The following is a 115,343-nucleotide window of genomic DNA, read 5'->3' as shown; positions in this document are numbered from 1 at the left end:
TTCTATACAGAATATTTCTATAGGCTTCGTTTCTATATTTGTTTTTAAATGGATGCTATTCATAACCGCTTGAGGTTCCATTAATAAAATAACTTGCTTAATAAGGTCTTGTATCGTTACATATGTATAAAGGGTTTTCTGAGGTTTAGAAAAGGTTAATAACTCTTTGATAATGGACTCGATCCTGTCTATCTCTAAATCCATAATTTCAAAATAGTCGTTGTTCAATTCCTTACTCGATTTAATTAGCTGTAAAAAACCTTTAAGGGAGGTCATTGGGTTTCGAATTTCATGGGCAACCCCCGCTGCCATTTGTCCCATTAACGATAGCTTTTCCCATTGCAATAATATTTCTTCTGTTTTTTTCTGTTCCGTCATATCTCGAAATGTAATAACAGTTCCAACAAATTGACCGTCTTCCCTCATAGGTTTTACCGTATATTCCACAGGGAAGTTCGAGCCATCTTTTCTCCAAAAAATATCATCCTTCACAAATAAACTTTCACCGCTATTTAAGGCGTGATAAACAGGGCAATCGTGGACAGGCACATTTACACCATCAGCGTTTGTATGGTGAATAAGATCATGGAGGTTATGTTGTTCAAAATCTTCCATTTTAAATCCAGTTAATTCTTCCGCTGCTTTGTTCCAAAATATCACATTTGCTTCTAAGTCAATCCCATAAATTCCCTCTGCTACAGAGTCTAATATTAGCTGATTTATTTGAGTTAACGTTTCTTTGTTGTTTAGTTTATCGAATAGTTTCATAGATTGGAATCAACCTTTACCTCTTTTTTTTTTCTAATTATATAGTATTATGTTAGAAAAGTCGAAAGGACTGTTAGACCCAGGAAAAAGGATTATTTATAACTTTAACTACTAAAGGGGACGATGGGTGCTTTTCTTTTTCAGCCAAAACATATAGTTTATTTAAACCCACTGTCATAACCAAAACTTATTAAATAATAAAACTAATGAGTATTTTACTTAAGGTTGTGTGTGCGGTAATGTAATTCTTAAAGACAATTATTAGGAGGGAATAGAACATGGAATACTCTTTTAATAAGATCGACCATGTACAACTGGCCGCACCAGAGGGTTCGGAAAATACAGCACGGGATTTCTTTTCTAGAATTTTAGGTTTTAAAGAAATTGACAAACCGGAACAATTGAGGAAACGTGGTGGTGTTTGGTTTTGTTCTGGTACTATTCAAATCCACATTGGAGTTGAAGAACCTTTTTCTCCTGCCAAAAAGGCCCATCCAGCCCTTGAAGTCACTAATATCGAGGCTTTAAAGACCCATTTACGGAAAAATCAAGTGGAATTTAAGGAAGATAATAAACTCCCAAACGTAAATAGAATGTATATTCATGATCCATTTGGAAATCGAATAGAAATATTAGAATGGAGAAAATAAAAAGAATCATCCAAAATTGGATATTAGTTAGAGTGGGTTAAATTTATAGAATATAGCAACTTAATATTTTTATTGTAATATAGTAATAGATTTGCTAAAATCTATTTCGGTTTGACAATTTAAATGATAAGTAGCCTCATCATAGCAGGTGAGGTAGAGGCGCAATGCTAATAAGTAAAAAAATGAGAGTTTGGACGACTGTGATCATTTTTGAAAGGGAGCTTTGCCGAAGCATGTGGAATGTCCATAACCACTTAGCTGGGGCTGTATTGAATAAGTGCAGCACTGTCATTATGGGAGACCGTAGTGGAGAGCTACTTAAAGCATGTGATGGGAAGATCATGAACTTGATTGTATTCAGGTGATAAAGGATATTCCTTTATCGCCTTTTTCCTTTGCATAAAAGATTGTCGGACATAGAGGCAGTTCCCGTATAACAGAATAATTGGCTGTTTCTAAATGATTGTGGCTTTATATAATTTGTCGCTCGAATTCGTTACAGGCGGATCAATTACGCCTAAGGGAAGCCCACGTTCTTTGGGAAACGGCGTAATGTCGCCATCCTGGCTCCCGCGGGCAACGCTAGAGTCGCCGCCTTTCATTCCTTCGAGTTAAAAAACAACAATCTTTGTGAAATAGGCAAAAAAATTTTTGAGGAGGAAGAGATAGATGGATCACGGTATTTTATCTTTAGTTCCGCCAATTTTGGCTTTATTATTAGTGATTTTAACGAGACGTGTGTTACTTTCCTTAGGTGTGGGGATTATTGTTGGTTCCTTAATGGTTAACCAATCGTCTGATCAAATGATTAATGACACCATTGCCCAAATTCTTTCCATCGTATCCGGTATTTTTATTGAAGATGGATGGGTGAACACATGGTATTTTTACATCTTATTATTCCTATTACTTCTAGGAATGATCGCTGCATTAATTACGATAACAGGGGGAAGCAGAGCATTTGGGGAGTGGGCCTTAAGTAAAGTAAAAACAAGGATTGGGGCTCAATTTGTTTCTGCTTTAATTGGTATTCTCATATTCATAGATGATTATTTTAGCAGCTTAACGGCAGGTAATGTGAGCAGACCATTCACAGACCGTCACCGAGTATCCCGTGCAAAGCTTGCTTATAATGTGGACTCAACTGCCGCTGCAATGTGTGTACTTGTTCCTTTATCAAGCTGGGGAGCATATATTATCACGATTATCGGTGATATTTTAGCAGATACGAGCACGTCCTACTCTGCTTTTCAAGCCTTTATGCTTATAGCTCCAATGAACTTTTACGCTGTTTTCGCTATTTTAATGGTATTTGCTGTAGCATACTTCAAGCTTGACATTGGTTTAATGCGTACTCACGAGCTTCGTGCCATTCAAACAGGTGAGCTAGTGGATACTTCAAAAGGAGCTGTACCAGGTGAGAGTGAAGAGGTAACACCAGTTGTTCAAGGTCGTGTAAGTGATCTTGTTTGGCCAATTATTACATTAGTTATTTCCACCGTGTTCTTTATGATCTTTACTGGTATTAAAGGAACAGATGGACAAGCCAGTCTTTTAGCAGTATTTGAAAATACAGATGTTGCAGGTTCGTTATTGTATGGGGGATTAATTACGTTAGGAGTTACGATCTTCTTTGCCTTCATGCGTAAGGTACCAGTATATGATTTAGGAATTGGATTATGGGCTGGTATCAAATCCATGCTGCCTGCGATTTATATTTTAATCTTTGCATGGACAATCGGATCTATTATTGGCGAACTTGGAACAGGAGAATACTTGGCTTATGTAATTGAAAATAGTAATATTTCCCTTGGACTATTGCCTGTTATTCTGTTTATAACAGCTGGCTTTATGGCGTTCTCCACAGGAACATCATGGGGAACATTTGGTATTATGCTTCCAATTGCCGGACAAATTGCAATAGCTACGGATATAAGCTTATTACTGCCTGTTTTAGCAGCAGTACTAGCAGGCTCCATTTTCGGTGACCACTGCTCTCCAATTTCTGATACAACGATTCTGTCTTCAACGGGAGCAGGAAGTCACCATATTGATCACGTTTTAACTCAGTTACCATATGCACTTATCATTGGTGCCATCGCTTCTATTGGTTTCTTCGTTCTTGGATTCACAGGAAACTTATTATTAGCTTTCCTTGGAGCGATTACTTTGTTCATGGGCGTAATTTTACTACTAAAACTTATCGTTAAAAATATATACGGTGGTCCAGTTGGAAAATAAACTGAAATGCTGTCTCTAAAATAGAGGCAGCTTTTTTGTTAGAAGTATAATGGTTTTCCTTTTAATAAGTGTTACTACTGGAAAAACTAATTGAAAACCGTTCGAAAGGGGTAAGGACGATGCCGCAAAAGAGTAATACCAATATAGAGGAAGAGGTCAAAGAGTTAATCGAAGGAGAAAAGGAAGATGAGGTTACTAAGCTAAATCGCTTATTAGCGACTGTTTTAAATTACCTTTCAGACGACGAAGTAGAGGAGATAGATATTGAGTCCCTACTTGATAATACGGAAGGGCTACGAGAATGGTGGGATGAATATCGTGAAAACAATAGAAAAGAGATTGAAGAAGAAATTATTAAATCCTTAGGGAATTTATCTTGGGAAGAGTTAGAAGGGATTCGAGATAAAATCAAAGAATTAGAAAAATGAATGGTATTCTACAACATTTTGGGTGAGTAGAACTAATTTACATATGTATTTAGAGTCTCTCTATTTTAGGAGCGCGATTGAAGCAGAAATCCAGCCAATCACGTTCCTATAGCCCTTCTATAAACACGTTTAAAGTAAAGTAGCCTTGAATATTGTATTATTTTATTTTTAAATAAAGGAATTCTTATATATATTTATAGAATAAGTTATGAAACAAAAAATCCTTGGGAGTTTCCTCACGGATAAAGGCTATTGACATAAAAAAGGGGTGCACCTATTGGTACTGACATTTTTAATTAATAACCTAGTCATTATTGGGTTTATGTATATTCGTTTCATTCTTAATAAAATGATGAAGAAAAATAGTTTCTTATTAAATTCCGCTTTTTTTGGGATTATGTCAACTTTTGTTATCATGATACCCTTTAAATATAATAATTTAATCTTTGATTTAAGGGCAGTTCCCATTATCTTTGCTACATATTGTTACGGGTGGAAGGTAGGTTTAATTGCAACAATTCTTCCAATACTATACCGGTATCTTTTCATAGGTGATCTTAGTACATTCAACATAATTATAACAATAACCCTACATTTCATTATTCCAATTGCTGTGTCCCATTATTTTCATAAGAAAGACAGTATTAACGAACATACATTTTTAAAAACGAAGTCATTACTTTTAATAGCTGTTATTTATTTTATTATTTATTTAGTTTTAGGTATTATGGTTCAAATTGTCCCCATTCCATTATTGATTAATATTTCATTGAGTTTACTAGTGTTTACTTTAATCTCCTTGCTGGTAGTTTCCTATATGAGAAATGAGGATATTAAGAGTTCCATTTTACAATTAAAAATGGTGAAATCGGAGAAAATGGAGGTAGTTAGTCATCTCGCTGCATCCATATCCCATGAAGTGAGAAATCCCCTTACAGTTGTTAAAGGTTTTCTACAATTATTAAAAAAGGATTGCCCTGATCCGAAACAAAAGGAATATATAGAAATATCTATTCAAGAAATCGATAGGGCAAATGACATTATTATCAATTATTTAACCTTTGCAAAACCAGCACCGGAAAATATAAAAGTGCTGAATATTGAAGAAGAGCTTAAACGGGCGATATCCATTATTGAACCAATGGCAAATATGAATTCCATTCAACTTAATACAAAAATTGACACACATTATATTCAAGGAGAATCGCAGGTGCTTCAACAAAGCCTCTTAAATATTTTAAAAAACAGTATTGAGGCAATGCCTAATGGAGGAAGTTTATATATAGAAACGAAAAGAGAGCAAGGTAGACTTAGTATAAAAATAGAAGACAGCGGCAAAGGTATGAGCCAAGCTCAGTTATCTCGTTTAGGTGAGCCTTATTATACAACAAAAGAGGAAGGTACTGGACTCGGGATGCTAACGGCAATTCGAATTATTGAATCGTTCAAAGGAAAAGTGGAAGTGACTAGTACTCTTAAAAAAGGAACTACATTTAATATATACCTCCCTCTATTTATAGGGGGGAATGAAGAGGCAGCCGTAACAAACGAGTAATTAATTTTTTTATTGCTAAAATGATGGGTAAACTAATTGTGTATAGCGCATTCCATTTATAGAAATGAATGATGTCATCATTTCTAAGAATAGGCTTTAATTTACAATTAGGAAGTGGTACAAATGCAATCATATTTAGAGGAGGACCGCCATTCTGTAGATTATAACTGGCTAATCCAATCAAAGAGTCCATATTTAAAACTACTTCAAACGAATCCAGTGAACTGGATGGAGTGGTCAGAGGAGGCGTTTGAAAAGGCAAGAAGGGAAGGGAAAGGAGTTTTTCTATCTGTGGGCTATAGCGATTGCCAGAGGTGTAACGAAATGGATCGTGAAAGCTTTGAGGACGAGGAAGTGGCAGTGTTATTAAACAAGTCTTTCGTTTCCATTAAATTGGATCGAGAAGAACACCCAGATATTGATTCCATTTATTGGACTAAATCCAAAGCTATAACCGGTCAAAGTGGTTACCCCCTAAGTATATTTTTAACACCAGAAAAGGTACCGTATTATTTTTGGTATTATACTCCAAAGAGTGGAGAGGCTGGAAAAGCTGATTTTAAAGAAATTATAAAAAAAGCCAATTCCCTTTATAGAGAAAACTCCAATAACATCTGAAAAGGGAGAAATTATTTTAAAAGAGGCTGGGACAAAAGTATTTTTACTTATAAGAAATCCGAACAAACTAGATGTAGGTGCAATCTACCCGCTTCGGAAATATACTTCGCTTTCCGCGGGCGGCTGGTGAGCCTCCTCGTGCTAACGCACTGTGGGGTCTCACCTTTGCCTAATATGGTTTTGCTTGTATATGCTCCAGTCGGACGCGTTCCGCGGGCAACGCTTCAGCCTCCCTCCACTTCTCCAAGTCGTCTATAAATCAACGAAGTTTAAACTTGTGCTGCGTTGCGATAATAGGAGGCGAGTACTTCCATGCCTTTGTCAAAGCTCTCCAATGGGAAGCTCTCATTTGGAGAATGGAGGTTATCTTCCGGTGTACCGAACCCTAATAAGACTACAGGTATTTGGAAAAGCTGATCGATTAATTCAACTACAGGAATGGAGCCACCTAGTCGAACGAAAACGGCTTCTTTTCCAAAGGCTTCAGAATAACTGGTAGAAGCTTTTTTCAGTAGTGGGTGAGATGGATCCATTTTATATGCCTTTGCAGATAATGGGTAACGATGAATATCCAATTTTACTCCTTTAGGAGCTACTTTTTCTAAGTGATCTACCATTAACTGCTGAATTACATCTGGATCTTGCCCAGGTACAAGTCGGCAGGTAATTTTGGCAGTAGCAGTAGATGGGATGATTGTTTTTGTTCCCTCACCTTGATAGCCGCTGTACATTCCGTTAATTTCAAGTGTTGGTCGAGCCATTGTATGTTCTTTAGCTGTATATCCCTTTTCCGGTGTAGTTTCAGGGATGCCAATGGTTTGTGTGTAATTCTCCCCAGGGGATTCATTCATGAGCCGACGTTCTTCCTCTTGTAGTTCTTCCACACCATCGTAAAAACCAGGTACTGTCACCTGCTCCTCTTCATTTTTTAAGGAAGCAATCATGTGACATAACGCCATGGCCGGATTTTTTGCTGCCCCTCCATAAATACCGGAATGTAAATCGCGGTTCGGACCGGTTACAGTAAACTCTAAACCTGTAAAACCTTTCAGGCCGTATAAAATGGTCGGTTGACCAGCTTCCACCATTCCTGAATCGGATATTACAGCAAAATCCGCTTGAAACTTTTCCTTTTGTTGTTGAAGTACTTCACCTAAATGCTTACTACCAATTTCCTCTTCTCCTTCGATGCATACTTTCACATTGATTGGCAGTCGGCCTTCGGTTTTCATATATGCTTCAAAAACAGCTAAATTCATAAAAACTTGCCCCTTATCATCGCTTGCACCACGGGCAAATATTTTATCGTTACGGATCGCTGCTTTAAATGGGTCACTTTCCCAAAGTTCTAAAGGATCAGCTGGCTGGACATCATAATGTCCGTAAAAAAGAACGGTTGGAGCCCCTTCCGCCTCTAGCCATTCCCCGTAAACGAGGGGGTGTCCTGGCGTTTTCTGCAATTCTACCTTATTAAATCCAATTTCTTTTAAATAATCCACAACAAAATTACCTGCTTTCAAGACATCCTCGTTATGGGAACTATCCGTACTAATGCTTGGAATAGATAAAAACTCCGATAGTTTCCCTAGTAAATGTTCCCGATTTTCCTTTAAATAGTTGATAACTTGATCTGACATATGTATTTCCTCCCTTTTCCTACTATTGTGCCACAATTTACTAAATAATAGCAGTAAAATACTCCAATATCGCTTATTAAATTACCATAATAATATTATGTAAACTATGTACAAATCTCCTTAACTTTCCCTTTGTCAGCCAAACGTATATTCGATATAATAGAAACATTGGAGGCGATCGATTATGTTTGGTAAAAAATCATTAACTGAACTAATATCCCAGTTAAAATCTGACCCCAATGTGACCCATTGGCATGAAATAGAGGAGCAGCCTGCATCTATTGTTCCATACCCGAAAAACATGGATAATCGTATTAAGACTGCACTCGGGAAAAGGGAAATCCATGGGCTTTATACCCATCAGAGTAGTGCCTTTGAAGCCGTATTAAATAACGAGAACATTGTAGCAGTTACCCCAACTGCTTCAGGGAAAACATTTTGTTACAACCTCCCTGTCATTCAACGGCATATTAACCGTCCCAATTCACGGGCCTTATATATTTTTCCAACGAAAGCATTAGCACAGGACCAAAAGAGTGAAATTAATGAATTTATCGATGATATGGATGTAAACATAAATAGCTATACATATGACGGAGATACACCTGCGAATATAAGGCAAGTTGTCCGCAAGGCAGGGCACATTGTTATTACCAACCCAGATATGCTGCATTCATCCGTGCTTCCTCACCATACGAAATGGATTTCACTCTTTGAGAACTTAGAAACAGTGGTCATCGATGAGCTCCACACGTATAGAGGGGTATTCGGCTCACATGTGGCCAATGTTATAAGAAGACTGAAGCGTATATGTAAGTATTATGGGAGCAACCCTACTTTTATTTGTACATCAGCAACTATTGCCAATCCATTGGAGCTTACGGAAGAGTTAATTGGGGAAAAAGCTAGATTAATAGATAATAATGGAGCACCGAAAGGGAAGAAGCATTTTGTTCTTTATAACCCTCCTATTGTAAACAAGCAGTTGAACGTTCGAAAATCATCCACGAAAGTGGTTAACGAAATTGCTGCAACATTCCTTAAAGAAAAGATTCAAACGATTGTTTTCTCAAGGAGCCGGGTCAGTGTGGAAATCATTTTAAGCCACCTTCAAGAGCTCGTTAAAAAGGATCTTAACCGAAAATCCATCAGAGGCTACCGTGGCGGTTATCTTCCTAACCAACGGCGTGAAATCGAACGAAACCTTAGAAATGGAGAAACGATAGGGGTAGTAAGTACGAATGCACTGGAACTTGGTGTAGATATTGGACAATTACAAGTTTGCGTCATGAATGGTTATCCTGGTTCCATAGCCTCTAGCTGGCAGCAGGCAGGTAGGGCAGGAAGAAGGATGGACGAGTCTATCGTTATTATGGTCGCCAATTCCAACCCCCTGGATCAATATCTATTCCAGCATCCGGAGTTTTTCTTCGAAGGCTCTCCTGAAACAGCAAGATTAAATAAGGACAACCTCATCATCCTTGTTGATCATCTAAAATGTGCAGCTTATGAACTTCCCTTCGAGAGGGGAGAAACCTTTGACGGTACGGAAATAGAGGAAATTCTTTACTATCTAGCAGAAGAGAGGGTTCTCCATGAGCAAAGGAATAAATGGTATTGGATGAACGATGCCTTTCCAGCACATAATATTAGTCTTCGCTCGGCGGCACAGGAAAATGTGATAATTATAGACCAATCTCATGTGGAAAAGCATCGTGTCATTGGAGAAATGGATACCTTCAGCGCTATGACCCTCCTCCACGATGAAGCCATTTATTTACACGAAGGGGTTCAATATCAGGTAGAGTATTTAGATTGGGATGAAAAGAAGGCGTATGTTAGGGAAGTGGATGTAGAATATTTTACCGACGCCAATCTCGCTGTGCAACTTAAAGTACTAGATATTGATAAGGAAAAACAGCTAGGTACAAGTTTATTGGAGTATGGAGACATGATGGTAACGGCAATGGCTACTATTTTTAAGAAGCTAAAGCTAGAAACCTTTGAAAATATCGGTTCAGGACCAATTCATCTTCCTGAACAAGAACTGCATACGAACGGTATCGCTTTATCCTTCTCTTCAGATGAAATAACGAATATGAGGGAAGATGTAGTGGAACAAATGCTTATGGGATTAGCCCATGTATTGCAGCACGTTGCTTGTGTACGGGTCATGTGTGATAAAAATGACCTGCATGCTGTTCCTGAAGTAAAGGCGATTCATTCGGAAAAGCCTACTGTATTTTTGTACGACCGTTATCCAGGAGGAATTGGACTAAGTGATACTGTTTATAAGCAAATCGATGTGATTTTACATGATGCAATTGATTTCATTGACCGATGCACATGTTCGGAAGGCTGTCCTTCCTGTATTGGAATCGCGGGTGCCTACTCCGATTTCGAAAGGGAAGTCTCTGTGAAAAAAATTATTTTGTCGTCACTAAACTCTATTATTAAACATAAAGCTACGACGTTGTAAGGTGGGTTAAATCTAATGAATATTAAAACAAAGTTGAATCGAATGAAAGGTCACCTACAATTAGATAAGGGCTTAAAGGAAACAAAGTTTTCTAATCAACAACAAGCTCCCGAGGTTGAGGAAACGGTTGCGGATGATGAACTCACATTAAAATGGAGCCAACTAGGGTTCAAACCTTATGTTTATGAGGATCAATTGTCTTATGAAAAACGTTATACCGTACCCTTTGATCGAATGGGGAAAACAAATTTACAAAAAGAGCTTTTTGAGGTAAAGGAATTATGGAAGAAGTCAGATCTTGATCACCCTTTATCTTCTAAAGAAGTTCCGTTAAATCGAATGCTTTTCTTTGATACGGAAACAACTGGATTATCTTCTGGAGCAGGGAATTCCATTTTCCTTATTGGTTATGCAAGGATAGTAGAAGAAGGGGTTGAAATTACTCAACACATATTAAAGGACCCCTCATCAGAAGCTGCATTTTTGTATCGATTTCTCTTAGATTTTCAAGAGGACGATTACCTTGTTAGTTATAATGGAAAGGCCTTTGATTGGCCGCAAGTGAAAACAAGGCATACCTTTGTAAGAAATCAAGTTCCAAGACTCCCTTCCTTTGGCCATATTGATTTACTTCATGCAGCACGGAGACTTTGGAAGCATGAGCTCCCTTCCTGCCGTTTATCCATTGTGGAAAAGGAGAAGTTAGGGATAAATAGGGGGCTTGACACTCCAGGAAGTATGGCGCCCATTCTTTATTTCGATTATATCCACGATAAGGACCCCAATCATTTAAAAGGGATAATCGAACATAACGATCAGGACGTTCGTTCTTTAGTGTCTTTATATGTCATCTTAACGAAACGCTTATTTTTTTCAGAAGGTGTTAAAATGTCTACTATGGAGCATGTGCAAATCGGAAATTGGTTTGAACAAACAAAGGCAATTAACATGGCGAAAGATCATTATATAAAAGCTATTGATAACGGAGGGAACGGGAGAGAGGAAGCATACTTCAAATTAGCTGTTCTTGAAAAAAAGGATAACAATGTGATGGTAGCAAAAGAACTTTTTCTAAAGTGCATATCTGTGGGTACATTGCCAAAAATAGAAGCAATGATCGAGCTTGCTAAAATAGCAGAACACCATGAGAAGGATTTAGAGGCTGCCTATGAGATTAGCAGAAAAGCGATGGGGAATCTAAAGAAGTCGGCAAGATTGACAGCTTCTTCTAAGCGTATTGTACAAGATGTTGAAAAACGACTTCTTCGATTAGAGAAAAAAATGATGAAATAGTGGGATAGGAAAAGAAGAGTTTCTCTTTATGTAATTGAGAAACTCCAATTCCTTTTACTCTGCAGGCCTTGGTCCTGCATCCAATCCAGTTGTAGCAACAGTCTGTTTCGGGTCTACAGTGACATCCTCATTCACCCGAACTTGGCAGGATAAACGATAGCCTTCCTCCACACCTTTCTTTGAGAAGGCTTCCTTTTCAATCTCTGTTAATGGGCCAAAATCACCATCAATTACCTTCACGCGACATGTTGTACATTTTGCTTTACCGCCGCATCGGTGTAAAATATCCACACCATTATCTTCTAAAGCTAAAACTAATTTTGTTCCTTCTTCCACTTCAAATTGATCCCATCCAGGGACAGTCACTTTTACCATGAATACTCACTCCTTTACTTTAATTTTATTTCCCATAAACCCAGGAATATAAACCTTATGTATTTCCCAGGTAAGCGCAAAATAAGGGTTTTTTCGAGGTTTTGTAACGGTTTTCAGAAAATTCAATGTATTTAAATGTGGTTTTTTGGCGAAACATGATAAAATTTTGAAAAAGGAAACAATTCACATCTTGAAAATTTAAGAAAACCTTTTTAAACTAATATTGATATAATGCTGTTAAGAATAGAAAGGGAGAGGATAATGCCGAAATTATTTTTAATATTATTCTTTGTAGTAATCAGTTTTACCTTTTATACTTTTCAATAAAAACTGATTTATATAGATAATTTATACTATAAAATCATTTTCTTGTCTATATGACTTTCCTCCAAACTATGGTAGTCCATCAACTTTTTTAAAATTTAGGGACAAAATTAGGTCATCTCACTAGTACGTGAAAGGCTAATTTAACATAGTTTGTTATTGAATAAAAAATAAAGGAGGAAATTAATTATGTTTGGACCAAGACGACAAGTGAATTTACCCCCTAGATATACGCCAACAAGGCATGCTGTAACGCAAACTGATACTGATTATGTTGTTCCTGTTGTACACCCTAGCCATACTACACACGTTCACAGACACAACTGGAAGTATTTCCACAACTTCCCGCATACAGAGGCTCACGTTCACAAAACAACTTGCCAGGAGTTCATTTGCCCTCCTGCACATGGACCGCGTCCTGGATTTAGAGGCTTCTAATAAAGTTTACGGACCAGTTTTTACTGGTCCCTTTTCCATTTCCGTGTATAATAATAATGGAACAATAAAAGGTGGAGGTGAAGGATCTTGTATCAAGTAATTGCGGTTACGGGCTACAAACCACATGAATTAGGTATTTTTAACGAAAAACATGATCATCTTCCCTTTTTAAAATATGCCATAAAAAGAAAACTGCAGCAATTAATGGAGTCTTACGATATCCAGTGGATAATCACTAGCGGCCAACCTGGTGTAGAGTTATGGGCTGCGGAGGCGGCATTGGAATTGAAAAGGGATTTTCCACAGTTACAGCTTGCAACATTTGCACCTTTTTATAATCAAGAAGAGCGCTGGAGTGATCCCATAAAAGAATTGTATTTGCAAATTTGGAGTAAAAGTGATTACACCGACTATATAACAAAGCGGGAGTATTCTGATCCTTCTCAGCTTAAACTGAAGAACCAATTTATTATCGATAAAAGTAATGCATTTCTTGTTCTTTTTGATGAATATACGGAAGGGTCTCCTACATATTATTTATCGTATGCTAGAAAAAAGGCGGAGGCGGTGGATTATCCTATTATCTATTTAACTCCAGATGAGATTGAAGAAGTTATACGAGATTTGCAGCAGGAAGATAGTTGGAATTGACATTTTGTTGGCTTTTTGAAAAAATATAAACAATGATCATAAGGATTAATAGAGGTGAATGTTGTGGCGCAAAAACGAATTTCCCGTTTAACTCAAAAAGATATATTAGAGAAAGATTTTAAGACAGGCCTACGTGGATACAGCCAAGAGGAAGTGGATCAGTTTTTAGATCAAATTATTAAGGATTATGATGCATTTGAACATCGTATTGACTGGCTGGAAAAGGAAGTGGAGCGCCTTAAGAAAGAAGCGGTTACTCTTACGGAGCATTCCAAAAGGCAGCAACCACAGCAGCAAACAGGCAATACGAACTATGATATATTAAGAAGGCTGTCCAATTTAGAGAAGCACGTATTTGGCAGCAAACTGCACGAATGAAAGAAAAATAGATTAATACTGGTAGAAAGTTAAAGTGTTGGAAACCAGCCACAATTACAAAGGAGAAATAGCTATTGATAGAAGTATACATTGATGGGGGGAGTGCAGGTGACCCTGGCCCCTCTGGTGCTGGTGTATTTATTAATAATAATGGTTCATTAATTAGAAAGGCGATTCCCTTACCAGCAATGTCGAATCATGAGGCAGAGTTTCATGCACTCCTTGAGGCATTAGCTATTTGCAAGGAGCAACAGTTTCGAATTATATCTGTTCGCACTGATTCACAAATTTTAAATAGTGCATTAGAAAAGGAATACGCAAAAAAAGAACAATTTCGAGTATTGTTGGAGAAAGCTCTCCACATGATGGAAAAGGATTTCGATTATGTTTTTGTTAAATGGATACCAAGTAAACAAAACAAAGAAGCGGATCAATTAGCTAAAAAAGCTATAAGACTTTCAATGGAAAAATTTAACGATTGATCTTATGTTATACTACGTGTTACAATTACATTTGTCGCTTAAAGACAACCATTTATGTTTGAGTAATCGCTGCAACTTTGTTGTAGAGGAAAGTCCATGCTCGCACAGTCTGAGATGACTGTAGTGTTCGTGCCTAGCGAAGTCATAAGCTAGGGTAGCCTGGTTTTTACTGGGCTAACGGCAGGGAAAACACCTAAGTGCCGCTTTTAGTTGCATATGGTGTGAATACCTTGAAAGTGCCACAGTGACGGAGTCTGTCTAGAAATGGGCAGGGTGGAACGAGGTAAACCCCACGAGCGAGAAACCCAAAATTAGGTAGGGGCATCCCCAAGAAGGAACTAAACGGAATGGGGAACAGACAGCTTTGTCTGTAGACAGATGATTACTGCTTCTTGTACGAGGGGTGACACCCGCTTGCAGTACGGAAGTACAGAACATGGCTTACAAAACATGAATGGCGTCAAGAAAACTATAAAATTATGAATAACTCCACAATCATATAGATTGTGGAGTTTTTATTTAGTGTTTCGTATCCGTATTAAATGCAAAGGAGTAGGGGAACAAGAAACGCAATCCTTTGGAAAGTACAGGATTTGAATTATCAGTGTAGAACCTCCTCCATACAAGTGAAATTTTGCACCATGGAGAATGAAAATTTTAGTCTGTATTGGAATGAGCGAAGGTCCACGACACTCCTGCGGAAGAACGAGCAAGCCAAGACCACACAGGGCAAAGCCCGTGGGGGCTTGACAGGTCGTCCGCGGAAAGGGAGTGGACCGTAGGGAATGACAACCAGATTTATAATTTCAGGGTAGACCTCGACACAAGTAAAAATTTGCCCCATGGATTATGAAAAGTGCCGGCAATGGCTCCGCTCGCCACACGGTATCTATGAGAAGAGCGCTCATAGATACCTTTGTAAAAATTGCGGCGGCTTCGCTCATTGCTTCTGTGGCACAAAAGATAAAGTGCGATCTTTTGTGCCACCTATTTTCAGGGTAGCATCTTCGGTTAATTTGTATTAGAAAAACAAAAAGCCTCACGTATATGTTCATGAAATGACAACAATAATGAATGGTAATACATAAATAAAAATCATTGAACTCTTAAGATATATAGGACATACTAGTAAACGGAAAGGGTGAGTTACATGGAATCAGTTACGTTAATTGCAACGGCTGCGATGGGCTTAGAATCGATTGTAGCGGATGAAGTACGAGGACTAGGGTATACAGATGTGAAAGTAGAGAACGGAAAGGTTATTTTTGAAGCGGACCCTTCAGGGATTGCCCGTGCTAATTTATGGCTTCGGACAGCGGATCGCGTAAAGCTCCTTGTGGGGGAATTTGAAGCTCGAAGTTTTGAAGAATTATTTGAACAAACAAAAGCATTACCTTGGTCTGAATACATATCTAAAGATGCGGAATTCCCCGTCATTGGGAAATCAGTTAAATCAACATTATACAGTGTACCTGATTGTCAAGCTATTGTGAAAAAGGCTGTGGTGGAGAGTTTAAAGGAAAGCTACCATATTGAATGGTTTGACGAAAATGGGCCTTTGCAGCGAATTGAGGTCGCTATTCTTAAAGACGTGGTGTCCTTAACCATTGATACAAGTGGTACGGGGTTACATAAAAGGGGCTACCGCTATTTACATAATGAAGCACCATTAAAAGAAACGTTAGCAGCTGCTTTAATTAAATTGACAAATTGGAATCCAGATAAACCATTTGTGGACCCATTTTGCGGTTCTGGAACCTTACCGATTGAGGCAGCCTTAATTGGGCAAAACATTGCACCGGGTGTAAATCGAGAGTTTGCCTTTGAAAAATGGGCATGGTATAGAGAAGATTGGTATAACCTTGCCCTTCAGGAAGCTGAAGATTTAGCAAAATACGATCAACCATTAAATATAATAGGGTCAGATATAGACCATAAAATGATTGAATTGGCTTCCCATAATGCGACAGAAGCAGGATTCCCTGATCAAATAAAGTATAAACAGATGCAGGTTAAGGATTTTACAACGAAAGAAGAGTATGGAGTCGTTGTTGGAAATCCACCTTATGGTGAAAGAATGAAGGAGCGCCCTTATGTGGAAAACCTATACCGTGAAATGGGGCGAACTTTTCTTCCGTTAGAAACATGGTCTGTGTATATTATTACTTCTTATGAGAACTTTGAAAAAGTTTATGGTGCAAAAGCAACGAAGAAAAGAAAATTATATAATGGAAATATTCGAACGGACTTTTACCAGTATTGGGGTAAACGCCCTCCTAAAAATAATAAGAAATAATTTATTAAACTCATCACATTCTGTGGTGAGTTTTTTTATGAATCGGAAATTATATCTTATTCTGAATAGGATAACTGTGTACGAATATTTGTCTAGCTTCAGCGCCTACTCCCTCGAGGTCAAATGTTCTGAATTAATTGGTAAAGCTCAATATTTTTATGACCAAAATGTATGGAATTACTCCATATGCAAATAGTAAGCATATGAAAATGAGGGACTTCAAACATTCAGATGGAAAAACGTCTAGAAGCCTGTAAAAGAGGGGTTCAGCAATGAAAAAAATTGAGGTTAAAAATCTGACGAAAGTATTCGGTTCTCATCCAAAAAAAGGTGCAGATTTGTTAAAAGCAGGGAAGTCGAAAGACGAAATTCTTCGTGAAACGGGGATGACCGTTGGTGTCAATCGAGCAACCTTTGATGTAAACGAAGGAGAATTTTTTGTTATTATGGGCCTTTCCGGAAGTGGTAAGTCAACGTTAATTCGACTAATTAATCGCCTAATTGAGCCTACGGATGGTGTTATTAACATTGATGGTAAAGATATTTCTAAGATGAATAAAGAAGACCTGCTAACTGTACGCAGGAAAAAGTTAGGGATGGTATTTCAGAAATTTGCCCTCCTACCCCATCGTACCATTCAGCAAAATGTTGAGTTTGGTCTAGAAATACAGGGGATAGATCCTAATAAAAGAGCGGAGAGTGCTAAGAAAGCAATCGAGGCAGTAGGGCTAGGCGGTTATGAAGCCAGTTATCCCGATCAGCTAAGTGGTGGAATGCAGCAACGGGTTGGACTAGCACGTGCCTTAGCTTCAGACACAGATATTTTACTTATGGATGAAGCCTTTAGTGCTTTAGATCCTTTAATTCGAAAAGACATGCAAGATGAACTCCTGACCCTTCAGGAAGAGTGGAAGAAAACGATTATATTTATTACTCATGATTTAGATGAAGCCCTTAAACTGGGAGACCGAATTGCCATCATGAAAGATGGGGTAATAGTTCAAATTGGAACATCAGAAGAAATTATGCGTAACCCAGCTAATGAGTATGTCTCCAATTTCGTAGAAGATGTTGACCGTTCTAAGGTATTGGTTGCTGAAAATGTGATGATCAAACCTGATGTTGTAACTACATTTAAAGATGGTCCTCGGGTAGCTGTTCGGCGTATGCAAGATAAAGGGATTTCCAGTATTTTTGTAGTGGAAAAGGGTGGGAAGTTGAAGGGGCTTTTAACTATTGATGATGCTGTGGAAGCAATAAATAAAAATAAATGGGTGGAAGACGTTCTCATAAATGATTTCCATCATACAAGTCCTGATACGCCCCTTACTGATTTAATAGGTATTGCTGCTGAAACTAAATACCCGATTGCTGTTGTAAGAAATGAAAAGCTAGTTGGAATTATTGTCCGTGTTTCCATATTGTCAGGTCTTGTATTAGGAAAAGGAGAATATACGGATCCCGAAAGTGATGAGGAAACATTGTCAGCCGATCATTCACCAATTGAAGCAGGGGGTGACCAAGCGTGAATTATTTTTACTTACCACTTGAAGAATGGACAAATAACTTTGTTGATTTTTGGTTAATTCCAACTTTAGGAGGATTTTTTGATGCATTAAGTGTTCCTATAGCATTGATATTAGATTGGGTGGTTTATTTACTGTTATTACTTCCACCTGAACTATTCACCATTATCTTAATCGCTTTAGCTTGGAAATTTGCTGGTCGGGGCGTAGCTATATTTACACTCGTGGGTTTATTATATTTAGGCTCTGTAGACTTATGGGTTGATGGAATGCAAACATTATCCATTGTTATTGTTGCAACATTGTTATCGATACTTATAGGGATACCTATAGGGATTTGGAGTGCGAAATCCAATGGGGTAAATCAAGTTGTACGACCGATTCTTGACTTTATGCAAACACTACCTAGTTTCGTCTATTTGATACCCGCCATATTGTTATTTGGACTTGGTGGAGTTCCAGCCGTTATATCCACCTTTGTGTTTGCTACACCTCCATGTGTCCGTCTAACTACGTTAGGTATTAAACAAGTTCCAGAGGATGTAGTAGAAGCGGCGCGGGCTTTTGGCGCTACTTCTTGGCAAATGCTTGCTAAAGTTCAATTTCCTTTAGCTATCCCTACAATGATGGCTGGGATTAACCAAACAATTATGCTTGCCTTATCTATGGCAGTTATTGCTTCTATGATAGGAGCACCAGGGTTAGGCAATATTGTGTTAGCAGGAATTTCAAGGGTAAACGTTGGTCTAGGATTAATTGGTGGTTTAGGTATTGTAGTTATTGCGATTATATTAGATCGCATTACTCAAGGATTAAACCCGAAGAATTCTTAAAACTAAAAATTTGAAAGGAGAATACATTTAAATGAAAAAACGCATTAGCTTCTTTTTTTCAATCATTTTGTTAATTGGTATCGTTGCATGCGGCCCGCCAACCGATGGCGGTGGAACGACCGATACAACAGATGGGGATGTAAATCGGGATATTACTATTACGATGGGATTAACGAACTGGACATCAACCATTCCTCCAACCTATATTGCGAAAGAAATTCTAGAAGATTTAGGATATACGGTTGAATTACAACCTGCAGATCCAGGGATGGTATTTACAGGACTTCACCGTGGGGATATAGATGTGTTTATGGATGCATGGCTCCCTGATATGCATGCGAATTTTATGGAGCGTTATGGTGAAAATATTGATGATGTGGCAGTGAGTTATACGGAAGGAGAAATGGGATGGGTAATTCCTGACTATGTAGACGAAAGTATTCAAACAGTCAGTGATATAAGAGGAAACGAGCACCTGTTTGACAATCAAATTTTTGGGATTGAAGAAGGTGCTGGTATGACCGATTCTGGTCGAGCAATGATTGAGGCGTATGATTTAGATCTCACATATGTTGCCTCCAGTGAACCTGGGATGCTTACGGAAGCAAGAAGACATATTTCTAATGAGGAACCAGTTTTATTTTTAGGTTGGAGACCACACCCTATGTTTGCGGATTGGGACTTACGTGTTCTAGAAGAAGATGAAGAAGAGTTTCACCCAACATCACAAGTACACATCTTAACAACAAGCGGATTGGATGAAAGGGCACCTGAAGTATATAATTTCTTCTCTAACTGGAGTATCCCTATTAATGATGTAGAAGAAATGATTGTTAAATATGATGAAGGTATGAGTGAAGAAGAGCTTGCCCGTGAATGGATTGAAGAGAATCAGGACAGAGTACAAGAGATGTTAGGTGGCACAAGTTAAAGTTTGTTATAGCTTAAAGAAACGATGAACATTAACAACAGTTTTTAGGAGGTTATTTTATGTCTGAACCATTTGATGATATCCACCAAATTGAAATGGCTATTAAAGCAGCACAGAAAACAGTTGGAAATGCGACAATGAATATGGATCCTGAACAATTAGAAACTGCCACCAAGGCGCTTGAAGATGCTAAAGCACAGTTAAATATGGCAACGCAGCATCAATTGGATCCTGACTTTGTTCAGTACTCATCCGATTTAATCGAAAAATTAGAACATCAAATCAGCGAAGCGAAAGAATAAAAAAAGAGGTTACTCATAGGAAGTTAAGTCTTTCTGCGAGTAACCTTTTTTAATTACGATGTTAGCTCTAGTTGATTAGAAATCCTACTCATTAAAGCAGCCATTTGAGCTCTATTAATAATATTCGATCCCCCAAATGTATTAGGAGTGAGTCCACCGAAAATTCGGTGATGTGTTGTAGCGATAATGTCGTTTGTTGCCCAATGTCCTTCCCTCACATCACGGAAAGGATTATTCATTTCCGATGTTCGATTTAGTTCTAATGCTCGAGCAAGAATGACAGCCATCTGTTCCCGTGTCATAGGTGTTTCCGGAGAAAATGTAGTCGTTGTTGTACCACGCATCAGATTGTGCTGGTGAATAATTTCCATTTCATTTTTTGCCCAATGGTTAATGTCCACAAATGGGGAGGGGTTATTGGATAACCTTCTTAAACCAAGGGCTCTCACTAGTACTACAGCTCCTTGTGCACGAGTAAGGTTCTGTTCAGGTGAGAAGTTATCATTTCCAGTACCTCTCATCCACCCAAAGTTATTTACCCTTAAAATATCATGTAATGCCCAATGTCCTCTAATGTCTCTAAAATACTTTGGTGCTTGTACTAAACCATAGCCAAACCAGGAATCTCTTCCAATAGTTCCTAAGTCCATAACTTCTCTTTGCAATTTATTTCGGATAGCCCGTGCATTTAAATGTGGGAATCCCTCTTTAATTAATGCTAATACACCACTTACGTACGGGGCAGCAGCGCTTGTACCGTTGGCAGTAGTGAATTGATGATTAAGGGTTGTGCTGTAAATATTACTCCCTGGAGCACTAATCTCCACAGTGGGTCCGGTGGAAGAGAAAGGTGCACGATTATTGTTTTGATCTGTTGCAGCAACAGCAATAGTGGAAGGGTACTTAGCAGGGTAGGCCGTCGTATCACCGGACCCTTCACGCGTACCAAAATTACCTGCAGAAGCAACAACTAATATATTATTTTCATATGCTTTATCAACCGCATTCTTTAAAGCAAAAGAATCCCGTTCCATTCCTAAGCTTAAGTTGATAATGTCCATTTTATTAGCAATGGACCAATCAATGGCTGCGATAGTGTCTGATAAAAAACCACTTCCATTTTGATGTAAAGTTTTTAAGGCATAAATGGACGCCTCAGGTGCAATCCCTAGTAATCCATGACTTAATGCATTGGCACCAATAATTCCCGCTACATGGGTACCATGACCATTGTCGTCAACATAGGAAGTTGTATAATTAACAAAGGAAGCTCCTCCTGCAATGGACAATGAAAAATGGGGGAAGATGCCACTATCAATGACAGCTATCTTTACCCCTTTCCCCGTCAAACCTCCATTATGTGCTCGGTAGGTCCGGACCCTATCGTAACCCCAGTTTACCTCCTCAATAACCACTAGTTGATCTGGTTCTATAGATAGAACTTTCGGATGTTCGCGAATTCTATTTATTAAATGTTCTGGAAGGTAGGCAGAAACCATTTTTACCGTTTCCGCTTCATTAATAATCACTCCGTTATACTGCTCAATAACAGCCTTGTCCCATCTGGAGTCAGCTTCGAAAACAATGATATATCGTCTATATTCGTCGGGAATATTATATTCCGCTTTAACAATTTCGTCGAGAGTTTCCTCGGCTAAATTCTCTCCTTCCTCTTCTACATCCTCTACTTCCTCCTGAACAGTATCCCCTTTTCTCTCATACTCATCTGGTTCATTCTCTTCCATATCTTCTTCTATTTCTTCAAGGGGACTCTCTTCTTCTAATTGCTGGGCTTCAAAATTATTATCTTGATTTTCCCTAAAACAGGATGTTAAGACAATCATAATAAGGAGGAGTAAGAAGATTGCTCTAATGCGTTTCATTTCACCACCACCAAACCCCTCTACTTATAGTTTTCAAATTCAGCAGCCATCCGATGCATTAGTGCTGCCATTTGTGCACGTGTAGATCTGCTTCTTGGTCTAAAAGTTCCATCCTCAAATCCAGAAAGATATCCCTTTTGTTGAATAGCTAAAATAGAGCCATAGGACCAGTCATTTGGCGAAATATCTGGAAATGGGCTTCTAGAGGGCCTATTGAAGTCAAATTTAAAAATATTTTGTAATATGGCTGCTAACTGCTCTCTTGTTAAAGGATCCTCTGGACCGAATCGATTGTTTCCAATACCACTTACAATCCCATGGGCTCTGGCTATTTCAATTTCTCTCCTTGCCCAATGATCTCTAGTGTCGGTAAAGACGTTGGATTGAGAAGTGGAGTCAGTAAGCCCCAGAGCCCTAACTAAAATGACGGCTCCTTGTGCCCTCGTTAAATCCATTGCCGGAGAAAAAGTAGTGGAGCTTGTACCACCCATCCAACCACGATTGGCTACAGCCATAATATTGCTTGCACCCCAATGATTATGCGGTACGTCTGTAAAGTACCTTCCGTTTAACCATAACGTATAATAATTCCAAGTGTCCGGTGTTTCATGTGTTAAGGCCCAGGAGCCCGTTCCTTTAATACCGTACTTTGGGATCAATTGTAGTTTTGCCTTTATGGACCGTTCATTTTCATACCAAATCACGTACTCTCCTCGGGTTAATTTTGTCGTACCTAAGAAAGCTTCCTGTCCTGAGGGAATGGTGAACGTGGCATAAGGTGTTTGGGATCGATTGTCAAAATGAACCCGACCATTAAATTGTCTTACTAACGGTGCTACCCTTCTACTGGATAATCCTTGACCCGTTATATTTCTCCCTTCTAATGTAGGGCCGTCTAACTTCCATATTCGTCCGTAAAATGGAAGGCCATTGACAATTTTGTTTTTAGGAACCCCTTCATTTATGGCAAATTGAAGGCTTCTTTCAAAGAAAGATAAACTGGAAACAGGTCCAATGGGACTATCGGGACTAGCCCATGATTCGTCATAAGCCATAATCATTAAATAATCGGCATGCTGGGCCATGCCTTTATAGTCGTAAAATCCATGCCAACCGGTAGTCCAACCATTCGGATTCCCAGCCACAGCCACAGATACTTCCTTATGCTTAGGGATATATTGCCTTAAAAGTCGAATAAGATCCGTATGTTCATCACGATAATTTCGTGTAACTCCAGAATGATTTCCTGACCTAGGAACACCTTCAATATCCACATTTACCCCATCTAAATTATATCTTTCAATAGCGGCAGCTATATCCCTTGCTAACTTATCCCTTTTTTCCAAACCATTGACCCCTGCAGTTATATCCCAATGATTCGCAAGGAATGGGACGACTTTTTTTCCTCGACGGTGCATCTCATTAATAAAGGAAGTATTGATTCTCCATTCTATAATTTCTAAATCTCCATTTTTATTAATGTCAAAATAATTTGGGGAAGCAACATACAAACTTCCTTTAGTATCATCTACTTGCTGAATATACGTACTGGGGTTTCCGAAAAAGATATAAGACATATTGAACTTTTCTGTTTGTGCTGAAAACTGGTATGCTCCTATTGTCAAAAACGCGATAAAAATCACAATGAGACTTGTTTTTCTTAATAATTTCATAGTAAACCTTCCTTGTTGTTCTTATTGTGACTTATTCAATAAAAGATAGTTTAAGTGTGTAGCTGTTGTCTGTCCGGACCACTTCGAACACTTGATTATTTATTTCTAATGGTTTTGTAACCACGTTTGAGAGGTCAGCATTAGCCCCAATATGGAAGTCATTTAAAATCATATCTACCTCATGGGTTTCTAAAGAGTTGTTCATCATCAGCAGTAGCTGCCACCAACTTGTAACCATGGAAAACCTGTGTTGATCAGTGTTTCCTTTACCTATGATTTCTATCTGATAAGCTTGTTCTGGCGATGAAACGTAAACTCTTAAAAGGGAATGATTTAAATCTGTTTCGTAGTATTGATCGTTTTCTGTTTCTGTAAAAGTAAAGGTGGATATGTAATTCTCAAAAGTAAAAGAATCGGATATGGCATTCCAGCGCCCTATAAATTCATCGGTTGTAAAAGGAATGTTAACAAATTCAACCGGTGTTTCTTCGTCTAACTCTTCTAACTCTGTTTCAACATCTTCCTCCGTTTCTTTTTCTATATCATCCTTAACATTCTCATCGAGTTTTTCTTCTTCCTTTTCATCTTCAGGTGAAGGAGGGGTATCTTGTTCTTGAGTTGGCACTTCTTCTAAATCAGCCACTTCACCTGTATTGATCTCCTCTGTCGAATTGCCATTTCTATCATTTGTCTCTAATCCACGGAAGTCGTCTTGAGTGTTTTGTTGTTGACAGGAAATAAGTAGGAAACAAATGGCTATAATGATTGCAATAAATCGCGGCCTCATATTTTCACTCCCGAAATTATTTTAATCTATGTCTTTTATAGTGTTCTATTTACAGTAAAAAATTACTACTATCTAAGATTATATATAAAGAAAGTTTTTACTCTGTATTTATTTTATCTCCAACAGCAATTTCATAAGTGGAGATAGTTCCTATTGGAAGCTCTAAACAGGAAACGGCATTTTTTACAGGGAAGATTACCGTCCAAGGTTTTACGTTAGGGACTACTCTAATGACTTGATATTCCTTGTCCAAGAAGACCACATCAATCGAAATAAACATAAAAAACATATGAATGGAATTACAAGGCTTCAAAAGTAAACCTTCATTCATTAAAGGTGCTTTTCTAAACATTAATCCAAGGAATCTTTTTCCAAATGAATTTGCTATTTGAATAGAAATTGGCGTTTTTACTACCTTTTCTCTTTTTGTAATTTCCATATTGTTAACATTCCTTCCTTTTTATCCATTAACTCCCTGTAGTTTTACATTTGAGGGGGTGATATTATTCTTCTTGTGAGGCGATTACGAAAAACAAAATAAATTCTTTCGCAATTATATTTACTTTTTTAACACAGTAATCGACGATCAAAAAATATAAAAAAGGGTGGATATAATAGATGAAAAATTTATTTACGAAATTAGTACGCGGTGAAGAAGGTCAAGGGATGACAGAATACGGATTAATCCTAGGATTAATCGCAGTAGTAGCCGTGGGAGCACTTGCTTTACTTGGTGACGAAGTAAAAGCTATTTTTGATAACATTACAGGATCATTTACAAACCCTAAAGGTAATTAATCTAAATAAATAAAAACAGAATAAATATTCGAATCAAGCTCTTCTTTTCATCTATGCCATGAGAAGTAGAGCTTATTTTTTGATAAAAATGGTGGAACTGTTAAACGATAAGTGTACTAGTAATCAACAAAGGGGAGTGGTTGGATGATAAATGTGGTCCTTGCCATTGTTTTACTAATCAGTCTTATAACTGATTTAATGTATCGGAAAATTTATAATGTCATTACATTTCCAGCCATCCTTTTTGGACTTACTTATCATACATGGATAAATGGATGGGAAGGATTTTTATTTAGCGGAATTGGATTTGTTGTAGGAATGTTACTCCTTATTATTCCATTTGCATTAGGTGGTATGGGTGCAGGAGATGTGAAATTACTTGCAGCCATTGGCGCATTAACTGGGACAGGGTTTGTATTTGCTACCTTTTTATATACATGTATTGCTGGGGGAATTATGGCTTTACTTATCATCCTAATGAGAAAACGGTCTAAAGATTTAATCATGAGAATAAAAAATGCACTTACTTTTAAATCAATAAATCACATGGACGATAAAGAGCTTCACCATGCTTTCCCCTATGGAGTGGCCATATTTATCGGTACCCTTTGCGCCTATATACTGGGGGGATCGTAAATGAAATTTATAAGGTCGGAGAAAGGGCAAGGAACGGTGGAGCTTGCAATCTCCCTTGTTCTTCTCCTTATTTTACTTTTCGGTATTATTGACTTCGGACGAATATTTCACGCCAATTTAGCATTAAATCATGCTGGCCGCGAAGCGGCAAGGGTCATGAGTGTTGGGGGGCAGGATGCGGATATTGTAGCTATCGTTCGCAGTCAATCGGTAGGGCTTGACCCGTCTAAGATTTCCATAAACGTAACTCCTAGCGCTACAGAAAGAAGAAGGGGAACGAACGGTACCATCCATTTAACGTATAGTCTGCAAACATTTACACCATTTGCATCTTCAGTTTTACCTAATCCAATCGTTATTAATAATAAAACCGTAGCAAGGATTGAATAGACATGAAAAAACTGATAAAAAATGAACGAGGAGCAGTCATCGTTTTAGTTGCCTTTTACATGACAGTAGTAATAGGTTTACTAGCTTTAGTAGTGGATGCTGGTTCGTTATATTTAGAGAAATCAAGACTCCAAAAGGGAGTGGATCTTGCTGTACTTGCAGGGATGCAAAACCTGCCAGATCTACCAGAAAGGGCATTGTCTGCAGCTTCCAATGTAGCCCTTGCAAATGATTTAAAAGAAAATGAAGTGGCTTTTTCCATTAGAGAAAATGGAACCATTCTTGCTGCTACTGCAAAACGAAATGTTTCCTTTACCTTTGCGAGGGCGTTAGGATTTTCGGATCAAATAGTTACTGCTTCAGCAAAAGGACGTGTAGGTTCCTTAACTGGAGTAAAAGGAGCTTTACCTCTAGGGGCCTACGGTAATCAGATGTTTACATTTGGAGAACGGGTTACATTAAGGGTAGGTCCAGGAAGTCAAGAGGCTGGAACCTTTGGTGCTCTGGAGCTAAGTGGGGGCGGTGCCTCCGATTATGAAAGGGATTTAACGAGAGGTTTCGCAGGAGTCTTATCCATTGGTGATGTAATACTAACACGAAGTGGGACAGTGGCAAACCCAACCTTTCGAGCCATTGATGCAAGGAAAAAGGAATGTCCCTATCATAGAGCTGGTAAAACGCCAACTTATAAAGACCATCCTGACAACTGCCCCCTCGTTGGAATAATACCTATATTTAAAGAAATGGTACCAAATGATTTCAGCAGGGTACAAATAGTCGGGTTTGGATCCTTTTTTATCGAGGATGTTGGAAGGGCTAATGAAGGAGCACCCATTACAGGAAGATTTATTCGATATTCATTTTCTGGTGATTTCGCCCCAGAACTAAACCCTTATGGTGCCTATGCTTATAAATTAGTGGAGTAAAATTTGTTGTAAAGGAAGAAAATGATAATGAACATGAAAAAGGTTTCGGTCATTTCCATCATTTTTGGTGTCTTAACAGCGGCGTTATTGATGTTGTTTATTTCTAACGCTGAGGAAGAAATGGCTGATATGGATGAAGGTACCCTTTTAGAAGAAGAGGAAATAGAGGAAGAAGATCACTCGACCTTATTAGATATCTCAGAAGGTTATCGTGCCATATCCATAACAGTGGATGAAGTACAGGGAGTTTCTGGTTTTATACGACCTGGAGATTATGTAGATGTTATTTCTCACCTACCTACAGAAGCGGGAACACCAATGACACAAATTCTTTTACAAAATATTAGGGTTCTTTCTGTAGGAAGTCCTCAAACGGTTGTTGAAGAAGTTACTTCATATCGGACAGTCACTTTGGAAGTAACTCCTGTAGACGGTGCAACCTTGTCCCTTGCATCGGAAAACGGACTTGTTGTCTTCATTTTAAGGGGAGCTGATGATAACCATATCGGCCCTAATGAGAAGGTAAGGATTGAGCAGCTTCAAGAAGGGGAGTAGCCCAATATGAAACTAAAGTGGTACGTGTTGTCTGAAAATGAAAGCGTCATAGAACCATTGAAAGTAACCGTAAGGAAAATGGGGAGTTCATTAAAATATTTCTCTACTGAAAAAAACTTAAAAAAAGAATTAAATGCAAAAGAACCCTCTGTGATTTTTCTTCATGAAGGTTCTGATTACAATATTTATGATTTATGTGGCGAGATCACCTTCACTTTTCCCCATACTGCAATTATCTTAATCAGTACAGAAGTAGATTATAAAAGTGCCATGTATGTGGGAGCAGTGGACATTATTCAATCACAGTTAAAAGAAGACGAAAGGAATCAAGCTGCACAAAAAGCAATAAATGTCATTGAGTATAAGCTGGAGAAAGTACCAGTAGAACCGGAAGAAGTGGCAGACGGAAAAATCATTACTGTTTGCAGTACGAAGGGTGGCGTGGGGAAAACGACCATCAGTGTCAACTTAGCTGTTTCCTTAGCTAAGCAAAATTACAAAGTAGCAATTGTTGATTTAGATCTTCAGTTTGGGGATGTTTCCATTTCATTAGACATCCACCCGAAAAAAACAATTTATGATTGGATAAAAGAAGCTTATGAGGTGGGGCGTGAGGATGTTTCAAGCTTTATGACAAAGCATTCAACAGGCATTGAAATTATGCCTGCACCAACTCTTCCAGAATTTGCAGATATTGTTACTGGCGAAAGTGTTGCCTATTTATTAGAGAATTTACAAAGGAACTTCGACATTATCTTAGTGGATACTCCTCCAGCCTTAATAGAAACATCCCTTGTTGCTATTGAGCGGTCTGACACTATTTTACTTATTACATCTATGGATTTACCAACCATTAAGAATGGAAAGATCGCCATAGATACCCTTGAGTTATTAGGGTTAAAAGACAGAATTAAAGTTGTTTTAAATCGGGATACGCCAATGGATGATATGGACATTGATACGGTTGAAAAAATTCTTGGAATGAATATATATTCAAGAATTCCAAGTGATTATAAAGTGGTAGTTATCTCATTGAATCAAGGAAATCCCTTTGTATTAACACACCCTAAATCACATGTGGCTAGAGGAATTGAGCAATTGTCACTTAAGGTAACAGATAATGAAGAGGCCAATTCACGAAATAACAAGTTACTCAAACGTTTATTTAGTAGGAATAAATAAGTAAAGGGGAGGGTTTCATTGTCACTATTAAAACGCCTCAATGAAAAGAATATAACAGATCAAGATAAGAAACAAAGCTTTAACAAAAATGAGGGGAAAGTAATCCTTCCTTATCGTCAAGAATTACCCATATTTGTAAAACTTCATAAATACGTGATGGATGAATTAAATATAGGTGCTGATGTTTCTGATGAGAAACTAATGGAGGTTATTCCAGGGATTGCAGAACGCTTTTTTGAGAATGAAGGGGAACGGTTGACGTTCGAAGCAAAGCAGCAAGCAGTGAAACGTGTAATTGATGAACTAACTGGATATGGACCCATTACTTCCTTATTAAATGATAAAGATGTTTCGGAGGTCATGGTCAACGGTCCTTTTCAAATATATGTAGAAAAGAAAGGACAAATACTAAAAAGTGAAGCCCAATTTCGAGATAATGATCATGTGTTGCAGGTAATCGAGAAGATTGTTGCTCCCTTAGGACGAAGAATAGATGAAAGCAGCCCTATGGTAGATGCCCGTTTAGAGGATGGAAGCCGTGTAAATGCCATAATTCCTCCTTTATCCTTAGTAGGCCCAAGTCTTACCATTCGTAAGTTTCCTGAAAGCCGTCTAGGAATTGATGACCTGATCGGATTTGGTACTTTAAGTAAACAAATGGCCGAATTTTTAGATGGATGTGTTAAAGGTCGTTTAAATGTTTTTATTAGCGGAGGTACAGGTTCAGGGAAAACCACTTTACTAAATGTATTATCTAACTTTATTCCAATGAACGAGCGGATTATTACTATTGAGGATGCAGCGGAATTGCAGCTTGGACAGGATCATGTTGTTTCCTTAGAAACAAGGCCCCCGAATATCGAAGGAAAAGGTGAAATTACGATCAGGGATCTTGTGAGAAACTCGTTACGTATGCGACCGGACCGTGTCATTATCGGGGAAGTAAGAAGTGCTGAGGCATTGGATATGCTTCAAGCAATGAATACTGGACATGATGGATCCTTAGCTACAGGACATGCCAATACACCAAGGGATATGATTGCAAGATTAGAAACAATGGTATTAATGGCTGGTATTGATTTACCTTTACGTGCCATTCGAGATCAAATAGCAGGAGCGGTTGATTTAATTATTCAGCAATCAAGATTAAAGGATGGGAGCCGAAAAATTACCCATATAACGGAAGTTGTTGGAATGGAAGGAGAAACGATCGTCCTCCAAGATTTGTTCGTTTTTAAGCAAACGGGAATGGATGCTGATGGAAAAATTGAAGGGAAATTTGTGTCTACTGGTATTCGACCTTATTGTGCAGATAAACTAGAACGTTACGGTATTAAATTGCCTTCTGAATGGTTTGAAGGGGAGGGATAAAAAATGATCTTCGTTTATGCCATCCTTTTTACAACAGTATTTTTTGTTCTGCAATTACTATTTATGAAAAAGAAAAATCGTTATCAAAAACGAGTGGAAAAGTATTTACCCCGTACAGAAAGGACGACACAAACGGAGGCAGCATCAACAAAAATTCTAAAGGAAGACAGGAAGAAATTCTTAAAGGGTCTTATATTAATCATTTCTAAGCTATTTGTGGGAAGACATATGGCAATAAAATGGAAGGGGAAACTCGATCAGGCAAATATCCAAATGAAGGCTGAAGAATTTCTAGCTTGGCGTATACTTATTTGTGCAGGTGGAGTATTAATCGGTTTTCTATTGAACGCCCCATTAACGGCAATATTATTAGTGTTCGTTGCTTTTCTCTTTCCGGCAGCATATGTGGACCGCCGTATTAGATTACGATTAGTAATGTCTGAGAAACAATTGCCTCAAGCACTAGGGACAATGTCTTCTGCCATGAAGTCTGGTTTTAGCTTTATACAAGCAATGCAACTCGTAGGAAAGGAAATTCCTGATCCGATAGGTACTGAATTTAACCGAACAATCCGTCAAATTAATCTAGGCGTAACAATGGATGATTCCTTTAAGCAATTACTGGAAAGACTCCCTAATCAGGATATGGAATTGATGGTTAATGCAATTCTTATCCAGCGTACAACTGGAGGAAATTTAACGGACATTTTAGAAGTAATGCAAGAAACCCTTCGTGAAAGAGTCCGATTCCGTGAAGAACTAAAGGCATTAACGGCACAAGGAAAAATGTCTGCCCTAGTTATTTCCTTGCTACCCTTAGGGGTAGCAGTGTTATTAAATATAATGGATCCTACTTACTTCATTCCTATGCTGCAGCATCCATTAGGATGGGCTCTTATAATTGGTGGTATTTTTTCGGGGATTATGGGATGGGTCATGATTCAAAAGATTGTTAAAATTGAGGTGTGAAAAAATGTTATCACTCCTATTGTTCTTATCAGCTAGTATATTTTTTACTTTGTTAACAATGATTATCCTTTCTTCATTATTTAAGCGTAAATTACAGTTAGAAAAGAGGGTGAACGCTTTAGTAGTAAATTCAGATAATGAAGTGGAGAAGGATACACAGAAAGAAGAGGAAAAACAATTAAAAACACAAGAAAATAAATTATCATTATTTTTAATGAAATGGATACCGGAAGAAAGATATCAAGATCTTGATAAAAAACTAGGAAGTGCCGGGCGCCCATTTCAAATGCAAGTACCAAATTTAATTTTTATCCAACTCATCTTAGGTATTGGGTTATTCTTGTTTGTGTTATTACTATATTTACCTAATGCAGAAAGGGCATTTAACGTTATCTTTTTCGCGATTGTATTGGGAGTGATAGGTGCATATTTCCCTATTTATTTTCTACAGTCAAAAAGGAAACAAAGGATGGCAGAAATTCAAAGAATGATGCCTGACTTTTTTGATATGCTTAATTTGTCTGTGGAAGCGGGACTGGGATTAGATGCTGCTTTAAAAAAGATTGCAAACCAAGTTAAAGGCCCCCTTTCTGAAGAATTTCTTCAAATGTTAGATGATGTAAAATTAGGTAAAACAAAAAAACAGGCAATGTATGATTTGAGAGATAGAGTACCGTTAGAGTCTTTTCAGTCAATGATTAACGCCATTATTCAAGCAGATTCCATGGGTATTGGTATGACAAAGGTACTACGGGCACAAACGGTAAGGATGCGGGAATCTATGCGCCAGGCATCTAAAGAACAAGCCATGAAAGCTCCTGTTAAAATGCTGTTACCGATGGTATTCTTTATTTTTCCAACACTTTTCATCGTACTACTTGGCCCTGTAGTTATAAGATTAATCACTGAACTGTTGTAAAATAACCATATTAACAATAGTAAAGGTAAAAATGTTAACAATTAAAGAAATCTGGTACTTTCCCCTTGTCTAATGGAAAACATGCAACGTATAATAGTAGTTACTAGGGGAGGTGAATACCATGAATTCACTATTAACAGATCGTTTAGGGAGACCTTTAAGGGATTTACGTATTTCAGTTACAGACCGCTGTAATTTCAGATGCAGGTATTGTATGCCTCCGGAAATTTTTGATAAAAACTTTCAGTTTTTACCCAAAACGGATGTTCTTAGCCTTGAGGAAATAGCATATCTCACAAAACTTTTTGTAAAGACTGCTGGTATTAAGAAATTGCGTATTACAGGTGGGGAACCTTTAATGCGTCAAAATTTACCCTACTTATTTTCTCTATTAAATGAGATTGATGGAATAGAAGATATAGCTATGACTACTAATGGTGCCCTTCTTCCAAAATACGCGAAGGAATTAAAGGAAAATGGATTAAACAGGGTTACCATAAGTATAGATAGTTTAAATGATGAAAAGTTTCGCTATATAAATGGTCGAAATATCGGTGTACAGAAGGTTTTAGATGGTATTGAAGCTGCAAAAGATGCAGGGTTACAAGTGAAATTAAACATGGTAGTAAAACGGGGAATGAATGAAGAAGATATTTTGCCTATGGCAAAGTTCTTTAAAGATAAAGATGTGATTTTACGTTATATTGAATATATGGACGTTGGAAATTCTAATGGCTGGAAGCTGGATCATGTCATTAGTAAAAAAGAAATTTTTTCTATCATCAATAAGGAACTACCTCTTGAACCGGTGGATGCGAACTACACTGGTGAAGTGGCAAATCGTTTCCGTTATAAGGATGGAGAAAATGAGATTGGTATTATTTCTTCCGTAACAGATGCCTTTTGCTCCACATGCTCTCGAGCCAGATTATCTGCTGATGGTAAATTAATTACCTGTTTATTTGCTTCTGGGGGGCATGATTTGCGTGATTACCTCCGCAATGGCGCAACAGAAGAGGAAATGATTCAACGAATTATTGATATCTGGTCAAACCGCCATGATCGTTATTCAGAGGAACGACTAAAAAACACCGATAAAAGACAAATAAAGAAAATTGAAATGTCCCATATAGGTGGGTGAGACTTAATAGGTCCGTTTTTACTTTTTAAGTCAGCCTCGAACTATTTGCGAAGCCGCCGCAATCTTAATAAAGCCCACTACGAGAGGTTTTCTCGTAGTGGGCGAGTAACGAGCGGAGCAAAAACCATTATTTTAGTACTACTTATAAGTTATCCTGTTTTTTTAATTTGGATTAGTAATGTTCTCAATTTTAGGATTAAGGAAAATCATCTGTCCCATGTCCTCATCATAATCGACTGTCATACCGTCAAAATACCAACTTTCTTCCTCTAAAAAACAAAAAATAATATCCTTTTGTATCATTGATATATAATCTAATTCCGGTTTTCCTCTCCTCACACCAACGGAGAATCCACCAGACCCAATTCCACCTACTCTTACAAAGAAAGTTAAATGATCCCCCTTTCGTAATCCCATTTCATTTATATATAACTGAACAGCTTTTGCTGAAATAGTAAAATCCATGGTCAACACCTCCTAAAAGTATCCTAATGGAAGCGCAGTAAAGATTCAACTGATTTAAACATTAAGGATTTCTTTTATTTGGGCTATTTTCATAAAGTTGTTTTTTTAAAAGTGTAGAGAAGCGGAAGGCGGCGACCCCATCGGGAAAAGCAATATTAAATATTACAACAATCATAATAAAACTACCTTATTTTTTACTGTATAATTTGGAATATAAAGGTATAATAGTAAATGGTTTGTTGAAAAAATAATAAATGCTGTTTTAATTTAGAAAGGGGCTTACTTATGGTTGAGCAACAGTTCAGGGAATACATAAAAACGATTAGTAATTATCAAGAGGCAATAGGCGTCTTAGGTTGGGATTTGCGAACCGGCGCGCCGAGAAAAGGTGTGGAACAACGCTCGGAGGTAATCGGTACATTATCATCAGAAGTATTTAAGATGAGTACATCGGATGAAATAAAAAATTTTATTAAGAAATTACGTGAAGAAAGCACTTGGTTTCAATTAGATGAGGTAACGAGAGGATCAGTCAAAGAGTGTGAAAAGGAACTGAAAAAACTAGAGAAAATTCCAGAAAAGGAATTTAAAGATTATGTTATTTTAACTTCAAATGCTGAATCTGCTTGGGAAGAAGCGAAGCATAACTCCGATTTCGCTTCCTTTCAACCTTATTTAGAAAAAATTGTAGATTTTAACCGAAAGTATGTGGAATGGGTAGGGTATGAAGGTAACAAATATAATGCCCTTCTAGACGATTACGAGCCAGGCTTAACGGTGGATATTATTGATGATGTATTTGGAAAGTTAAGGGAGGCTATTGTTCCCCTTGTTAAAGCCGTTACGGAATCACCTAATCAACCAAAAACAGATTTTCTTTTCGAACATTTTCCTACAAAAAATCAAGAAGCACTTAGCAAAGAAATATTGAAGAGTATGCAATACGATTTCGAAGCTGGGAGATTAGACACTGCTGTCCATCCATTTGCTACAGGGTTAAATCCTGGGGATGTTCGAGTAACAACAAAGTACGACGAGAAAGATTTCCGTACAGCTGTTTTTGGTACTATTCATGAAGGGGGACATGCTTTGTACGAGCAAAATATTGATAAAAAATATATTGGAACTCCTTTATGTGATGGTACATCCATGGGAATCCATGAATCCCAATCATTATTTTGGGAGAACTTTGTAGGGCGTAATAAAGCCTTTTGGGAGAAGCATTATGACAAATTGAAAGAGTATGCCACCGGTCAATTTGATGATGTGGATCTGGATACCTTTTATCGTGGTATAAACGTTGCTGGTCCATCCCTTATCCGTATCGAAGCGGATGAAATGACCTATTCCCTTCATATAATAGTTAGGTATGAACTAGAAAAAGCATTGATCAATGGAGAAATAGAGGTGAAGGATCTTCCAAAAGCATGGAACGATAAAATGGAAGAGCTTTTAGGAATTCGCCCTTCTAACGATGCGGAAGGTGTTTTACAGGATGTTCATTGGTCAGGGGGTTCCTTCGGTTACTTCCCTTCTTATGCACTTGGATATGTCTATGCAGCCCAACTGAAGAATGCTTTAGATAAGGATTTGCCTAATTATGATGATTTATTACGTGAAGGCAACTTAGCTCCTATTAAAGAATGGATGACAAAGCATGTTCATCAATTTGGAAAGAGTAAGGAACCATTAGAAATATTAAAGGATGTAACAGGGGAAGGAGTAAACCCTTCTTATTTAATTGATTATTTGCGTGAAAAATATAGTGAGGTTTATAAGTTATAGTTTTATTTAGAGGGTGAGCAGAAGGTATGGTTTTTTACCTTTTGTTCACCCTTTTATTATTCAAAAGGCTCTGTTAAAGATTATTGTTGACTTTTAACAGGGTTGATTGTAGTGAAAGGCGCGAGACTTCTGCGGGAAAAGCAAAAGGGCACTGAAAAAGTCATATATTTTTCACTGAGAAAATAGCAATCGCTCCGCGCGTTGCGCGCCTGCTATGAAAAAACCACTCATAGCAGGCTTTAAAAATCTTGCAACGACTTCGCTGATTGCTTCGAGGCCACTGAAAAAGGGAAAAACATTCTTTTTCAGTGGCCTCGAAAAGCAACTACTGAAGACCCCGCAGGGACGAGCGTTACTTCACGAATACGCTTCGAGTTGTCTCGACGGATGCAGCTCCAAAGCAGTGCAAGCAGAGGAAGAGACACAGTTTTTCCCGAGGAGGCTGAAGTGCTGTCCGCGGAAAGCGAGCATCCTGAAGTGAAAATCAACATCAAAGTTTAACAGAGCCATTAAAAAAAATAAAATAAATATAAAAACAAGTTTGGGGTTTGTTGAATAGTATAGTATTAATTAATTTCTTGATTCGATTTTAAAATGTAATACAAATTAAAAGAGGATATGAAGACGAGAAACTCGAATTGAACTAGACACAATCTTTTTAAAACCGGTTATGTAAGGGCTCACACGAGAAAAGGGGGATGACTGGTGTTTAAAAATATTTTGTTGGCTGCAGACGGTTCGACACATTCAAAAAGGGCAACGGAAAAGGCCTTATACTTGGCGAAACTGTCCGATGAATCTATAATTACATTGGTACACGTTGTTGACGATCTTCCTGCTAGGTCAGATGTATTGGATGGAACGATGTATTCTAGGATAACTATGCCTGATTATCAAAAGGAAAGAACCTATGAAATTGAAGAATGGATTAATAGGGAAGGTATTTCCCTTGAGGTGAAGCATGTATATGGTGAACCAGGTTCTTCTATCGTCCGGGAAGCGAATAATGGAGACTATGATTTAGTTGTAATAGGGAGCAGAGGATTAAACCCGTTTCAACAAATGGTACTTGGAAGTGTCAGTCATAAAGTAGCTAAACGGGTTAAATGTCCTATTCTTATTGTAAAATAAAAAATTGTTTAAAAACAAGAAAAATAGTGTAACCATAATAAAAAGCCAAAAAACCTTAAGGAGGATTTCGCTTTGGAAAATCCAACTCGAAAAGAAATCAAGGAAATATTAGATAATGCAAAGAAAATAGCCATTGTTGGTTTATCCGATAATCCCTATCGAACATCCTATCAAATTGGAGAAGCCCTTCAAGCATCAGGATATGAAATTATCCCAGTAAACCCTAATATCGACGAGGTTTTTGGCATAAAGGCACTTGCATCATTGAAGGAATTAAAGGAACCTGTAGACATAATCAATGTTTTTCGCAGGGAAGAATATTTAGCAGGTGTTGCTAGAGATGCGGCAGAGGTAGAGGCCGATGTATTTTGGTGTCAATTAGGCTTAGTTGACAAAGATGCTTATGAAGTTGCAAAAAATGCTGGAATGACCGTAATTATGGATCGGTGTATTAAGGTTGAACATGCTTTAACAAGGGGATAACTGAACAATTATCGCAACCGGAAAACATTCCGGTTGCGCTTATTTTTTGAAATTATATTTTAAGGATTCATTGACAAACTCACTAGTTATTCTTTAATGTAAATTACTAGGACGCACTTTTTAAAAGCTCTTTTCGTAGTTAATTGTTGAAATTCTATAACTCGAAGGAGTGAAAGGCGGTGACTCCAGTGGGAAAAGCAACGGCTGAAGACACCGCAGGGTGGGTTTCCCGAGGAGGCTGAAGCGTTGCCCGCGGAAAGCGTCCGCCTGTAACGGATTCGAGCTAAATTAAAGCTTATTTCAAAACAACAGTCTTTTAAAAATCAGCCTTTTTGAAAGTCTTTCATTTATTTTTACCATTATTTATCGAAAGACACGGATAGTTGTGTTATGTTATATATTAGTTTTAGGTTCTTCGGATCGAGAAAGGGGAAGAATTCATTGTCAATGAAACAAGCCTATGAATACAATGATGATTCAATACAAGTTTTAGAAGGTTTAGAAGCCGTTCGTAAACGGCCTGGTATGTATATAGGAAGCACGGATCACCGTGGTTTACATCATCTTGTCTTTGAAATTGTGGATAACTCTGTAGACGAAGCTCTAGCAGGCTACGGAAATGAAATTACCGTTACGATACATAAAGACGATAGTATAAGTGTAAAGGATAATGGCCGTGGATACCCTACGGGAATGCACAGTACTGGTAAGCCTACTCCGGAGGTTATCTTGACTGTACTACATGCTGGGGGCAAGTTCGGCCAAGGTGGTTATAAAACAAGTGGAGGACTCCATGGGGTTGGTGCTTCTGTAGTAAATGCCCTCTCAAAATGGTTGGAGGTTACAATACACCGTGATGGAACTATTTATAAACAACGCTTTGAAAATGGTGGGAAACCGGTAACAACTCTAGAAAAAATCGGCACAACGAGAAAAACAGGAACTACCGTCCATTTTAAACCGGATCCTACTATTTTTAGTACAACCACATACTCCTACGAAACGTTAGCAGAACGTCTGCGTGAAGCAGCGTTCCTATTAAAAGGTCTTAAAATTGAATTAATTGATACGAGACCAAATAGGGAAACAGACCGAGAAGTTTTTCAATTCGAAACAGGCCTAGAAGCCTTTGTGGAGTACTTAAATGAGGAAAAGGAAGCTCTTCACCCTGTTGTTTCCTTTCAAGGAACGCAGGATGAGATTGAAGTGGACTTTGCCTTTCAATATAACGATGCATTTACTGAAAATATGCTCTCCTTCGTTAACAATGTGAGAACAAAGGATGGGGGAACCCATGAATTAGGAGCAAAAACAGCCGTAACTCGAGTTGTTAATGAACACGCGAGAAAGCTGCAATTATTGAAGGATCGAGATAAGAACTTAGATGGAAACGATATCCGCGAAGGTTTTACAGCGATCGTATCTGTTCGTGTTCCAGAAAGTAAGCTTCAGTTTGAAGGGCAAACGAAAGGGAAACTAGGAACACCTGAAGCCCGTTCTGCGGTGGATGGGATTGTTTCGGAGAAATTAAGCTTCTTTTTAGAAGAAAATCCTGACTTAAGTAATTTATTAATTAGAAAAGCCATTAAAGCTGCGCAAGCACGGGAAGCTGCACGTAAGGCCCGTGAAGATGCTAGAAGTGGTAAAAAGAATAAACGAAAAGATGCCATGCTTAGTGGTAAGTTAACGCCGGCACAATCAAAAAATCCAAAACGTAATGAGCTCTATCTCGTTGAGGGTGACTCTGCAGGTGGATCTGCTAAGCAAGGAAGGGACCGTAAATTCCAAGCTGTCTTGCCACTCCGAGGTAAAGTAATTAATACTGAAAAGGCAAAGCTTGCAGATATCATGAAAAATGAAGAGATACGTACGATTATTTATGCTATTGGTGGCGATGTAGGTGCGGATTTCCACATTGATGATATTAACTACGATAAAATTATTATTATGACGGATGCCGATACAGATGGTGCCCATATTCAAGTGCTCTTATTAACTTTCTTCTATCGATATATGCGCCCGCTAGTCGAAGCAGGTAGAATTTATATTGCACTGCCGCCACTTTATAAAGTTAGTAAAGGAACGGGGAAAAAAGAGAAAGTGGAATATGCATGGGACGAGACTGGCTTGAAAGAAGCTATTAAAAAAGTGGGTAAAGGGTATACCATCCAGCGATATAAGGGTCTAGGTGAAATGGATGCTACACAATTATGGGAGACAACCATGAATCCGGAAACAAGAACACTTGTACGGGTTAAAATAGATGATATTGCAAGAGCGGAACGACGAGTAGCCACGTTAATGGGGGATAAAGTAGAACCTCGACGTAAATGGATTGAAAGAAATGTGGAATTTGGTTTAAATGAAGAAACGAATATACTAGAAAATGAAAATTTGTTAGTGACAGAGGAGGAATAGTCCTTGCAGGAGAAAGAACGTTATTTGGACCTGCCTCTGGAGGATGTCATTGGGGACAGGTTTGGACGATACAGTAAATATATTATTCAAGACAGGGCATTGCCGGATGCGCGGGACGGTCTAAAACCTGTTCAGCGCCGTATTTTATATGCCATGCATGTGGACAGAAATACGGCAGACAAGCCTTTCCGTAAGGCGGCTAAAACAGTAGGTAATGTAATTGGTAACTATCACCCACATGGTGATACTTCCGTATATGATGCTATGATACGTCAAAGCCAGGATTGGAAAATGCGCCACCTACTAGTGGAAATGCACGGTAATAATGGTTCTATTGATGGGGACCCACCAGCTGCAATGCGTTATACGGAAGCAAGGCTTTCTGCCATTGCTTCAGAACTACTATCTGATATTGATAAAAATACCGTTGATTTTATGCCTAACTTTGACGATTCACAGGAAGAGCCGGTAGTGTTACCTTCTCGTTTTCCGAACCTGCTTGTAAATGGTTCAACTGGGATCTCCAGTGGTTATGCGACAGATATTCCACCTCACCATTTAGGGGAAGTTATTGATGCCGCCATACACCAAATGGAAAATCCCGGATGTGAATTGGATGAGTTAATGAATTATATCAAAGGTCCAGATTTCCCAACAGGTGGAACTATTCAAGGAATAGAAGGCTTAAAGAAGGCCTATGAGACCGGGAAAGGAAAGATAGTCCTTCGGGGAAAAGCAGAAATTGAAGATCTTCGTGGTGGAAAACAACAAATTATTATTACGGAAATACCTTTTGAAGTAAACAAAGCAAATCTCGTGAAAAAAATGGACGAGTTGCGTATTGATAAAAAAGTAGATGGTATTGCGGAAGTACGGGATGAAACGGACCGTACAGGCTTAAGAATTGTCATTGAGTTAAAGAAGGATGCAGATGCACAAGGTATTCTCCATTTCTTATACAAGAATACGGACTTACAAATTTCCTATAACTTTAATATGGTGGCCATTTCTAACAAGACTCCAAAGCTAATGGGCTTAAAGTCCATGTTAGAATCCTATGTGAATCATCAAAAGGATGTTGTAACCCGCAGAACACAGCATGATTTATCGAAGGCTAGGGAACGTGCTCATATTGTGGAAGGATTAATTAAAGCTATTTCCATCCTTGATGAAGTAATCGCTACCATCCGCGCATCAAAGGATAAAAAAGATGCAAAGGATCGTTTGCAGGCAAGCTATGGTTTTACAGAAGCCCAAGCTGAAGCTATCGTAACGTTACAGCTTTACCGTTTAACGAATACAGATGTGACAATCCTTCAAGAAGAAGCGGACGAGCTGCAGAAGCTAATTGAAAAGCTCGAAGCTATTTTAGGAAGCGAAGCGAAGCTTGTTGGTGAAATTAAGCGAGAGCTGAAGGCTATTAAAAAGAAATATGCAGATGAGAGAAGAACAGTCATTGAGAAAGAAATTGAAGATCTTAAGATTAACCTAGAGGTAGTTATTCCTTCTGAAGATGTAATGGTTACTGTTACGAAGGAAGGGTATGTAAAACGTTCTAGTATGCGATCCTACGCAGCTTCCAACGGTGAACCGCCAGGAATGAAGGAAACGGACCGACTGTTATATTCTTTGGAGCTTAATACGACAGATACATTACTGTTATTTACGAAAAAAGGCTCTTATTTATTCCTACCTGTACACCAACTCCCAGAAATTCGTTGGAAGGACAGTGGCCAGCATGTAGCCAATATCATATCCATGGATAATGATGACCAGATCATTACCGCCATTCCTATAAAGGAATTTACGGAAGATAAATACTTGTTATTTGCAACCAAGCAAGGAATGATTAAACGTTCTGTATTGTCCGAATATAAGGCACAGCGTAATTCTAAAGCATTAATGGCAGTTAAACTGAAAAAAGATGATGAAGTAGTGTATGTAAGTTTAACAGATGGAAGACAAGATATTTTTGTGGCTACCCATTTAGGGTACGGTTTATGGTTCTTAGAAGACGATGTAAGTATTACTGGTCAGCGTACTGCTGGTGTTAAGGCAATTAACTTGAAAAAAGATGATTTCGTCGTTAGTTGTATGGCATTTAGTCCAACGGAGCAACCGAGGTTATTCCTAGTAACTCAACGTGCAGCCTATAAAAAAATGAAACTAACGGTGTTTGAAAAGTCCACTCGTGCAAAACGAGGGTTAGTGATGTTAAAGGAATTAAAACGATATCCACACCGCGTAGTCTCGCTGCTACCAGTGAAAAATAATGGTAAAGTATGGGTAAGAAGTGAGAAGGGAACATTAGAGTCAATAGATGTAAAGACTGTTCGTTCCAATGACCGTTATACAAATGGTTCCTTCCTGTTCGATACAACAGATGCCGGTGAAGTAGTGGAAGTATGGTATGAACCTGGTGAAATTGACGAAACGGAGCCAGAAGAAGATGGTGGTAATGATCAACAAGGTGCATCAGAAGATAATTCCGCAGACATTGATCATGATCCGGACACCCCATCATTATTTTAACTAAATATATCGTTCACAAAACGTTCACGGACCCGGTCCGCGAACGTTTTTATTTCGTAATAGGACAATGAGAGTCGCTCATATATTTAAGGTGGCTTTATTTTTTAAGGAGGAGTGATAATGAAGAATTTTACCCATAAAAAAACGTATCATCCTTACATCAGTCCCCTTGACCCTTGCCCACCTATTCGTACTAAGACTTATTCAACCCCACCACATCTTTATATGGGGTTTCAGCCGGAAAATTTAGAGCAATTTAATCCGAGGGAAGCTCTTCAAGCAGGAACCCTTTGGAAAGCATTTTACGATCCCTATTATGGACCTAAAGAAAAGGGGCGAGGTCCTAATGAGTAACAAACAGATGCCAAAAGAGTTTTATACGATGATGGAGGAGCTTCAGTCCATTGATTTTGTACTTGTTGATCTTACATTATACTTAGATACTCACCCAAATGATTATAAGGCAATTCAACAATTTAATGAGTTCTCTCAAGCTCGTCGACAATTAAAAAATCAATTTGAAGAAAGATTTGGGCCACTTCAGCAGTATGGTAACAGCTATAGTAACTATCCTTGGAATTGGAACGAATCACCTTGGCCTTGGCAGATATAGATACAAGAAGGGAGAGAGTTACTTTTGTGGATTTATGAAAAAAAACTACAATACCCAGTAAAAGTACGGGAATGTAATCCAAGGTTAGCGAAGTATTTGATTGAACAATATGGTGGGGCAGATGGAGAGCTTGCTGCAGCTTTAAGATACTTAAATCAGCGTTATACGATTCCTGATAAAGTTATAGGTTTGCTAACGGATATCGGTACAGAAGAATTTGCTCATTTAGAAATGATAGCTACAATGATTTATAAACTGACAAAGGATGCTACTCCCGAGCAATTGAAGGCGGCAGGTATTGAGGATCACTATGTAAATCATGACAATGCTTTATTTTATCAAAATGCTGCCGGGGTACCATTTACCGCGTCCTATATTCAAGCAAAAGGGGATCCTATTGCGGATTTATATGAGGATATTGCAGCAGAGGAAAAGGCACGGGCAACTTACCAATGGATTATTGATATGAGTGATGACCCAGATTTAAACGATGGCCTTCGTTTTCTCAGAGAAAGGGAAATTGTCCATTCCCAACGATTCCGCGAAGCTGTGGAATTACTCAAAGATGAGCGGGATAGAAAGAAAATATTTTAATTGAAAATCAAAAGTTCACGGAGATGGAGCCGTGAACTTTTTTATTTAAAAAAGCAAATCTGCATATCTTTTACTTTATTTACAATAATAAAACATAGAAAGGAAGTGACTGCATGTTTGGGAAGTTATTTAAGAAAAAGGAAAATAATCCTATTCAAAAGCTATCCTTTGAAAATTATTTGGCAACTGTAGTTGACATACATGCGGAACTTCCAAAATCAACGGTAACAGTCAAAGAACAAATGGACATCATTTTTTCTGATACCTCTGATTTCACAGAGAGAAAATTTCACTTGAAATCAGGACGTTCCGTTTATATATGTTATTTTTCAGCACTAATAAGTCAACCACAGCTAGAAGCTTCGGTGATTAAACCTTTAATTCAAAACGATGTTAATTTTAGAGATGCAGATGATTTAGGAAACATACTTTCCGTTACTAAATATGAACAGACAGTTAACTGGAAAGGTACCGTTGAAAATATATTAGACGGAAATATTGTTCTGCATATTGATCAGTTAAATCCTATTATCTTATTTTTAGCAGAGAAAACAGGGAGAAACCCAACAGACCCAACAACGGAATACCAGGTTTATGGTGCTAAATTTGGTTTTATTGAAGACAGTCGTAAAAATATAGGGATTATGCGGCAATTTATTAAGGACCCACGTTTAAAAAGCCGTGCCTATGATATTGGAGTTGTTAGTAAAAAACAAGCTGCGATCCTTTATTTGGAGCAATACTGTCAACCAGAAGTGGTGGAGCATCTAGATTCCCTATTAAATTCCTATAATAAAGAGCATTTACAATCGATTGGTCAACTTTCAAAGTATATTTCAAAGCATCCTAATTCCCTTTTCCCACAGGCAACTATGTCAGAACGACCGGACCTCGTTTCTTTTGCCTTGGTTCAAGGGAAAGTCGTTATATTTATAGACGGGTCTGCTTTTTGTGCCATAACACCAATCACATTTATGGATCTATTGGAAACAAGTGAAGATCACTTTTTCTTATCAAGGTGGAATCTTTTATTTATAAGGTTTCTGAGAATAGTCTCTATGTTTATTGGAACAATTTTGCCAGCTTTATATGTTTCCTTAGTTGCTTTTCAACCTGAACTCATACCTACAACTCTAACTATAAGTGTTGCCCAAGCGAGGGTACAAATTCCTTTACCGGCAACGGCGGAAGCCTTTTTAATGATGTTTGCCTTAGACGTATTAATCGAAGCAAGTTTACGTCTCCCGAGTTTTGTGGGACAAACCATTGGTATTGTTGGTGGTTTAGTTATTGGTACTGCAGCTGTTGAGGCAGGGCTGGTAAGTCACACAATGGTTATCGTTATTGCCTTTACGGCAGTGGCAACATTTACTTCACCATCGTGGGAATTTGTATCGACCTGGAGGATTATTCGTTATTTATTAGTCGCAATTGCTGCTATGTTAGGTCTTTATGGCCTTGTCTTGGCAGTTGGGTTTTTATTAGTCCACCTCTGCAAATTAGATTCCATGAATAAGCCATATATGTATCCGTTAGCTCCTTTTGACGGAAAGGAATTAAAAGCTTTCTTTTTTCCTAAACGGTAGGATTATTCAAGATTTTCAGATAGTCTAATACTACTGAAAAGGTTAAAAGTTAAATAGTTCAATCCAACTGAAAAAAATAAAAACTAACCTTTTTCAGTTGGATTGGGTAATCTAAGTGACATGTAAGGATGAATGAACATGAACATTCAGAGTCCGTATACAAGAATTGGGGGAGTGGAGCTCTTTACGTTTACGTATTGCTCTGCAGTAACGATTGGTTTCATTTTCCTTCCTTATATATCCTCGGAGGAAATACGCAGTGCATGGTTAAAGGTCATTGTGGCTGTCATTCCCTATTTACTTTTTATTTATTTATATAAAAAGGTCGTTACCAAACACAATGATCGAGATGTTTTACATTTATTTAAAGATATGACTTCGCCGTGGATTTACTACTTTGTTATAACCTATTTATTTGCAAGCACCATTTACAGTATCTTTTTTGGAACAAAAGGTTTGATCATTATTGTACAAACGTATTTAATGCAAGATACACCACAGTGGACCATAGGAATGTTTTTTCTCCTTGTAATTGGGTTATCAGCTTCCTATGGTATTCATGCCATAACTAGAATGATCGTGATTATTTTTTTTCATGAAATCATCCTTTTTATTAGTTTGGTTTTATTTATTTTCTCCGATGATTTTAAATGGATTAATATACCACCCTTTTTGACTGTAGATATAGGTACTTTTCTTGTGAGTTCTATATCGGAAGTGACACGATATGGAGGAATCATTGCTTTATTTGCTTATTTACCTTTTGTTGATAAAAAGGTAAAAGTTTTTAGACCAATTACATTAAGTGTTATTTTTATCATGTTCACGTATTTTCTCATTTGTTTAGTAACATTAGGGGTATTTGGCTTTGATCAAGCATTAACGATGCTGTCACCAGTAACGGCTCTGATGCAGACTACAACATCCCCGACGGGTTTATTTGAGCGGTTAGATTTATTTTTCCTTACCGTTTGGGTTATGTCCTTTTTCAAAATTGGATTAATATTTGTCTGGTTTTCTTCCATGCTATTAAAGGAAATAATTCCACTAAAAGTGAAAAACTATTGGGTACAGATTTGGATCATCATCACCATATCAACTTTGATAGTGATTAGTACCCCTAGTATCGTTAATTTAGATTGGAGACCTTATAACATAAACATGCTTTCCTATACCTTATTTGTGCCTGTTATGATGTTTTTGTACTTGTTAATTAGAAAGAAACAAGGAGTAGGGCAAAATGAAAACAAATCTCAGTAAACTACTCTTACTGTTCATTGTCATTTCTCTATTTGCTGGTTGTGGAACTTCTTCTAGGGAGATTGATCAAAGGACGATGATCCTTGCTATGGGTATAGATAAGGATGAAAATGGAGATTTTGTCGTTACTATTCAAGTACCGGTGATTACACCACAAGAGGGGGGAATGGGACTTAGTGCCGGTGAATTCGAAGTCATTACAGATAGGGGTAATTCCGTTTGGGATGCCATCGCGAATATTGAAGCTGTTACGCCTACAGTTTTATTTTTTGGTCATTTAAAGACAGTTTTAATTGGGGAAACATTAGCAAAAGAAGGATTGGATGAGATATTGGATCTTCTTGATCGACGTGCCCCTTTGGCAAACCAAATATATTTAGTGATCATAAGGGAAAAAACAGAAGTGGACGAATTTCTCGACCAAGAGTCCCGTCTAGTGATTCTCCCTGCCCTTTATTTAGACCGGTTCTTTAAAGCTGACCAAAAGCTTTCCCGTTCAGCTGAAGTAAAACTCTTTGAGTTCCGGCGTGATATTAATATGAAATCTAGGGCATCAACTATTCCATTTGCTTATATTAGAGAGAACAACATTGTCTTAGAGGATATGGCTGTTTTTAAGGAAGGAAAATTGGTAGGAGAGTTATTAGGAAAAGAAGCTGGTAAAGGTCATTTGCTAAAAGAAAAAATAGTAGAAAATATGAATTATACTTCTCAGGTAGAATTGGAAAAGGAGGAAGTGACTGTTTCTTCTAGGGTTACGTGTAGGCTGGATTACCACGTTAACAAAACAAATCCTGTTGAAATTGAAATGGAAATGCCATGTAAAGCGGAGATTGTCCATATGTCAAAGCAGGATATGGCTAAAAAGAAAGATCATATAGAAGCTTTCAGCAGTAAATTAGGAGAGGAAATAAAACAAGATACAGAAAAGGCAATTAATTCAATGAAAGAAATTAATGTGGAACCTTGGTTAATAGGGAACAGAATCTGGGTAAGGGATCCAAAATATTATGAGTCTTTAAACTGGGAAGAGTCAGGCTGGAGAGACTCTAAAATAAACATTAACATTGATGTAGAAATTGAGCAGACTGGGCAAAGGGGAATGTTAGATAAGAAGAAAATTGGGGAGTAGAAAGGAAAAAAACTTTTCCTTATTTAAAATCTCAAGATCACACATTAGTTTACAATATAATTATTATGTAAACTAATAACGGAAGAGAAAAAAGGGGGGAGCAACCAAAAAGTTTCTCCCTTATTATTTTATTTATTCTGTCGGTCCATATTTTTTACCGCTTGCTGTAGTTCACTATTTGTAAGATGGGTGTAAATCATTGTAGTTTGCACAGATGAATGGCCTAATTGCTTTCTAAGCTTTGGAATATCATTGTTTTCCATTTGATATCGAGTAGCAAAGGAATGACGTAATTTATGAACAGATAAAGCAGGTTTTCCGAATGCTTTCGCGTATTTTTCTACCAATTTTTCTACGGACCGGGCCGTTAACCTGCGAGTTGTTCCTTTTGGCCCCATAGGAGCAGCAACAAAAAGGGGTTTAAAAGTTTTATCCAACTCATAACGCTCGTTACGAATAGATAAGTATTCCTTTAAATCAAGCATTGCTTGTTCGCTGAAATAAACATATTGTTCTTTATTTCCTTTTCTTATCACCCTGGCTGTGAATTTCTTAAAATCTATATCATCTACATCTAAACGGACGACTTCAGATAAACGTAGCCCCGATCCAAGAATTAATGAAATAATGGCCGTATCCCGTTCGCGATTTTTCATATGAAAGTTAAGAATTTTTTTGTTATCACTGTTAATCACACCGTACTCATAGGCGATAAATTGCCTAAAGTTTTCATATTCATCACCACGAAGTATTTTACCTTCCATGCGATTTGCGAGGGTTTCTTGATCTTCCTTTACTTTATTTAACTCCATTTTTGCCATTACATTTCGTTTTAAATAGGGCTCGAGGGCAGAGGTTTCGGCAATATTTTGCAGATAGTTAAATAAAGATTTTAATGATGATAACTTTCGATTAACCGTAAGCTTTGAATTATTTAAGCGAAATTCTAGAAAGGAAAGGAAGTCTTCCACTTGTTGAACGGTTAAACGTTCCAGCAATTCTAGTGGGATGTCTTTTCGTTTTCCTTTAAAAATACCTTCTGCTAATATCCAATCAAAAAAGATGATATAATCATGACAATAATTAAGTAGCGATGCAGGTGAAAGCTTTCGTTTTCGTTTATCTATGTATTCCACAACATACCAGGGGAGACCTTTGGATTTTTCTTCAATGCGTTCGAAATATGCTGCACGCGTTTCATCACTCAAAACAATCAACCTCCTTAATTCTAATTATAATATTATACATTTACTTCGTCAAATTTATATTTTACGTAATAATGTTTATGTTGGTTTAAAGTAGTATTAAAAATATTTTTTTGTTATATATTAGTTTAATACAGTTTCCACCTCTTCTGGCTCTATATCCAAACTCCAAATTAACTATTTGGAGTTTGGATTTTCTCATTTGATTTAATTTATAGTTCCTGTTGATGTTATTCTTGGTTCTACATGAACTGTACTATTAAAAAACGAGTTTAGCTAAAAAGGTATGTCTGTAACCTTTAAGCCCAACTCGTATTCTCACTTCATTCTTTAAAATAGTTTAGTCTATGAAAGAATTCCTGCAAAAAGTCATAAAACAACTGTTCTGTAGGCAAGAGCACCCGTTCCATAGGAGTAATTACCCCGACTGTTCGGGTTACATTTGGTTCAATTAAGGGGAGTTTAACCGTTGAACGTGGTAAACTGTCCACTAATGTCACTTCTGGCATAAGAGTCACTCCTAAGCCAGCAGATACTAAGCCTTTTAAGGCATCAATATCGTCCCCTTCAAAAGCCACGTAGGGTTCGAAGCCTAGTTCTTTACAAGCGTTAACAACAATATCTCGGAAGACAAAGCCTTCTGGTAATAAAACAAACGGATCATCCTTAAGCTCTCGAAGCTTTAGCGTTTCCCGTTCTGCTAAGGGATGGTGCATCGGCAAAAGGGCAACAACATCTTCCGTAAACAAAATTTTCCTTTTAATCTTCTTTTCTTCCATCGGTACAGGTCCAATTAATGCCATGTTAAAATCCCCATTGATAACCCCATCTATTAGGTCATGGTATAGGGCCTGCTTCAATTGAAACTTTGCCTCAGGATAACGGTGTCGAAAGGCATAGATTGCTGTCGGTAATGTATAGGCTGCAAGACTAATGGGAAAAGCGATTCGTACCGTTCCCTTTTCTGGGTCTAAATATTCCGTTACCTCCCTTGTAGCGTCTTCGATAACATTCATGGCATGTTGGATACGTTCTAAAAAAATTTTTCCAATTGGCGTTAACTTAACCCTTCTCCCCTCTCGGATAAACAGGTCAACCCCTAACTCACTTTCCAGGTTAAAAATCTGCCTCGACACAGCTGATTGGGCCACATGAAGGGCATCTGCCGCTTCCGTTACGTGCTCCCTCTTAGCCACTTCAATAAAATATTTAATCTGTCTAATTTCCACAATTGTCCCCCCCTTTTTTCTTTTGATCTCAAAATGGCATTAAAACCATCGATTGTTGATATTGTTTAGATTATTTATTTGATTATAAAATATAAATGGAAGAAAATCTAACCTATTACAAAAGTTGAGTTTAATTTTTGTAATTTTAAATAAAATCACACTTTGGGAGGCTTTTGTACATGAAAACGATAGAAAGAGTGGAGAAATCTAATCAGGAGGTTGCACAGGAATATGTGCACCAAGTGTATGAAAATGTAAAAAAACGTAATGCAAATGAAAGTGAATTTCTACAAGCGGTTAAGGAAGTTTTTTATTCCTTGGTACCCGTTCTTGCCAAAAATCCTCACTATATTAAACAGGCAGTTCTAGAAAGAATAGTGGAGCCGGAAAGAATCATTTCCTTTCGAGTACCATGGGTGGACGATCAAGGAAATGTGAAAGTAAACCGAGGTTTCCGTGTACAATTTAACAGTGCTTTAGGTCCTTATAAGGGTGGATTGAGATTTCATCCCTCCGTTAACGGGAGCATTATTAAATTTCTAGGATTTGAGCAAATCTTTAAAAATGCGTTAACAGGTCAACCTATTGGTGGTGGAAAAGGTGGATCTGATTTCGATCCAAAAGGGAAATCGGATACAGAAATAATGAGATTTACCCAAAGCTTTATGTCTGAACTAGGGAAATACATCGGACCGGATGTTGACGTACCTGCCGGTGACATCGGAGTCGGTGCTCGTGAGATTGGATATATGTTCGGACAATATAAGAAAATGCGTGGTGGGTTTGAAGCGGGTGTATTAACAGGTAAAGGCATCGGTTACGGAGGAAGTCTTGCCCGAAAAGAAGCAACAGGATACGGAACAGTATACTTTGTGGAGGAAATGTTAAAAGATAAGGGCTTGAGTTTCCATGGCAGTACGGTTGTAGTTTCTGGATCTGGAAATGTTTCAATTTACGCCATTGAAAAAGCAATGGAGTTAGGTGCTAAAGTAGTGGCATGTAGTGATTCTGGCGGTTATGTCTTCGATAAAAATGGTATTAATCTTGATACAGTGAAGCGACTCAAGGAAGTGGAATATAAAAGAATTAGTGAATATGTGAAAGAGCACCCAGGGGCACATTACTTTGAAGATTGTTCAGGAATTTGGTCTATTCCATGTGATATTGCTCTTCCTTGTGCAACACAAAACGAAATCGACCATATGGCTGCAAAGATCCTTGTATCTAATGGTGTAAAAGCGATCGGTGAAGGTGCTAACATGCCTTCTACCTTGGAAGCTATCGATATTTTCTTAGAAAACGAAGTTTTATTTGCACCGGCAAAGGCGGCCAATGCAGGCGGTGTTTCTGTATCCGCTTTGGAAATGGCACAAAATAGTGCTAGGCTTTCTTGGACTTTTGAGGAAGTTGATCAGAAGCTTCAAGAAATCATGAAAAGTATCTATCGCGACAGCATAAAGGCTGCTGAAGAATACGATGTACCAGGAAATCTCGTTGTAGGATCTAATATTGCTGGATTCGTTAAAGTTGCTGATGCAATGGTTGCCCAAGGCGTAATTTGAGTATAGTACTCTGTAAGCAAAAATATGTACGCGAAAAGCTAGGATATGATTATATTTTCCTAGCTTTTTTTGTATTTACTATGTTTTTGTGCTTACTTTATTGGTGTTCATTTGCCGCTCCTCTATCTTCTTCTCTATTTCCTCTAATGCGATTTTATCATTAAGCAATTCTTGCTTATTTTCTTTAATTAATTCTTCGTAATTTAATTTTATCTTTTTCATTTATAGTCATCCTTTCATCACTTTCAAATTATTTTTAATTCAATGATAAATATAACACGTTAATATGAACAGAAGATGAACAGGTAGACATTAATATCTTTTGATATGGTGGAGCAAACTATATATGCATTACTGAAACGATGCAATAACATTTAATAACATTTTTAAAGGAGATCAGCAAGCTTATGAGACAATATGTTTTAAAGGCATGGGAAAACATTGACCCGATTTACGACAGAATAAGAAATTTTACTTCCATTGAAACAGAAGACAACATTTCTGTATTTAGGGTCCTTTTAACCCGATACCGTGGCCCAAAACATGAACTTGCTGACGGTAATATTATTTCAAAAGGAGATTATTTAGTGCGTATTCATCTTCACAATATACGTTTATTGCAGTATCTTCACCCTATTAAATCATCCTTGAAACGGACGTTTATGCTGTATGAAATGGTAAAAAATGCACTACCGAAGTTAGCAAAGTACATTCAGGATCATGAACTTAGTAATAAAATTAAGGGAATTTGCGGAGTAACAATGTTGAATAAAATTGTGGAAAGGCTAGGGTTTGAAATTAGACCTGTAACAAATCCTTTTTATCGCTTAATGAAATATTTTTCCCAATCCCCTATTCATTTTTTAGCCACAGGATCCATTGCTAATATTTTTGAGAAAAGAAAAGTAAGCTATTTGTTTATGTCGAAAAACCAACTCCTAGCTCTCCTCTAATAGAAATTACTTTTAAATAAAAAATACTGCCCCATGGAAGAGGCAGTATTTTTTATCAGCTGTTTATTTTCTCTTTTGCTGCTGTGAATGTATTTCTTAGAACACCAATTTCCTTAATTTCACATTCAATAGTATCACCTGCATTCACAAGCTCTGCACCAAGAGGGCTACCAGTTAATATGACATCTCCCTTATTGAGTGTCATAACATTGGATAAGTATGAAATCATTCTTCGTATGGGAACGATCATCAATTCTGTTGCACTATGCTGTTTTTTCTCCCCATTCAGCCTTGCCTCTACAACAACATTAAATGGGTCCAGCTCCGTTTCAATAACAGGTCCAAGTGGCGTAAAGGTATCAAAGGATTTTCCAACCATCCAATGTCCATCTTCCCTGAAAAATTGTGGAGCAGTTACATCATTTGCCACCGTGTAGCCAAATATATAATCAAGAACATCCTCTTCGTTTAAATTTTTTGCCTCTTTTCCAATGACAATAGCTAGCTCCGATTCAAACTTTACTTGATCGATGGCCTCAGGGATAACGATTTCCTCCTCCGGGCCTATTACGGAAGTAGTTGGTTTAAAGAAAAATACAGGAATCTCGGGCTGTGTTTCAGGTAAATCTTCCTTGCTCCCAACAAAGTTAGCACCAATTCCGATGATATGTTTCGGTTCTAATGGGGCTAGCAGCTGGACTTCATTCTTTAAAAAACTTTCCCCAGTGTAATTCCACTCCCCAAAAAAGTAACCTTCAATCACTTCCACGACATTTTCCTTTAACACACCTTGATAAGTATTTGAATCCTTAGTAAATCGAATAAATTTCATAAATAAAGCTCCTTTACCCTTTTTATCGTTTAACAATCTATATTACATATCAGCTGAGTTTTTTGCTAGGAACCTAAGAAGTTGAAGCCTTCAACTCTTTTTTCACCTCTGCACAGCGGCCAGGGGTAGGGAATAGTTTACCTGCATTCAACAGATTATCAGGGTTAAAGACCTCTCGAACATCTGTCTGTGCTACAATTTCTTCATCTGTAAACACAAAACGCATTTCTTCCCTTTTCTCAATCCCAACACCATGTTCTCCTGTTATGGTACCCCCTACATCAGCACATACCTTTAAACATGCACTCCCTGCTTCAATGGCCCTTTCTGTCTCCCCTGGAACTCTTGCATCAAAGAGGACCAACGGATGAAGGTTCCCATCCCCCGCATGGAAAATATTAGCTATTCGTAGGCCTGATTCTTCACTAATTTCATTTATTTTTTTTAACACTTCTGGTAAACGACTCCTTGGGATAACCCCATCCTGTACAAGATAATTTGGGGAAATAGCTCCCATAGCACCGAACCCTGTTTTTCTGTTAGCCCACCATCTAGCCCGCTCCCGTTCACTTTCCGCTACCTTTACCTCCCGGACATTCCTACTTTTACATACCTTGAGGATTTTACTGATTTGCTCCTCAATTCCGGAAGATATACCATCCACTTCTATTAATAATACGGCTGCAATGTCCCTTGGGTGTCCAACAGGAAAAGCTGCCGCTTCCACTGCTTCAATAGCTGTTTTGTCCATCATCTCTAAAGCAGCAGGAACAATACCAGTGGATATAATATCGGATACCGCTTGGCTTCCATCTTCCACTCGGTCAAAATAGGCAAGAACCGTTTGTTTATCCTCTGGATTTTTCAAGACACGAACGGTAATTTTAGTAACTATCCCTAATGTACCCTCTGATCCCGTTAGCAGTCCAAGTAAATCATATCCAGGGGAATCGGGAATACCGTCCTTTCCAATCTCAATTATCTCCCCGTTAGGCAGGACAAGCTCTAAACCTAGAATGTGATTTGTCGTAACTCCGTATTTAAGGCAGTGTGCCCCACCAGCATTCTCTGCTACATTCCCCCCAATGGTACAGGCGTATTGACTAGATGGATCTGGTGCATAATAGTATCCTTTATCGGCAATGGAATTTGTTAATTTCAAATTGACAAAACCAGGCTCTACAACAGCAATTCTATTTTCAAGATCAACACTTAGAAGCTTTTTCATTCTGGTTAAGCTAATCACCACCTCATTATTGAGAGGGATTGCCCCTCCGCTTAGACCCGTACCAGCTCCACGTGCAAGGAAGGGTAACATATTTTCATGACAGTATTTAACAATAGCTGCCACTTCTTCCGTATTTTTCGGAAAAACAACGGCCTTAGGAAGATGCCTTTCAATAGTGAAACCATCACAATCATAAGCAAGTAGATCCTCTTTATGATATAAAATCGGCTTCGGCCCTGAGAGGAGATTAGCTAAGCTTCGAATGTGCTTATCCTTGATTTTCAATCCTTTCATTGCCATTCGTTTTCCTCCTCCCTCTTCTTATCTTCCTTTTCATATGCCCAATTTAGGAGCTGGACTGTATGGACAACTCTTTGATTTCTCCCGTCCTTCTTTACTCCCATTGCCATTTGGAGCATACAGCCAGGGTTACCCATGGAGATCATTTCCACTTCCTCGGGAACATTTTCCATCTTGTTGTCTAAGACAGCTCCAGCCATCTCAGGATTTGTTAAATTATAAATTCCTGCACTTCCGCAGCAACGATCGGCGTTAGGCATGTGAACCATCTCCACCCCTGGGATATTAATGAGTAAATCCCTTGGTTCCTGGCGAACTCCTTGGCCATGGACTAAGTGACAAGCATCATGATACGTTATTTTTGTGTTTAACTCCGCCTTTGGGATTTCATAGCCCGTATCGTAGAGGTACTTTGAAATATCCTGCACTTTCTTTGAAAACTCAACCGCTTTTTCATGCCACTCAGGGTCTTCCCGGAACAATTCAGGATACTCCTTAAGCATAGCACCACATCCAGCTGCATTGGTAATCACAGTGTCAGCATCATGAAAGGCTTCCATATTTTGCTTGGCTAATTTTCTGCCCATTTCCCTGTCGCCAGCGTGAACATGTAAGGCACCACAGCATGTTTGTTCTTTTGGAATCGTTACATCATTTCCGTTCCGTGTAAGAACTTTTACAGTGGCATCGTTCACATCACCAAACATAACATCCATAATACAACCTGTTAACATAGCCACTTCACTTTTTGTTTCTGTTTTAGCTTTAATTACATCCTCGTGTTTATATTTCTTTCGAACCGATTGGGTTACCTTAGGCATAACCCCTTCCATTGCTACAAGATGATCCGGCATTATGTTAATCAGGCCTGTTTTTCTTACTGCTGTTTGCATGCCGCTCTTTTGGTAAAACTTCAGCAGTGTTCCTACTTTATTTAAACGCTCGTGGTGTGGGAATAAACCCTCCAGGAAAAATTTACTCATCATGCCCTTCCAGCCTGTCAGTGGCATAGCTTGACGAATTTGTCCCCGCGCTTCCTCAATAAGGGGACCTACTTCCACATCAGCTGGGCATGCAGTGGTACAAGCACGACAGTCTAAACAGGCAAAAACAGGGTCCATAAACTGCTCATTGAGGGACAGCTTCCCTTCCGCTACAGACTTAATCAAGTGAACCCGCCCCCTTGGGGAATGCTGCTCCTGACCGGTTACTTCATAAGTTGGACATGACTCTAAACATATACCACAGTGAACACAATCGGCCCATTTCTTTTCGTCGGGAGCATCTTTTTCAAAATAATTACTAAGTGACGATGTGGAACATGGAGTATCCTGTACTTGACTTTGAAGGATCTTCTCATCTATTTTCATGTTCATTTTTATATCCCCCCTACAAAACGTTGATTGTTAAGGGTCTTCTTAGGGTCAATTTTCTTTTTGATTCCCTCTAGCAGGAAGAAATAGCTCGGTTTCTCTCCCCAAACATCCATCTCTTTCCGCAGTGTTAGTGGCAGGTATTTAATTACGGAATTTCCACCTAGGTCCTTTACGAGATTTCTCAGATGAGTAAGGGCGGACTTAATATCCTGGGCAGCACCTTTTAGATGTACTTGACATAAACCATGTCCAAGTCCCCCGTGGGCAAACACCTCTAAATTATACATATCCTGTAAATGGACTGATTCTTTTATGACTTCTGGGATAGCCATATTCTTCACACCTATTTTCATAGAGGCTTCTGTTACTAATTTAGAGGGAGAATCAGTTCCCTTAGGGCCTATTTGGTAGAACTGCTGCCAAAATTCTCTGGAGTCGTCTTCTTGTAATATAGTTAATTGGGCTTCCGGATGTATTTTTTTTACATACTCCTCCTGATAATGAACAGAGCTTTCCACATCCTCAAAGCCAATGGCTAAGGTGTATGTACTTTGCCCCGTTAATTTTTCGGCTAACACAGGGTTAATTAACTCCAGTGTTACTGGTTCCAGCATTGTATCAAGTAAGCGTACGGCAAAGGACCGGATTTCCTCCATCCCCCCCTTCGGAAAAGATAATAGTAATAGACTTTCATACTCAGGGAGCGGACGGAGTTTCATCGTAATTTCAGTTAAAACCCCTAACGTCCCCATAGAGCCTATAAAAAGCTTATTCATATCGTATCCTGCAACGTTTTTTACCACTTTCCCACCAGAACGTATCACCGAACCGTTTGGGTAAACGGTCCTTAGTCCAATGACGACATCCCTGGCAGAACCATTGCGGAAACGCTTTGGACCACTGTCATTGACCGCAATAACGCCACCAATAGTCGCATTTTCTGGCCAAGCTGGGTCGAGAGGAATTTTTTGTTTGTGTTTTTGTAAATATCTTTGTAATTCTTCAAACTTCGTTCCTGATTTAACAGTGATGGTCATGTCCCCTACCGTGTGTTCCACAATTCCGTGATAGTTTTCAAGAGAAAGTAGAATATCTGCATCTTCAATAGTGCCCCCGAAACCTCGTTTAGTCCCCGTCCCAGTAACTGTAATAGTCATTCCGTTTTCGTTTGCGTATTTAACTACTGCTGCTATTTCTTCCTCTGTGGATGGCAATACCGTAATTTTCCCACCATTTCCTAATGGGTGAGGTTGCTCCTCCACTTTTCTTTCTATTATTTTCTCTTCTCCTATTACTGACTTCATTTCTGTCCCTAGAGCTTTGAGCATGGTATCCCCCCTATGAAATGATTAACCTTAGACCTTGCAAAAAATCAGAGTAAAGCTTTATTTAAACGCTTTTAATAAAAGAAACTAAGGGGCTTTCACTAGGTCTTTATTTTCTTCAAATCAATATTATTATAACATTAAGAATATTTCTAAAACCGTTTTAGATTAAAAAAATTACCAAATAATGATAGTTTTTATTTATGGGACCTATTCATTTATGGAATAGTAGATATTAACGTGTTACTGAAAAATAAAAAATCAGTGTCTTCGTCTATTTGACCTGTACACTGATTTATTAAATCGTTATTTAATTTTTTTCATAAAGCATTTTACCCCATTATGGTCAGTGGTCTCTTCAAAGCCAACTTTCGTTAAATACCTAATATGGGATTCTGATTCTGAATATGTAATGAAATCAGTGAAGCCTTTTTCGAGAAAAAATCCTTTACTATGTTCATAAATGTAATGACCAGTTTTAAAATCCCGATACTCTGGGATTACAAAATCCAATTCTACTTTAAGTGTTTTTTCATCGTATTTGGAAGCAAGAAATACCCCGGCTGGAACCATGTTTCTTAAAATAAAGAATCGTATTTCATACTGGCTAACATTGTATTTCGTTTTAAAACCGTATTTCTCCATTTCCTTTTTGTAATAGTCTACAAAATGATTAAAGTATTGTGGACTATTTTCAATAGATAAAATTTTAAAATACTCTTCCTTGGCACTGTAAATTTTCAAGAGATAGTATATGTTAATAAAAGCGATCCCCATGTTCATAAATCCAACAGGCAACGCCCCAATTAAAAATCCATAAATAGAAAAAATTGTGGAGCCCAGTAAATTAATCCACCTTAATTTAATAATAGAGCTCATTAATAAGGATATAAGTACAATAAGAGAGGCTAAATACCCTAACCATTCTAACCAATCGATAGTCAAACCAAAGAACCCCTTTCCGCTCACTTAAAAATAGACTATTTTTTAAAACGCTCGTAGCTGGAGTCGACACCTTACACTACTTCGAGTTATGCTCACTTTACTATTTTAGCCAAATCACCTCTTTTTTAGCGTATTCGTTTTCTGAATTACTTCTTATAGTGAAACCAAAGTTTATTATACACAAGTGTTAGGAATAACACCTTTATTAGGCATTTCCAATAATTGAACGTAGTGAAAATTAGTTAGGTGTTTATTCTATAAATGAGACATCTACACGTGTCTTAATTTTTGCAAAATCAGGGGGAAATACACATGTCTAAAAAAGACGGTGGAACAAAGCAAAAGCACAAAAAAAAGCCGAAACATAAAACAAGCAGCAGTGCAAACGGACAGAACAGTTATCACTAAGATTTGAAGGGTGTCTTAACGGTATATTTATAACCGTTGGGACACCCTCTTTAAATCATACAGAATCATTTTTATATTAGTATTGTCATATTCTATAACAAAAAAATTTTGTTAATACTTTATGAATTTCGTCCTATCTATTGCAAATGGAAAGTATCTTTGATAAGGTGGAAACAAAGTTCATATTCTTTACTTCAATAATTTTTGAAGTGAGGTTAGAGGTGCAAAGACCATAAGTACTCATCTTAAGGGGAATGAGCTCCTATGAGGGATGTGGAAAGGGGGATTTGCCGAAGCGGTAAACGACTCATGCGTTTACTGTTGGTTCTGTCATTGAATAAATGCTGAACTGTCATATAGTCTGATGTCATAAGGGCTATATGGAGGGCTATCTCACGCTGGAATGACTATGTTTAACATTCTCAGCAGCAACGATACCCTCGTTGTTGTTTTTTAATGGTTCAAGACATAGTTATCATGCGATTTAGCTCTATTCAAGAACTTAGGTCGCCAGCGTAATACAGGCGAACAAAATCCGTTGAATAGAGGTGTGTTGTAAATGAATTTTGGAAGATTATTAACCGCTATGGTAACCCCATTTGATCAAGATGGTGAAATTGATTTTCATGCAACAAAATCGTTAATTAATTATTTAATTGCTAATGGTACAGAAGGACTTGTTGTTGCTGGTACTACTGGTGAGTCCCCTACTTTAACAACAGAAGAGAAAACAGAGTTGTTTAAGTATGCGGTAGAGGTTGTTGACGGACGAATTCCTGTAATTGCTGGTACGGGAAGTAATAATACACGAGAGTCCATTAATTTAACGAAGATTGCTGCTGAAGCTGGTGTAGATGGAGTTATGCTTGTAACCCCTTATTACAATAAGCCTAATCAAGAAGGTATGTTTCAGCATTTCAAAGCAATTGCAGAGTCCACTGACCTTCCTATTATGCTTTATAATATTCCGGGACGCAGTGTAGTTAATTTACTACCGGAAACAGTAGTTCGCTTATCTGCGATTGAAAACATTGTTTGTATTAAAGAAGCGAGCGGTGATCTTGATGCCATGTCTTATATTATTGAGAACACATCCGATGACTTCTTATTATATAGCGGTGATGATAGCTTAACATTACCGATTCTGGCAATTGGCGGTCATGGTGTTGTTTCCGTTGCTGCTCATGTTATTGGAAATGAAATGCAGCAAATGATTAGAGCTCATCTAACTGGAGATCCTCAATTAGCGTCAGCCATCCATAGGGAGCTTCTGCCGATGATGAAAGCGTTGTTTATGGCCCCAAATCCAGTTCCAGTAAAGGAAGCACTAGAAATGGCCAGGGTAAATGTTGGATCTGTAAGATTACCTTTAGTGCCGTTAACTTTAGAAGAGCGAGAAGTATTATATTCGATTATTCAGCCCAAGATTTTACCTAGCGTAGTTTAATAAAGATTTATTTTAGAACTCCTCCAGACTTTGGTGGAGTTTTTTTATTACCTCTCCCCCCTTTCCATTTGTCCCAATTAACATTTTAAAGGTAACTCTTCAGAATCTTCAATAAAACAGGCTACATCACTATTACGAAAAATAAGATTGTACATATGTTATCTAGTAGAAAACGTATTTAGTCAATACGGAAAAATGCATGGCTGTGTGCCTATTTTAATAGGAACAAAATTCTTATGAAAAGGATGGATTTTATGTCTGTAGATTACTATTACAAGTTATGCCATGATCATATCGGGCAAGAGGTAGAGATTAGAGATCATCATGGAAAAGTTTATGTAGGTACCATTGAAAAAGTGGATCGTGAACATGTATATCTTCGCCAAGCCCCTGCACCGGGACCAGGACACAGTGGCCCAGGAGTGTTTTTCTTCCCACTGGCTGTTGGTGCACTTGTAGCTATTCCCCTAATAGGTATTGCTGGTTTCCGTAGAAGAAGACGTTTTTACTAAAAAAACTACGGGAGTGCATTCTAATGCCTAATACATTTACTACAAAAAATTTAATTTTTAGACCTTTAAACTTAGACGATAAATACGATATTTATCGTCTATTTTCTGATCCAAAAGTAGTCCAATTAGACCAAAGTGAACCAGTTAAGAGTATACAAGAAGTAGAAGAATTAATTCGGATTGCAGAACGTTCACAATATGACCCTCACAGTATCAATTGGGGAGCGGAATTAAAGGAGACGGGCCGGGTTATTGGGACTTGTGGTTTTAAAAACTGGGATAGATTATCCAATCATGCTGAAATCGGTGGTAATCTATCTAGTGAATTATGGGGAAAAGGATACGCTGCAGAGGGATTAATAGCCATCTTGGATTACGCCTTTAATAAAATGTTTTTAAATAAAATTTGTGCCTATACGAACAGTAGAAACGGAAACGCCATTGGAATTATGCGTAAATATGGGTTTCAGCAAGAAGGAAAGTTGCGGGAGCACCAGTTTTTAGATGGTGAGTATGTGGATGTGTTAGCGTATTCCTTATTGAAAAAGGAATACGAAGTAATGAAAAAATCACAAGACTAAGTCCCCCAAAAAAAACAGTAATTTGTGGAGGAGGTCCCCTAGCCTCCCTCCTCACACATGTGGACAAACCCCATAAAATTATTTATAAAATAAAATGTTTCACCAAAGATAATGATATTATTGTACAGAGAAAGGGTGATATTTTTGATTGCGGTAGTTTATGATTTAGAATTAGTAAAACGCTTCAGGAAAGGACAACTTAGTGAGATTGTGGAAATCGGAGCTTGCAAAGTGGACCTCAAAACAAATAAAATGGTGGATCAGCTCCAAATTTACACTCTTCCTAAAAGTGGACACATATCGAAAAGTACAAGGAAGTTTATTAAAATGACAGATGAGGATGTTAAAAAGGCAATACCCTTTCAACAAGGAATAAAAAAGTTTTCCCAGTGGCTTGGCAAGGGGGATTACTATCTCTGTTCTTGGGGAAAGGACGATAAGGTACATATTATCGATCAGTGTGTGCGTAACAAAATTAATTTAGATTGGTTTCAAAATTATAATGATATTCAGCCGCAAATAGGAAAAGCGTTAAATCAAGAAACTAAAGGACAACAGCTTGGGCTCAAAAATGCTTTAGGAATGGCGGGGATTGATCCCGTAGGAAAGGCACATAGAGGTATTGATGATACCATCAACACTGCGAGATTATTATTAAAGTATAAAGATCATGTCAAATTATATAAAAACAGTATTTCACAAAAAGAACTCAAACTCCTTGAAGCTAAACGAAGACGTAAAAGGTACCGAAAAGCTAGTCAACCAAAGATAAACAAACTTGGTCCCAAGCCTCCTAAGTCAAAACAACGGCCACTACCATAACTTCTTTATGGTAATGGCCTCCTTCCAGCGAATCCTTCTCGTTTTCCATGATAAAATGTAATTTCATCCTCCCCCTGTTTCCAGCAAAGAAGGACTTCTTCCCCGTCAAGAATAGCAGGGAAATCAAGTAACCCCATTTCTATACTCTTTAATTGCACCCCGTAATTTTCGATATTTTTTATATGTAATTTTCCTTGAAGTTCTAGGAACTCAAGCTTACTTTCTAAGCGAAAAATGTTATCCTCTTTTTGTTCTGTTGTAACGTTGATCTCTTTAATTTTCTTTAGCTGGACTAAAATATTTTTAAATTCCCATTGCAGCTCTTGCAATGAAAGAATTTCCTTTTCTAAAGTTGGGAGCAATTCATTTGCCTCTTTGATGGAAAAATATTTTTTGTCCATAAATGCCTCCCCTGCAGTTGAAAATTAAACGAACATTTAAAGAATGATGATTTTAAACTCTTTCTAATATAAAATTCTTATAGATGCTTATTAAAGATGTTATTTCCTTATCCCATGAATGATGCTCGGAAATATATTTTTTTCCATTAAAACTTAATGTTTCCCTTAAGTCCTTTTCTTTTATTAATGCTTCTGCAAAAGATAGAAACTCCACTGCTTTACTGTATATCAATCCCGTTTCTTTATGTTTCACTATACTACTGTTGCCATCATTGTTAGAAACTAAAACAGGAATGCCTAGTGCCATAGACTCAAGGAGTGCGGAAGATTGCCCTTCTGAAAAAGATGTATTTAAAATAACGTCACCTTGACTATAAATAGCTCCCATATCCTTATGGGCATAAGATCCAATGTATTGTACCCAATGGGAATGTTTATTCAGTAATTCCTGAACAACCTTCCCTTCTTCCTCTTCAATAATTGGGCCCACAATCCAAAGGCGAATGTTTTTATATTTCTCCTTTAAGGAGGCGAGCTGCTCAATGGCAAAAGGAACATTTTTCACTTTCCGAATTCCAGCAGGAAGAATAAATAGAAACGTCCCCGACTCTTTCCTTTTTAAACGATCGTTTAAAGAAAATGGGCTGACTCCTTGTGGAATAACAAAAATTTTCTCCTCCAAATGAGGTAACTCCTTTATAACCGTATCCTTTGCCCCTTTGCTAAAGACATGAATACCCTTTGCCCCATTTAACGATTGAATTACATTTTCCCTTTTTTCACTTTGAAACAAATCATGATTGAAATCCGTACCAGTAAGGGTCAATATATAAGGTTCCAACTGTTCCCCTCTGTTTTTCATAAAATGAAAAAAATGTGTGGCATGGAAGCCATGGTAAATATCTGCCTTGAGTGGTTTGCTATATGTATTTTTATCCGTTGAGGAAATAATCTCTGTTTCCATACCAGCCAATTCCAGTCCATGTGATATTCGTTCTACAGTTACTTTATTTCCTCTGGGCTGGTGATAAAATGGTGCTGCTAAAATAACTTTCATTATTTTAAATTCTCCCTTAAATAAGTAATCGTTAAAGCTCTCATATTATAACATTGTCCCATAAGGATTAGAAATGAACGGACTTATGGGTTACAAAACATACACTGTGATGGGTCTGCCTTCTCTTTACCGTGAGGGAATAGTTTTTCCTCTGTCTCTCCACATTTCCTACAAGTGTAAATATGGGAGCGGACTAGATCCGTAGGGAATCCGCAATCCATACATGGGAGCCCCTTCTTTTGGTCCGTTAGTTTAAAACCAGGGGTGGCACAGTTTGGGCAGACGTTGTTTATATTTTTTATGAGGTCATGGGTTGCCTTTTCAATTTGTTTCATTCTTGTTGGATTATACATGGCTCGCATATCCGCTTCAATAAATGCTTGGTTGAAGGGGAATTGGTTCAGCATAAGCCGGACCGCTTCTTTCAATCCCTTTTTTGTAGTTATTCCTTTGATTATTTCCTCTTCTTTTTCTGTTGTTTCACTGGAACGAACAACCATTCCATGTTCAGGAAAGCCCGCACCAACAGCAAACTCATAGGCTTCTTCAAAGCTGTTAATTCTACGATGACCGAAATTAGTTTCAAAGGATGTGGACTCACCCACAATTTCTAAATCATTTTCTAAGTCGATCAAAAGGACCAGTTCCACATTTACCGCGGCAATAGGTATTGCTGGATGAGGTCCGAAGCTCCCTTCACTGGAAAACCCTAATTTTTCTCCCGTTAATTGTAGACCCTCTTTTGCTTTTAATCTTGCTGCCTCTAATTGGTTACCCGTTCGAATCACTTCCCTAGTAAACGTTCCAAAATTGTCTGTATTAAGATTGGTAGGCACCATGAGTTTAATACCGAGCTCCCTCTCTAAAATAGGAGCTATTACCTTTTCCTTTTCATGCATTGTAGCTAAAACACCTGTTCTACCATGGAAGATAGTATGAATGACTTCCCTCATTTATAATCTTTCCTCTAAATTGCTACTAAGCTTGAATACCATAAGTCGTTCCCCTGTTTTTGTACTAATATCCGTATGAAAGCTCTTTACTTCCATTTCTGTAATGGAAAAAATAGTTTCCTTCAAGGTTGGTACACCAGTTTCCACTAAATCAGAACGGGTCTTTTTCACTGTGGCCTTCCCTTCCTTTGTTTGGCAAAGGGAATACTCTGCTGGTGTTAACACCCCTTGCAGTGTAACAATGACCATATCCCTTAATATATCCGTTTTTACCGAAACAGAACCACGCCCTAAGTAATCCTTTTCCCACTGTGTTAATGCCTTACTAATTTCTGCTTCAATAAATCCTTTTGATCTCTTCATCTGCTACTCCCCCATTAAAAATCGGTATATTTCACGATGAAATATACCGATAACTATTAACCTTTAAATGATTTTATCTGTTTGTTCCCCTAAAATCAATGGAATTAATTGTTTTTGTTGAAATCCATCTTAGGGAACAAATTGGGCGCTGATTTTGTTTTAGGTACGACAATTAATTTTGCCATAATGATCGCCAATAAACAAAACAGAGCAGATAAAATAAAGGCATGTGTAAATGGGATTAAATTGATAATGAATGGACCTGCAAAAGCAGATAATCCATATGCTTGGTACATTAACCCGTAATTACTTCCCATATTTTTCGTCCCGTAGTAATCGGCTGTTATCGTTGGGAATAGGGCTAGGAACCCTCCAAAGGAGAAACCAATGACAGAAACAGATAGGATGAACATTGGGTAGTTCATTGCTCCTGTACTCATATAAAACATGACGATTGCTGTTAAACCATAAATAATCATTAAGGTGTTCAATCGGCCAATACTGTCAGATAATCTTCCTAACAGGATCCTTCCCGCTGCGTTAAACAGGGCGATAATCATAACTGCACTTGCTGCCCTTTCAAGGCTTAATGAAGCCAGTTCAACCCCAATATCCACTGCATAGCTTATGACCAGTAAACCCGACATGGATCCAAATAAAAACATAAACCACAATAAGTAAAATTGATAGGAACTAAGCATTTCCTTGGTAGAGAATTGTTTACTTTCTTTAATAGCAATGTTGTTATTTCCTACTGTTTTTTCCAATTCAGCTGGTGGGTTAATCAATAACTGCGCACCTAATACTACTAATATTAAATAGATAAATCCAAGGTATAAAAAAGTGTTTGACACCCCTGCACTTTCAATTAAAAATCGGATAATCGGCTGGAATATAAGCCCCCCTAAGCCAAATCCCGCTACTGCAATTCCGCTGATCAAGCCCCTTTTATCTGGAAACCATTTTACACATGCGGATAATGGACAAACATAGGTCATTCCAATACCTGCACCACCAATAACCCCATAAAAGAAATAAAGCTGGAAAAGTGTTGTAGCCTGACTAGCTAAAATTAAGCCGACACCCAGCAACAGTCCACCGATGGTAGCAACCCATCTCGGCCCTATTCTATCTTGAAGACGCCCCGCAATGATGGTAAAGAAGGCAAAGGTAGCAATGGTAATGGAAAAGGTAATAACCACGTCCTCCCTGTTCCAGCCAAACTTATCTATAAGCGGTTGATTAAATAAGCTCCATGCATAAACGGCTCCTAAATTAATTTGAATGATAATGGCACCTAGTACAACTAACCAACGTTTCAATGTTATAACCTCCTGAGTATAATTCTAGAATTGGATAAAAGATGGAATGTAAGCGTTACACCAATAAAAAAGAGGCCAACGTGATAATATCTATCATCGTTGGCCTCTTCTGTACTCACAGTCTGTGTTTACATTAGCAACCTGCACTTTTAAGTTTTCTTTAAATGGTCTGTTATTTGATTTCAACTACCCCTGTCTTTATTTAACACTGGCGGAAGCTATCCTTCACAAACTCTAGTATTCTTGATAATTATAGTAGACTTCCCCATTAGAAGCAACTTAATTTTATTTTAAAAGAACATTATCATTTATTTTTTCAGCTTTAAATAGTGCTCCGGAAGTATATTTTGATGTGGACACAGGCGTTTCACCCATTTAAAATGTTTCCTTTCTTTAAGTTCCTCATAATTAAGGGGTGCCATTCTTAAACTCAATTGTGTCTTCAATAATCTGCAGGTGAACAGAAGCCCATGCCCTCTCACGAAAATGGATTATTACGGATAAAGAAACAGCAATAATATAGATACAGATTAAAATAATCCAAATGTAACTATCGTTTGCCAGCACATCTTGAATTTTCTTCCCGAAAATAAAGAACCCCCAAGGTATGGCAGTTACTAAAATAGGAATGACCCCTGAACCACTTTTCTCCTTCAAAATGCGAAACTTAATATTCTTTAAAGTGGATACATTTAAAGAAGAATAAAAGTCGCGAATCTCTCGGATTTCCTTTAATTCTCGAAGAAGTCGAGGGTCTTCCCCAGAATCTATCTGTCTTTTCAATTTTAGGTAAAATTTATGTGCATCGCCACGAAAAGAAAGCTTTTTATTCATAAAACCCTCCTTTTCCTTTAGGATGCAACGGGAAGGTTAAATTATGAAAAAATAACCGAAATTGGTCTGAAGCCGATTGGTTATACAATGCATATCTCGAGGCCACTGAAAAAGGATGTTTTTCCCTTTTTCAGTGGCCTCAAAAACACCCTCCGGTGACTTCATCTATATTCCTGTCTCTTCCTCTATTAGCATCGCTTGAAAGTGCATACGTCGAGACAACTCATAGCTGTTTCATGAAGCCTCGCTCGTCGCTGGAGTCGCCCCCTTCTGCTTCTCCAAGTATTCAATAATAAAACATATTTTTCAAAATAAATAATTTCAAATCATTATATTATGAACTCCTGTACCATAACTGTTACAATAATTGTTAAATCATGATCATTATTTTTTTATAGAAAGAAGATGAAAGTATGTCTGACAAAATTGAGTTAACGAAAATTCCATATTCTGTCCTTGACCTTGCTCCAATAACTCAAGGGGGAACTGCTGCAGAATCATTCCAACATACCTTTGACCTGGCACAGCATGCGGAATCATTAGGCTATCATCGTTTTTGGCTTGCGGAGCATCATAACATGCCCGGGATTGCCAGCTCCGCTACTGCTGTTCTTATTGGACAAGTGGCAGCAAGAACTTCTACTATCCGTGTTGGTTCAGGGGGGATTATGCTACCGAACCATTCCCCATTAATTATTGCTGAGCAGTTCGGAACCTTAGAGTCCCTTTTTCCAAATCGTATTGATCTAGGATTAGGACGTGCACCTGGAACAGATCAGATAACAATGCGGGCAATACGCCGGGATCCTCATCTTACTGGAGATGATTTCCCAGAGCAATTAGCTGAGCTTCGAGGCTATTTCGATGCTACGATGAAAAAACAAGTGAGAGCGTTTCCTGGTGAAGGACTTGATATCCCTATCTGGCTCCTTGGTTCAAGTGGTTTTAGTGCTAGACTATCCGCCCAACTTGGACTACCTTTTGCCTTTGCCAGCCATTTTTCTCCTGAAAATACGCTACCTGCCCTGCAACTTTATTATGATTATTTCCAACCTTCGGAGTTACTGGATGAACCTTATGCCATGGTTGGTTTAAATATCATTGCTGCAGATACGGATGAAGAAGCTAAACGCCTATCCACCTCCATGCAGCAGCAGTTTCTAAATATGATTCGGAACCAACCGACCCAGTTGCTGCCCCCAGTGGATGACATGGATGACTTGTGCACCCCGTATGAAAAGTCTATTTTAGAAAAACAATTAGGTGGATCGATTATAGGAAGTCCCATTAATGTAAAAGAACAACTTGAGGTATTCTTGACCAAAACGCAGGCTAAGGAAATTATGATCAATGGGCAAATTTACGACCATCAAGCACGCCTTCGATCCTTTGAAATCATTTCGGATATTATGAAAGAAAAGTAGAATAGAGGGTGTAGCAAAAGGTATGGTTTCAACCTTTAGCTACACCCTCCAACACTTATGGGACAGCGTCATACTCTAACTTATCTGTTCTTCGTCTTCACTTAATTCCTCTTCTAATAGCGTTCGTTTATTTATTACTTCCGTAAGATCATTCTTCTTTACCATATAGTAAAGATGTTGAATTGGCATGGAACCTCGTCCTTTACTGCCGTTTAATATGAATTGAACACTTTTATCCCCCACACTAACAATCCTTAAGGATTCAGCGGAAAAGTAGCTTTCTTTAATACGCTGGGAAATGGTGTATTCGTTTCCTACTTGAATTTCTCTAGCCATTTGGAATACTCCTTCAACTATATTTTTAGATAGTATTCCTCATTTTTCACATTACATACTTCTTCTTTAATTGGATCCCTTTTCCAATCACTTTTTTATAAAAAATGCACGGAATTCAGCTTTTTACTGAATTCCGTGCACTAGTTAAGGCCATTTTAATCATTAGTCATCCATTTCGATGGAGATGATTTTTCCCGTGTATGCATCGATTTCTATTTCTGCTTCACCCTTGGATGTTTTCATTTCGATTTCATAAATAAGGCGTCCATTACTGCTATCTAATTCAATTTCTTTAATGGTTCCAGAAACTTGTTCTTGGGCAATTCTTTTCGCCTCTACAACTCCGATCAATAGTGATGTATCTATACTTAAATTGATCCCCGTTTTTGACTTTGAGTCCATGGAGAAGGAAATGACGTCACCTGTAATTGCATTGATTTCTAATGTTGCTTCCCCTTGGTCTGTCTTCATCTCAATTTCGTAATAGACAATGCCATCATCACTTTCCAATTCAATCTCTATGATAACTCCATTTACCTTTGATAATGCAACTTGCTTAGCGGCCTCAATTCCAATATACTTACTAGAATTGGAGCTGCCCTCCGATGTACCAGAAGACTCGTTACTGGTTTCAGAGGAATCATTACTGTTTTTTGACGAAGACTTACTTTTCTTGCCTCCAGTACTTTCCTTAGAATCTGAAGCTTCTTGGGATTCATTAATAGTAGCACTGTGACCTTCAGCACTTGTGGATGTCTTGCTTTCACTTTCGTAAGAAGCTTTTTGTTTCACATCATCAGAAGTAGCTGAGCTCTTTTCCTCTGTAGACTCTTTTATAGTTTCCTTTTTGCCGTCACTTGTTTCCTCTTCGGCCAAATGACCATCTCCAGACCTCACCTCTAGAATGGTTCCAGTTCTTGCATCTACTTTAATTTCGTAGGAGCCTTTATCCGTTAAAACAGTTGCTAAGTAGATCATTGCCCCTTGTTCATAGGTTAGTTCTAAATTGTCAATTTCACCGGGATAACGTTCACTAATAATCTCTGAAATTTCCTGAGTCGATAATGGATCATTTTCGGGATTAGCAAAAATTTGACTAAATCCTAATCCAAATGCAGCAATTATAATTGAGCTAACCAGTACGGCAATCCATGTTTTATTTTTCATTTGATCGCGCTCCTTCCTTTATTGTGCTCAATTATAGTTTAGAACACGATAATTAAAAGAATCTGAGAATAAGATTAAAATTTGATGAGAAAATTAATCATCCTTAATGTAAGGTAAGGATACGGTAAAAACGGTACCCATTCCTACTTCACTTTGCACTTCCATCGTACCACTGTGGGATTTTACAATAGTATCTGCAATGGCTAACCCAAGACCGGTACCGCCTGTTTCACGACTTCTTACACTATCTACTCTGTAAAAACGATCAAAAACCTTATCTAATTTATCCTTTGGAATACCTATCCCTTGATCTTCTACTGAGACATAGGCCTTATTTATCTTAGTACCAACGATAACGAATATTTCTGAACTGCTGTACTTAATGGCGTTATCAATTAAAATACGGAGAACTTGCTCCAATTTTTTTTCTTCACCTATAATGAAAGTGTTAGGATTTTTAATCGTGACGTTAATTTTCCGATTATACGTTTTTCCCATCGTAAGACACACTTCTTCACACATGGAGGCTAAATCTATCTTACAATAATTAGTAGTCAGTGCCGTGTGATCCTGAGCCAAGGCCAACATTTGCCCCGTCATCTCTCTCATTCTTTTTGATTCAGAGAGGATCGCATCGATGGATTCTTCTAAAACTTTTGGATCCTTTGATCCCCAGCGTTTTAACATATTAGCATTACTTTCAATGACCGTTAATGGTGTTTTTAATTCATGTGATGCGTCAGAAACGAATTGTTGTTTCTTATCCATGGTTTCTTTCAACAAGTCGGACATGTTATTAAAAGTTGTGGCCATCTCATACAATTCATCCTTCGATTCATTCTCTAAATCTATTTTCTTTAAGGTCCCCTTTTGTTGGATTTCCTGCATGGTGTTAACCATTAGCTGAATCGGCTTTAAAATTAATTTACTTAACAACGTTCCTCCTATGAGGGCCGGAATCAAGATGAATACTGACACGATCCATAAAACAATCCTAAGGAGCTGTAACACTTCTTGCATAGGCTGAAGACTTTCCGTTACTTCTAAGGTAACAATCGACCCATCTTCCCAAATGAGGGGAAAATAGGAGACGGCAACTTTTTCTCCGTTCTCCCGTTCAAACATTGTAGTTAATTGACCTGTTAGATATTCTATTGGAAGGTTTACAAGTTCCGGACGCTGAGTCACTACAATATTCGTTTCTCCATGCTCGTTTATGATCCGAATCATTCCATTGGAAGGGCTATAGTTTCTAAGCATTCTCGCGGATGGGGGGGTTGGTCCGGAGACAGCTGCAGTATGAATAATGGAAGCAATATTTTCTGTTTGTCTTTCCAACTGGTCTAACTCGTTATCTATTAAAAGGTTGGAAAACCCGTAGAATACCGCTGTATTTAATATCAAAATGATTACTAGTAGTAAAGTCAAGGAGAAAACTTGAATTTTCGTGCGGATTCTCATAGGGTCGGCTCCTTCAAAATATATCCCACTCCCCTTACAGTATGAATCAAAGAATCTGGAAATTTGTCATCAATCTTTTTTCGTAAATAACGAATATAAACATCCACTACATTGGTGTCTCCAACGTAATTATATCCCCAAACGGAATTTAGTATTTGTTCCCTATCTAAAACTTGATTTTTGTTTTTGGTTAAAAAAAGGAGAAGATCATATTCCCGTTTTGTTAATTCTAATTCCTGTCCTGATCTTTTTACAAGACGTAAGTCATCATCTATCGTTAAGTCAGCCACCTGTAAAGAATGGCTTTTCGGTTGCTGGAGTTGCTGAGTGCGTAAACAAGACCGTATCCGGGCAAGTAATTCTTCAATTTGAAAGGGTTTGGTTATGTAATCGTTTGCCCCTTGATCCAGTCCACTTACTTTGTCAGGGACAGAGTCTCTTGCAGTAAGCAAAATAACAGGAGTAATTTGGTCAGTAGCACGAATCCGGCGCAGTACTTCCATTCCGTTTAGCTCCGGAATCATAATATCTAGTAAAATTAAGTCCCAATTTTTTTCCCGTGCCAAGGAAAGACCACTCGTACCGTCCCCCACAGTCTCCACTTTGTAACCTTCATATTCTAGCTCTAAGCGTATTACCCGTGCTATATTTGCTTCGTCCTCGATAATTAAAATGGAGTATTTCGATTCCATGCAAATTCCTCCTTTTTCTACATAAAGCTTACAATGAAATTGGTAGCTTGCCAATGATAAATAAAACATCCCCCTTCAACGCTGAAGAGAGGATGCTGCTTTTAGTAATTTTTAAAGATTAGGGATACGTTATGTCCTCCAAATCCGAAGGAATTGGATAAGCTCATGGTCACATCGGTTACGAGTGCTGTATTTGGAACGTAATTTAAATCCATCCCATCATCAGGAGTCTCGTAATTGATCGTTGGTGGTACGATTCCCTCCTTAATTGCTAACAGGGAGAATATGGCTTCTACGGCTCCTGCTGCCCCTAATAAATGCCCAGTCATTGATTTCGTAGAGCTTACAGATAGTTCGTATGCATGGTTCCCAAATACCTTTTTAATGGCTTGTGTTTCATAAAGGTCATTATAATGAGTGGAGGTGCCATGGGCATTAATATAATTTACCTGTTCAGGGTTGGCGCCAGCATCCTCAAGGGCTAATTTCATTGCCCTTTGCCCCCCTTCCCCATTAGGTGCAGGAGTAGTGATGTGGTGAGCATCTCCTGTTGCTCCGTACCCCACTAACTCTCCATATATTTTTGCTCCTCGAGATAGGGCGTGATCTAGCTCTTCTAGAATAACAACTCCAGATCCCTCAGCAATAACAAATCCGTCCCGATTTTTATCAAAAGGTCTACTTGCCGTTCGGGGATCAGGATTTGTGGAAAGGGCCGTCATGTTGGAAAAACCTGCAATGGTCATTTCCGTAATGGACGCCTCTGACCCACCTGCAATCATCATATCAGCGTGGCCATTTTGTACCACTCGAAAGGCATCCCCGATAGAATTGGCCCCGGAAGCACAAGCCGTTACGGAACAATTGTTAATACCTTTCGCCCCAGTTTCAATAGATACTCTTCCTGAAGCCATATCCGGAATAAACATTGGAATAATAAAAGGACTGACACGCTTCGGGCCTTTCTTTAAAAACTTTTTGTGCTGCTCTTCGAATTCGTCCAAGCCGCCAATGCCTGAACCAATCCAAACACCAACCCTCTCCGCGTCCACGTTATCTCCAATATGTATATCCCCGTCCTTCAGTGCCATTTTACTAGCTGCAATAGCAAAATGAGTAAATCGGGCCATTCTCCTTGCCTCTTTAAAATCAATAAATTCTTTCGGGTCAAACTCCTTCACTTCTGCTGCAACTTTTACATTGAAATTCTCCGTATCAAACTTTGTTAAAGGTGCAACTCCTGAAACTCCATTCTTGATGTTTTCCCAAGTGGAGTTAATGTCATTACCTAATGGTGTAACTCCACCAATTCCCGTAACAACTACCCGCTTCTTCATGATCCTTCTCTCCTTTTCCCCTATATTTTGAGGGAATTTCTTTTGTTTTAGGCTCTGTTATAGATTGAAGACCCCGCAGGGACGAGCGTTACTTCACGAATACGCTTCGAGTTGTCTCGACGGATGCAGCTCCAAAGCAGTGCTAGCAGAGGAAGAGACACAGTTTTTCCCGAGGAGTCTGAAGTGTTGCCCGCGGAAAGCGAGCGTCCTGAAGCGAAAATCAACATCAAAGTTTAACAGAGCCTTGTTTTTAAAAAAACTATTACTAGGTAATATAATCAAGTATCTAATTCTATTCTACATTAAATCTAAAAAAATAGTAAAAATTATTACTACAAGTTTGTTAAGTTTATGGATCACTAGAATATAATATTACTTGTCCATTTATTTTATGCATAGAAAGGTGTGTCAAAGGTCTCATAGTTGACCGATGACACACCGTCCCCATCAAAGGCTATTACACAGCTGTTCCTAATGCTGCTGCACCAATGATTACTAACAGGATGAAGATTACTAATACAAACGCAAATCCTCCAATTCCACGATGTGCAGGGTATGCAGGAGCTGCATAAACTGGAGCTGCTGCAGGATATCCATAACCATAACCGTATGCTGACATGAGTAAAACCTCCTTGAATAGATTAATTAAAGGTAAGGTTAAACCTTCTACACGTACTTTATGCGATATAAGAAAATATGTATGGGGATTCGACTAAGTTTCCCAAAATTAGGCACTTGCCCCCAGGCCCTAATGTTGTATTTTCTTTACTTCGAACTTGTTACAAGTAAGGTTTTTACAAAGGCTCCATATGATCTCCTTCATTTCTTCGTTATCAGCATATTTAGGGTATACCCTTTTATCTTTAAATTGTTTTATATCTTCTATGAAGCTGGTGCCATATTCGGAGACTTTGACAATTTGCCCGTATTCGTTAATAAGTTTTCCGGTTATATTTCTAAATTTATCAGAGGTACAAATTTCATAATAAATATTTGCCATCGATTCTGGTGATGTTGCAAATGGGTGTTGCATCCAAGCTAACACTCGGAAAAAGGGACTTAGTTTTTTTATTGTCTCCTTGGACAGTTTAACGGCTGGTATTTGAATAGCATTGACTTGGATGCCAGCCTCCTTAAATTCCTCCGCAAATTTAAAAGTGAGCATTAACAATGCCATTTTGGAGTCTCCATACCGCTTGTATACATTATAAGGTTGACTGTCCTTATATTCCCCATGTAAATTATCTAATTCCAATTTTCTTTTTGTATCAAAAAAATGACGAATATTCGTGGTGCACGCATGGAGGATACGAGGGTCTTCCGATTTTGCCAGATGCTCCCTCATTAAGTTGGTCATTAGATAAGGACCAAATGTGTTCGTTGCAAAGGTTAACTCAATATTGTCTTTACTCAATTGATAGACCTTTTCCCCGTGGTTAAGGTAAGCAGCATTATGAATAAGGATATCTAATTTATCAAATTTGTTCCAAAATTGACTACAAAATTCACGGATAGAAGCAAAGGAAGAAACATCTAGCTCCATAAGCTCCACTTTCTCATTTTTTGTAACCTCTACAATTTGTTTTTGTACCTCCCTGCTTATTTCTAAATTACGGCAAGCCATAATAACATGATAGCCCTCTTCTGCGAATTTAGTTGCCGCTGCTCTGCCGATCCCGGAATTAGCCCCTGTAATTATGACAATTCTGTTGTTCAAACTTTATTCCCCCTTTTTTTCGTTCCTGCGTTGATAACGAGAATAGACAGCCCACGATTTTTTGGAATCGTTTTATGTTGATCTAATGCTATACTGCTGGATATGTTACAGTCAATCCATTTTTGATGAAAAATTCATACATTTTTGTGGAGAGGGTGTGTATTTGACTCAGGTACATGTGTCACAAATAACCTGTACCATGAATAGGATGAGGTGTACGAAACTATTTAGCTAATGAACTCATTTCAATCTTTATATGATCGATAGAAAGAGGGATGAACGATACGATTGTAAAGGAGGTTCACCTAATGGCTAAATATAAGAGAAAAAGAATTGTTGTTGATGCTGTTCGGATTACAAGGCCAATAACCATTGAAACCTCTAAAGGGACCATGAAAGGTAACCCCGGGGATTTTCTCATAACCGATAAAAACGGGGAACAATACCCGTGTGAATCGGAGTTGTTTTACGAAATGTATGAACCAGTAAAGGGGTATGTTAATGTGAAGTCCTTTATGGGAAAATCATGGCGGAAACTAAAGCAAAAAATAAAAGAAAATGAACCCAAACCGCGAAAATTAAAGAACCCAACAGAGGAATAGAGGCTGGGACAAAAGCGTTTTGTCAATAAGAATTCCGAACGAAGCATATAAATCGCTTCGGAAATATACTTCCCTTTCCGCGGGCGGCTGGTGAGCCCCCTCGTGCTTACGCACGTGTGGTCTCACCTTTACCTTTGCTAAGCCCACTGAAAAAGATAAAAAGCGATCTTTTTTCAGTGGGCTCGCCTTTGCTCCCGCAGGACACTGATTACACATCCTTGAGATTGCCCACGCACGAAGAAAATGTGCTAACATTTTCGAGGAGTCTACGTATATTTCCTCCGCTACAATAAAACAATATTCGTATTTTCATCTAAACACTTTAGTAATGTCCCAACTCATTTTTCTAACATAAGTTAACATAATATTATTATAGTAAACTCCCTTTACTTCATTTATCTTTATTTACTTTCTATTCCCCTAAATCATGGTTTCTACTAATAGGGTTATCTTTGTAGGTAATCCAATCACTCCAGCTTCCTGCATACAGCTTCGGTCTTAGATCAATCTCATGGAAAGCTAGAATATTGGCACATGCTGTTACCCCTGAACCACAATAAACGATCAGTTCCTTGTTGCTTAATTCCTTATATTTTTTTAGCGACTCTTTTTGCTCTTCTTTTAGAAGCCAAATACCATTTTCCCCCAACCTATTTTGCCAATCCTCATTAATAGCACCAGGAATATGACCCGCGACAGGGTCAACCGTTTCCATTATTCCTAAATACCTCTCTTCTGCCCTAGAATCAATAAGGACAACATTTGAATTGGAAGTCTTTTCCTTTACCTCTTCCATGGAAGCGAGCATTTGTTGTTGAACGTCTGGAGTAAAGCTAGTTGGTATCAGTTTCGGTTGTACCGTAGAGATTGGATACCCCTTTTCTTTCCAATGTGTAAAGCCTTCGTTTAATATATAGACTTTTTCATGCCCTAAATACTTCAACATCCACCAAAGTCGGGCTGCCATTGCTCCTCCTTGGTCATCATAGGCAATGACCTTTTTGTCATTGGAGATTCCAGCTTGTTCGAAGATATGTACCATTTTTTCTACTGTTGGAAGAGGGTGCCTGCCACCATGCTCCGATATGGGAGCAGAAAGGTCCTTCTCTAAATCCATATAAATAGCCCCCGGTATATGCTCCTTCTTGTATGCTTCAACACCTATTGTCGACTGACCAAGCTGAAAACGACAATCGGCAATAATAATGTTTGTGTCGTCGAGTTTTTCTTTTAGCCACTCGGATGTGACGATATTTTTATAACTCATTCCATACGCCCCCTTCACCTTTTAATAACTTACTCTTCCCTAAAAAAATCAAAATACCTTCTTAATTCACTAAATAGGTATTAGGAACCTTTTTAAACAACTGTTTAAAAAGTTGGATTTCTACACAATCATTCAATTCTTTTGCAAAATGTTTGTGTTTTTGTTCGATTATGCGCTTGCCCGGAAAATATCAGTATTTCTCACTGCGAAATGACAAAGCACAAAAAATAGGCGGTCCATTCAACCGCCTATTTACAACCATCTATTCACGTAATTTTACTGCCCTTGCCCTAAGGAATACCCTAACTGATCGTTAAACTTATAGAGGTTTTCCGTTTTAATGCAGTCAAGCCCAGCGTCTTCTATACGCCCTAATAAATTCAAAATATCACGATTAGAGGCTTCCATATTCCCATCATTTAAATTGAAACGGCAGCGCCAGTGATCCGTTGTGAACGTTTCTGGGAATCCTCCTGGATAAACCTTTACACCGCGATTCGTAATTATGGCAAGCTTGAATTCTGGTCCTGCTGCAGCCTCTAACTTAGCACCTAGCTCATCTGGAGACAATTCATTGTTAAATAAGAACACGTCTACCCCATCTAGTTGTCTTACTACATCTGCCTTCGGGCGATCTACTACAGATGGAGCCATCGGAGAAACTGTTTCTTCAATTTTCTCTTCCACTCCGTAGCTCACTGGTTCCATTGTTGTTGGCTTTTGGCCAAGTCGATCCATCACAGCTTCCGCAAATTCCATTGTACCAACAGATGCTCCACCTTTAGCAATATCTCCAGTGAAGATGCCATCCTCTAATGTTTTTAGCCAAGCATTATGGATCTTTGCTGCAATTTCTGGCTGACCGATGTGTACAAGCATCATAATTGCCCCGTTAATTAAGCCAGATGGGTTAGCAATGCCCTTCCCTGCAATATCAGGTGCACTTCCATGGATTGCTTCAAACATGGCACATTGGTCACCAATGTTCGCAGATCCTGCAAGACCCACACTTCCTGTGATTTGAGCTGCCACGTCAGATGCAATATCTCCATATAAATTCGGCATTACAACTACATCAAAATCCTGTGGTGTATCAGCTATCTTTGCAATACCGATATCAATAATCCAGTGCTCTTTTTCAATGTCTGGGTACTCTTCTGCAATCTCATTAAATACTTTATGAAAAAGTCCGTCAGTTAGCTTCATGATGTTATCTTTCGAGAAGCAAGTTACCTTCTTACGATTGTTTTTACGTGCATATTCAAAAGCATAGCGAATTATTTTTTCAGAACCAGGTCGCGTTATTAATTTCAAGCATTGAACAACCTCTGGAGTTTGTTGGTGCTCAATTCCTGCATAAAGGTCCTCTTCATTTTCACGAACAATCACTAAGTCCATATTAGGATGTTTTGTTTTAATAAATTGTTCATAAGAAATGTTTGGTCTCACATTTGCATATAATCCTAAAGACTTTCGTATTGTAACATTTAAGCTCTTGTAACCTCCCCCTTGAGGAGTAGTTATTGGTGCTTTCAAAAATACTTTTGTACGTCTTAAAGATTCCCATGCATCATCTGGTATCCCTGTAGAATGTCCTTCTAAGTACAACTTTTCACCAATGTCAATGAACTCAGGTTCAATCATAGCACCTGCTCGATCTAAAATTTTAAGTGTAGCATCCATGATTTCCGGACCAATGCCGTCTCCCATAGCTACAGTAATTGGCTGTTTTTTTGTCATTGTATCTTTGCCCCTTTCAATATGCTTTATGTATGATCACTTGAAAAAAGTGATATTATCACTATATCAAGTTGGTTTTCCATCTATTATGTTATTTCATTATAACTAATTATGTCAATTATTCAGAAAAGAGTGAAAAATCACTGTTACTTTTATGGGAACTCTTTAATTAAAATCTAACTGACCAGTTAACATTCCTAAAAATTCTTTTTAGTAATATAATGAACTTAGTTAATCATGAATCTTCCTATAGTATTTCAAAAAGGAGAGAAAATATTGTATTGGCAGATAATCATTTTAGCTGTTGCCTCAAATATCGATGATCTTGGAGCTGGATTCTCATTAGGTTTAAAAGGACGTCTTCCCTGGAGAGTTATTTGGATTATTTCCATTTTATCTGGACTTACCATGGCAATTGGTATACTTCTTGGGGGACAACTTTCATTTTTATTACCTAGTAACGTCCCACATTACATTGCGACTTTTATCTTTATTTGTATTGGTTTATGGTTTATTTTTCAAGGCTATAAGGGAAAGGAAGAAGAAGAAGCGAAGAAGAGTTCCGGCCAGCAAATTGGTTGGAAGACTGCATTTATTCTTGGGATAGCCCTTGGTATCGACTCTGTTGCAGCAGGGATTTCAGGCGGTTTATCTGGGTTTCCCATATTACTTACAAGCATACTGGCATGGTTTACAAGCTTCCTTTTCCTATGGGTGGGTTCTCATTTTGGCAGTCTTGTGAGTATTAAGTTTATAAGAGACTTTGCGGACTTTTTTTCCGGTATATTGTTCTTACTCCTTGCTGCCGCCATCTTTTGGTTTTAGGCCAAACATAAAAGGAGCTTAGGCATTTTGTTAGCTCCTTTTCCATTTTGTTATCATAAAGCAAAAAAATGAGTAAATAATTTTACTCATTTTTTTGAAATCAATCATATGGAAGAAATTAACGTCAATGAAGTTACTTCTTCTTCTTACCATCTATCATTTTTGCAATTTTGTTCATATCGATAGCTTGAGGATTTTGTGTAATTGTCTTTACTAATTGATCCTCTGTTTCCTTTGGAACTTTTTTATTAGCTAGCTTTCCCACTTCTTGTATAATGCCCCTTACGGTTTTCTCATCCTTAAAGTTCGCTCCTTGAATAGAGTTAGCTAATTTAAAAAGCTCCTGCATGTTTACCCCAGATTTTTTTTCAATGTTCTTAAAGAGATTGTCTTTACTCACAATAAACCTCCTCCCTAGCATTTAAAAAATCTCAATTTTACAAAAGAAACCATCAAAATTGTCTAGTTTGTTTGTTTCAAAAAAACTTAAAGTGGTCTTTCGTAATAATTAGCTTATGCAGTATGAAGGCTGTTGGTTGGGCTTTAATAGTAGGTTATGTACAGTTAATAAAAATGTGCTTTAGTGAAAATGAAAACTTAATTTGAATACGTTGTACTATTTTCATACAAACCAAATTTAACAAATACATACATAAACTATATCCAACTGGAAAAAATAATTTATGGAGGTGTATACTGTGACAAACCCTTATTTATGTCCAAATTGCAAAACAAATCGTTCTCGTTTTAACATTATTGAACAAGTAGCAACCCCTGTAAAAATGGATCCGCAATCTGGTGAAATCATTGATAAATTTACAAATGAAAATTTAGATCCCTTCCACACCCCTTATAAAGGACCTTCCCTTAAAGTCCAATGCGGTTCTTGTGGTCTAGTAGAAGATGAACGATCATTTGTTAAATTTGCAGAACATAATCAGCGACAATAATTCAATTTTTAATATAAGAAAAAAATTGATGTGAAAATGTTTAGGCCAAATCTTCAGCATGATTTGGTCTTTTATTTGTTTTTAAATGTTCTTTTCGCAAGGCTCTTTTCTAAAAAATTGTTGTTTTCTACAAATATTATTTAGCTTGGATACGCTACAGGCGTAATGTCACCCCCTGGTTCACCGCGGGCAATGCCTCAGTAAACCGCCCTCCGGGGTCTTCGTCTATTGCTTTTCCCGCGGGGGTCATCGCCTTTTGCTACTCCAAGCTTTGTTAAAAAGCAACAAAGTTTGCAAAAACAGTATTTTTAAACATTGAAACTTTTTATTCTGTAATCCGTATATAAGAAATAGGTCCAATAATCATAATTTTTAATTGGGAGTGTTTTAATGAAGAATTTTTTGAAGTACTTTATGTGGACGATGCTTATTGGGATTATTTTGTATTATGGATTCAAAATTGAACTTAATTTGCAGGAAATGGCTAGGTCCACTTTTAGGTTGTTTCCATTAGTAGTATTTGGTACTCTTTTTCCTTTATTTTTAGGGATGATACTTCGTTTACCACAATTTATTAATGAAATTAGAGAAAAAAAACGCTGGAAGTTTAACTGGGCAAAATTTATAGCAATTGGTTTACCTGCATTGTATATTACCATTATTCCCCTATTCTTTTTCACATCATTTGGCCATTCCTTACCATTAACAATGGAAGTTGCACAAGTGACAAATCCAAGTATAACAACTATTTCTGGTATAATATCCGGCTATATCCTTCTAGACTGTATGAAGGAATAAAGGAAATTTAAATTAGCGGAAAAACATAATAAAAGCTGCCCCTTAAATTAATAGGTAGTGTCCAGTAATTTAAGGGGCAGTTTATTTTTGCTATAAGACCTTCGATAGGAATGCCTGGGTTCTTTCATGTTGAGGGTTATCAAAAATGTCTTGAGGACTCCCTTCTTCTACAATATATCCCCCATCCATAAAGATTACTCGATCCGCTACTTCACGGGCGAACCCCATTTCATGAGTTACAATAACCATGGTCATCCCTTCTTTAGCTAAATCCTTCATTACGGCTAGTACATCCCCAACCATTTCAGGGTCTAATGCAGACGTGGGTTCATCAAACAGCATGATACTAGGCTCCATTGCTAAAGCCCTTGCAATGGCAGCACGTTGTTTTTGCCCCCCAGATAAGTTATCTGGATAAACAGCAGCTTTATCTGTTAACCCTACCTTTTCAAGGAGCTGCATAGCAAAGTCCTTCGCATCCTCTACAGACTTTCCTTTTAAGCGAATGGGGGCAGCTGTTATATTTTCTAGCACAGTCATATGAGGGAAAAGATTAAATTGCTGGAACACCATCCCTAATTTTTGACGCATTTTATTAATATTATTTTTTGGGTCTGTAATATCGTTACCTTCTATATAGATGGAACCTCCAGTAGGTTCCTCTAATCGATTGATACATCTTAAAAAAGTACTTTTCCCTGAACCAGATGGTCCTATAACACAGACAACCTCTTGAGGTTTAACTTCAACGTTCATATCTTTTAAGACTTCTAATTCTCCAAATGATTTTTTTAAGTTTTTAATTTTTATCATGAAACATCTAATCTCCTTTCAAGCCAACGGGAGAACATCGTTAGTATATAAATGATAATGAAGTATAATACTCCTACTGCAAATAAAATCTGAAACGCACGAAAGTTCATAGCGTAGATGGATTGCCCAGCAAAGGTCAATTCGGCTATGCCGATTACGGAAAGGAGGGACGTATCTTTAATACTTACAATAAACTGATTAACAAAGGCAGGAATCATTCTACGTACTGCTTGTGGTAAAATAATAATTCGCATTGTTTCCGCATAAGAGAATCCTAATGTTCTACCAGCTTCCATCTGTCCTTTATCTATGGAATTAATACCAGCACGGAATATTTCTACTAAATAAGCCCCGGCGTTAATACTAATTGCTATTATACCAGCAGTAAGGGCACTCATGGTAATACCTGTAACTGAAGGTAATCCAAAATAAATAAATAATATTTGTACAAGGATAGGTGTTCCCCTAATGATATCTACATAAATTGTAGCGATGGCTCTTAGTAACTTATTTCTAGTAATACTGCAAATACCTAATACTAGACCTATTATTAAGGCTATAATCAGTGATATAACAGTAATGACAACTGTCCAATACAACCCTTTTAGGAGCGTAGGCAGTGCATCTATGATGATATTTATCGATTCGATGGTACTTCCTCCTCTTTTTTTCTAAAAAAAGGTGAGACCCCTTTGAGATCACACCTTTCTTTAATGAAATCTTATTCACCAAAGTATCTGTCGTAAATTTCGTCATACTTTCCACTTTCGTGTAAGTATGCAAGACCAGCATTCATTTTGTCTAACAATCCATCAGCTTGCTTAGAAACTGCAATACCGTAGTTTTCACCAGTAAGTCTGTCACCAACAATACGAACATCTGATTCGTCACCGTCTAATGCAATCTTATAGGCAACACTTGGATAGTCATTTATCATTGCGTCTGCATTTCCTGAAGCTAGCTCCATGTACATCGTTGCATCTTCTTGAAGTACAGTAACGTCACCGCCATATTGTTCCGCCAATTCTCTTGCTTTCTCTAGACCGGATGTTCCTTGTTTAGCAACAAATTGAGCTCCTTCAAGATCATCCATACTATTAATATCACTATCGGCTGCAACTACGAGCGATAGTCCAGACTCGAAATAGTGATCACTGAAGTCAACAACTTCTGCACGATCATCACGGATGGTAATGGCAGAAACAGCCGCATCCATTTGGTTGGCTTGTAATGCTGGGATAATACCATCAAATCTCATAATCTCCCAGTTAACTATTAAGTTTTGATTTTCCGCGATAGCTTCAATAATATCTACATCAAATCCTGTTAATTCTCCATCAACAATATACTCAAATGGTGGATAGTCTTGTACAACAGCAACGCTGATTTCTTGAGCCTCACCATCTGCTCCTGTATCATCTGCACCGCATGCACTGACAACGAGTAGCAGAACAACTGCTAATAGAGCGAAAGTGATGTTTTTAATACTTTTTAATTTTAAAATATTCAAAATTTCATCCCCCTTAGAATTTTGGTTTCCTATGAAAAGGAAACTTTATGAACACTGATATAGTTACTATACCTATTAGAAAAAAATCCCACAAATGGTGTATAAACAGATATATAAGTATCATTTTGGATAAATTGTAGTAAGGGATATTTAGGTAGCCGAAAATAAAGTTTTCCTCTATGATCATTTGGAATACTCCTTAATTCAAATTAATCGCCATAATACGACAAAAAAGGCGTTACCCAGCAAAGGTTATATTCTCCTTTTGCTAGATACGCCTCTTAACTAATCCCGATTAATGTTTTTTCCGTAATAAATTTCATCCATCTCCAGCTTTAATCTGTCTGTAATCTCCTTCTCTTCTTCCTTTGATAATTTATCTTTTTTATACCCAAATAAATAATTGTTAATGTCAAAGTTCCTTATTTTACATTTCGTGTGAAATATATTTTCTTGATAAATGTTCACATCAATCATATCGAATTGGCTCTTTACTTCTTCCGGTATGTAATTTTGAATGGAGTTAATCTCATGATCGATGAAAAGCTTGTGTCCATTTTTATCACGGGTAAACCCTCGAACTCGGTAATCCATTGTCATAATGTCCGTATCGAAGGATTGAATCATGTAGTTTAATGCCTTCAAAGGAGAAATTTCACCGCAAGTTGCCACATCAATATCTGCACGAAATGTACTTATTCCTTCGTCGGGATGATACTCAGGATACGTGTGGACCGTAATATGACTTTTATCAAGCCCCATAACAACAGCTTCAGGTAATGGTCCTGGAGATTCTTCGAATTGTTCTGTTGGTACCTCCACGACAGGTCCTTCCGAAACTAACATGGTTACACTTGCCCCTTGGGGAACATAGTCCTGTTTTGCGATGTTTAATACATGGGCTCCAATAATGTCCGCTACATTTTCTAAAATTTTTGTTAAACGGTCTGCGCTGTATACTTCATCAATATAGGCAATGTAAGCTTCTCTTTCCTCTTTTGTCTTTGTATAACAAATATCGTACATATTAAAGCTTAGTGATTTCGTAAGGTTGTTAAATTCATGTAATTCAATACGTTGCTCTGGTGTTAATTTCACGCCAATTTCCCCTTTTATTCGAAATTCATTTCACTTACACTCCGAGTTGTTCATAGTTGTCTATTTTTTATAGTACCCATACTTAAAGATAAAAAACATGATTTCCACAAGGGAAAAGCTGATTGGATGGTAAATCCTTTAAGGATTAATCATTGATGTTATTGAAATAATAACTACTGTAACAAAGATATTCATCCTTGTTACAGGTCTTACTTTCCAAATAAACGGGGGTTATGCAGTGGCACATAAGGAGAGAGATTTCATTAATAATGACACGGAAAAGCAGACGAGTGAAATCAACAACCCAGATATTAGCCTTGGAAATATGGACTCAGAATTCGCCTACGAAGTACATGCAGAGGATCTAGCAAAACGAAGCGTACGTAACATCAGAAACAATCAAGAATTAAACACAGACAACTTCTAAAAATGATTATTGAAATGTCGTGAAGCAATGGTTCCTTTTTAAAGGAAATCATTGCTTTTTTTATAATTTTAAAAGATTGCTCCTGTGCCACTTCGTTTGCTCGTCGCAGATGATTAGTGCTCCTGTGCCACTTCGTTTGCTCGTCGCAGATGATTAGTGCTCCTGTACCACTTCGTTTGCTCGTCGGACGAAGACTAACTGTTGTTAATTTGGCTTGGATACACTACAGGCGGCGACTCCAAGCTTTTCAAAGACAAAAATATTTGTGAAACAGCTTAGTGATCTAGGGCCATTTATTCAAAATAATTCCAAACACAAAAGTATATAGACAAGTTTTCCAAATGAGTACATACCCTTATAGTAGACAGAAAAAAATAAGGTGATGGAATGGCCGAACTACTGAAAGTCTTTCTCATTAGTTTTGTAAGTGATTTAGATAATATTATCGTTTATGTATCCATTTTAAAAAGATATGCCTCTTCTTTTTTAGTTGTATTAGTCATAACAGCAATTTTAACGATTAACAGAACATTCTCTGTTTCCCTAATCCATTATTTATATACGATTCCGTGGGTGGAATTTTCCATTGGAGTAATTTTGTTAATCATTGCCTTTAAAATGGCCTCGAAACAAACGGAGTTTGTTTCCAGTAAGCGAATTTCTAGCTTACCAAAAGTACTCTTCACTATTATTGCCTTAGATTTAGTTTTAAGCATTGATAACGTATTAATTGTGTCCGAACTATCGAGAACACCCGCTATTATTTATGGAGGGATCGGACTAAGCTTATTTCTTCTTTTTATGTTTTCATCATATGTTTTCCAATTTGTTAAGTTTTTTCCATGGGCATTTGTTGTAGTAGCAGCATTTATCGGTTATACTGCAATGGAAAACATGATTAAAAACAACCCTGTGTACAACCTGCTATTAGGGAATTTTAAAAACATGGAAGAATTAATTCCTTTGTTTTCCAAGGGGATGGCGATAATTATCCTTATTTATGGTTTATATCATTCCTTTAAAAATGATCGAATTTACATTATCAAATAATAAATGTCAGGGAGATCTTTGCCGATTCCCTGACATTTTAAAATCATTTTAGTTTCGATAATAGTTAAACCATGCCACAAGTCGTTCAAATCGATCTATTTGGTGTATTGGCCGGGAAAGACCGTGAAATTCATCTGGATAGCGGATCATAATGGCTTCTTTCCCTAATCTTTTTAATGCAATGTAAAATTCCTCTGTTTGTGAAGGGGCAACCCTTAAGTCATTTTCCCCGTGCATGAGCATAACGGGTGTAGTTACCTTCTCCACATGTCCTATAGCTGAATGACGAATAAGATGTTCCCCATCCTTCCACGGTGTACCTCCATACTCATATTCATCGGCCATTGTAATATCGGAAGTTCCGTAACCACTCAGCATATTTGTTACACTAGCTCCAGCACAAATGGCTTTAAACCGATCCGTTTGAGTGGAGATCCAGCAGGACATGTATCCTCCATAAGACCAGCCGTGGACAAACATATTATTTGTATCGATAAATCCTTTTGAAATAACTGTATCTACACCGGCCATAATATCTTTGTAGTCCAGATCTCCCCAGTTTTTATCAATAGAACAGGCAAAATTTTGACCATATGCCTCACTTCCCCTTGGGTTAGTAAACAATACAACATATCCTTGTGTGCTAAAAATTTGTGCAGTGAACATAAACCCTGGTCCGTAGGAAGCGTGTGGACCGCCATGAATAAGTAAAACAAGAGGATATTTTTTATTTTGGTCAAACTCGCTTGGATAAACGATCCACCCGTCGATTTTTTGGTTACCTTCACTTTTGTAAGTGAATTTTTCCCAAGGGCCTATTTGAATATTATTCATTAGATCAGCATTTACATTTGTTAGCTGTATTTCCCCCTTTTCACCATTATGTAGAAATAGTTCAGGAGGTTGTACAGGACTGGTTGCAGAATAAATAATAATTTCATCTCCTGCCTGGATACTAGCTATAGACCGATGTTCATTTGTTAAATAAGGTTTTACCTGAAAGTCCTTTGTAGAAGCTTCATATATTTGCCCCGCTCCCCTGTCATTAACTAAAAATAATAATCTATCCTTTTGCCAAACTTTTGCATTTCCTCCACGAATACCAACATCGGAACCGGAACCGCCCAATGGACGGTCTAGCTCTGCCATTAAATTAAGAGCGTTTTTTACCGTTAAAGGGGAGAGATTACCATTTTGCTTAAGTTCATTTATATATTTTTCCACATTAATGACCCATAAGTGGGTAGTTGTTGACTCTCCTGCTTTGTTGTCATGCCCCCCAAAGACTACAAACCTTCCGCATGTTGACCAGTTTGGGCTTTGTGTTGGTCCTGGCGCCTCATAAAGAAGGTGAGCATTACCACTTTTGACTTCAAAAAGCCATAAATCAACGCTTTTGTCGTAGTCTGCAGTTGTTGTTCTGCGAGAGCTTACAACTAAATAATTCCCACATGGTGATAATGTAGGGCCGCTATGGTCGAAATCACCACCAGTAATTTGCCGCCCTTGCTCCTTCCAGTTGGAATCAGGCTGACTTGGGACGTCGGTAATAAAGATTTGACTTCTTACATTTCCAAAATAACCTTGTCCATCAAAGCGATAACTAAATCGAGTGATTACCTTCACTTCATTTTTCTTTTTATCCTTATCCTTGTCTATTTCATCTTTACTTTTATGTAAATTATCAGCGATTTCCTTCAGACGTTTCGTGTCCTTTTCAGGTGCCCCTGGATAAGGTGTCCATTGGGAATCTTCGTGACTAAATACTTGAGCAGAATAGATTATTTTATCCCCATTAGGTGACCAAATAAGAGGAGGTGCTACCGCTTCCTTTGTTTTTAAACACCAAGGTTCTCCTCCATCTAAGGGGAGAATATAGATTTGATTCTTTTCTGTCCTCGTGGAAACAAAGGCTATCTTTTTTCCGTCTGGAGAAAAAATAGGTCCTTTATCCTTTCCAGAAAAAGTTAACTGTTTTGTATCATGACTATTTAAATCTTTCATATAAATATTTGTTAAAAATTTATCCTCTTTCTTGTCCACATGCTGGACTACATAAACTATGTTAGAGCCATCTGGTGAAATTTGGACCTCACCGACACCTTTAAAGCTATATAAATCTTCCGTTTGGAAATTTCTCATCTGTAAAAGACCCCCTTATTTTAAAATAGTGATGCTCTTTTCATTCTTCGTGTGTAACGACAGTTTTATTATATAGTTTCGTCATACTGAAGAGAAATAAAATCCCCTTAGAAAGGGGATTTTCGGTTGGTTCTTAGTAAGCGAAAACATGATTGCCAATCGTTGTAGAAACGGTTCTACTTCTTACCCATTGATCATTTGTTTTCGCTGGATTATAAAAAAACAGGGAGCCATTTGTTGGGTCTTCTCCTGACATGGCTCGTCTAGCCGCTTCCATTTGCATGTCAGTTGGGTTTGCATTGTGTATGGAACCGGTTCCTGCAGGTGTAAATTGATAGTGACCGTGACTCTTTTCAAAGATAACATCTCTAACTGTATTAGGAAAAAGATTGCTTTTCACCCTATTCAAGATTACAGCACCAACGGCTATTTGACCTTGCAAGCTTTCTCCCCTTGCTTCTGCATAAATCATCCTTGCTAGCCATAATAATTCTTCCTGGTTAACGGACGTTTCTACAGCTGGAGAAGAGGAACGGTCCCCTGTTGTTGTACCTCCCCTAGGGATGACTAAAGTTTGTCCAATTCGAAGAAAGTCAGATGTTAAATTGTTTGCCGTTTTAATGGCATTGACAGTAGTTCCGTTTCTAGCAGCAATCCCAGACAACGTGTCCCCAGAAACAACGGTGTATGTTTGTGTCGGAGCACTTGTTTGAGTAGAGCTAGTATTTGTAGGAGCAGTTGATGTAGATCCACCTGGAATGACTAAAGTTTGTCCGATTCGCAGGAAATCTGATGTTAAATTATTGGCTGTTTTAATGGCATTGACAGTTGTTCCATTTCTAGCAGCAATCCCAGACAACGTATCCCCAGAAACAACGGTGTATGTTTGTGTCGGAGCACTTGTTTGAGTAGGTGTAGAAGTTGGACTTGTGCTTCCCCCATTTGGAATTGTTAATGTCTGTCCTATTCTTAAGAAATCGGAAGTTAAATTGTTCGTTCTCATTATGACATCTACAGTTGTTCCATATCTTGAAGCAATTCCAGATAAAGTATCGCCCCCAACAACTGTATAAGTAACGGTAGAAGGTATGGCCGCAGTTACTGTTCCATTTGGAATCGTCAAGATCTGACCTATGCGAAGAAAGTCAGATGTTAAATTATTGGTTGATTTGATAGCTTGAACGGTTGTTCCATAACGCTTGGCAATATGGGATAACGTATCTCCAGCCTTAACTGTATATGTTTCTTGCGCTTCTACTTTGTCTGGTGTTGCAGCAGCTGCTGTACTTGGTTTTATTGGTGCGAAGGCCAAAGTAGTGAGGAGCATAGCCCCACCTACAATTTTTATTACGTTTATTTTCGTATTAGGAAAATTTTTTCGTACATATTTTTGTGCTTCCTCTTCAATGGTTGAAGAGGATTGCTTTCTTCTAACTCCTAACTCTGACGAAAATTCCTCTGAGTATCTATTTAAGTAAAGGGTAATTTCAAACTCTCCATTGCTGTTCTGATGAATTTTATGATGAGTAAAAAGCATTTTGTTTCAACCTCCTCTGCTTTTACTATTCCCGAAACTAATTTTTTTAGAAAAAAAGAATAGGAATACTTCAATGTAAGGTGGTTGAGAGCCATCAAAATCCATTAATTACTTACATAACGGTTTTTTCTACAACAAAAAATAATCCTTGAAAGGAGATGACTTTCACCATGGGAAGAGCTAGAAAGCAAAAAGCAAGGGATAAAAATAAACAAACACTGCCGCAAACACCAAGAAAAGATATTGCCACGACTAACGAAGATTTAGAAGTTGCAAAAGAAGTGGACGATCTATATGAGTTAAAGGCAAGACCAGGCTATTCTCCAACAAAAGTAATACGTAAAGACGAAAAGAAATAGTATCATGTACAAAACGCTAAGATTAAGTTGAATATCTTAGCGTTTTCATATTTACTGTAGTTACAGTGGCAAACATAGTATTTGAAGTTTTCCCAAGACCTTCTTATACTGAATTTAAAGGTGGTGTAGCGATAATGGAAATTACAGCTGATGCTGCAAGTTTTTTACTACAGTTAATGGAAAGACAAAACAAAGGAGCAATTAGGATTGGATATAACGAAAATAGTATGTGAGGGAAGTCGAAATTTAAATTAACTCTGGATGAGTTAAAGGAAGAGCGTTCCATTGAAGTTGCTGGGTTACCTGTAAATTTTGGGTGTGATGCTGCACAACACCTTCATCGACTTAAGATTACATATGAAAATGGGAGGCTTTCCCTCATTGATAACGGAGACAAAGGAGAGTAATACGGATGAGCGAGCATTATGAAGTTGGACAAATCGTAACAGGGATTTATAAAACGGGAAAATATATTGGTGAAATTACGGAAATAAAACCGGAGAGGTATGTTGTGAAGGTTCTGGCCGTTCTAAAGCATCCTCAGCAAGGGGATCTTCATCAGGCGAAAAGTGCCCATGTTCCTTTCTTCCATGAGAGAAGGGCGTTAGCCTATCGCGAAAAGACAAATATCCCAAACGTATACGTGAAGTCATATGATGGGGACATTCCAGAGTACAAAGAATCATTGCGAATTGCCGTGGATGAGCAAAAGGAAGCTTTAGAAAAGGATGGAAGTGAATGGGCAGCGAAGTCGTTAGAAATACTCCAATCACTTGAAAAGGACTATTTTAAGTCTTAGTAAGAGGAGCGGGGGTCTCTCATAAGGTTAAAACCATACCTTTTGAGAGACCTTCTTTTATTTCCCCTTAAACCATTGCTTTCTGTTTGCTGTACTTAATAGTTGCTTGCGCACCTGCCAATCGTGCTAATGGAACTCGGAATGGAGAACAACTGACATAATCTAACCCCGTTCTATAGCAGAATTCTATGGAGCTTTTTTCTCCTCCATGTTCTCCACAAATTCCTGTTTTTATTGTAGGGTTGGTTCCTCTTCCTAATTTAACTCCCATTTCCACAAGCTTCCCTACCCCATTTTGATCCAGTACGGAAAACGGGTTGTCAGGAAGAATGTTATGCTCTACGTAAGATTGAAGGAACTTTCCTTCTGCATCATCCCGACTGAAACCAAAGGTTGTTTGTGTTAAATCATTAGTTCCGAAAGAGAAGAAATCCGCTTCCATTGCAATATCATCTGCTGTTAAAGCAGCACGTGGTAATTCAATCATTGTTCCAACGGTATACTTTAATTTTTTCCCCGTCTCCTCCATTACTTCAACAGCTGTATCTACCACTAGCTGACGCATTTGTTTAAGTTCATTGACATGACCTACAAGTGGGATCATGATTTCCGGTTGTACGTTTAGGCCCTTATCTGTCAGATGTGCTGCTGCATAAAAAATAGCCTTTACTTGCATAGTGTATATTTCAGGGTAGATGATCCCAAGACGGCAGCCACGATGACCGAGCATTGGATTAAACTCTTCTAATTGCTGTACTTTTCGTAATAACGCTTCCTTTTTCTTTAGTTCTTCCCCATTACCTCTTATTAATTGTAGTTTTGTAACCTGAACAATAAGTTCTTCCTTGTCTGGCAAAAACTCGTGCAATGGAGGGTCTAAAAGACGAATCGTTACCGGATAACCTTGCATCCCTTCAAGAATACCGATAAAATCCTGCTTCTGCATTGGAAGAAGCTGAACTAAAGCTTTCATTCTCCCATCATAAGAATCGGCTAATATCATTTCTTGTACAATCGGAATTCTTTCAGGATCCATAAACATATGTTCTGTTCGGCACAAACCTATGCCCTCTGCTCCAAATTCACGGGATTTTTGCGCATCTTCAGGGTTATCTGCATTAGCCCGAACCCCAAGTTCCCTTTCCTCATCGGCCCATAATAATAATTGCTGGAACTCCTTTGACAAGGTTGGCTCAATCATAGGGACTTCTCCAAGCATTATGTCTCCAGTGGCACCATCAATTGTTATGGTATCTAAATAGTTTACAACTATTTCACCCACTCTAAATTCCCTATTCTTTGTATTTATTTTGATTCCCTCACAACCACAGATACATGCCTTCCCCATCCCTCTTGCAACTACCGCCGCGTGGCTAGTCATACCGCCCCGACTCGTAACGACCGCTTCGGAGGCAATAATTCCATGAATATCGTCTGGAGTGGTTTCCGGACGAACAAGGATAACCTTTTTTCCTTCTTTACTTAAGTATTCCGCTTCATCTGCATCAAATACCACTTGCCCCGTTGCTGCTCCAGGAGAAGCAGGCAATCCTTTTACTAGTAACCTTCTTTCATAAGTATCATCAATTCTTCGGTGAAGAAGCTGGTTCAATTGATCTGGGTCAACACGTAGGATGGCATCCCTTTTGTTGATAATACCCTCTGTAACCATTTCTACTGCGATCCGTATAGCGGCTTCCGCAGTACGTTTTCCCGTTCTTGTTTGTAAGATATACAGTTGTCCCCTTTCCACAGTAAATTCAATATCCTGCATATCCTTATAGTGCTTTTCCAGTCGTTGGCATGTTTGTACGAACTGCTTATAAACCTCAGGCATTTTTTCTTGAAGGGTGGAGATAGGATTCGGTGTTCGGATTCCTGCCACAACATCTTCACCTTGAGCATTGATGAGATACTCCCCGTAAAGCTCCCGTTTACCAGTGGATGGATCTCGTGTAAAGGCAACACCTGTTCCTGAATCATCTCCCATATTTCCAAAAACCATGCTTTGGATGTTAACGGCAGTACCTAAATGATCAGGAATTTTATTTAAGCGACGATAGATGATTGCCCGTTGGTTATTCCATGAATCGAATACTGCTTGGATGGCTAAAAATAATTGTTCCCGCGGATCATCAGGAAATGCTTTTTTCGAATGTTTCTTTACAATGGCTTTATAGGCTCCAATTATTTTTTTCCAGTCCTCAGCGGTTAATTGTGGGTCAGAGCTATAGTTATGCTGCTCATGATATTTTTCCAAGTGCTGCTCGAAGAAAAAAGCATCCACTCCTAAGACAACGTCGGAAAACATTTGAATAAAACGGCGGTAGGAATCATAAGCAAATCTTGGGTTAGCTGTTAATTGGGCAATACCTTCCACTGTTTCATCATTTAGCCCTAAATTTAACACCGTATCCATCATCCCTGGCATGGAAAAAACGGAACCGCTTCGAACAGAAACAAGGAGCGGGTTACTAGGATCTCCTAGTTTCTTCCCCGTTCTTTCCTCTAGAATTTGAAGAGATTCTTCTATTTGCGTACGAATGGAAGCAATAATTTCTTTGCCAGATTCATAGTACGATTTGCATGCATCAGTAGATATGGTAAACCCGTATGGAACAGGGAGTCCAATCCTTGTCATTTCTCCAAGGTTGGCCCCCTTTCCACCTAATATCTCCTTCGTACTTGTTTTCCTATCATCAAACATAAACACAAATTTCCCCATTAGTCGGCTCTCCTTTCTATTTTCAAATCCTCTATAATATAATTCGCTGACTCTTCAATAGCTTTATTGGAAACGTTTATTATAGGGCATCCAATCTGTTTCATCATTTTATTTGCGTAATCTAACTCCTCTAAAATTCTCTCTAACCTTGCATAATTCGTTTGTGCCATGAGCCCTAAGGATTTCAGTCTTTCCTTTCGGATCTCATTTAGCTTTTCAGGCGTGATCACCAGGCCGACACAACGAAATCTTGGAATTTTAAATAATTCTTCCGGTGGTGTAACCTCTGGTACTAAAGGTATATTGGCTACCTTATAACCTTTATGGGCTAAATACATTGACAAGGGCGTTTTTGAAGTTCTAGATACCCCTATTAATACTAGATCAGCTTTCAAAACACCGTGGGGATCCCTTGCGTCGTCATATTTTACGGCGAATTCAATAGCTTCTACCTTTCGAAAGTAATCATGGTCCAGTTTTCGTATTAGTCCTGGCTGTTTACTAGGGGGTTTTTTAAATGTTTCAATAAAGGCGTTCATCAGTGGGTTAAGTAGATCCACTGCGATTATGCTTTCATCAGCTGCTCTTTGATCCATATAATCTTTTAATTTGTCAATAACAATCGTGTACGCAATGATAGAATGATTGTTCTTTGCTTGAAAAATGACATCTTCAATGTCTTCCACCGTTTCCACATACGGTGTTCGCCTAATTTCGATTCCTCCCCCATTAAATTGGCTTGCCACTGCTTTCACTACAAGCTCTGCTGTCTCTCCAATAGAATCTGAAACTACATACACTAATTTATTTTCCAAAAAAATAACGCACACCCCCTATATCTATTAAAAAGTCCATAGTTTAGTTAAGTATGTAAATATCTTGGTGACTAGTACTTTAACGAACATATTATAACCTTCCAACCAAAATATGACATACTATATTCATTAATAGTATATCATATTAATTGTGAAAATGTTACTTTATTTTGTTAAAATTTTAATCTGACATAGAGAAATTTTTTTATGCGAAAAAACACCTACATTGTAATAAATGCAGGTGTTTTGTCTTCTTTATCCATGTGTAATTCGTTGATTTCTTTTTGCTAATTCCACTCTTTCCAGTACCTGTTCTTCTGATAAACCATGCTCCTCCACATAGCGGTTTCTTGGATGAACACGGCATTCGTGGCAGCATGACCGAAGATTAGCGTGCTCATTTTCCTCGGAGCACAATATTTTTCGATTACATTCAGGGTTTGCACAGTTTACATAACGCTCGCAAGGCTCTCCTGTGAAATAGTCTTTTCCAACAACCACATGCTCCTCTTGGTTGATGGGAACACTGATTCTTTCGTCAAAAACATAACACTGACCTTGCCAAAGCTTTCCCTTGACTTCAGGATCCTTTCCGTAAGTTACAATTCCCCCGTAGAGCTGGCCAACATCCTCGAAGCCTTCTTCCTTCAGCCAACCGGAAAACTTTTCACAGCGAACACCGCCTGTACAATAGGTTAGTATCTTTTTTCCTTCGAACTGGTCTTTATTTTCACGGATCCAATCTGGGAGTTCTCGAAACGTTTCAATATCCGGTCTAACAGCCCCTTTAAAATGTCCTAAATCGTATTCATAATCATTTCGGGCATCGATTACAACCGTATCAGGATCCTGCATCTGCTCATAAAACTCCTTCGGTGAGAGATATTGACCCGTTTGTTTTAACGGGTCAATATCATCCTCTAAGCGTAAAGTGACTAACTCAGGTCTGTAACGGACACGGAGCTTCTTAAAGGCATGCTCGTCTGCCTCATCCTCTTTAAATACCATGTCTTCGAAGCGAGGATCATTTCGCATGGCATCCTTATACTTCTCCGTTTGCTCTGTTTTACCGGAAACGGTGCCATTAATACCTTCATCGGAAATGATAATCCGTCCCTTTAATCCTAAGCTTTCGCAAAACTCTTTATGCTCTGTTGCAAACTCTTCCCCATTATCAATAGGGACATATTGATAATACAAAAGAATTCTATATTCATGTTTTGACATTTCTATCCCCACCCTTGCTAAAGAAAAACAACATCCTTATTTTATATATTGGTAAAAAACCAATGGAATTATAACTATTTATACTGTTACCAAAAATTAAAAAGAGGATAATACGAAAACAAGCGAAAAGTGCCTAAAGTGAAATGAACCCACCTAACAAATACACCATAATGATACTCACGATCGTAACAGTTACTGCTGCTGCCATTCCAACATAAAATGGCTTTACACCTACTCCTTTAAATACACGCAAATTAGTGGATAAACCGACAGCGGCCATAGCCGTTCCTAACATATATTTGGAGCCGATAATATTAACGGTACCCCAAAGGTTTTTCCACTCATTAGGGTCTAACAACCCGAATGCTCTGCTTTCCTCTAAGACACCGTTATCACCAATGGTTCGTATTCCCGCCATTACAATAAATCCAATGACAAAGAATGGAATGAGCTGGTACCATTTCGGTGTAGTCCTTGCAGTCCCTCTGCTATTTCCAAATTTATTTAAGTAATAATAAGACATAATTGGAACTACAGCAATTAATAGGGAGTTCCTCGTCAGTTTCGTAATTGTAGCCACATCAACAACCTGTCCCATTGAATAGACCTGATCATATATGAGTGCGGCCCCTGCTACTTGTGCCGTTTCGTGGATGGAGGTTCCCAAAAATAACCCTACCCGAACGGGATCGTTTTCAAACAAATAGAAGGCTAAATAGGGGTAAGCAAACATAGCGATAATTCCAAAGATGGTAATGTTTCCTATGGCATAGGCCATCTCTTCGTCGTTGGCTTTGATCCCAGGTGCGGTACCTACGATGGCCGTGACTCCACATATACCAGTTCCCACTGCAGTTAAGGTACCTAACCGATGAGCCTGCCCCAACTTGCTAGTGATCCATAAAGTGACCGTTAAACCAACGATGACACAGGTTAAGATAATAGGAATCCCCCAAGCTCCTAATGTAATCACATCATAAAAGCTGAGGCGAATCCCTAATAAAACGATCCCAAGCTTTAAAATAATCTTAACTGAAAATAGGACCCCTTCCCTTAATTGTTCATGTAAACCAATAAAATTTCGTATTAATAATCCTAAAATGATGGCTACAAAAATGGATGAAATGGGACTCGAACTGCCATCTGGTAAACCCTGTAATGTATTCAAAAGATTACCTAATACATCAGCTAAATATAAGGAGATAATCATTATAAATATACAGGCCAATAAACCAGGCATAATCCCAACTATTTTTCTCAATTTGAACGCCCCTTCAATAACAACAATTAATATTACTGTTTCTTGTACTACATCATGTAAAATGACCTTATCTATTATACACCTGTTGAACTTATTTTTCTTAAAAAATATTATTAGAGAGTAGTGCAAATGTTTGATAAAATGAGGTTAGAATTCATTTTGAAGGGAGTTTCTAATTGTGGGAGAATGCAAATTAGATCATAGTTTAGAGGATGTTAGGAAGAAATTACAAGAGCAAGCTTCGTTTTTATCAAAGGAACTTTACGAAGGCTTTACGAATTTTCTAGATAAAGATTTATCACAACAAGAGTTGAATGAAGCATTTCATTTGTTGAAAAAATATGACTTATCCTCGAAAGAAGAGCAAGAAGTACGAAACGAAAAAATGAAAGAAATGTTTCAACAATAACCTAAAGAGGTTGGGACATAACTAAAGTGTTTAATCCGAAATACGAACAAACACTACCTTTGCGGAGGAAATATACGTAGACTCCTCGAAAATGTTAGCACATTTTCTTCGTGCGTGGGCAATCTCAAGGATGTGTAATCAGTATCCTGCGGGAGCAGAGGCAGAGGTGAGACCCCACAGTGCGGGAGCCAGGATGGCGACATTACGCCGTTGCCCACAGGACGTGGGCTGCCTTTAGGCGTAATTGGAGGAGGCTCACCAGCCGCCCGCGGAAAGCGAAGTATATTTCCGAAACGGGTAGATTGCACCTACATCTAGTTTGTTCGGATTTCTTATAATAAAAATACTTTTGTCCCAGCCTCTTTTTAACTAATTAATTTGAATACCATTCTATAGTGTTTTTTCCTTTTTCTTTGGCTTTATATAAAGCTTTATCTGCATGATTAAGGAGTGCCTTTGCGCTTACACCGTCATTTGGATATATCGCTAATCCAATACTGGCGGTAACTTGAAAGGAATGTTCTTTATATTCCCACGGTTTGATCGTATTTTGCCGAATTCTTGCTGCAACGTCGTTCACATCTTCTTTATTTTCTATATTCGTTAATAAGATAACAAATTCATCTCCACCAATTCTTGAAACAACGTCGCACTCCCTTACAGATTCCTTTAACCGTTTAGCAAAGATTTGTAAAAATTCGTCCCCTGCATCATGACCTAATTTATCATTAACTGGTTTAAAATTGTCACAGTCTAAATAAAGGATAGCAACTTTTGTTTCCGTCCGTTTGGCTAATGAAATAGATTGTTCGATACTTTCGTTGAAAAGTCTTCTGTTAGGTAGACCTGTCAGTGCATCATGGAATGCCATTTGATGAATTTGCTCTTGATATTTTTTTCTATCGGTAATATCCTCTCCCACGAGTAAAATGTTCTCTAAATTCCCATCTTCATCAAGGATTGGTATAAGATCAAAGTGCAGCCAGAACCAATGACCTGTCCCATGGAGAACTCGGACTTCCATTGAGCTGTGCTTATGCGTTTGTAAGACATTTTGAAACTCCTGTATAAACTCATTTCTACTTTCGTCATAAACAATGTCTTCAAATTTATTGTTTACATAGTATTCTGCAGAATGCCCTAATATTTTTGCATGGGATGGAGAGGCGTAAACTGTAATCCTATTCTTACCTATTAATTGAATGAGATCCCGCGAGCTTTCCGTAATCAGTCTGTACTTTTCCTCACTAACTTTAAGTGCCTTCTCCAGCCTTTTTCTTTCGGAGATGTTCCTTACAACAGCATGAATTCCAAGTTTCCCTTTATAATTTGTTTGAATTCTAGATACTTCTACATCTATTTCCTTACCGTTTATGTTAATAATTTTTTCTTCCACAAGCCCTAAAGACTCTCCATTTTCACGAAATTCTTTCAAATGTTGAACTACGATCCCTCTGCTCTTAAAGGGATAGAAATCGAAAATGGATTTCCCGATAAGCTCCCCTTCTGATACCCCGAGAAGCTTGTTTGCAGCTTGATTTGCATACACGATGTATTCATCAACATGGATGAAATTGGCATCTGGTGAATAATCTAAAAGATTACTGAAACGTTCTTCACTCTCGCGAATGGCTTTATAAATTCTTTTTTCTTCAGTAATATCTTTTGCAATACCATATACCCCTATAATCTCTCCGTCTATAAAAATTGGTATATTTTTTACAAGACAGTCAACAAGGTATCCTGATTTATGGATCAACTGTATTTCATATTCTTGGGGTTCACCTTTCTTCGATTTTTCATAATGAATAAATGCTTTTTCCAAGTATTCAGGAGCAATAAAGTTTGAAAAAGACGTATATAATATTTCGTCTATAGAATATCCAGTTAAAGATTCCCAGGCACGATTGACCGTTTGTAATATGCCTTCAAGGTCAATAGAATAAACCGCATCGGTATTTTGTTGGAATAATGATTCGTAAATTTGTTTATTCTTTTCTAATTCGTACTCCATTAATTTTCGTTTCGTAATATCACGAGTGACGGACAATATATGCCTGATATTATTATTTGAATCGAAAATAGGGGTAAGGATTGACTCTGCATATCCCCCATCTTTATATACATATTTTATAGGTTTCTTTTTATCAAGAACTTGTGTATAGTAACCTTCGATTAAGGTGGACTTCTCTTTTGGTAAAACCTCCTCCAATGTTTTACCAATGGCATCTTGACCGATGTCCGCCTGCTCCATTCCTGCTTCGTTTATGACTAAATACTTAAAGGTACCGTCGTCTGTAACCTCCATCACATAAATGGCATCATTCATATGGTTTATAAACACTTGAAATTCTGCTCTATTTCTTTGAAATAGGGAATCAAACATAACTATCTCCTTTGATTTAATCCTGTATTAAATTACCTTATTCCTTTTACCCACCCATTGCGAATAGCCGATACTGCTGCATCTGTTCGGTCCTTAGCATCCAATTTTTTAAGGATAGAACTAATTAATGTTGCTATAGATGAGTTTGCATAATATAAAGTTTCCGCTATTTTTTTATTATTCTTCCCATCTAATAACAATTGGAGTATTGCTTGTTCTTTTTCATTTAAAAACTGTTTCACCTTATTTTTTTTCAGTATAAGTTTTTTAATGGGCTGTTTTTTCAATGCGTTCTGAGATTCGATTTCTGAAATAAGTTTAAGGTGCATATTAGCTTGTAGGAATATATTTTGCTCCAGCAACGAACGTAAAATAATAGGATAGTTTGACTTTAAGAACGGTAAAGAAACAATACCATTAACGGGGTATTTCAAATAGCCCAGGCAATCTTCATCCAATTCATTATGGCAAACAAGAATAAGTAAGGTGTTCTTCTGATTAATTGACTGACATAAATGAAATACCTTTTCTTCTGTCTCCTCATTTGCTTCAGAAATAAAGAAGAAAATCCAATGGTTTGTAATGGAAGGTGATTTCGTTAATTTATGGTTAAACCCCTTAATACAATTTGTAATATTATCCATTAAAGAGGAAGGAATTTCATTAAAATTATCGTAGAATGTAATTCTTGAATTAATTGTTAACACTTTTTCTTCGTATGTGTATTGCATTTTATTTAACTCCCTCCATCAATGATGTATTAAAGTAATTAAGTTTGTTAATTTCGTAAATCCTTCTACAGCTAATTTTGAATATTTAGCTTCTAGAAATTTCTATCTTGTACTTTCTTATTGTGAATAGATAAAGGAAATTTTATTTGCACTGAAAGTTACTACTCTGCACCTGAAATAAGCTCTAGGTTTATCTATTTTTATTGATTATCAGGTTCTCTTGAATTTAAGAAAGACTGCTCCATAAAATACCCCTATTACTCAATGTAAATGTATGTTTCTGTCGGTTTATTATAGTAGTAAAATAATCCCAGATTAGATTTCTGATACTTTATAATTTGAATATCGTTCATTTGCTTCAGTAGGAGGTTCTCACATGCACGTCCAAAATAGATGAAGCTTCTTTTATTTCTTCTAGAATTTAAAATTAAAATGAATCGAATTGTTTTTGTCAATTGAACTAACTCTTCTGTGTTATTCATGGGGTATGCAGTACCTTTCTTTATCCTGTCATTTGATTTTGAAAAAATTTACTAACTCTATTGTGAATGATAAGAAAGGGGAAGTATATCACCGGGTGTTCTTAATTTAGATCTAAAGTATCGTTAGGTGTAATAGGAGTTCATTCCTATTACTGATACTAGGAGTAAAAATTGGAGTAGGAATAGGAATAGAAGACCATAAAAAAAAGCCCGCTTAAAGCAGGACTTTTAGTTACATAGAGGATGAGTACCCCATTTGATATACTTTGGCAATGGCCTGTGCACGGTCGGAAGCACCAACTTTATTCAAAATTTTTGTCATGTGGTTTTTAACGGTATGATCGCTAATAAATAATGTTTGTGCAATTTCATTATTACTGCAGCCCTTTAGTACTAGTTTCAATACTTCTAACTCTCTAGTGGATAAATTCAGCTCTTCTTTAATTACTGTTTCTTTATTCTGGATGTTATCGGGCTTTTTGTCTAGGTTAAGTACAATTTCACTTTCCAATACATTATTTTTATTAATAAAGTCTTTAAATTGACTCCTAACAGCTGGAGAGATATTTACTAATTTATTGGTTTCATCTATTTTTTCTTTTTTCTGTACATAATAATAAATTAACGCGAGAATTTCTGATTCTTTACTATATTCACTATGACTCGTTGAGTTTCCTTGAAGTAAATCATTACAGCCTTGTAATATAGCTATTATTTTTTTATCTGATACATTTTCTTTAATAAAATAAAATTCATATCCTACAAGTAAACTGGCATCCTTTAATGATTTACTAAAGCTTTCTTTAATAGTTTGGCTAAAGTTTTCTACCAATTCGCTTACCTTCGTTGTAAATGTAAACTTATCCTTATTAAGCCCTTTCATCGCTTTATAAAGCAAATTTACCTTATAGTTCTCCGTTCCTATTCCCGTTTGATTTAGTCGGAGATGAATGGCGATTCCTCCAGCAATAGCTAGAGTAGAAAGGAATGATTTATAGTTTTCAGGATCTACTTTTGGTTGAATGGCAACACAAAGTACCCCATATAATTGGTTATTATAAACTAACGGGAATTCTAGTACATTTGCCCCCCAACTAGTTGATTTCTGAATTGGATTTCTTACATCGTAGTCCATACTATTATCCTTTGAGAAAGCTCTCAATGCCACATCATGGCAATAATCATTAATTTGGTCTGAGGAAAGGCCACGGGAGATAATCTCAACCCTAGACTCCCCTTGCTCCGGTTTAAAAATAATAGTGGAAAATGATCCCCTAATGAGATTTATACTTATATCCACCAGAATATAGAGTACTCTTTTAATATCATCCACTGAGGTGATCACACGGAAGATTTCATTAAAGGTGGACAACTTCATTAAATGATTTTGCTGCTCTTCCTTCAATTGATCAATCGTTAAATGCAAACTTAGCATATTGGCAAAAATTGCTGATCTTTCATAGGAAATCTCTTCATCAAGCTCTTCATTATTTGAACCTGCAAATAAAACACCCTTTATCCTTTGATTATCAAAAATAGGTGTACAAACTAAAGACTTCGGTTCGAGGCCATTAGCGGTAAAAATATTTACCCGTGGATCATTCGAAATATTTTTCCAAAATTGGGGAGTTTCAGTGACTAGTGTTCTTCCAAAAAAACCTTCTCCCAATTGGAAGCAGTATCCTTTAATGGCTTCCGTATTTTCACCAATGATTGCCTCTACATAATATTGTCCCTCTTCCCTTTCCATTGCAATGCCTAAAAAATCTATCTTTGTTCTCGATAGATCAAAACCTCCAATAAAGGAAGAGATGGTAGTTACGCCGGTTTTAATTTCATCTAGGTTTTGATTGACTTTACTTAAGAATTGACTGCTGTTTTTCCTTTCAAACTCCGAGTTTAAATGGGAGGAAATGATATGGGTCAGTTTTTTGACCATATCAACTTTGTTGCTAATTTCTTTTGCAGTAGTATTTGAGATAGAATAATCGAGAGCTTGAATATATTCATCAGGGTTTTCCACTTGCTCCATAATATTTTTTTTAATAAATTCCCTCGAATTTTCTTCAACTATAGAACCAGCGAGAATATAGTAACTTAATTTTTCATTAATATATATAGGAGAAACTAACATTTTCGGGCCTAAAACAGTATCTAAAGTAACGACTTGCTTAATTTTAGATAAAGGTTGTAAAAATCCCTCAAGTACTTGTTCCTTAAAAAAATCATGATATACCAAATTACTAAAGGAATTTTCCCCCGTTATTTTTGTTATTTCGTTTCCCTTTTCATCTACTATTAATAATGTCAAATTCGTTAACCGCGAGTATGCTTGCTGTATTTCTTGAACAAAAGACAGGATATTTATCATATCATCAACCCATTCATGTCAACACTTTTTGGTTGGTTATATCGATAGATAGCATTGTCTCCAGTACCCATAATTTCTAAAATTGTGTTCGTTACTAATTCGTCAAGGACGGGCCTCAAATCCTCTGGCTTTCTGCCAAGTCTTGTCCCTAACCCAGACAATGTTTCAAATGTATAAGGATTTTCCTGAAAGAACAATGTGCATTCCACCGTTAATGGATTAATTTGTATAGATTCCATATAATCGGATCCTCCTATACTAACCTAATGAAAGGTTTTGATTGTATATTTTCAACTAATAAAGGCTGTGACATAACTCCTTGTGGAGATTTTTTCACTTGGAAATACTGATAATTTCCATCCACATTTGTTTGTAAAACACCGTTACACGTTCTTTCGAGGAAGCTAGATGTTTCTTGACCTAATTCAGTAAAATTGCTTAAAGCAAGTAATGTAATTCCTCTAGCTGCAGTTTTTGCAGCTTCCTCAGTAAAATAACTTTTAACAAAATCTTTTCCTCTTCTGGAAACGATAGTATTAAGGTCATAGTATATGAACCATTTTTCCCCTTGTTCCGTGCTGTCTTTAATATAATTCCAAAGGTTTTCATCGATAACTCGCTTATATTCTTCGTCATCTAAGTTATGAACTTTGATCACAGCTGACCGGTAACCCTCAGGAATAGGGCGATCATAGTGTTCGATAAAGTAGATTTTTTTCTTAGATACTAAATCACGAAGATCCACATCAAACAGACTGTAAATATGTTCTAAATCTAAGATAGATGCAAGACTTGATAGTAAAATTACAGCATTTTCCCCAGCAAGTGCCCTTCGTGCCAAAATAGAACCTAGAAAATATTTGTAGTTCGCTTTACTATTCGTGTCTAAAATAAAGGTACTTCCTTTAGGAATACCACCTTGCAGCAGGTTGTCCAATGCTGGAATACCTGTGCTTATATTTTCCGATTGATACTCTGTAATGGCTTTATCTTCGATCATCGTTAACGATGGAATAAGGTCTACACCGGAATTATTAATTCTATAAATATGTTCTCCTTCCCGGATCTTGGTGCCACGCATTTTGAGTACTTCTAACGTCCTTTTACGATACATCGTTTGGTGATCTTGGAGTAGAAGTCGAATAACACCGTCCACTATATAACTAACAATGGGAATGTTGTGTTTATTAATAGAAGTTTGTTCGTGAATTAAAATAGAGGTTAAAGTATTTTTCCTTAGAATATTTCTAAGTGTATAGATGGTTTTACGTTTTTCCACCAGGTCTTCGATTCCGAAGTATAGTAGGTTTAAACTATCAATAACAATTCGCTTACAGTTAATTTCCTTAATTAATTGTTCAAAAAGCCCGTTTGGCTGTTTCATTTGATCGATCAGGATTTCTGGTGAAAGACAAATAACACGGAGTATATTTTCCATTTCCAACGCTTTTATATCCCAGCCAAAGGCATGCATTTCGTTATATATTTGTTCAGGAAATTCTTCAAAGGTTATATAAATACCAGGCTCACCTTTCATCGCCCCTTCGTATAAAAATTGCATACCTAAGATGGTTTTTCCAGTACCTGGCGCTCCATCTAATAATATAGATGAACCAGCGGGGAAACCTCCATTTAATATATAATCTAATCCGTCGATTCCTGTAGCAGTATATGATGTCATGATAAGAACCTCCTGAAAATCTGTAGTAACTCATAATATTATACATAATGTTGTTGAGATTTTGTGCTGTTTTGCAAAAATAACCATGGGTATATTCTATTAAGAATCTTTCAAAGAAGGGTGTAAAAAGTGAAATTTATTTTTTCAATCGAACTAGTATGTTTATTAGCACTTAGCTGTAAAAATTATGAAATTGCAGAAAATGAGTTAGATCCAGGAATTTCTAGTGTTATAGAAGGTTGTATTTTTGAAATAAGCGATTCAAGAATTTTAGTAGTGGATGGAATTTCTAAAGAAGACTCAATAGTGTTAACAGAAATAGATTTATTTGGCCCAGACCGTGCTGCTGGGAATGTAGTTGGTTTGCTGTAGATGAATTGGAATCCTTTGAGTGGGACAATTAGTTAGAATGGAATATAGCTACCCTGGGCAATCAGAGCGGAAAAGGTAGAGATTGTGGAAGGTTATTAAATCTTATTCATAATATTGGTGGATATAGGATTTTCATGCCTCTTTTATTTATTTTTTCATAATAATAGGAAACCATAATTGAAGAGAAAGTTGACGGTTAGGGGAGTATATATTATGTCACTTGACGCCTTTATTATGGGATTTGTATTTATAATGATTCATCTATTAGCAAATGAACTCATTCCTTCAGGAAGAATTCAACGTTTAAAGTGGTTCTCTTTTTCAGGAGGCCTTGCTGTATCCTATGTTTTCGTCTACGTCCTCCCTACTCTTCATAAAGAACAATTACTAGTAAAAAAATACGGTGATTACTTTACCATGGAGTCAGAACTATATTTTATTGGTTTACTTGGAGTTTTGATTTTTTATGGTATCCAAAAAGTAGTGAGAAAAGAACAACGAAAAGGCCGCCCCGGAAAGGCAAGGGCCTTATTTTGGCTGCAAATATTGTTTTTTGGACTTTATAATGCATTAGTTGCATATACAATTATTTCTCATGAGGTACATGGAGTTCAAGCTGTTTTTTATGGACTAGCAGTGGGTCTTCATTTTGTGGCAGTTGCCCATGATTTGTGGAGAGAGTATGCGGATATTTATAATCACATGGGTCGCTATGTGTTGGCCATCGGTATAATTGTTGGCTGGATCATGGGAATGACCGTTTCCCTAGGCCCCCTTATGGAGTCGATAGTATTTGCTTTTATATCGGGGGCTATGATACTGAATGTTTTAAAGTACGAACTGCCACCAGATGAAGAAGCTCACTTCCCCACCTTCGCTATAGGAGTTGTAGCCTATACAACAGTAACCATGTCACTGAAGTATTTTTTTCAATGGTGAGAAGAGGAGATTTAGGTAATTATCCTGCTACAACTTTGTTCATTTCGAGGTAAGAATGTTACTGTAACAAAAGAGTAGACGGAATTTGGGGAACATTTATACTTTAATACTTACCGAAAACAATGAACCCTCTAAATTTCGGTAACATTTCGATGTGGAATGTTACCGAAATAAAAGAGTGGGCGCAAATTCGGGAGCATTTATGCTTTAATACTTACCGAAAACTACGAACCCTCTAAATTTCGGTAACATTTAAAAGTGAAATGTTCCGAATAAAGACTACGCAAAAATAGGGTAACATTCAAACCAAGATAAGTTTTTAGTGAAATTTGTATTAATTTCCCACTTATTTTTTAACATAATATGCCGCTCTACCTTTAGTAACTAGTCTAAAATGAGTATGTAGAATCCTTAAGATTGTCTTCTTCCCCCCTTCCATCCCACACCATTCACATATATCATTTGTAGTTATCTTTCGCTCTGGAAACAAGAGTATATATTCCCCTACACTTCTCATTACGGCAGAATCTACTTTCTCTATAACTCCACATGAGAGACAAATTAAAGTAGTGCGCCCGTGAGAAAACATAAAAGACCTGCATCTCTCACAACAGATTCCTTTTTTCAATTCGTTATTTTTAAAACTAGATATTTTAGAGTAGGAAGATTCTGATTTGTGTTGGGAAAGTATTCGATCGGCGAGCTTTATGTGGTTTTGACTGAGGTTTGTGGGTTGTGTATTCAACGTTTTAAAAAAGCGATTACTTTGATTTGGTAAGATAATTGGAAGATCTTTGTTTGCTTGAAACAAGGCGAATTCAGAATTGACAAAGATGACATAATAGGTGATTGGTAAATTACACCCCAGTTTCTGGAGGAACGGTTGAAGTATCTGTTCGCTACGTTGGATTTGAATGATGGGGCTTTTGACTCGTATTTCCGGCTTACAATACCATTTGTTTTCCCTCTCATTAATATAAAAATCCCCTTCAAAATTTTTTACTTCAAAGGCATTAATTCTTTTTGAAAAACCATAAGAGAGTCTATTTGTGTTTCATGTTTGAATGCTCTATCAACAAATCATTTATGATGATTGAATCCACAGTTAACTTCTCGGAAACGTGAACGTCTAACAATTTTTCTCCAGCGAATCCTTTTCCTAAACTCCAATAATATTTCTCACTTTCTTCTGGTAATTTTAAACGACTGTTTAAAATTCTCAGAGTAAGTAACTCTTTAGATTCTTTACGAGATTTATATTCCATAATCTACTTCCTTTCTAAATTTTCTTAAACATCCAATATCATCTTAATCTATCTAAGAATGCCCTACAAGAACAATCGTTCTCGTTAACAAAATTGCCACATTTTAAACTTTTATATTCTTTCTAACAAAAAAATCCCCTCTAGTATAATTGAGGGGATAATACAATCCAACGTTAAACAGTTTATTGATTTAACTGAAAATCTACTAAATCGGCCTCTAAAATATAACGTTCAGGTGCATTTCCAATAAAAGTGAACGGATAGCATGTAGTTAAACTTAATGTTGGTTTTCCGGTAGGTCTTATTACACTTGTGTCTTCAGCATCAACGATATATATGTCAACAACTACATACGTAAATTGTCCTGCTGTAGTAGTTACTATTAATTCATCATTTATATTGACATCCTTCAATTCCCGAAACACCGTATCGCGATGGCCTGATAAGATGGAATGATCAGGTTCTCCAGGTAAAACACTACCACGATAGTGTCCTACTCCCCTGTCGAGTTCATCTTCATCCGTCCCGTGAAAAATTGGTAGTTTAGCATTTATAACTGGAATATCAAGAATGCCAATTTCTTCACCAATTTCAGGCCTTTTCGGATATAGTAAAACATCCTCTAAATTAATGTTATTGGTTTCACTAATGTTTAAATCTGTTTCCACTATATTTTCAGCTGCCCTTATCGTTTCCCGTTCAAGAAAGTCATTTGAGACATATTCATATGTTTCGTTATTTACGAAAAAAATAGGTGCATAGTTAAATATGGCATAAATAAATAGTATAGATCCTAAAACAGTAATTCCTGTTGCTATTTTTCTAATTAAATTACTCCATTTATTCATACCTATTCAAATGGGAAGGAGCGATTATTGTTCTGACAAAGATCCCTAAGCCCATTAAAAGTAGCGCAGAGAGTAATAAATTAGGCCAATGTGTTGCCGTTTCCGGTAAGATACCACCATCAACAGTGGATACGGTAAAAATTTCCTCGTATTCACAAACAATATTACCAGTGTCATCCCTTAACTCTACTTTAATATGATGTGTACCAGGCGATAGTCCTTCAAAAGTAACTGTATTTTCCTCAGTTATAATCGGCTCATCTGCTTGATTGATCCAGATGTACCACGTACCTGATTTAGAAGCTTCCATTTGTACATCTAAGTTTTTCTGACTATTTTCACTATCATTTTCAACCAAAATCAAATTAATGTCTTTTTCGCAAATTTTATCTTCATAGGATTCCTTTTCAGAAACATCTTTATCCCGATCTGTTTTCTTTTCCTTTTCTATGTCCTTATCTTTTTCTGAATCTATTGGATCTTGTTCAGATTCATCTTTTGAGTCGCTCTCATAAACTTGTTCAGATTCATCTTGTGATTCGTTCTCGGAAACTTGTTCATTCACTTCAATGAGGAACCTTACTTTACCTGAATTACCAATAACATCAACATACAAAGTTCCTGTGGATCCGTCCGAAAATTCTAGAGGGAATTCATTTGTTTGTGCTGTATCCCAACCCTTCTCTTCATAAAAGTCTTTCCATCCAGAAGCTGGAAGTTGTTTTCCGGGAAGGTCTATTATTAATTCATAAATGCCGTCTCCATTCTCTAAAGTCCAATCTAAGGTTGTATAAGAGTCTAACCGTACTTCTTTTTCGAAACCATTGGAAACATCATATGAAGCTATTAATCGTTCCCTTTCTGCAAAAACATTTGATGTAAATATACTCAATGTAGAAAACATTAAAATAAAAGAACAAAACACCATTAAAATCTTTTTCACTACCTAATTCCTCCTTGATTATCAAATCTCAATTTATAGCGCTTACAGTATTGTTAAGTTGTTAACATTAACATTTTTATGGTGTTTGTTTTATTTTCGTGAAAGCTTTTGCAGAAATTAGCCAGTTGCCCATTTAAGGTGAACGCTTTTATCAGCAAAAAAAAGCCTCCCTGGAGGAGACTTTTTACGAACAAATAGTTTATTTCATTATTTTACAAATATCATTTGTAAATTCAACTGGATCACTTACTGGTAATCCTTCAATTAACAACGCTTGGTTGTACAGTAAGTTGGTGTACAGACTCAACTTCTCTTTATCCTTTTCGAAGGCCGCTTTCAAAGATTCGAATACATCATGATTTACATTCACTTCAAGAACTTTATCTGCTTTTACATTTTGACCCTCAGGAAGCCCTTGTGCTTGAAGAATTTTCTCCATTTCAATAGACACTTCCCCTTCAGCAGTTAAACAGACTGGATGGGACTTCAAACGCTTCGAAACACGAACATCAGTCACTTTTCCACCAAGAACTTCTTTCATTGCAGCAAATAACTCTTTATTTTCGCTCCTCTCTTCTTCGGATTTTGCTTTTTCGTCAGCATCCTCTTCAATACCTAAGTCACCACTGGATACGGACTTGAACTCTTTATCCTTGTATTTCATCAATGTTTTGATAGCAAACTCGTCGATATCCTCTGTAAAGAAGAGGATTTCATAGCCTTTATCTGCCACTAACTCTGTTTGAGGAAGCTTAGCAATACGTTTATAGGATTCCCCAGTTGCATAGTAAATGTATTTTTGCTCCTCTGGCATCCCTGCAACATACTCATCTAATGAAACTAGCTTTTTCTCTTTAGAAGAGTAGAACATCAATAAGTCCTGCAGGTCTTCCTTATTCATACCGAAATCGCTTTGAATGCCAAACTTCAACGTTCTACCAAAGGACTCGTAAAACTTTTGATATTTTTCCCGGTCGTCCTTCATTAGCTTCACTAGTTCACTCTTTATTTTATTCTTAATATTCTTTGCGATTTGCTTTAACTGACGATCGTGCTGGAGCATCTCACGAGAAATGTTCAACGACAAGTCCTCAGAATCTACCATCCCTTTTACAAAACTAAAGTAGTCAGGTAATAAATCCGCACACTTATTCATAATTAATACACCGTTGGAATATAGCTCTAGTCCCTTTTCATATTCCTTTGAATAGTAGTCAAATGGCATGTTTTCAGGAATATATAGAATAGCATTGTAACGTAATGTACCATCCACTTTAATATGAATATACTTTAATGGCTTGTCAAAACCATAATGCTTCTCTTGATAGAAATTTTCATAATCTTCGTCCGTTAACTCACTCTTGTTTTTACGCCAAATAGGCACCATGCTGTTGACTGTTTGCACCTCAGTAGCATCCACTGCTTCCTTATCATCTTCAGAAGCAGCATTCACTTTGACATCCATTTTAATTGGATATCGGATAAAGTCAGAGTATTTTTTAATGATAGATCGGAGACGATAATCTTCTAAAAACTCGTCGTAATTCTCATCTTCTGTATTTTCTTTAATTTTTAAGATAATTTCCGTTCCAACTTCATCCTTTTCTACTGTCTCAATGGTATAGCCGTCAGCCCCTTCCGACTCCCATTTGTAGGCCGTATCGCTGCCCAGGGCCTTTGTCAACACAGTAACCGTGTCTGCAACCATAAAGGCGGAGTAGAAACCAACACCGAATTGTCCGATAATATCGTGACCGTCCTTCAACTCATTTTCATTTTTAAAGGCAAAGGACCCGCTCTTTGCAATAACACCAAGATTATTCTCTAGCTCTTCCTTGGTCATTCCGATACCAGTGTCTGCCACACGTAAGGTTCTAGACTCTTTATCCGCTGATACCTTTATGTAATAATTATCCTTTTCAAATGTAAGGCTATCGTCGGTCAAAGCCTTGTAATAAATCTTGTCTATTGCGTCACTTGCATTGGAAATTAACTCCCGTAAAAAAATCTCCTTTTGTGTGTAAATGGAGTTAATCATCAATTCCAACAAACGTTTCGATTCTGCTTTAAATTCTGTTTTCATTGCCATTAGTACATCTCCTTTCAAAAAAATCCACTTTTAGCACTCGTTTTACAAGAGTGCTAACATCCTATTTTTTTATATCATAAAACTTTTTCTTATGTCAACAATGTAGATACTAGAAAGTCTTCCACACATAAAAAAAGGGTGGCCGTAAAAGACCACCCTTCCTGAGTCATCACTGGCTCTCTGGGGTAAAATCGATGTTACTCTGCCGTAAACATCTCCCTTACAACGTCGTTTTTTTCCTAGAAGCTTCTGTTGCCTGTTACAAGTCCAAGCTAACCATCCCCTCAAGGTGATTATAACGACAACCCTAATCCTGTATGACTCTAATGAAGAAGGAAGTAACCTTCCCTCTTCAATATTTAATTTGCACAGACACTCAGAACAATATTCACACAGAAAAAATTCCCATTTAACTTTACATAAAAAATCCCATGTCTTCAAAGGAAAATAATGAGGATTATTCATGATTAATATATAGCAGTTTGCAAACAATAATTAAAATTTATAAATAAAAATTCGGAGGGTGAATAATGAAGGAAGTTACTTTAACTGTTAAAGGCATGACATGCGGTGGATGTGTTCAAACCGTAGAAAAAGCATTAGCTAATTTACCAGGAGTAGAAAGGGCATTAGCTGACTTTGAGAATGCCATTGTAAAGGTAGAATTCGATGAAGAGTCCACATCCGTGGAACAACTGAAAAATACAATTCAACGGGCAGGATACCAAACGCAAAAGTAGTTTGGAGTTTTAAAGGGAACAGGGTGGTATATATGAACTGGATAATTAAAGCAAAGCATTTAAATGATGAAAAAAAAGTTATTGGTCTAGAAATTGAAGATGAAGATGGAACTTTTGATGCAAACATTAAATGGGATGGATCTATGGAAATTAACATTAAATCCAGAACGGAAGAAAATGTTACGTTAACGGATACCATCCACACTTATGATATCGATGGCCTTATTTATAAATTGGAAAGTTTAAAGCAGACGTGCTATGACTATTTTGATGGCTGGAATGATATTAACGAGAACAGGGTAATTTCTGAAGATTATAATGGGCAAGAAGGGGATTTCATACACTAGAATTGTGGAATTAAACGAAATTATGTAAGTTAAAAGGGCTAGTAGTGCACATACAAGTATTTTTGCACTACTCCCCATCTATTACTTATTACTCATAAATTTCATCTGCAAATTCATAACGCAGTTTTTCTGAATTGATCTTTCCTTCCTCTTTTCTATTTTTAGCTCCCTTCTCAATATTTTTTTCTTTCGCTCCTTTAAGGTTTTCAAATGGTGTGTTCGATTTACTATTCTTATCAATCGTCATGATTTTCACCTGTCCTTTTATTAAGATAAACCTAGTTTTCCCTTAGAATGAAAAAAGATGTGACCCTATTTAAATCACATCTTTGTTTAAATCTTTATACTTCTTTTACATCGAAGGAAATGACACGATTGGTTCTTGGGTTATACAGGACATTACTTTGAACGGTAATTTCCCCTTGTGGTCCTTGCAAATTAAATTCATATGTTTCCCTTGTTTGATCAGCTGATACTTCATTTTTCTCTACGAACCTATAATCTGTTATTTGGTGTCCCGGATATGCTGATTGGGTGATGCCGACTAGATATCTCCCCCACACTCCCTCTTCTTCCTCTGTTGTCGGGAAAAACTCAACGTTAATGACACCAAGGTCTGGGTCTGCTCCTAAAGCTTCAAAAGCACGCCTATGCAAATTAAGTTTATTTGGTGGATATCCAGGGACTACATCCACAATGGTAACAGTAATCTCTTTTGCTTCTGGGGACGATACATTTATCACTCTCAGTGTTTGACCACAACGAAATGGGGTATTTTCTCCTACAGCAGCCGTCATATATCTATTTGCTGACCAAGGAATACCACATTGTGTAACCTGACCGCCTTCCGTCCAGGATGCCTGCCCCCTAACAGGCTGCTGTTGACGCTGCATATCAAATGGTTCTCCGAAATAATGTTGATCATAACCAAAATGACTTGGATGCTGGATATAAGGGTTCAATGGATATGGTTGATAACTGTACGGGTGGTGCCCAAGTTGCATATGGTGTTGAGCATAAGGGTAAGGATAATATGGATACAATTTAATTCCTCCTGTCTTTCCTATTATTCATAAGTACAATATGCAGGCAGATGGTTGACCTGTGACAGGAACCTAGAATTGTTAAATGTTCCATGGAATGATATTTTTCGATTTCGTAAAAAATAAGTTCCACAAGCTCATATAAGGAGGGAAACTGGTTGGCAAAAGAAAATAAAACAATTGTTGGTACAGATATAGATGAAGTAAAACGACGAAATAAACAGTCAGGATTATCTTATAACGAAGCAAAGGTTGAATTAGCAAGACAAAGGGGTTTCTTAAAAAACAACTAAATTTCAGAGGAAAAGACGTGTTCCGCACGAATAGTGTCATATATGGTAAATATACCAAAGGAATAAAAGGGATTTTTCCTTTTATCCGTAGGAGAGCCTGGATTAAATAGTAATGTTTTTTTAACATATCTTAAGTAAGGTATATGGGAATGGCCGAAAACAACACAATCAACCTCACCATAAAGAGCCTCTATGGCCCTTTTCTCGGTTGTTTTCCGGTCCCCATGTCCATGAAAAATGCCAATTTTCCATCCTTTTATGGTAATAATTTTTTTCTCTGGCATGATCTTTTTTATATCTTCTCTATCCACATTCCCAAAAACACCATCCACCGGAGCAAATGCAGACAATTGATGAAATACATCTATTGTTTGCCAATCACCTGCATGAATGATCCTATCGGTAGTTTTCAATTTTCGTAAGCGTGGCTGTGGCAATTCTTTTGCCCTTTTAGGTATATGCGTATCAGAGACAACCACAATTTTCATGAATAGTTCTCCCCTTTCAAAAAATGAATGAACGTAATAGAATGTTTTTATAAGTATTCAAAGATACTTAGATAGGAGGGAGAAAATGTCCGAAAAAGACGAACGTATTCTTGCCATGTTAATCTATATTATAAGCTTCTTTACTGTGTTTTTTGGACCACTCATTATTTGGTTAATTAAGAAAAATGATTCAACATTCATTGATCATCATGGCAGGGAATATTTAAATTTCTTGATCTCCGTAACTGTATATGGGTTTATTAGTTCTATTCTTGTCCTTCTAATAATTGGTGTTTTCTTACTTTTATTTATAGCAGTCGGAACTTTTCTATTAACTATTATAGCTGCAATAAAAGCATACGAAGGAGAATACTATAGATTTCCGTTCATTTTTCGGATTCTATAAACCTAACAATGCCCATTTATTGATTCAGGGGAATTTTTTTTAACTGTCCATTTGAAGGAGTTTACTATCCATGAGAGTCCCTTTACTTGCCGTGTTCATAACCCAGACATAAGATTTCTCTTTTTCATTTAGTATGTAACACTTCGCAGCTCGAATAGTTAGGGCTTCAGTCAGTTACACCTGAGTTTACCCGCCGTTGCGAGCAATTTACCCGCGGTATTCATATTTCAGACATAATTCAGTATATAAAAAAGACACTCTCATCTGAGAATGTCTTTATCTGCCCAGCAACGTCCTACTCTCACAGGGGGAAACCCCCAACTACCATCGGCGCTGGAGAGC

At 37.5% G+C, this 115,343-nt stretch carries 116 protein-coding genes, 1 other RNA gene and 2 riboswitches (1 of these 119 running past the window's edge); of the genes, 61 read left to right on the top strand and 56 right to left on the bottom strand.

The genetic code is table 11. The annotated features are described in order from the left end of the window. Positions 1–768 carry the 5' portion of an ATP-binding protein gene (locus tag J2S74_RS15370; RefSeq protein ID WP_307326915.1) on the bottom strand. Its footprint begins 330 nt before the window's first position, so 768 of the gene's 1,098 nt are visible here — the first part of the coding sequence; the start codon lies at positions 766–768; the stop codon falls past the left edge of the window. A 278-nt stretch (positions 769–1,046) separates the two neighbouring features. Between J2S74_RS15370 and J2S74_RS15365 the strand changes: the two genes are divergently transcribed. From J2S74_RS15365 to J2S74_RS15345, 5 genes are all read left to right on the top strand, one after another. Then, a complete protein-coding gene (locus tag J2S74_RS15365; RefSeq protein WP_307326913.1) occupies positions 1,047–1,418 on the top strand; it encodes a VOC family protein in 372 nt (123 codons plus the stop codon). A gap of 146 nt (positions 1,419–1,564) precedes the next feature. Further along, a riboswitch (Lysine riboswitch) is annotated at positions 1,565–1,743 on the top strand. A 344-nt stretch (positions 1,744–2,087) separates the two neighbouring features. Then, positions 2,088–3,659 (top strand): Na+/H+ antiporter NhaC family protein, encoded by a 1,572-nt coding sequence (locus J2S74_RS15360; RefSeq protein ID WP_307326911.1) that lies wholly within the window; start codon positions 2,088–2,090, stop codon positions 3,657–3,659. A 119-nt stretch (positions 3,660–3,778) separates the two neighbouring features. Then, complete coding sequence (locus J2S74_RS15355; RefSeq protein ID WP_307326909.1) at positions 3,779–4,087, top strand: hypothetical protein; 309 nt, start codon at positions 3,779–3,781, stop codon at positions 4,085–4,087. A gap of 277 nt (positions 4,088–4,364) precedes the next feature. Next, positions 4,365–5,642 carry an ATP-binding protein gene (locus J2S74_RS15350; protein WP_307326907.1) on the top strand — a complete coding sequence of 426 codons (1,278 nt, stop codon included), beginning with the start codon at positions 4,365–4,367 and terminating at the stop codon, positions 5,640–5,642. 123 nt (positions 5,643–5,765) lie between these two features. After that, on the top strand, positions 5,766–6,260 hold the full coding sequence (locus tag J2S74_RS15345) for a DUF255 domain-containing protein (protein WP_307326905.1): 495 nt from the start codon (positions 5,766–5,768) through the stop codon (positions 6,258–6,260). 269 nt (positions 6,261–6,529) lie between these two features. On the opposite strand, the gene J2S74_RS15340 is transcribed toward J2S74_RS15345, so the two are convergent. After that, on the bottom strand, positions 6,530–7,897 hold the full coding sequence (locus J2S74_RS15340) for a dipeptidase (protein WP_307326903.1): 1,368 nt from the start codon (positions 7,895–7,897) through the stop codon (positions 6,530–6,532). A 184-nt stretch (positions 7,898–8,081) separates the two neighbouring features. On the opposite strand from J2S74_RS15340, the gene J2S74_RS15335 reads away from it, so the two are divergent. Both J2S74_RS15335 and J2S74_RS15330 read left to right on the top strand, forming a co-directional pair. Continuing rightward, positions 8,082–10,376, top strand: a complete 2,295-nt coding sequence (locus J2S74_RS15335; RefSeq protein WP_307326901.1) for a DEAD/DEAH box helicase — start codon at positions 8,082–8,084, stop codon at positions 10,374–10,376. Positions 10,377–10,391: 15 nt separating this feature from the next. Continuing rightward, on the top strand, positions 10,392–11,669 hold the full coding sequence (locus J2S74_RS15330; RefSeq protein ID WP_307326900.1) for a ribonuclease H-like domain-containing protein: 1,278 nt from the start codon (positions 10,392–10,394) through the stop codon (positions 11,667–11,669). Between the two features lie 54 nt (positions 11,670–11,723). Here the strand turns inward: J2S74_RS15330 and J2S74_RS15325 are convergent, their stop codons facing one another. Continuing rightward, positions 11,724–12,044, bottom strand: a complete 321-nt coding sequence (locus tag J2S74_RS15325) for a 2Fe-2S iron-sulfur cluster-binding protein (protein WP_307326898.1) — start codon at positions 12,042–12,044, stop codon at positions 11,724–11,726. A gap of 513 nt (positions 12,045–12,557) precedes the next feature. Between J2S74_RS15325 and J2S74_RS15320 the strand changes: the two genes are divergently transcribed. The 10 genes from J2S74_RS15320 to J2S74_RS15275 all read left to right on the top strand — a co-directional run bounded on the left by J2S74_RS15320 (position 12,558) and on the right by J2S74_RS15275 (position 20,205). After that, positions 12,558–12,806, top strand: coding sequence for a CotD family spore coat protein (locus tag J2S74_RS15320; RefSeq protein ID WP_307326896.1), 249 nt, complete (start codon positions 12,558–12,560; stop codon positions 12,804–12,806). A gap of 87 nt (positions 12,807–12,893) precedes the next feature. Next, positions 12,894–13,457, top strand: coding sequence for an SLOG family protein (locus J2S74_RS15315; RefSeq protein ID WP_307326894.1), 564 nt, complete (start codon positions 12,894–12,896; stop codon positions 13,455–13,457). A 63-nt stretch (positions 13,458–13,520) separates the two neighbouring features. Beyond that, complete coding sequence (gene gpsB / locus J2S74_RS15310; RefSeq protein ID WP_307326892.1) at positions 13,521–13,835, top strand: cell division regulator GpsB; 315 nt, start codon at positions 13,521–13,523, stop codon at positions 13,833–13,835. A 74-nt stretch (positions 13,836–13,909) separates the two neighbouring features. Further along, positions 13,910–14,317 carry a reverse transcriptase-like protein gene (locus J2S74_RS15305; protein ID WP_307326890.1) on the top strand — a complete coding sequence of 136 codons (408 nt, stop codon included), beginning with the start codon at positions 13,910–13,912 and terminating at the stop codon, positions 14,315–14,317. Positions 14,318–14,371: 54 nt separating this feature from the next. Beyond that, an RNA gene (rnpB, locus tag J2S74_RS15300) (RNase P RNA component class B) lies at positions 14,372–14,766 on the top strand. Positions 14,767–15,467: 701 nt separating this feature from the next. Continuing rightward, positions 15,468–16,613: a THUMP domain-containing class I SAM-dependent RNA methyltransferase gene (locus J2S74_RS15295; RefSeq protein ID WP_307326888.1), complete on the top strand. Its 1,146-nt coding sequence runs from the start codon at positions 15,468–15,470 to the stop codon at positions 16,611–16,613. 272 nt (positions 16,614–16,885) lie between these two features. After that, entirely contained in the window at positions 16,886–18,142 is a 1,257-nt protein-coding gene (locus J2S74_RS15290) for a quaternary amine ABC transporter ATP-binding protein (protein WP_307326886.1), read from the top strand. After that, positions 18,139–18,972 (top strand): ABC transporter permease, encoded by an 834-nt coding sequence (locus J2S74_RS15285; protein WP_307326884.1) that lies wholly within the window; start codon positions 18,139–18,141, stop codon positions 18,970–18,972. Before J2S74_RS15290 ends, J2S74_RS15285 begins: the two co-directional genes overlap by 4 nt. A 31-nt stretch (positions 18,973–19,003) precedes the next feature. Continuing rightward, positions 19,004–19,903, top strand: coding sequence for a glycine betaine ABC transporter substrate-binding protein (locus J2S74_RS15280; protein ID WP_307326882.1), 900 nt, complete (start codon positions 19,004–19,006; stop codon positions 19,901–19,903). Between the two features lie 59 nt (positions 19,904–19,962). Beyond that, on the top strand, positions 19,963–20,205 hold the full coding sequence (locus tag J2S74_RS15275; protein WP_307326880.1) for a DUF2564 family protein: 243 nt from the start codon (positions 19,963–19,965) through the stop codon (positions 20,203–20,205). A 53-nt stretch (positions 20,206–20,258) separates the two neighbouring features. On the opposite strand, the gene J2S74_RS15270 is transcribed toward J2S74_RS15275, so the two are convergent. From J2S74_RS15270 to J2S74_RS15255, 4 genes are all read right to left on the bottom strand, one after another. Beyond that, entirely contained in the window at positions 20,259–22,088 is a 1,830-nt protein-coding gene (locus J2S74_RS15270) for a S8 family serine peptidase (protein ID WP_307326878.1), read from the bottom strand. A gap of 20 nt (positions 22,089–22,108) precedes the next feature. Further along, complete coding sequence (locus tag J2S74_RS15265; protein ID WP_307326876.1) at positions 22,109–23,761, bottom strand: S-layer homology domain-containing protein; 1,653 nt, start codon at positions 23,759–23,761, stop codon at positions 22,109–22,111. Between the two features lie 31 nt (positions 23,762–23,792). After that, positions 23,793–24,548 carry a hypothetical protein gene (locus tag J2S74_RS15260; protein WP_307326874.1) on the bottom strand — a complete coding sequence of 252 codons (756 nt, stop codon included), beginning with the start codon at positions 24,546–24,548 and terminating at the stop codon, positions 23,793–23,795. 97 nt (positions 24,549–24,645) lie between these two features. Then, on the bottom strand, positions 24,646–24,987 hold the full coding sequence (locus tag J2S74_RS15255; RefSeq protein ID WP_307326872.1) for a DUF192 domain-containing protein: 342 nt from the start codon (positions 24,985–24,987) through the stop codon (positions 24,646–24,648). A gap of 179 nt (positions 24,988–25,166) precedes the next feature. Between J2S74_RS15255 and J2S74_RS15250 the strand changes: the two genes are divergently transcribed. From J2S74_RS15250 to moaA, 10 genes are all read left to right on the top strand, one after another. Beyond that, positions 25,167–25,346, top strand: a complete 180-nt coding sequence (locus tag J2S74_RS15250; RefSeq protein ID WP_307326870.1) for a Flp family type IVb pilin — start codon at positions 25,167–25,169, stop codon at positions 25,344–25,346. A 144-nt stretch (positions 25,347–25,490) separates the two neighbouring features. Further along, on the top strand, positions 25,491–25,982 hold the full coding sequence (locus J2S74_RS15245) for an A24 family peptidase (protein ID WP_307326868.1): 492 nt from the start codon (positions 25,491–25,493) through the stop codon (positions 25,980–25,982). Then, positions 25,983–26,372, top strand: coding sequence for a TadE family protein (locus tag J2S74_RS15240; protein WP_307326866.1), 390 nt, complete (start codon positions 25,983–25,985; stop codon positions 26,370–26,372). A 2-nt stretch (positions 26,373–26,374) separates the two neighbouring features. Continuing rightward, positions 26,375–27,298, top strand: coding sequence for a pilus assembly protein TadG-related protein (locus J2S74_RS15235; RefSeq protein WP_307326864.1), 924 nt, complete (start codon positions 26,375–26,377; stop codon positions 27,296–27,298). Between the two features lie 27 nt (positions 27,299–27,325). Beyond that, positions 27,326–27,853, top strand: coding sequence for a Flp pilus assembly protein CpaB (gene cpaB, locus J2S74_RS15230; RefSeq protein WP_307326862.1), 528 nt, complete (start codon positions 27,326–27,328; stop codon positions 27,851–27,853). Between the two features lie 6 nt (positions 27,854–27,859). Beyond that, entirely contained in the window at positions 27,860–29,035 is a 1,176-nt protein-coding gene (locus J2S74_RS15225; RefSeq protein ID WP_307326860.1) for a CpaE/TadZ family protein, read from the top strand. A gap of 18 nt (positions 29,036–29,053) precedes the next feature. Further along, a complete protein-coding gene (locus tag J2S74_RS15220) occupies positions 29,054–30,406 on the top strand; it encodes a TadA family conjugal transfer-associated ATPase (RefSeq protein ID WP_307326858.1) in 1,353 nt (450 codons plus the stop codon). A 3-nt stretch (positions 30,407–30,409) separates the two neighbouring features. Then, on the top strand, positions 30,410–31,375 hold the full coding sequence (locus J2S74_RS15215) for a type II secretion system F family protein (protein ID WP_307326856.1): 966 nt from the start codon (positions 30,410–30,412) through the stop codon (positions 31,373–31,375). Between the two features lie 4 nt (positions 31,376–31,379). Continuing rightward, a complete protein-coding gene (locus J2S74_RS15210; RefSeq protein ID WP_307326855.1) occupies positions 31,380–32,294 on the top strand; it encodes a type II secretion system F family protein in 915 nt (304 codons plus the stop codon). A gap of 121 nt (positions 32,295–32,415) precedes the next feature. Then, positions 32,416–33,435 (top strand): GTP 3',8-cyclase MoaA, encoded by a 1,020-nt coding sequence (gene moaA / locus J2S74_RS15205; protein WP_307326853.1) that lies wholly within the window; start codon positions 32,416–32,418, stop codon positions 33,433–33,435. Between the two features lie 162 nt (positions 33,436–33,597). On the opposite strand, the gene J2S74_RS15200 is transcribed toward moaA, so the two are convergent. After that, positions 33,598–33,900, bottom strand: coding sequence for a hypothetical protein (locus J2S74_RS15200; RefSeq protein WP_307326851.1), 303 nt, complete (start codon positions 33,898–33,900; stop codon positions 33,598–33,600). Between the two features lie 285 nt (positions 33,901–34,185). On the opposite strand from J2S74_RS15200, the gene J2S74_RS15195 reads away from it, so the two are divergent. From J2S74_RS15195 to J2S74_RS15145, 11 genes are all read left to right on the top strand, one after another. Continuing rightward, entirely contained in the window at positions 34,186–35,685 is a 1,500-nt protein-coding gene (locus J2S74_RS15195; RefSeq protein ID WP_307326849.1) for a carboxypeptidase M32, read from the top strand. A gap of 705 nt (positions 35,686–36,390) precedes the next feature. Further along, a complete protein-coding gene (locus J2S74_RS15190) occupies positions 36,391–36,816 on the top strand; it encodes a universal stress protein (protein ID WP_307326847.1) in 426 nt (141 codons plus the stop codon). A gap of 72 nt (positions 36,817–36,888) precedes the next feature. Next, the gene (locus tag J2S74_RS15185) at positions 36,889–37,299 is read left to right on the top strand and encodes a CoA-binding protein (RefSeq protein ID WP_307326845.1); all 411 of its coding nucleotides are present in this window, start codon (positions 36,889–36,891) and stop codon (positions 37,297–37,299) included. Between the two features lie 447 nt (positions 37,300–37,746). After that, complete coding sequence (parE, locus tag J2S74_RS15180; RefSeq protein ID WP_307327019.1) at positions 37,747–39,717, top strand: DNA topoisomerase IV subunit B; 1,971 nt, start codon at positions 37,747–37,749, stop codon at positions 39,715–39,717. Positions 39,718–39,720: 3 nt separating this feature from the next. Beyond that, complete coding sequence (gene parC / locus J2S74_RS15175) at positions 39,721–42,249, top strand: DNA topoisomerase IV subunit A (protein WP_307326843.1); 2,529 nt, start codon at positions 39,721–39,723, stop codon at positions 42,247–42,249. A gap of 120 nt (positions 42,250–42,369) precedes the next feature. Next, positions 42,370–42,603 (top strand): spore coat associated protein CotJA, encoded by a 234-nt coding sequence (locus tag J2S74_RS15170; protein ID WP_307326841.1) that lies wholly within the window; start codon positions 42,370–42,372, stop codon positions 42,601–42,603. Continuing rightward, positions 42,596–42,862: a spore coat protein CotJB gene (locus J2S74_RS15165; protein ID WP_307326839.1), complete on the top strand. Its 267-nt coding sequence runs from the start codon at positions 42,596–42,598 to the stop codon at positions 42,860–42,862. Before J2S74_RS15170 ends, J2S74_RS15165 begins: the two co-directional genes overlap by 8 nt. A 24-nt stretch (positions 42,863–42,886) precedes the next feature. After that, positions 42,887–43,456 carry a spore coat protein CotJC gene (gene cotJC, locus J2S74_RS15160; RefSeq protein ID WP_307326837.1) on the top strand — a complete coding sequence of 190 codons (570 nt, stop codon included), beginning with the start codon at positions 42,887–42,889 and terminating at the stop codon, positions 43,454–43,456. A 113-nt stretch (positions 43,457–43,569) separates the two neighbouring features. Further along, positions 43,570–45,042, top strand: coding sequence for a spore germination protein (locus J2S74_RS15155; protein WP_307326835.1), 1,473 nt, complete (start codon positions 43,570–43,572; stop codon positions 45,040–45,042). A gap of 138 nt (positions 45,043–45,180) precedes the next feature. Then, positions 45,181–46,302, top strand: coding sequence for a GerAB/ArcD/ProY family transporter (locus tag J2S74_RS15150; protein WP_307326833.1), 1,122 nt, complete (start codon positions 45,181–45,183; stop codon positions 46,300–46,302). After that, positions 46,283–47,434 (top strand): Ger(x)C family spore germination protein, encoded by a 1,152-nt coding sequence (locus tag J2S74_RS15145; protein ID WP_307326831.1) that lies wholly within the window; start codon positions 46,283–46,285, stop codon positions 47,432–47,434. Before J2S74_RS15150 ends, J2S74_RS15145 begins: the two co-directional genes overlap by 20 nt. A gap of 128 nt (positions 47,435–47,562) precedes the next feature. Here J2S74_RS15145 and xerS read toward each other — a convergent pair whose 3' ends face one another. Next, the gene (gene xerS, locus J2S74_RS15140) at positions 47,563–48,642 is read right to left on the bottom strand and encodes a tyrosine recombinase XerS (RefSeq protein WP_307326830.1); all 1,080 of its coding nucleotides are present in this window, start codon (positions 48,640–48,642) and stop codon (positions 47,563–47,565) included. Positions 48,643–48,962: 320 nt separating this feature from the next. Beyond that, the gene (gene gltC, locus J2S74_RS15135; protein WP_307326827.1) at positions 48,963–49,868 is read right to left on the bottom strand and encodes a glutamate biosynthesis transcriptional regulator GltC; all 906 of its coding nucleotides are present in this window, start codon (positions 49,866–49,868) and stop codon (positions 48,963–48,965) included. A 179-nt stretch (positions 49,869–50,047) separates the two neighbouring features. Between gltC and gdhA the strand changes: the two genes are divergently transcribed. Next, positions 50,048–51,430: an NADP-specific glutamate dehydrogenase gene (gene gdhA / locus J2S74_RS15130; protein ID WP_307326825.1), complete on the top strand. Its 1,383-nt coding sequence runs from the start codon at positions 50,048–50,050 to the stop codon at positions 51,428–51,430. Positions 51,431–51,508: 78 nt separating this feature from the next. Here the strand turns inward: gdhA and J2S74_RS15125 are convergent, their stop codons facing one another. Then, positions 51,509–51,652 (bottom strand): FbpB family small basic protein, encoded by a 144-nt coding sequence (locus tag J2S74_RS15125; RefSeq protein ID WP_307326823.1) that lies wholly within the window; start codon positions 51,650–51,652, stop codon positions 51,509–51,511. A gap of 185 nt (positions 51,653–51,837) precedes the next feature. Here J2S74_RS15125 and J2S74_RS15120 point away from each other — a divergent pair, with 185 nt between their 5' ends. Next, a complete protein-coding gene (locus J2S74_RS15120; protein WP_307326821.1) occupies positions 51,838–52,383 on the top strand; it encodes a YkoP family protein in 546 nt (181 codons plus the stop codon). Positions 52,384–52,438: 55 nt separating this feature from the next. On the opposite strand, the gene J2S74_RS15115 is transcribed toward J2S74_RS15120, so the two are convergent. The 5 genes from J2S74_RS15115 to J2S74_RS15095 form a co-directional block, all read right to left on the bottom strand. Next, a complete protein-coding gene (locus tag J2S74_RS15115) occupies positions 52,439–53,215 on the bottom strand; it encodes a fumarylacetoacetate hydrolase family protein (protein ID WP_307326819.1) in 777 nt (258 codons plus the stop codon). A gap of 73 nt (positions 53,216–53,288) precedes the next feature. Then, positions 53,289–54,743, bottom strand: a complete 1,455-nt coding sequence (locus tag J2S74_RS15110) for an FAD-linked oxidase C-terminal domain-containing protein (protein WP_307326817.1) — start codon at positions 54,741–54,743, stop codon at positions 53,289–53,291. Then, positions 54,734–56,113, bottom strand: coding sequence for a (Fe-S)-binding protein (locus J2S74_RS15105; RefSeq protein ID WP_307327017.1), 1,380 nt, complete (start codon positions 56,111–56,113; stop codon positions 54,734–54,736). Before J2S74_RS15105 ends, J2S74_RS15110 begins: the two co-directional genes overlap by 10 nt. A gap of 8 nt (positions 56,114–56,121) precedes the next feature. Further along, complete coding sequence (locus J2S74_RS15100) at positions 56,122–57,447, bottom strand: FAD-binding oxidoreductase (protein WP_307326815.1); 1,326 nt, start codon at positions 57,445–57,447, stop codon at positions 56,122–56,124. A gap of 303 nt (positions 57,448–57,750) precedes the next feature. Then, a complete protein-coding gene (locus tag J2S74_RS15095) occupies positions 57,751–58,389 on the bottom strand; it encodes a GNAT family N-acetyltransferase (protein WP_307326813.1) in 639 nt (212 codons plus the stop codon). A gap of 616 nt (positions 58,390–59,005) precedes the next feature. Then, positions 59,006–59,196: riboswitch (Lysine riboswitch) on the top strand. A 160-nt stretch (positions 59,197–59,356) separates the two neighbouring features. On the opposite strand from J2S74_RS15095, the gene dapA reads away from it, so the two are divergent. The 4 genes from dapA to J2S74_RS15075 all read left to right on the top strand — a co-directional run bounded on the left by dapA (position 59,357) and on the right by J2S74_RS15075 (position 62,159). Continuing rightward, complete coding sequence (gene dapA, locus J2S74_RS15090; protein ID WP_307326812.1) at positions 59,357–60,244, top strand: 4-hydroxy-tetrahydrodipicolinate synthase; 888 nt, start codon at positions 59,357–59,359, stop codon at positions 60,242–60,244. 254 nt (positions 60,245–60,498) lie between these two features. Next, positions 60,499–60,756: a hypothetical protein gene (locus J2S74_RS15085; protein WP_307326810.1), complete on the top strand. Its 258-nt coding sequence runs from the start codon at positions 60,499–60,501 to the stop codon at positions 60,754–60,756. Between the two features lie 23 nt (positions 60,757–60,779). Further along, positions 60,780–61,337: a GNAT family N-acetyltransferase gene (locus tag J2S74_RS15080; RefSeq protein ID WP_307326809.1), complete on the top strand. Its 558-nt coding sequence runs from the start codon at positions 60,780–60,782 to the stop codon at positions 61,335–61,337. 144 nt (positions 61,338–61,481) lie between these two features. Continuing rightward, the gene (locus tag J2S74_RS15075; RefSeq protein WP_307326807.1) at positions 61,482–62,159 is read left to right on the top strand and encodes a 3'-5' exonuclease; all 678 of its coding nucleotides are present in this window, start codon (positions 61,482–61,484) and stop codon (positions 62,157–62,159) included. A gap of 5 nt (positions 62,160–62,164) precedes the next feature. Here J2S74_RS15075 and J2S74_RS15070 read toward each other — a convergent pair whose 3' ends face one another. The 6 genes from J2S74_RS15070 to J2S74_RS15045 form a co-directional block, all read right to left on the bottom strand. After that, complete coding sequence (locus J2S74_RS15070) at positions 62,165–62,560, bottom strand: DUF2203 domain-containing protein (protein WP_307326805.1); 396 nt, start codon at positions 62,558–62,560, stop codon at positions 62,165–62,167. A gap of 52 nt (positions 62,561–62,612) precedes the next feature. Beyond that, positions 62,613–63,617: a glycosyltransferase family 4 protein gene (locus J2S74_RS15065; RefSeq protein WP_307326803.1), complete on the bottom strand. Its 1,005-nt coding sequence runs from the start codon at positions 63,615–63,617 to the stop codon at positions 62,613–62,615. An 83-nt stretch (positions 63,618–63,700) separates the two neighbouring features. Next, complete coding sequence (locus J2S74_RS15060) at positions 63,701–64,570, bottom strand: DUF6671 family protein (protein WP_307326801.1); 870 nt, start codon at positions 64,568–64,570, stop codon at positions 63,701–63,703. Further along, positions 64,571–64,933: a Na-translocating system protein MpsC family protein gene (locus tag J2S74_RS15055; protein ID WP_307326799.1), complete on the bottom strand. Its 363-nt coding sequence runs from the start codon at positions 64,931–64,933 to the stop codon at positions 64,571–64,573. 104 nt (positions 64,934–65,037) lie between these two features. After that, positions 65,038–66,255, bottom strand: a complete 1,218-nt coding sequence (locus J2S74_RS15050; RefSeq protein ID WP_307326797.1) for an L-lactate MFS transporter — start codon at positions 66,253–66,255, stop codon at positions 65,038–65,040. Between the two features lie 408 nt (positions 66,256–66,663). Next, a complete protein-coding gene (locus J2S74_RS15045; RefSeq protein ID WP_307326795.1) occupies positions 66,664–67,089 on the bottom strand; it encodes a hypothetical protein in 426 nt (141 codons plus the stop codon). 413 nt (positions 67,090–67,502) lie between these two features. On the opposite strand from J2S74_RS15045, the gene J2S74_RS15040 reads away from it, so the two are divergent. Further along, on the top strand, positions 67,503–68,513 hold the full coding sequence (locus tag J2S74_RS15040) for an LLM class flavin-dependent oxidoreductase (protein ID WP_307326793.1): 1,011 nt from the start codon (positions 67,503–67,505) through the stop codon (positions 68,511–68,513). 75 nt (positions 68,514–68,588) lie between these two features. Here the strand turns inward: J2S74_RS15040 and J2S74_RS15035 are convergent, their stop codons facing one another. From J2S74_RS15035 to J2S74_RS15005, 7 genes are all read right to left on the bottom strand, one after another. Beyond that, positions 68,589–68,849 (bottom strand): hypothetical protein, encoded by a 261-nt coding sequence (locus tag J2S74_RS15035; protein ID WP_307326791.1) that lies wholly within the window; start codon positions 68,847–68,849, stop codon positions 68,589–68,591. Between the two features lie 162 nt (positions 68,850–69,011). Then, positions 69,012–70,016: a PepSY domain-containing protein gene (locus J2S74_RS15030; RefSeq protein WP_307326789.1), complete on the bottom strand. Its 1,005-nt coding sequence runs from the start codon at positions 70,014–70,016 to the stop codon at positions 69,012–69,014. 93 nt (positions 70,017–70,109) lie between these two features. Then, entirely contained in the window at positions 70,110–71,477 is a 1,368-nt protein-coding gene (locus J2S74_RS15025; RefSeq protein ID WP_307326787.1) for a sensor histidine kinase, read from the bottom strand. Beyond that, a complete protein-coding gene (locus J2S74_RS15020) occupies positions 71,474–72,169 on the bottom strand; it encodes a response regulator transcription factor (RefSeq protein WP_307326785.1) in 696 nt (231 codons plus the stop codon). Before J2S74_RS15020 ends, J2S74_RS15025 begins: the two co-directional genes overlap by 4 nt. Before the next feature lie 101 nt (positions 72,170–72,270). Continuing rightward, complete coding sequence (gene fabF / locus J2S74_RS15015; protein ID WP_307326783.1) at positions 72,271–73,506, bottom strand: beta-ketoacyl-ACP synthase II; 1,236 nt, start codon at positions 73,504–73,506, stop codon at positions 72,271–72,273. A 457-nt stretch (positions 73,507–73,963) separates the two neighbouring features. Then, a complete protein-coding gene (locus J2S74_RS15010) occupies positions 73,964–74,125 on the bottom strand; it encodes a YjcZ family sporulation protein (RefSeq protein WP_307326781.1) in 162 nt (53 codons plus the stop codon). 129 nt (positions 74,126–74,254) lie between these two features. Continuing rightward, a complete protein-coding gene (locus J2S74_RS15005) occupies positions 74,255–75,223 on the bottom strand; it encodes an SDR family NAD(P)-dependent oxidoreductase (RefSeq protein WP_307326779.1) in 969 nt (322 codons plus the stop codon). Positions 75,224–75,531: 308 nt separating this feature from the next. Between J2S74_RS15005 and J2S74_RS15000 the strand changes: the two genes are divergently transcribed. Then, positions 75,532–75,825, top strand: a complete 294-nt coding sequence (locus J2S74_RS15000; RefSeq protein WP_307326777.1) for a hypothetical protein — start codon at positions 75,532–75,534, stop codon at positions 75,823–75,825. A 412-nt stretch (positions 75,826–76,237) separates the two neighbouring features. Here the strand turns inward: J2S74_RS15000 and J2S74_RS14995 are convergent, their stop codons facing one another. Together J2S74_RS14995 and J2S74_RS14990 are read right to left on the bottom strand one after the other, a co-directional pair. Further along, entirely contained in the window at positions 76,238–77,092 is an 855-nt protein-coding gene (locus J2S74_RS14995; protein WP_307326775.1) for a sulfurtransferase, read from the bottom strand. 276 nt (positions 77,093–77,368) lie between these two features. Continuing rightward, complete coding sequence (locus J2S74_RS14990) at positions 77,369–78,832, bottom strand: NADP-dependent isocitrate dehydrogenase (RefSeq protein WP_307326773.1); 1,464 nt, start codon at positions 78,830–78,832, stop codon at positions 77,369–77,371. 276 nt (positions 78,833–79,108) lie between these two features. Between J2S74_RS14990 and J2S74_RS14985 the strand changes: the two genes are divergently transcribed. Beyond that, positions 79,109–79,657: a manganese efflux pump MntP gene (locus tag J2S74_RS14985; protein WP_307326771.1), complete on the top strand. Its 549-nt coding sequence runs from the start codon at positions 79,109–79,111 to the stop codon at positions 79,655–79,657. Positions 79,658–79,790: 133 nt separating this feature from the next. Here J2S74_RS14985 and J2S74_RS14980 read toward each other — a convergent pair whose 3' ends face one another. Then, on the bottom strand, positions 79,791–80,057 hold the full coding sequence (locus J2S74_RS14980; RefSeq protein WP_307326769.1) for a stage VI sporulation protein F: 267 nt from the start codon (positions 80,055–80,057) through the stop codon (positions 79,791–79,793). 298 nt (positions 80,058–80,355) lie between these two features. Between J2S74_RS14980 and J2S74_RS14975 the strand changes: the two genes are divergently transcribed. Continuing rightward, entirely contained in the window at positions 80,356–80,607 is a 252-nt protein-coding gene (locus J2S74_RS14975) for a DNA alkylation repair protein (RefSeq protein WP_307326767.1), read from the top strand. A 390-nt stretch (positions 80,608–80,997) separates the two neighbouring features. Then, positions 80,998–81,405, top strand: coding sequence for a hypothetical protein (locus J2S74_RS14970; RefSeq protein WP_307326765.1), 408 nt, complete (start codon positions 80,998–81,000; stop codon positions 81,403–81,405). Between the two features lie 90 nt (positions 81,406–81,495). Here the strand turns inward: J2S74_RS14970 and J2S74_RS14965 are convergent, their stop codons facing one another. The 4 genes from J2S74_RS14965 to speD form a co-directional block, all read right to left on the bottom strand. Then, positions 81,496–82,218 (bottom strand): amino acid ABC transporter ATP-binding protein, encoded by a 723-nt coding sequence (locus tag J2S74_RS14965; RefSeq protein WP_307326763.1) that lies wholly within the window; start codon positions 82,216–82,218, stop codon positions 81,496–81,498. Next, the gene (locus J2S74_RS14960) at positions 82,215–82,868 is read right to left on the bottom strand and encodes an amino acid ABC transporter permease (protein WP_307327015.1); all 654 of its coding nucleotides are present in this window, start codon (positions 82,866–82,868) and stop codon (positions 82,215–82,217) included. Before J2S74_RS14960 ends, J2S74_RS14965 begins: the two co-directional genes overlap by 4 nt. Positions 82,869–82,939: 71 nt before the next feature. After that, positions 82,940–83,728 (bottom strand): transporter substrate-binding domain-containing protein, encoded by a 789-nt coding sequence (locus tag J2S74_RS14955; RefSeq protein WP_307326761.1) that lies wholly within the window; start codon positions 83,726–83,728, stop codon positions 82,940–82,942. Between the two features lie 285 nt (positions 83,729–84,013). Then, positions 84,014–84,826, bottom strand: a complete 813-nt coding sequence (speD, locus tag J2S74_RS14950; RefSeq protein ID WP_307326759.1) for an adenosylmethionine decarboxylase — start codon at positions 84,824–84,826, stop codon at positions 84,014–84,016. Between the two features lie 238 nt (positions 84,827–85,064). Between speD and J2S74_RS14945 the strand changes: the two genes are divergently transcribed. After that, complete coding sequence (locus J2S74_RS14945) at positions 85,065–85,253, top strand: hypothetical protein (RefSeq protein ID WP_307326757.1); 189 nt, start codon at positions 85,065–85,067, stop codon at positions 85,251–85,253. Between the two features lie 387 nt (positions 85,254–85,640). Then, positions 85,641–86,303 (top strand): TerC family protein, encoded by a 663-nt coding sequence (locus J2S74_RS14940; protein ID WP_307326755.1) that lies wholly within the window; start codon positions 85,641–85,643, stop codon positions 86,301–86,303. Positions 86,304–86,351: 48 nt separating this feature from the next. Here J2S74_RS14940 and J2S74_RS14935 read toward each other — a convergent pair whose 3' ends face one another. Beyond that, the gene (locus tag J2S74_RS14935; RefSeq protein ID WP_307326754.1) at positions 86,352–88,445 is read right to left on the bottom strand and encodes a S9 family peptidase; all 2,094 of its coding nucleotides are present in this window, start codon (positions 88,443–88,445) and stop codon (positions 86,352–86,354) included. 133 nt (positions 88,446–88,578) lie between these two features. Further along, positions 88,579–89,982 carry a LysM peptidoglycan-binding domain-containing protein gene (locus J2S74_RS14930; protein ID WP_307326753.1) on the bottom strand — a complete coding sequence of 468 codons (1,404 nt, stop codon included), beginning with the start codon at positions 89,980–89,982 and terminating at the stop codon, positions 88,579–88,581. 170 nt (positions 89,983–90,152) lie between these two features. Here J2S74_RS14930 and J2S74_RS14925 point away from each other — a divergent pair, with 170 nt between their 5' ends. From J2S74_RS14925 to kapB, 3 genes are all read left to right on the top strand, one after another. After that, on the top strand, positions 90,153–90,341 hold the full coding sequence (locus tag J2S74_RS14925) for a YfhD family protein (protein ID WP_307326752.1): 189 nt from the start codon (positions 90,153–90,155) through the stop codon (positions 90,339–90,341). Positions 90,342–90,406: 65 nt separating this feature from the next. Continuing rightward, positions 90,407–90,574 (top strand): hypothetical protein, encoded by a 168-nt coding sequence (locus J2S74_RS14920; RefSeq protein ID WP_307326749.1) that lies wholly within the window; start codon positions 90,407–90,409, stop codon positions 90,572–90,574. A gap of 179 nt (positions 90,575–90,753) precedes the next feature. Continuing rightward, positions 90,754–91,140: a kinase-associated lipoprotein KapB gene (kapB, locus tag J2S74_RS14915; RefSeq protein ID WP_307326747.1), complete on the top strand. Its 387-nt coding sequence runs from the start codon at positions 90,754–90,756 to the stop codon at positions 91,138–91,140. Between the two features lie 67 nt (positions 91,141–91,207). On the opposite strand, the gene ppdK is transcribed toward kapB, so the two are convergent. The 4 genes from ppdK to J2S74_RS14895 all read right to left on the bottom strand — a co-directional run bounded on the left by ppdK (position 91,208) and on the right by J2S74_RS14895 (position 97,168). Further along, positions 91,208–93,865 (bottom strand): pyruvate, phosphate dikinase, encoded by a 2,658-nt coding sequence (gene ppdK, locus J2S74_RS14910; RefSeq protein ID WP_307326745.1) that lies wholly within the window; start codon positions 93,863–93,865, stop codon positions 91,208–91,210. Next, on the bottom strand, positions 93,865–94,680 hold the full coding sequence (locus tag J2S74_RS14905) for a pyruvate, water dikinase regulatory protein (protein ID WP_307326743.1): 816 nt from the start codon (positions 94,678–94,680) through the stop codon (positions 93,865–93,867). Before J2S74_RS14905 ends, ppdK begins: the two co-directional genes overlap by 1 nt. A 255-nt stretch (positions 94,681–94,935) precedes the next feature. Further along, positions 94,936–95,907 (bottom strand): oxygen-dependent tRNA uridine(34) hydroxylase TrhO, encoded by a 972-nt coding sequence (gene trhO, locus J2S74_RS14900; protein ID WP_307326740.1) that lies wholly within the window; start codon positions 95,905–95,907, stop codon positions 94,936–94,938. A gap of 133 nt (positions 95,908–96,040) precedes the next feature. Beyond that, the gene (locus J2S74_RS14895; protein WP_307326739.1) at positions 96,041–97,168 is read right to left on the bottom strand and encodes a YeiH family protein; all 1,128 of its coding nucleotides are present in this window, start codon (positions 97,166–97,168) and stop codon (positions 96,041–96,043) included. Positions 97,169–97,346: 178 nt separating this feature from the next. Between J2S74_RS14895 and J2S74_RS14890 the strand changes: the two genes are divergently transcribed. Continuing rightward, positions 97,347–97,577: a hypothetical protein gene (locus J2S74_RS14890; protein ID WP_307326737.1), complete on the top strand. Its 231-nt coding sequence runs from the start codon at positions 97,347–97,349 to the stop codon at positions 97,575–97,577. Between the two features lie 373 nt (positions 97,578–97,950). On the opposite strand, the gene J2S74_RS14885 is transcribed toward J2S74_RS14890, so the two are convergent. From J2S74_RS14885 to J2S74_RS14860, 6 genes are all read right to left on the bottom strand, one after another. Beyond that, positions 97,951–99,963: a PAS domain S-box protein gene (locus J2S74_RS14885; protein ID WP_307326735.1), complete on the bottom strand. Its 2,013-nt coding sequence runs from the start codon at positions 99,961–99,963 to the stop codon at positions 97,951–97,953. Positions 99,964–99,995: 32 nt separating this feature from the next. Next, positions 99,996–100,694, bottom strand: coding sequence for a response regulator transcription factor (locus J2S74_RS14880; protein WP_307326734.1), 699 nt, complete (start codon positions 100,692–100,694; stop codon positions 99,996–99,998). 257 nt (positions 100,695–100,951) lie between these two features. Then, positions 100,952–101,176, bottom strand: coding sequence for a hypothetical protein (locus J2S74_RS14875; protein ID WP_307326732.1), 225 nt, complete (start codon positions 101,174–101,176; stop codon positions 100,952–100,954). Between the two features lie 232 nt (positions 101,177–101,408). Next, positions 101,409–103,547, bottom strand: coding sequence for a LuxR C-terminal-related transcriptional regulator (locus tag J2S74_RS14870; RefSeq protein ID WP_307326730.1), 2,139 nt, complete (start codon positions 103,545–103,547; stop codon positions 101,409–101,411). Beyond that, complete coding sequence (locus J2S74_RS14865; RefSeq protein ID WP_307326728.1) at positions 103,544–103,786, bottom strand: hypothetical protein; 243 nt, start codon at positions 103,784–103,786, stop codon at positions 103,544–103,546. Before J2S74_RS14865 ends, J2S74_RS14870 begins: the two co-directional genes overlap by 4 nt. A gap of 14 nt (positions 103,787–103,800) precedes the next feature. After that, a complete protein-coding gene (locus J2S74_RS14860; protein WP_307326726.1) occupies positions 103,801–105,228 on the bottom strand; it encodes a DUF7125 family protein in 1,428 nt (475 codons plus the stop codon). Positions 105,229–105,357: 129 nt separating this feature from the next. Here J2S74_RS14860 and J2S74_RS14855 point away from each other — a divergent pair, with 129 nt between their 5' ends. After that, complete coding sequence (locus J2S74_RS14855) at positions 105,358–105,600, top strand: hypothetical protein (RefSeq protein WP_307326724.1); 243 nt, start codon at positions 105,358–105,360, stop codon at positions 105,598–105,600. 213 nt (positions 105,601–105,813) lie between these two features. Then, positions 105,814–106,539, top strand: coding sequence for a DUF3270 family protein (locus J2S74_RS14850; protein WP_307326723.1), 726 nt, complete (start codon positions 105,814–105,816; stop codon positions 106,537–106,539). Between the two features lie 346 nt (positions 106,540–106,885). Here J2S74_RS14850 and J2S74_RS27445 read toward each other — a convergent pair whose 3' ends face one another. From J2S74_RS27445 to htpG, 5 genes are all read right to left on the bottom strand, one after another. Then, positions 106,886–107,557, bottom strand: coding sequence for a nuclease-related domain-containing protein (locus tag J2S74_RS27445; RefSeq protein ID WP_370876020.1), 672 nt, complete (start codon positions 107,555–107,557; stop codon positions 106,886–106,888). A 25-nt stretch (positions 107,558–107,582) separates the two neighbouring features. Next, entirely contained in the window at positions 107,583–107,804 is a 222-nt protein-coding gene (locus J2S74_RS14845) for a hypothetical protein (RefSeq protein WP_307326721.1), read from the bottom strand. A 182-nt stretch (positions 107,805–107,986) separates the two neighbouring features. After that, complete coding sequence (gene srtD / locus J2S74_RS14840; protein WP_307326720.1) at positions 107,987–108,652, bottom strand: class D sortase, LPxTATN-specific; 666 nt, start codon at positions 108,650–108,652, stop codon at positions 107,987–107,989. Continuing rightward, on the bottom strand, positions 108,645–109,595 hold the full coding sequence (locus J2S74_RS14835) for a hypothetical protein (RefSeq protein WP_307326718.1): 951 nt from the start codon (positions 109,593–109,595) through the stop codon (positions 108,645–108,647). Before J2S74_RS14835 ends, srtD begins: the two co-directional genes overlap by 8 nt. Positions 109,596–109,794: 199 nt before the next feature. Continuing rightward, positions 109,795–111,678 (bottom strand): molecular chaperone HtpG, encoded by a 1,884-nt coding sequence (gene htpG, locus J2S74_RS14830; protein WP_307327012.1) that lies wholly within the window; start codon positions 111,676–111,678, stop codon positions 109,795–109,797. A 536-nt stretch (positions 111,679–112,214) separates the two neighbouring features. Between htpG and J2S74_RS14825 the strand changes: the two genes are divergently transcribed. Both J2S74_RS14825 and J2S74_RS14820 read left to right on the top strand, forming a co-directional pair. Further along, entirely contained in the window at positions 112,215–112,424 is a 210-nt protein-coding gene (locus tag J2S74_RS14825) for a heavy-metal-associated domain-containing protein (RefSeq protein ID WP_307326717.1), read from the top strand. A gap of 32 nt (positions 112,425–112,456) precedes the next feature. After that, positions 112,457–112,771: a hypothetical protein gene (locus J2S74_RS14820; RefSeq protein WP_307326715.1), complete on the top strand. Its 315-nt coding sequence runs from the start codon at positions 112,457–112,459 to the stop codon at positions 112,769–112,771. Between the two features lie 88 nt (positions 112,772–112,859). Here J2S74_RS14820 and J2S74_RS14815 read toward each other — a convergent pair whose 3' ends face one another. After that, a complete protein-coding gene (locus J2S74_RS14815) occupies positions 112,860–113,018 on the bottom strand; it encodes a hypothetical protein (protein ID WP_307326713.1) in 159 nt (52 codons plus the stop codon). 94 nt (positions 113,019–113,112) lie between these two features. Continuing rightward, the gene (locus J2S74_RS14810) at positions 113,113–113,814 is read right to left on the bottom strand and encodes a DUF3889 domain-containing protein (protein WP_307326711.1); all 702 of its coding nucleotides are present in this window, start codon (positions 113,812–113,814) and stop codon (positions 113,113–113,115) included. 158 nt (positions 113,815–113,972) lie between these two features. On the opposite strand from J2S74_RS14810, the gene J2S74_RS14805 reads away from it, so the two are divergent. Next, on the top strand, positions 113,973–114,107 hold the full coding sequence (locus J2S74_RS14805) for a hypothetical protein (RefSeq protein ID WP_307326709.1): 135 nt from the start codon (positions 113,973–113,975) through the stop codon (positions 114,105–114,107). Here the strand turns inward: J2S74_RS14805 and J2S74_RS14800 are convergent. Next, positions 114,104–114,595, bottom strand: a complete 492-nt coding sequence (locus J2S74_RS14800) for a metallophosphoesterase family protein (protein ID WP_307326708.1) — start codon at positions 114,593–114,595, stop codon at positions 114,104–114,106. The two genes, J2S74_RS14805 and J2S74_RS14800, sit on opposite strands and share 4 nt — an antisense overlap. A gap of 85 nt (positions 114,596–114,680) precedes the next feature. Between J2S74_RS14800 and J2S74_RS14795 the strand changes: the two genes are divergently transcribed. Further along, positions 114,681–115,001 (top strand): DUF4870 domain-containing protein, encoded by a 321-nt coding sequence (locus J2S74_RS14795; RefSeq protein ID WP_307326706.1) that lies wholly within the window; start codon positions 114,681–114,683, stop codon positions 114,999–115,001. Positions 115,002–115,343: the final 342 nt, after the last annotated feature.

The sequence above is a fragment of the Evansella vedderi genome (genome assembly GCF_030813435.1).
Taxonomy (GTDB): Bacteria; Bacillota; Bacilli; order Bacillales; family Salisediminibacteriaceae; genus Evansella; species Evansella vedderi.
The sequence above is the reverse complement of the archived record's forward strand: the minus strand, read 5'-3'. Positions and strand labels throughout refer to the sequence as shown.

Coding starts and splice junctions, on each gene's coding strand:
- J2S74_RS15365 (WP_307326913.1), top strand. CDS start 1,047: ATGGAATACTCTTTTAATAAGATCGACCATGTACAACTGGCCGCACCA.
- J2S74_RS15360 (WP_307326911.1), top strand. CDS start 2,088: ATGGATCACGGTATTTTATCTTTAGTTCCGCCAATTTTGGCTTTATTA.
- J2S74_RS15355 (WP_307326909.1), top strand. CDS start 3,779: ATGCCGCAAAAGAGTAATACCAATATAGAGGAAGAGGTCAAAGAGTTA.
- J2S74_RS15345 (WP_307326905.1), top strand. CDS start 5,766: ATGCAATCATATTTAGAGGAGGACCGCCATTCTGTAGATTATAACTGG.
- J2S74_RS15340 (WP_307326903.1), bottom strand. CDS start 7,897: ATGTCAGATCAAGTTATCAACTATTTAAAGGAAAATCGGGAACATTTA.
- J2S74_RS15335 (WP_307326901.1), top strand. CDS start 8,082: ATGTTTGGTAAAAAATCATTAACTGAACTAATATCCCAGTTAAAATCT.
- J2S74_RS15330 (WP_307326900.1), top strand. CDS start 10,392: ATGAATATTAAAACAAAGTTGAATCGAATGAAAGGTCACCTACAATTA.
- J2S74_RS15325 (WP_307326898.1), bottom strand. CDS start 12,044: ATGGTAAAAGTGACTGTCCCTGGATGGGATCAATTTGAAGTGGAAGAA.
- J2S74_RS15320 (WP_307326896.1), top strand. CDS start 12,558: ATGTTTGGACCAAGACGACAAGTGAATTTACCCCCTAGATATACGCCA.
- J2S74_RS15295 (WP_307326888.1), top strand. CDS start 15,468: ATGGAATCAGTTACGTTAATTGCAACGGCTGCGATGGGCTTAGAATCG.
- J2S74_RS15290 (WP_307326886.1), top strand. CDS start 16,886: ATGAAAAAAATTGAGGTTAAAAATCTGACGAAAGTATTCGGTTCTCAT.
- J2S74_RS15280 (WP_307326882.1), top strand. CDS start 19,004: ATGAAAAAACGCATTAGCTTCTTTTTTTCAATCATTTTGTTAATTGGT.
- J2S74_RS15275 (WP_307326880.1), top strand. CDS start 19,963: ATGTCTGAACCATTTGATGATATCCACCAAATTGAAATGGCTATTAAA.
- J2S74_RS15270 (WP_307326878.1), bottom strand. CDS start 22,088: ATGAAACGCATTAGAGCAATCTTCTTACTCCTCCTTATTATGATTGTC.
- J2S74_RS15265 (WP_307326876.1), bottom strand. CDS start 23,761: ATGAAATTATTAAGAAAAACAAGTCTCATTGTGATTTTTATCGCGTTT.
- J2S74_RS15260 (WP_307326874.1), bottom strand. CDS start 24,548: ATGAGGCCGCGATTTATTGCAATCATTATAGCCATTTGTTTCCTACTT.
- J2S74_RS15255 (WP_307326872.1), bottom strand. CDS start 24,987: ATGGAAATTACAAAAAGAGAAAAGGTAGTAAAAACGCCAATTTCTATT.
- J2S74_RS15250 (WP_307326870.1), top strand. CDS start 25,167: ATGAAAAATTTATTTACGAAATTAGTACGCGGTGAAGAAGGTCAAGGG.
- J2S74_RS15245 (WP_307326868.1), top strand. CDS start 25,491: ATGATAAATGTGGTCCTTGCCATTGTTTTACTAATCAGTCTTATAACT.
- J2S74_RS15240 (WP_307326866.1), top strand. CDS start 25,983: ATGAAATTTATAAGGTCGGAGAAAGGGCAAGGAACGGTGGAGCTTGCA.
- J2S74_RS15235 (WP_307326864.1), top strand. CDS start 26,375: ATGAAAAAACTGATAAAAAATGAACGAGGAGCAGTCATCGTTTTAGTT.
- cpaB (WP_307326862.1), top strand. CDS start 27,326: ATGAACATGAAAAAGGTTTCGGTCATTTCCATCATTTTTGGTGTCTTA.
- J2S74_RS15225 (WP_307326860.1), top strand. CDS start 27,860: ATGAAACTAAAGTGGTACGTGTTGTCTGAAAATGAAAGCGTCATAGAA.
- J2S74_RS15215 (WP_307326856.1), top strand. CDS start 30,410: ATGATCTTCGTTTATGCCATCCTTTTTACAACAGTATTTTTTGTTCTG.
- J2S74_RS15210 (WP_307326855.1), top strand. CDS start 31,380: ATGTTATCACTCCTATTGTTCTTATCAGCTAGTATATTTTTTACTTTG.
- moaA (WP_307326853.1), top strand. CDS start 32,416: ATGAATTCACTATTAACAGATCGTTTAGGGAGACCTTTAAGGGATTTA.
- J2S74_RS15200 (WP_307326851.1), bottom strand. CDS start 33,900: ATGGATTTTACTATTTCAGCAAAAGCTGTTCAGTTATATATAAATGAA.
- J2S74_RS15195 (WP_307326849.1), top strand. CDS start 34,186: ATGGTTGAGCAACAGTTCAGGGAATACATAAAAACGATTAGTAATTAT.
- parE (WP_307327019.1), top strand. CDS start 37,747: ATGAAACAAGCCTATGAATACAATGATGATTCAATACAAGTTTTAGAA.
- J2S74_RS15170 (WP_307326841.1), top strand. CDS start 42,370: ATGAAGAATTTTACCCATAAAAAAACGTATCATCCTTACATCAGTCCC.
- J2S74_RS15165 (WP_307326839.1), top strand. CDS start 42,596: ATGAGTAACAAACAGATGCCAAAAGAGTTTTATACGATGATGGAGGAG.
- J2S74_RS15155 (WP_307326835.1), top strand. CDS start 43,570: ATGTTTGGGAAGTTATTTAAGAAAAAGGAAAATAATCCTATTCAAAAG.
- J2S74_RS15150 (WP_307326833.1), top strand. CDS start 45,181: ATGAACATTCAGAGTCCGTATACAAGAATTGGGGGAGTGGAGCTCTTT.
- J2S74_RS15145 (WP_307326831.1), top strand. CDS start 46,283: ATGAAAACAAATCTCAGTAAACTACTCTTACTGTTCATTGTCATTTCT.
- gdhA (WP_307326825.1), top strand. CDS start 50,048: ATGAAAACGATAGAAAGAGTGGAGAAATCTAATCAGGAGGTTGCACAG.
- J2S74_RS15125 (WP_307326823.1), bottom strand. CDS start 51,652: ATGAAAAAGATAAAATTAAATTACGAAGAATTAATTAAAGAAAATAAG.
- J2S74_RS15120 (WP_307326821.1), top strand. CDS start 51,838: ATGAGACAATATGTTTTAAAGGCATGGGAAAACATTGACCCGATTTAC.
- J2S74_RS15115 (WP_307326819.1), bottom strand. CDS start 53,215: ATGAAATTTATTCGATTTACTAAGGATTCAAATACTTATCAAGGTGTG.
- J2S74_RS15110 (WP_307326817.1), bottom strand. CDS start 54,743: ATGGCAATGAAAGGATTGAAAATCAAGGATAAGCACATTCGAAGCTTA.
- J2S74_RS15105 (WP_307327017.1), bottom strand. CDS start 56,113: ATGAAAATAGATGAGAAGATCCTTCAAAGTCAAGTACAGGATACTCCA.
- J2S74_RS15100 (WP_307326815.1), bottom strand. CDS start 57,447: ATGCTCAAAGCTCTAGGGACAGAAATGAAGTCAGTAATAGGAGAAGAG.
- dapA (WP_307326812.1), top strand. CDS start 59,357: ATGAATTTTGGAAGATTATTAACCGCTATGGTAACCCCATTTGATCAA.
- J2S74_RS15085 (WP_307326810.1), top strand. CDS start 60,499: ATGTCTGTAGATTACTATTACAAGTTATGCCATGATCATATCGGGCAA.
- J2S74_RS15080 (WP_307326809.1), top strand. CDS start 60,780: ATGCCTAATACATTTACTACAAAAAATTTAATTTTTAGACCTTTAAAC.
- J2S74_RS15070 (WP_307326805.1), bottom strand. CDS start 62,560: ATGGACAAAAAATATTTTTCCATCAAAGAGGCAAATGAATTGCTCCCA.
- J2S74_RS15065 (WP_307326803.1), bottom strand. CDS start 63,617: ATGAAAGTTATTTTAGCAGCACCATTTTATCACCAGCCCAGAGGAAAT.
- J2S74_RS15060 (WP_307326801.1), bottom strand. CDS start 64,570: ATGAGGGAAGTCATTCATACTATCTTCCATGGTAGAACAGGTGTTTTA.
- J2S74_RS15055 (WP_307326799.1), bottom strand. CDS start 64,933: ATGAAGAGATCAAAAGGATTTATTGAAGCAGAAATTAGTAAGGCATTA.
- J2S74_RS15045 (WP_307326795.1), bottom strand. CDS start 67,089: ATGAATAAAAAGCTTTCTTTTCGTGGCGATGCACATAAATTTTACCTA.
- J2S74_RS15040 (WP_307326793.1), top strand. CDS start 67,503: ATGTCTGACAAAATTGAGTTAACGAAAATTCCATATTCTGTCCTTGAC.
- J2S74_RS15035 (WP_307326791.1), bottom strand. CDS start 68,849: ATGGCTAGAGAAATTCAAGTAGGAAACGAATACACCATTTCCCAGCGT.
- J2S74_RS15030 (WP_307326789.1), bottom strand. CDS start 70,016: ATGAAAAATAAAACATGGATTGCCGTACTGGTTAGCTCAATTATAATT.
- J2S74_RS15025 (WP_307326787.1), bottom strand. CDS start 71,477: ATGAGAATCCGCACGAAAATTCAAGTTTTCTCCTTGACTTTACTACTA.
- J2S74_RS15020 (WP_307326785.1), bottom strand. CDS start 72,169: ATGGAATCGAAATACTCCATTTTAATTATCGAGGACGAAGCAAATATA.
- fabF (WP_307326783.1), bottom strand. CDS start 73,506: ATGAAGAAGCGGGTAGTTGTTACGGGAATTGGTGGAGTTACACCATTA.
- J2S74_RS15010 (WP_307326781.1), bottom strand. CDS start 74,125: ATGTCAGCATACGGTTATGGTTATGGATATCCTGCAGCAGCTCCAGTT.
- J2S74_RS15000 (WP_307326777.1), top strand. CDS start 75,532: ATGGCTAAATATAAGAGAAAAAGAATTGTTGTTGATGCTGTTCGGATT.
- J2S74_RS14995 (WP_307326775.1), bottom strand. CDS start 77,092: ATGAGTTATAAAAATATCGTCACATCCGAGTGGCTAAAAGAAAAACTC.
- J2S74_RS14990 (WP_307326773.1), bottom strand. CDS start 78,832: ATGACAAAAAAACAGCCAATTACTGTAGCTATGGGAGACGGCATTGGT.
- J2S74_RS14970 (WP_307326765.1), top strand. CDS start 80,998: ATGAAGAATTTTTTGAAGTACTTTATGTGGACGATGCTTATTGGGATT.
- J2S74_RS14965 (WP_307326763.1), bottom strand. CDS start 82,218: ATGATAAAAATTAAAAACTTAAAAAAATCATTTGGAGAATTAGAAGTC.
- J2S74_RS14940 (WP_307326755.1), top strand. CDS start 85,641: ATGGCCGAACTACTGAAAGTCTTTCTCATTAGTTTTGTAAGTGATTTA.
- J2S74_RS14935 (WP_307326754.1), bottom strand. CDS start 88,445: ATGAGAAATTTCCAAACGGAAGATTTATATAGCTTTAAAGGTGTCGGT.
- J2S74_RS14930 (WP_307326753.1), bottom strand. CDS start 89,982: ATGCTTTTTACTCATCATAAAATTCATCAGAACAGCAATGGAGAGTTT.
- J2S74_RS14925 (WP_307326752.1), top strand. CDS start 90,153: ATGGGAAGAGCTAGAAAGCAAAAAGCAAGGGATAAAAATAAACAAACA.
- kapB (WP_307326747.1), top strand. CDS start 90,754: ATGAGCGAGCATTATGAAGTTGGACAAATCGTAACAGGGATTTATAAA.
- ppdK (WP_307326745.1), bottom strand. CDS start 93,865: ATGGGGAAATTTGTGTTTATGTTTGATGATAGGAAAACAAGTACGAAG.
- trhO (WP_307326740.1), bottom strand. CDS start 95,907: ATGTCAAAACATGAATATAGAATTCTTTTGTATTATCAATATGTCCCT.
- J2S74_RS14885 (WP_307326735.1), bottom strand. CDS start 99,963: ATGTTTGATTCCCTATTTCAAAGAAATAGAGCAGAATTTCAAGTGTTT.
- J2S74_RS14880 (WP_307326734.1), bottom strand. CDS start 100,694: ATGCAATACACATACGAAGAAAAAGTGTTAACAATTAATTCAAGAATT.
- J2S74_RS14875 (WP_307326732.1), bottom strand. CDS start 101,176: ATGAATAACACAGAAGAGTTAGTTCAATTGACAAAAACAATTCGATTC.
- J2S74_RS14870 (WP_307326730.1), bottom strand. CDS start 103,547: ATGATAAATATCCTGTCTTTTGTTCAAGAAATACAGCAAGCATACTCG.
- J2S74_RS14865 (WP_307326728.1), bottom strand. CDS start 103,786: ATGGAATCTATACAAATTAATCCATTAACGGTGGAATGCACATTGTTC.
- J2S74_RS14860 (WP_307326726.1), bottom strand. CDS start 105,228: ATGACATCATATACTGCTACAGGAATCGACGGATTAGATTATATATTA.
- J2S74_RS14850 (WP_307326723.1), top strand. CDS start 105,814: ATGTCACTTGACGCCTTTATTATGGGATTTGTATTTATAATGATTCAT.
- J2S74_RS14845 (WP_307326721.1), bottom strand. CDS start 107,804: ATGGAATATAAATCTCGTAAAGAATCTAAAGAGTTACTTACTCTGAGA.
- srtD (WP_307326720.1), bottom strand. CDS start 108,652: ATGAATAAATGGAGTAATTTAATTAGAAAAATAGCAACAGGAATTACT.
- htpG (WP_307327012.1), bottom strand. CDS start 111,678: ATGAAAACAGAATTTAAAGCAGAATCGAAACGTTTGTTGGAATTGATG.
- J2S74_RS14825 (WP_307326717.1), top strand. CDS start 112,215: ATGAAGGAAGTTACTTTAACTGTTAAAGGCATGACATGCGGTGGATGT.
- J2S74_RS14820 (WP_307326715.1), top strand. CDS start 112,457: ATGAACTGGATAATTAAAGCAAAGCATTTAAATGATGAAAAAAAAGTT.
- J2S74_RS14815 (WP_307326713.1), bottom strand. CDS start 113,018: ATGACGATTGATAAGAATAGTAAATCGAACACACCATTTGAAAACCTT.
- J2S74_RS14800 (WP_307326708.1), bottom strand. CDS start 114,595: ATGAAAATTGTGGTTGTCTCTGATACGCATATACCTAAAAGGGCAAAA.
- J2S74_RS14795 (WP_307326706.1), top strand. CDS start 114,681: ATGTCCGAAAAAGACGAACGTATTCTTGCCATGTTAATCTATATTATA.